Origin of the sequence: Phosphitispora fastidiosa (assembly GCF_019008365.1) — a bacterium.
Classification (GTDB): Bacteria; Bacillota; Thermincolia; order Thermincolales; family UBA2595; genus Phosphitispora; species Phosphitispora fastidiosa.
The window spans coordinates 1-115,343 of the sequence record NZ_JAHHUL010000007.1; the positions used below are offsets into that span (position 1 = coordinate 1).

The window sequence follows — 115,343 nt, forward strand, 5'->3', positions numbered from 1 at the left end:
TTGGGGCAAAGAGAAAGAACATATGTTCGGTAGAAGGAAATAAATTTTTAGAATTTCAACTATTGGAAAATTACGACTGGTGTTTACCGCCGGTTTACCCACAAATGAAGAGTTGATGATTGCTTCTGAGACGCTGCGGGTGGCAGCTCTTGCATGACCCTTGAACTGCCGCTATCAACATTTTGCCCTAATTGTGATTGGCAAGAAGAAAATCATCTGATATAGTTATAGAACAAGAAATCTTTTCTATTATAGTGGAAACAGGCAGCGTGTTAGGCAGCGTGTTTTTCGACTGGGAGGGTGCTATGGATCAGAGCAAGGAACACTACTTATCTTCTGTAAAACTATTATCTGAACTAAATACTCAGGAAATAAAGGAATTGGCGGCTAATTTTCAATGGGTGTCATATCAACCCGGCGCTGAGATTATTGAATATGGCCAAACCAGGCATTCCTTTTATGTGATTGCAGAGGGAAGTGTCGATTATCTGATGCCCCGAAAAGGGAAGGGATTCGTTTTGGTGGGTTCCCTTGCGGAAGGCGATGTTTTTGGTGAGATATCCCTCTTTACCGGGGAACCGGGCCCCTACTTGGTTCGGGCCACTGCACAATGCCGGCTGTTGGTTTTGGATGCCCGGCATTTTGCTTTTATGCTGGTGCGTTGGCCGATATTATACCAAAAGTTTATAGAAAAGTTAACAAACCGTTTAAGTCGGGCACATTTCGATTTATTGGAAGCCGAACACAAAGAATTTCTCCGTTCCGGACTGCAGCTAAATCAGTTTGAACACAAGTTTTATGGCCTCTGGGGCACTCCACGGACAACACGGGAAATAGAAAACAAGATAAATGAATTAAGTTTACATAAAGATCACCTACTGCTGATAGGCGAGCGGGGTACCGGCAGGCAGATGTTTGCCTGGCATCTGCATAACCGCCAGTTTGTCAAAGATGCCCCGTTTATAGTTGTTGATGCCCGTCAGTTTGACCGGCAGTGGGGTGACCTGATGTTTGAAACCCATGGACCTGATCGGGGGCAGGCTGGGTTCAGAGGCAGCGGCCTGCTTGACCTGGCCGAAGGGGGCACCTTGTTTATCCGGGACATTAACATGATATCACCCAGAGCCCAGCTGCGACTGGCGGAAGCCATGGCAGCAGGAGAGGTTAATTGCCGGATTATCGGTAACCTCAAAGACAAACCCGAACAGCTGGGACAGCGGTTAATATCCCAGCTGCTGGAACAATTTACTCACACATACGCCCTTACACCATTACGGACCAGGAAAAGAGATATCCCGGTTATTGCTATGGGCATTCTGGAGAAAATGGCCGGGCAGCATAACCGTAACACCCCGGTTCTCAGCCCGGAAGCAGTTAAATTGCTATTGTCCCACCATTATCAGCAAGGCAATGTGACGGAACTAATTCAAATTATTGAACGGGCCTTTTTTCTGGTTGAGGATGATCATATTACCCTGGAACATGTACTTATCGGACCCGCGGCAGAAGAGACAGGCTGGAGCATTAACCTGATGAAGTGGCCGTGGGTGGCTTGGCTGGTGCGCCGCGGGATTTTTCCAGGCTGGGTGCAGTATGTGTCCACTGTTATCTTTGTCTTCATTGTTGCCCTGCTTTTCGCGGCGCCGGATACCAAGACTGCGGGAGTGCTGTTTGTGTTGGTCTGGGGGCTTTGGTGGCCGGCCCTGACAATCATTTCTCCTGCCCTTGGCCGTGTGTGGTGCAGTATTTGCCCCTTTTCCTGCATTATGGAAATGTTTCAGAAATTAGTACATAAGAACAGTCCGGTCCCTGATTTTTTGAAAAAGTATGATTACCTGCTAATTACCATTGGCTTTCTCATGATTTTTTGGGTGGAAGCCATTACCGGTATGAGGAGCAGTCCTCTCTATACAGCTCTTTGGCTGCTTGTTGTCACGGCGGCAGCCGGCGCTATTGGCATGCTGTACACCCGTCATTCCTGGTGCCGCCACTTATGTCCCCTGGGAGGATTTGTGGGAGTAGCTTCTGTCGGCGGGATGCTGGAAGTACGCTCAGAGGCAAATGTCTGCCTGAATAAATGTACGACCTTTGAGTGTTATCATGGTACAGCCGCAGTGTCTGGATGCCCTCTCTCCATGCATGCTCCTTATGTTGATAATAATATTGATTGTAAATTATGCCTCCACTGTGTCCGCAACTGCCCAAATGATGCTGTTCAGCTTAAATTACGGGTGCCGGCCAGGGAGATTTGGCATTTGGTCCGGGTTAATCAGGGTTTTGCCATATTCATCGCAGTAGCCTTGCTAATGCTTATTCCTATTCATTACTTTGAACCCCTGCGCCAGTCCTGGCCGCTGGCCAAATGGCGGCTTTGGTTTTCGGCAGCCTTTTGGGGCACGGCCGTCGTCGCGGGAATAAGTGCATGGCTAATCGCCCAGCCCTTTAGAAGCAAACCGGCCTCCATGCGTATCAAACTGGTATTTGCCTTTATTCCCCTGGTGTTATCAGGATATGTAATGTATCAGCTGCATTTTATTCCCGGTGTCGGTAATATCAGCTTTGGGGTGCAGTACGCGGCTGCGGGCCTGACTGAGCTGCAGCATTTCGTTCCGGCGCTTAAGGTCGGTCAGCTTATTGCTGCGATATGTGGCGCAGCGATTTCCGCGCTTACAGTTATCATGGTCCTGGTGTCTCATTTCAGGAAACCGGTTCGTACCGGAGATACGAAAAATCAGTCATCAAACCTGTAACAATATCCATATGGAAACATGCTATAATTTAATTGATTCAAGGCTTTCCTGAAGTTCATTTACTAACTGACTCAGGGTATCTGCGATATCTGCAAACCTTCTTATCAGCTCAGTTTGTGCCTCCACATCGTTACTGATGGCAGCTGTTCCTTCAACAAGCTGTTCACTGTAATCAAGGATTTCTTTGGTAAGTTTGGCGAGACTTTGCATTTCGGTGACGATGGTTTTCAGTGATTTACCTGACAGGCGGGCAACATTTATCCCTTCCAGGATAACGCTCCGGTGGCCTTCCAAGGTGACAGATGCCCTTTTGGCATAGTCTCTGACGGTACTGAACAATTCAGAAACATCCCTGGTGGTGAGTGCAGCGTCCTCAGCGTTACTTTGGACATCCAGAGCAAGAGCAGCCATTTCATTTCCCTCTGTGCAGAACTGGGATGCATCCTTGACAATTTTCTTTGCCATCAGCCCCGCCTGTTCGGCAAGTATACTGACAACCTGGATAAACTGCCCGACTTTATCGACTTGGTCTTCAAGGTCTTTAACAACCTTATGGGCTACAGACATGGCCTCTTTACTCTCTTCCATGTTTTTCAGGAACTTGTTGGAAGATGCCTCCGCATTGGTAAGCTCCTCAGAAACAACCCTTGATGTTTCACCAACACTTTCTATACTCTCCTCCATTTTCTCCATAGTCCCTGATACCAAGACCATACCTGATGTAACTTTTTCAGCAGACCCCGATACGTTTTCTGTGCTCTCCAGCAATTCTTTTGTATAGTTATCAATAAACCTCGCTGAATAACTTGTTTTTTTGGCCAGATCCCGCAGTTTAATAATCATGTTACTTAAGGACCTGCTAAGGTTTCCGACCTCGTCCGGGCTGTCTAGGGGCAGGTTGCTCAGACTGAAGTCTCCTTGGGCTATCCGGTTAACTTCTTCCGCCAGTCTGTTAACCCTGTTGGATATCCGGTATGAAATGTAGACCGCCAGCAGAATTAAAACCAATATCAGGAATATGGCCTCAAAAATCATGCGGTTTATAACAGCCGCAACCTTTTTATTCGTTTCTTGAATTGAAAAACCTATACGGAACGCTCCCCAATGGCGTCCATTTACAAACACGGGAGCTGAGATATCCCACATAATCTCGCCTGTATCCCTCCTGTATTCCTGGAACTTGTATGGCTCTTTGTTCTGTGCGGCGGCAATCCCAACATCATCATCAAAAATACGCTTTGTACGGTCAAAATTCAGTCCGCCGACAGCTTTTGAGTATTTTAAGTTATGAGTGGGAAGATACCCGTTGACATCAACGGCAACAGCAAATACAACAACCTTATCTTTCAAATATGAATCTTCAATAACCCTTAAATTTTCATCGGTATATGAATCATAACTGGTATGGTATTTGGTAGGGCTGGTTCCGGGAATTAGCATATAATTGGTATCAAACACCTGCTCTTCGGTAAGCGTGCCGTTTTTAATTGCATCTTCAAGAATCTTTTCGGTGGCGACAGCCCCTGTCTGGGCTAGTATTATCCCACGCTCTGTCAAAGCATTGCGCAAAGCTTCACTCTGATTTCGGAATTCATAAGTCATAAACAACGCAAATAACGGTACCATTACGGTAATGAGTATAATGCTGTTTTTAAACCCGATTGAACTAAACCTTGTAGTCACCGCAATCACTCTCTCATATAGCATCTTTGACACAGAAAAACCAGTTTAAACAAAGTGATTCTTTGTGAAAGTCTGTTTTCCTTCTTCATAAAATAATAAATTTACTTTTAATTCCAAAATATTATCCAATATAATACTAAGATGAACATGAAATCGAAAAGTAAGCTATTCATCTAAAAACTGCAAGGGGCAGGAAAATTAATAAAAGTGTCGAAAAAGCAATAATAACAGGTAACCACAGAGGGAAATGTCGATATCCTGAGTTGCGGTTTCCTTATTTACGGTAATTATGGTTTTGGTGTCTCATTCCAGCACTTGAAGGGGAGCGGTAGGATGTGGAGATATAAAAGAATTGCAGGTTTAATTTTGGCTTTATTCATTGTGTTTACAGGTTTGGAGCTTGCGCTTGTGACAAGCGGTGGGGAAACCAATGCCTATGCGGCGGAAAATGTACCTTTGGCATTAAAGTATGATGACTTTTCTGCCACTGCGGGTACACTTCAGTTTAACGGTACATCCACCCTCACTTATGAAGAAACTCCTTTTGGCCCAAATCCGGACAGCACGGTTGTCCGCCTGACCTCTGATTACAGCCAGGGGGGCAGTTTCTTTAGCAAAAGACAGCTCCACTTTGAAGATGACATGTCCTTCAGTACATATTTTAAATTTATGATTACAAGCGAGTTGGGTGATATGGCGGCACCTGGTGAAGGCTTTACCTTTACCCTTCAGACTGCCGGCAGTGATGCCCTTGTCAACCACGGTCCCTCAATGGGTACATTGGGTATCGCGCCTAGTGTCAGTGTTGAATTTGATACCAGGACCCAGGATGACCCCAGTGAGGGTACACTACAGCATAGTGCAGTGTTTGTTAACGGAAATTATGATACACCATCGGCTGTGGCGGATTTGCCTTATGAGATAAACAATCTCCAGGTTTTTGAACCCAATTATGTATGGATTGAGTATTACGGGACAGCCCAGACCCTGGAGATGCGGATAAGTAATGTTGACAGCAGGCCGCCAGACCCGACCCTGACGGCAGTTAACCTTGATTTGGGAGCGGTTTTTACCACTGCCGGGGGTGATGCCATAAGAGATATCTATGCGGGATTCACTGCCAATACCAGCGCCGATGCCAAAGAGGCACATTATATATCGCAGTGGTATTTCAAGAACGACCCCATACCAATAGATATATATAATGCAACCTATATAGATGCATCTTCGGTTTCCCTTGGGGCGGAACCGGCAGCAGGGGAGGCTCTCAGTACCATAAATGCTGCTGTGTATAAAAAGGATTTCGTTACCCCGGTTGCCGGTGTACCTGTCGAATTTTCCACTTCTTTTGGTTCCCTGGATTCTGCTTCAGTAATCACCGATGTATATGGAACGGTGACGGCCGTGCTCAGTTCAGATACCTCCGGTACCGCTGTCGTCAGGGCTGTGGCCCAAGGCGGGGCGCTTAACACAACTACGGTGGAGCTATATAATCCCGCAGGCGATACCTCTGCCGATTATTCATGGCTGACCGGGGACCGGCTGCTTAAAGACAACACTAACCTTGATAATGTGACCGGGGACCTGACCCTTCCCCTGGAAGGCCCCAATGGAAGCGCTATAAGCTGGGAATCCAGCGCTCCTGGCATAGTGGACATAGCAGGGTCACCGGGAATGGTGACCAGGCCTGATTATACTGCCGGAGACCGGACGGTAACACTTACGGCAGCCATATCAAAAGGGGATGTGTCAGTTACAAAGGTTTTCTCTGTTGTGGTCAAGGCCGCCTCCCAGACTGATGAGGAGTCACTGGCCAGGGATATGGATTGGCTTACCGTTTCCCGGACACTTGGTGACAATGTTTCACAGTACGCCGTGGTCAGTTCCCTGTCACTGCCGCCCACGGCTCCCAACGGGTCTATGGTAACATGGGAGTCCGATATGCCTGAAGTAATCAGCAGCAGCGGTGATGTTGTCAGGCCGGCACAGGGGGAGGCCCACCGGTCTGTAACCCTGACTGCTGTTTTAACCAAAGGAGGCCTTCAGGATACCAGGGAATTTCCTTACACTGTTCTTGCGGAAACGGATACTGTCTCTCCGGAGACCGTAAGCACCACACCGGAAAATAACAGCACTGATGTTATTTACAGCACCCGTCAGATTACGGTAAATTTCAGTGAAGCTATAGAAAAAGGGGCAGCCTGGGATGAGATAAAAACCGGATACCTGGAGATGGTAAGGGCCGGTAGCAATTCTTTGGTCCAGCAGTTTACTGAGGTTGACAGTTTGATCAGGATTGACGACGATAAGCTTATCCTGACCCTGACCGGTGATATGAAATCACTTATATACTACAGGTTGTTTATCCCCGCAAATGCTGTTCAGGATGCCTCCGGAAATAACCTGTCAGATGATTTCACCTTAAATTATAAAGTTGAACAAGTGCCCACAGGAACCCTGTATATCGCCGGTTCCGCTCCGGCAGACCGGGAGATAAATGTTTCTGCCGGAATCACGGAAATATCCGTAAATTACAGTGACAGCCTCGAAGGCCTTACCCAGGGTATCACCTTTGAGGAGATACTGCTTTACACAGGCTCAGGTGACGAGGTTCCCATCTCCCGCGGCTTAACCGGAAACACGGTAATCCTTACCCTTGGTCCCGGAGCCGGACTTGAGCCTGGACAGGCTTATGAAGTCCTGTTACCGTCAGGAGCGGTACAGGATAGGTTTAAGCGAAAAAGCAGTTCAGATACGGTACAATTTAAGACCAGAGGGGAAGAAATTCCGCCCGAAATAACCGGCATATACCCTGCTGACAATGCAGACGGCATCAATATTTACCAGTCTGTTGACATCCGCTTTTCCGAGCAGGTAAAAGCTGACTGCAGCCTGATAGCCCTCTTTGACGACAAAGGGGTTGGAGTCCCGGCCAGGGTATTTGTACAAGGGGACAGACAGGGGATAACCATAGACCCGGTAATGGCATTGCTTCCGGCAGCCCAATACATGGCTGCGGTGCCCGGAAATTCTGTCTGGGATTTGTCGGACAACCCTCTGGCCGCATTTGAAGTGAATTTTACCACCGGCTCAAACTTATTAGAAATGGATATTGTCAATATATCGCCAATGGAGTATGATGTCAGCCTGGATACGTCTGTAGAGATAGGGTTTTCCTCACCGGTGTCCCGGGGACCGGGATTCGGTGATATAGAAATATCCGATTCTGAGGGTAACCTGATTGCCTTCCTGGCAACCGAAGCCGGTGACAAGGCTGTTTTAGTGCCGGAGGAGAAGCTTGAAGCTTTTGAGACATATACCGTAAAAATACCGCGCGGGGCATATCAGGATCTGAGCGGCAACACCAATGATGCCCTGGAAATAAGGTTTGTCACCGCACCGGCCCTGGAAATAAGAGACACCGGATTTATAGTTAACCCTGCGGCTTATTATGCTGTAGATACCCCGGTAACCTTCAGCACAGAGGGGATTGAAGGCTCATTTAAAAGAGCGGGTCGTGCCATCACCGCTTTTGAGTGGACCTTCAGTGATGGCAGTAAACAGGGCGAAAAAACAGTCGAATATAGTTTCACAGAAATCGGTAATCAACCGGTGGTACTTAATGTTACTGATAACAAAGGGGTCACCTATGAATATACAGCGAGCCTGCCCATAGTAGAAACGGGACCTGTTACTGTTTCCATTTCGCCTGAAAGGCACACACATGTCATCAAAAGTGCTGACAGGGCAGAAAACATTATAACTTACAGTATCCGGGTGCCGCGCGAAGCGGTCCCTGTGGCGGGCAGCATGAAGGTATTCCTTTACAAAGTCTGGGCAGAGCGTTTCGGCGGGTCCAGGTATCTTCTGAAAACCTTTAATGACATCACCATTCCTGAGACCGGGATACTTGATTATGACATAAACTATGATGACCTGGGTGATGCGGGAGGAATTTATACTTATGAAGTGGTCTTTCAATATGATGAATGGGGAGAGACCAAAACAATCCGCCGGTCGTTCAGGATAGACAATTATTACAGTGCAGTACTCAGGATAGCGCTCTATGATGTGGCAACAGGGGCATATATAAACAGCACGCCTCAAATTACGGTTAAAGTAGACGGGGAGAATAAATCGTTTGACAGGGAGTGGCTTATTAACCCGACTTTGAGCGGATATTGTCTCCGGGGCGGACTGTCTGCTGAGACACATGAAGTTGAGGTGAGCTTCCCCAACTACTATACCTCCGAAAAACAGTACATATCTCTCTCGGACGGACCGAGTGATTTTACCGTTATAAAATTAGAACCCCGTAAGGATGCGGACAAGCCAAAACTGCGCTATATCAAGTCCCAGTACACGGATTCCAGCAAACCTGATATTGCGATTTTTGTCCACGCCATGCCTTATAATATAAACCTAAACTTTACGGCTGCAGGAGACTGGAACGGTTTTGAACCCGGTTACCTGGAATTACAAACCACCTCAGGGAAGAAAATTACTTCTGTTGATATGAAGGGAACCAGTGCCGGTTTAACTGTAAAATATTTTCTGTGGTATCTCGATCCGGGGGATGGTATCAAAGCACGCATGGTTTCCAAAGATGGCACCAATTCCCCCTGGGTTGATGCCAAACTGCTGGCAGTGGAAAATCCTGAAGGAGTGTACACTACTTTCACCGGCAGTGGTTATTGGGCAAATGAGGGACTCTTGGTTGATGAGCTTCTCTCAGAAAAGATCCCGGTTTTGACAGGCATCCCTCTTTTGGAAAACACCAATAACTTCGGACTCTTTTCCCGTTGGCTGGATGTATCGGGCAACCGCGGCCTATACGATGATACCTACGTATTTAGCGGAGGAACGGACATCAACCTGAAATCAGCAGGTTTTATAACAGGCGGATCGTTTGCCGGGGCAGTGGGATATACATATAATCCTGATTCCAACACATGGGAGGTTGCGCAGGGTGAAGTTAAAATAATAGTCAGCGGGGAACGTGAGTGGAGAAAGGATTATGCTATTCCGGGCATCGACAAGGTCCCGGGACTTAACAAGCTGGACATCGGCGGATATGCAAAACTAATTATGCAGGCAGATGTAGGCGGGACCTTTATAATTGTATTCGAGCCTGACGGAGAGGAATACAAAGGGATTCTCTACTTTGCACCGGATGTGGAAGTTGTCGTCGGGGCCGGAAATGACGCGGTAAATGTTGAAGGCTACGGTGGAGGAAAAATTGCGGCCCAGGTCCATATCCCCACGGGATATGTCCAGGTGGACCCTTCGGCCCGCGCCGGTATAAGGGTCAAGTTCCTGCTGTGGGAAGGAAATATTTACTCTGTTGAAGTAAAGACTTCATGGAATAACGGTAAGGAAAAAGTCCCTGTTTACTTAGGTTATGCAGTATCTGAGCCGCTTATGGAAGCAATAGATGCAGGTGATTTAAAGCTTACCCCGATGTCTCGGGATTACCTGGACAGGCCCTCAGAGTGGGTGGTAGGTGACCGTAATGAACCTCAGGTAACGGTCAGGGCAGCAGATGCAGTATCCCTGCTTTCCCTCGCGGAGCAGGGTATCGTAAAATCCAATATTTACCCGGATGCAGAAGTACAGCTGGTACAAAACGGTGATGAACTATGGCTGATATGGACTGATGATAATCCCGAACGTTCCGATATGAACCGTACCCAGGTGATGTACTCGGTAGAAAAAGACGGCAGCCGGTCAGAACCCCAATGGCTGGGTGAGGACGGGACCGCTGATTTCAGCCCTGTATCGGCAGCTACCGGGAACGGTGTCCTGATGGCCTGGCAGGATGTCAAAGAGGTAATGCCTGAAGATGCAGAGATGGATACATTTATCAGAAATATGGAAATCAGTGTTAGCGGGGATGTCTGTACAGAAGGGAATAGTGTGCAGACAGTGACTCTGACAGATGATGCCCTGTATGACCATTCACCCACCCTGGCCGCAGATGGTGACAAAGCGCTCCTGGTATGGACCAAATCCGACCCTGACGGGGCGAAAAACAGTGACAGCCTGGTTTTCTCCGGCTGGGACGGCAGTGCCTGGAGTGAGCCTGAGGAAATTGCCGGGACTCTTCCGGAAGTGATGAATTCCAGCCTCGCCTTGCACGGTAATGAGGGACTGCTTCTTTATACCCTGAACATGGCTGAAGCCGATGCGGCAGAGCAGGACCGGACAGTATATGCCAGGGTTTATGATGGGAATTCATGGGGAGATGCGGTACAGATTAGTACCGGTGGCAGCAGTGTGGACGGCGGTGAGGAGTCTGCAGCCGCCAACCCCAGGGCTGTTTATGTAAATGGAGTCTGGTTCATCACTTGGTATCAAAATGGAAGTATCATGTATAAGGAAGGAATGGACGGAGCAGCACAGACCGCGGAATTATTGTCTCACGTACAGCCTGACTATAAAATCACCTTAAATGAGGGGGGAAACCCACAGATAGCCCTGGTTTACCAACGCACCGGCGCAGGCAGTGAGCAGAACCTTAGCGCATCCTTCTATGATACTGCAAAGGGAATCTGGAGTGGTGAAGCGCCGTTAACGGAGGGAGACGGATTCATCCGTTCCTTCACCCCGCTGTTTACAGAGGACGGCAAGCTAAAGGCCGCATATACCCAGGCGGAAGTGATTACTGAAGTCATCAATGGTATTGAGTATCAAAAACCGGGTGATAAAGTGGATTTAGGCTTATTAGCCTATACTCCGGTACATGACCTGGAACTGGAGGAACAGGGTTCCGAGGAAGAGGTTATTGAGTTGTCCCCTGAAAACCCGGTGCCTGGCACAGTAGAGACGGTGACAGTTACGGTCAGAAACAACGGGGATTTTGCCGAAAACGCTGTGGTTTATCTCTATGATGGAGACCCGGAGCAGGGCGGCACCAAAATCGGGGAAGACGTTAGTTCGGAGCCTGTCCCGGCCCGCTCTTCAGCCCAACTGGAGGCAGAGTGGTTTGTGGACCCGGCTGAGAGGGATAAATATCATATTTACGTAGTTGCAGACCCTGATGATGCCGTGTCTGAATCTAACGAAACAAACAATACCGCAGGTCGTGAGATCATAACTGCTGATATTGAGGTTAGCAATATTGAATATGAGAAACTGGCCCGGGATGATTACCTGGTAACGGCAAAGGTTATCAATACCGGCGGCAGGTCATTGGAAGGCATAGAAGCCTACCTTCACCATGAGCAAGCCGCAGAGCCGCTGCAAACCGGGAGTCTGGAAGAGCTGAAACCGGGACAGGAGGCAGATGTGTCCTTCGCATTATCCTTAGCTGGTCTTGTAACTGATGAAAACGGAAGAATCAATATGTCGGTGACTGCCCTGCCTGTGGATGGAACAGAGGAGTCAGACACAGACAACAATACGTACAAGTTTACCCTGAAGCCCGCCCCCATTATGGTAGACAGTATGGATCCCGGAGCGGGTGAAACAGGGGTGGGAATACAAAAGCCGCTGACCTTCAGTTTTAATATGGAGGTGGCAGCGGGGGAGCAGTTTGGCGGGATTATACTGGAAGACGATAACCTTAATACAGTGGTCATTGAAAAAACACTTGCAGGTAATACACTGACAGTGACACCCCAAAGTTCCATGCAGTACAACACTCGTTACACGATGACAATACCCGCTCGGGCTCTGGCCAACTCCTATGGGCATACTATGGACAGCCCGTACCAGTTGAGCTTTGAGACCACTAAAACCAGCCCGGAGGCAGTTTTTGCCTATCCCGGAGACGGTATGGAAAATACACCTGAAGATACAGACATCAAGATTAAATTTAACCAGAATGTTTCCGAAGAGGTTAACTTCAGCGGGATCGCACTGTACGGACCGGGTTCTGAAAAATTGGCGGCTTCGGTATCACTTGAGGGAGAATGGCTGTATATCGATCCCGCAGGCCGCCTTGAGGCAAATAAGGTATACACGGTGCTGGTACCCGCAGGAGCGGTTAAAAATGAGAGAGGCGAAATACTGCAGGAAGATTATGTACTGGAGTTTTACACTGGGCAGAGGATTGAACGGAGCTCGGGTTCCCATGACAACGCTTCTTCCGATTACAGTATTACCCGGCAGACTGCGGCAGACGGGAGCAGTAGGGCCACTGTCCATGTTGATGCCCAGTTGGTAATGAGACTGGGAAATGTGGGTGAGACAGTAACTGTAGATGTGGCTGCTGAAGTTAAAAATGATGAAACCATAAAGATAAGCCTGGATGCAGAAGCGGTGCAACAGCTTGCGGCCCTTGGGAAGGACCTGCAGATTGTGACCGGTAAGGGTGATGTCAGGCTGCCTAAGACTCTGATTGAATCCATAGCTCAGATGGGAGAAAACCCGGGGGAAACCCCTATGGTGATTACAATTGCTATGAGGGAGGAATCAGAAAACGACAGCAGCATGGTTTCCGGCATCTTTGATATCTCCATTACTGCTGGAAATAATCCGGTGTGGGAATTTAATGATGAAGTTACTGTGACCATTCCCCTGGATATGGCTGCGGTTGGCAATCCCAAAAGGGTTATTGCCTGTGTCCTTGACGAAGCATCTGGCAGCTGGCAGCCTATGGGCGGGGTCGCCGATGCTGCGGAGGGTACTCTCGATTTTAAGACAAGGCATTTTTCCACCTTTGCCGCATTTGAAAAGGTTATCCGCTTTGCTGATGTCACCAGTGACTGGGCTAAGGAGGAAGTGGAAATCCTGGCATCCCGCCGCCTGATAAACGGTAAGACAGAGACGGCCTTTGCCCCGGAAGACAGCATTACCAGGGCAGAATTCACTGCAATTATGGTACGGTCCCTGTATATTGAGCTTTCTGGCAGCAGAGGCACTTTCAGAGATGTCCCGGAAGACGCCTGGTTCAGCGGCGCTGTGGAAACGGCATATGGTTTGGGGCTTATCGAAGGCACCGGAGAGGCGGAGTTTGAGCCCAATGCCCGGATAAGCAGGGAGCAGATGGCGGCAATAGCGTACCGGCTCTACTGCTATAAAGCCGGCCGGGAGTCTGCAGACAGTGATGGCGCAAAGCCTGCAGGCAGTGATGATGCAGAGCCTGTGGACAGCAGTGATACTACATTTGAAGGCAGCATTGCCGGTACATATAAAGACAGCCGGGATATTGCTTCCTGGGCGGAAGAAGCCGTTGAATTTGCAGCCGGTTCCGGGATAATGAAAGGCAGTGAGGGCAGGTTCTACCCGGAGCGCAGTGCCACCAGGCAGGAAGCGGCTGTGGTGCTCTACAGGCTTTTGGAGCATATGGGAGAATTTTGATAAGACTAATAAGATTGAATGAAATCCCAGGGTCTGACTAAAGCAGGCTCTGGGATTTTTGATGTTACTGCCCGGATGCCACCGAAACTTGGCAGGGGTAGTAAACAATTCTGTAACGATATATGGTTGACATTGGGAAATTAACAATTATAATTAATATATGGGCATATGCCCAAAAATGGTGCTATCTATAATTGGTTCTGAAGTTTAATAAATCAGGGGGCAAGTTCAGAGATAAGGCAAAATGTTGCTAAAGCCCCCGGTATTAAGGAGGGAAAATGAAAAAGTTTGATGTTTTGGTTATTGGGGGAGGTCCCGGAGGAATCACTGTCACCAGGAATTTAGGCAGGAGAAAAGATATCTCCGTAGGCGTTATTCGTCCTGAGGACCACAGTATGATTTATTGCGCTATACCTTACGCTATTGAAGGGCTGATAAGTATCGAAAAAACTTTTAAGAGTGACGGTTTGGTAACTGACGTGGGAGCAGAATTAATCAGAGATAAAGCGGTAAAAGTTGATTTCGACAACAAGCAGGTAGCAGTTGAAAAGGGGGGTATTTACGGCTATGACAAACTGGTGATAGCGACCGGTTCCGAACCAGCGTTTCCCAGTATACCCGGAATTTCATTAAATGGAATTTTTGCAGTAAAAACGGAAAATGACCTTAGGAGAACAATAGCATTAAAAGAAACAGGATTGAAAAAAGCGGTTGTGGTAGGAGCCGGCGCTATAGGTGTGGAATTGGCACAGGCCTTAAAAGGCGTGGGAATATCAGTAGACTTGATAGATATTGCTGACCAGATATTAGGGAGTATTGCAGATAGCGATATGACCGCTGAAGTTCAGGGGAAAATTATTGATAACGGTATTAGAATGTTTTTGAATACTCAGGTTACAGCACTAAAGGGAGACAAAACGGTCCGGGAGGTTGTTCTGAGCAGTGGAGAAGCGATTAAGTTTGCCGATAAAGAAGGCGAACCTGTTCACGGAGCAGTATTTTTCGCTATAACTATGAAGCCCGGTATTGATATCTTTAAGGAAACGGCATTAGATATCGAAAAAGGAGGAATTGTTGTCAATGGCAGGATGGAAACAAATATCCCCAATGTTTATGCTGTTGGCGACTGTGTTCAATTTGTATCCGGTATTACCGGAGCGGTAATTTCGGGTAAGCTGGCTACAAATGCTGTGCCAATGGGTAAAGTGGCAGCCAGGAATATCATGGGTATTGACAGCGAATATCAGGGATATTTTAACGGAGCGGCCACCAAAGTTTATGATTTGTTTATCGGAGGAACCGGTTTAACAGAAAAAATGGCATTACAGAGCGGTTATGATGTTGTTGCAGGTTATGGGGCAACGACAACTATTTTCCCTATATTACCCGGCGCCAAAAAAGTCAAAGTAAAGTTGGTAGCTGACCGTAAAACCCACCGCTTACTGGGGGGTCAGATACTAAGCGAAGAGCCGGTTGGCGCCAAAATTGACCTCTTGACTTTTGCCCTGCAAAAAGCGACCCTGTTGGAAGAAGTATCAATGTTAAGCTATTCCGCACAACCCTACCAATCATTCTATCCCGCCCAAAATGCAATTGTAATGGCAGCAGATGAAATTCTGGCAGCATTAAACTGAAATAATCCTCCCGGAAATATAGTCGTTTTTGTGTCAAACCATACACGACAGATGTACACGTCCCAAGCAAAAAGAGGCCTGCAGGCTGCTTTTTTAAAAAGTCCTGTCAGACCTCTTTATCTTTAATACCGCATACGGTAAACGTATCTTAGTTGGTGCCGAAGGGGGGACTCGAACCCCCATGGTTTCCCGCACGATTTTGAATCGTGTGCGTCTGCCAATTCCGCCACTTCGGCATTTAATAGAGTACAACTAAAGTTGCATAAATTATTCTATCAAAGTTAAAGTTTAAAGTCAAATGGAACTTTTCTCTTCCACATTTAAGAGCAAAATTCTAAAAATGTTAAATATTGACAGCTAACAAAATATATAATAAAATGTTATCAACGTAAAGATTCAGAAAACTCAAACATGTTTTAAAGCCCCAGGAGGCCCGGGCTCTGAAAGGCTTTTTAAATTAAAATTGAATAGGGGGGTATTTGTGTGTATAAGATGGGGAGAGTTATGCCCAAAATCATATTTGCCCTGCTGATTATGGCCGTTCTGGCTACTGCCGGATGTGGCGCACAGCAGACAAGTACTAATACTAATCCTAATCCTGCATCAGATAATACTGCTGCCGAGAGTAAAGCGGCAGAAACGGGCAACATTAAAGCAAATGTTGCCACAAGCTTCAACAAAGAGGTAGATACACCACAGATCAGCGCCAGTACTTTTGTTGACCCTATGGCTTCAGTAATCGGTAATGTTCAGCTTGGTGACAACGTATATGTCGCTCCGATGGCATCTGTACGCGGTGATGAAGGACAGCCGATTTTTGTCGGCAGTAATTCCAACATTCAGGACGGAGTGGTACTTCACGGTCTTGAAACAGAAGAAAACGGTGAACCGGTGGAAAATAACATGTATGAAGTTAACGGACAGAAATATGCCGTTTATGTAGGCAGCCACGTTTCCCTGGCACACCAGTCCCAGGTCCATGGACCTGCAGCGGTTGGTGACAACACCTTTATCGGTATGCAGGCTCTTGTATTCAAGGCCAGGGTTGGCAGCAACTGTGTTGTAGAGCCCGGCGCCCGGCTTCTAAACGGTGTTGTGGTAGCTGACGGAAGGTATGTTCCGGCAGGTATGGTTGTTACTACCCAGGAACAGGCCGATAAGCTGCCTGTTATTGATGATACTTATTCAATGAAAGACCTCAACAAGGGTGTTCTTCATGTTAATGAAGGATTGGCTGCAGGATACCTCGGGGGTTCAGCAGAATCACACTAAACCCCAAAATTGCATATTCAAACAGAGTAGAAACTCCGGTGGGACCGCATTTCCTGACCGGAGTTTTTTCTTGTTTTCCACCCTTTGCCTCTTGTATATTGAAGGTGTTTTCAGGGCTGACGGGGAATTAGTGTAACTAATTGAACCACGGACCGGAACCTTTATGGATTCGGTTTCGTCAATAGTTTAGAACCTCGGGTAGGAGGGGATGACCGGGTGAACATAAGCGATGAAGCGCTTATAGAAAAAATAAAACAAGGCAACATTGATGCTTTTGAACAACTGATTTCAAATTACGAAACTAAGGTGTATACCATAGCATATCGTTATTTTGGTAACTATAATGATGCAAGCGACATGGCTCAGGAGGCACTTATCAGAGTATACCGGTCTATCAACAGTTTTCGGGGAGAGAGTTCCTTCTCTACCTGGTTGTACAGGGTGGTGACAAATGTGTGTAAGGATGAATTGCGTCGCCGGGCAAGACATACTACGGTATCTATGGATGAGATGATTGAAAATGGCAGGGCCCCTGCAGTGGAAAACAAGTGCAGACCTATTGAGGAAATGATTCTCCGTAAAGAGCTGCAGGATGAAGTTCAGGATGTACTGAACTCCTTATCGGAGGATTACCGGACCATTGTCATAATGAGGGATATCCAGGGTTATTCCTATGAAGAAATATCTTTTTTCCTGGAATGTTCTCTGGGGACCGTTAAGTCAAGGCTCAACAGGGCACGTAATGCATTAAAGGAAAAGCTGCTGGAACGCAGGGATTTATTTACGGGGACTCATGTGGAGGCCATTGAGAGGGGGTAGGGAGATGCAGTGCAGTGAAATAAGAGAGTTGTTATCGGCATATATTGATGGTGTCCTGGATACTAATGAAAACACAGCAGTCAAAGAGCATCTCAGGACCTGCAGCGAGTGCTCCCGGGATTTGGCTGACTTACAGGAGACCATCAGGCTGCTCCGTTCCCTTGGTGACATCAGGCCTCCGGAAGGTTTTCGCCAAGAATTAAGGGGAAAACTGGAGAAAGAGCCGCTGCCTGCCGGCAGTATTAAAAATCTCTTTTGGACCCAAAAAGCCCGCCGCTGGATCGCCGGACCTGGAAAGTACCTGGCAGCTTCATTTATAATTATCGGTCTGGGGCTGAGTACGGGGATTTATAACCTCCTCCAGTCTGGAATACTGCCTAAAAGTGCGTCATATGAAATGGCTCTGGAACAAAAGACGGAATCCGGTACAGACCGGGCAGCGCTGGAATCTGTGCCTCAAAACGGTAAAGAAAAGAGCATTGCGGAAATTCCTGCCGGAGAATCAGACACGGTATCTTCTACTGCCAGGAACCCGCAGGCCGAACAGAATGAAGGGTTTATTGCAGGGGCGCCTGCAGATATAGCTCTGAGAAAAGCCCTGGCGCCTGAGGGGAAAGGCGGAGGGACCGTTGATCCTGCAGCGGACCAAACTGCCGGAAATTCTATCAATTACTCTGCTGCCAATCCGGAGACAACAGTTTTAAGGAGCAGCTATCAGGAAGGCGCTTCACAGGATAGCATTACCGACCAACCGCAGCAGCCCTTCATGAAGAGTTCAGAAATATTGATTACAGCCATGGAGACTCCGGAATCGGGAACCACAACTTCAGAGGCTTATCCTGAATCTCCTGAAGAAAGTGCAGGAAGTGTATTAATAACTCCAAATTACGATTCAGGTGCAAGTAAAAACAGCGAAAAATCTGTTAGTGTTTCCGAGGATGCGGCTTTGTCCAACAATGGCATAAAAGGAGAAATAGACCAGGAGGCCGCTAAAGATGGTTTCCTCAGTATAGAAGTCAGTAATTATAAGGAGTTTGAACCAAAGCTGACAGGGCTTGTGGACCGGTTCAACGGTTCTGTCGAAAGTTCCACCAGCCTTACAGGAGAGTTGGTTAATGCCGGATTTGTTATCAGGGTTCCGGCAAACAGCTTTAACGAAATGCTGGGCAAGATTGAAGCCCTCGGGAAGGTTGCCGGGAAGCAGGTTTCCGACAGGGATATGTCTACAGAGATTGATGAGTCCCAGTCCAGAATGGATAACCTCCGGAATGAGGAGGAGCGCCTGCTGGGGCTGGTAGATAAGGCGAACTCCCTCGATGAGGCGCTGACTCTTGAAAAGGAACTGGCACGGGTCAGGGATGAGAGTGAACTAATTCAGGGCAAGTTAAACACTCTTAATGAATCCGGCCAATTTTCCCTGATCAGGCTTGATATCAGAGAAGCAGCGCCTGCAGAGGCTGAGCCGGTTCCGGAGAAAAGCGCAGCCGGGTGGCTTCTCCCGATAGCGCTGATTATTGCCGGGATTGGCGGTGTAATTTACTATTTCCGTATCAGGAGAGCTGAACCATAGGCTTGCGAAAGGCCGATAATTGGAAGGTTTCAGACGGGTAAATTGTGGATTTTGCGGTAAATATTATGGCGGGGCGCTGCCGGGAAATTTCCGGTGCAAGTACCCCGCCATAATATTATGCTTATTTCCCGGGCTGTGTTGCAGGTATTTTCCCATATTACGGTGAAAATACTATAAAATTATGGCGGGTTCACGCCCATGGGAGGAAACGTAATGAAAGATAAAACCAGGTTGATGATTTTAGATGGGAACAGCCTCATTTACAGGGCATTTTATGCTATACCGCTGTTAACCAGCAGTGAAGGGGAGTTCACAAATGCGGTTTATGGTTTTATGAATATGCTGATGAAGGTTCTCAGTGATGAAAAACCGGGTTGTATTGCGGTTGCCTTTGATAAAGGGAAGGTAACCTTTAGGAATGAAAAATTTGACCAATACAAGGGCACCCGGAAAGCGACTCCTGACGAGCTGAGACCCCAGTTTGCCTATGTGAAGGATATTCTAAAGGCGATGAATATACCGACCTATGAGCTGGAGGGTTATGAGGCTGATGACCTGATAGGCACAGTAACTAAGCGGGCCGAGGAAGAGGGATATATGAGCGTCATTGTGACCGGGGACCGGGATGCCCTGCAGCTTATATCGCCGGCTACCACGGTGATGCTTACCCGGAAGGGGATTTCGGAGACTGAGCTTTATGATACCGGCAGGGTAAAAGAGAGGTATGGCCTGACTCCGGAACAAATGATAGATGTGAAGGGACTTATGGGTGATTCCTCAGATAATATTCCCGGTGTACCCGGAATAGGTGAAAAGACTGCTCTCAAGCTGATAAACACGTATGGCAGCATGGAAAAGGTTTATGAAAACCTGGGTGACCTTACCCCAAAGATGCGGGAAAAGCTGACGGAAAACCGGGAACTGGCTTTTCTGAGCAGGGAACTGGCCACCATTATCAGGGATGTTCCCTTTGAACTTGATTTAATGGAGTGTTATCTGGAGGAACCGGATTATGATAAACTGATGCCACTGTTACAGAAAATGGAGTTTAAAACCCTGATTAATTCCTTTACCGAAAGAATGAAGGCTGCCGGACTGGCCCCATCCGAGTCCGGGCAGGCACCGCCGGTGTGTCAGGTGGAATATGAATGTACGGTACTGCCGCTGCAGGAAGGCCTGGACAGGCTGGCAGCTGACCTTGATAAAGGAGAAATAAGCATATCTTATGAACTCAGCAATCCTGACCCGATGCTCGCTGAACTGACAGGATTCAGCTGGAGTGTGGAACCCGGCACTGCGGCATATGTAACCGGGGTCGGGGAGGGCCAGGCCGAGTTATTCAGAGAAGAGGCAAATATATCTCCATTGGCGTCTCTGGCAGGGTCCAGAGCTGGGGTGAAAAAGTACTGTCATGACGGGAAAAGGCTTATGGTGGCACTTGATAGATACGGCATCAGGTGGGGGTCTGTTGCCCAGGATACGCTGCTGGCTGCCTACCTTCTGAACCCAACTGGGCATCACCAGGACCTGGCTGATTTGAGCGCAGAATACCTGGGGCGGGAGCTTGCTCCCGGCGATGAAAGCGCCGGAGCTGCCGGAACTTCCGGAGCTGCCGGAGCCGGTTCGAGTGCGGCTGTCATTATGGAACTGCAGAAGGTATTGGCGCAAAAACTGGCTGATGACGGCCTGGAAGAACTGTATTACAGTGTTGAGCTGCCCCTTACCAGAATACTGGCAGACATGGAGATAACCGGAGTCAGGGTAGACAGGGAGCGCCTCACGGAAATGTCAGCAGAACTGGCGGATAAGCTGGAAAACATCAGCACAGAGATATATGGGCTTTCCGGAGAGGAATTTAACATAAATTCACCAAAACAGCTGGGCTACATCCTTTTTGAAAAAATGGGACTCCCGGCAGCCAAAAAAACTAAAACCGGTTACTCAACTGATGTGGAGGTATTGGAAAGGCTGGCAGCCGAACACGGGATAGCGGAGAAGATCCTTGAGTTCAGGCAGCTTGCCAAACTTAAATCAACCTATGTAGACGGTCTCCGCGGCCTGATTAATCCCCGTACCGGCAGGCTGCATACAACCTTTAACCAGGCGGTTACAGCAACAGGCAGGCTCAGCAGCGCTGAACCAAACCTCCAGAACATCCCGATTCGGATGGAAGAAGGCAGGCGGATCAGAAAGGCTTTTGTGCCTTCTGAACCGGGACACCGGCTTCTGGCTGCCGACTACTCACAAATAGAATTAAGGGTACTGGCACATATTTCCGGTGATGCCAATTTCATCAGGGCCTTCAGAGAAGGACAGGATATCCACACACATACTGCTTCCGAGGTTTTTGGTGTTCCTGAAAATGAGGTTACCAGGGAAATGAGGGATGGCGCCAAGGCTGTTAACTTTGGAATTGTGTACGGGATCAGTGAGTTCGGTCTGGCAAGGAATATCAGGATAACCAGACAGCAGGCCAGAGAATATATTGACGGTTATCTGGACCGTTACCCCGGCATCAGGGAATTCATGAAAAATATAGTGGTTGAGGCACGGGAAAATGGGTATGTGACCACTATCCTGGACCGGCGCAGATACATTCCTGACCTGAAAAGCCGCAACCACAATGTCAGGGCGTTCGGGGAACGGGCAGCCATGAACACCCCGATTCAGGGCAGCGCTGCTGATATCATTAAGCTGGCCATGGTCAGGGTGGCGGAATGCCTGGAGCGGGAAGGCCTGAAGACTAAAATGCTGCTGCAGGTTCATGATGAGTTGATATTTGAAGTGCCTGAAGAGGAGATGGAGAAGGCTGTCCCACTAATCAGGGATTGCATGGAAAATGCTGTAGAGCTGGAGGTTCCGCTGGTTGTGGACATGAAACAAGGCCCCAGTTGGTTTGATATGGAAAAGATTAAAAATGTCTAACATTTAACAATTAAAGTTTGGAGGACAATTTGCTATAATAGATATAGAAGTTCATGTTATGTTAACTAATATGGGGAGGTTACTACCTTATGCCAGAATTACCGGAAGTGGAGACTATACGAAGGTCCCTGGAAGATAAAATAAAGGGCAAAACCTTTACAGGCATCGAAATTTTTCTCGAAAAGATTCTTAAGGGCATTGACGCGGGTGAGTTTGATGAGAAATTAAAAGGCAAAAAAATAACCGGAATCAGCCGCAGGGGCAAATACCTGATCATACAGCTGTCCGGCGGCCTTGTAATGGTTGTCCACCTTAGAATGACAGGACAGCTCCTCTACTGTTCCGCAGAACAGGAACGGGTAAAACACACTCATGTGATTTTCCACCTGAGTGACAAATATGACTTGAGATTTGTTGACCAGCGCCAGTTTGGCAAGGTACAGTTTTTGCCCGCTAAAGATCTGGAGAACCTTTCCAGCCTGAAGAACCTGGGTGTGGAGCCTTTAAGTGATGATTTTACCAGGGAGTTTTTCAAAAAGGGCTTGCGCAACAGAAGGGTCAAGATTAAGCCCCTTCTCCTGGAACAGGAATTTATCGCCGGAATTGGCAACATTTATGCTGATGAGGCCCTGTTCCGGGCCAGGGTGAATCCGGAGAAGGTTGCCGCCAACCTCAGCCCCAGGGAGGCCTCAATGCTGTTTAATGCAATCAGGGAAGTCCTTATTGAGGGTATAGATAACAAGGGCACTTCCATCAAAGACTATATTGACGGTGACGGTAACAAGGGCAGCAACCAGAATAATCTCAGGGTTTACGGGCGTGACAGACAGCCCTGTACAAAATGCGGCACGGAAATACAAAGAGTTGTGATCAGGGGCCGCAGCGCTCATTATTGTCCCAAGTGCCAAAAAATCTAATAAGCGCTTTTTGCTGTACCGGTCCCGGACTAGCTCCCTGAATCGCAGACAGGCACATAAGGGGAACCCCTCCCATATATTACATTGTAAGGCCAAGGAGCAAGGAATCAGGAGGGGGGAGGACCGGTATAGTGGAACTGTTATCCATTATTGCCTTCGCAACAGCTTTGAGCCTGGATGGATTCGGTGTAGGAATCTCTTACGGCATGAGGAAGATCAGGATTCCCGTATTGTCACTGGTGGTAATCAGTCTGACATCATCTACGGCCATAGGGCTGACCATGTTATCCGGCCATTTCGTGTCACAGTATATATCTGCAGAAATGGCGGAAATAATCGGGGCATCAATCCTGATACTGGTGGGGCTTTGGATTCTGCTGCAGACCTGGTCAAAAAAAGAATCTCATATCAAGCCAGGGGAGAAGAGTGTTGGGGAACACAATCCTGAGTGCCAGACAATACTGGACTTTAAAATAGAGGCCTTTGGCCTGGTAATTAAGATAATGCGGGAGCCTACAGTTGCTGATTTTGACAAATCAGGGTTTATCAGTGTCAAGGAAGCGCTGCTCCTGGGATTGGCTTTAGCCATGGATGCCATTGGCGCCGGATTTGGCGCTGCTATGACGGGATTTACCCCTGTTTTAACTCCTTTGATAGTAGGGATTGTCAAATTCCTTATGGTAAGTCTGGGAGTAATTTTGGGGAGGCGTTATGCCGTTAATTGGCTGGGCAACCGGGCCGCGGTATTACCCGGATGGGTATTGATAATGCTTGGTGTGGCCAGGGTAATGAAGATCTAAAATGTAATATGGGCAGGGGTAGATGTATTCCTACGGCGGGCTACGTCTCCGCCGGCAGCAGCTCCCGCTTCGCGGGTCGCTGGCCGGACGGACGACAGACTCCGCCTTCCGGAACACATCTACCCCTGTTTCTACTATATTTGGTATGTTCCCCTTAAGGTAGACAGGTTAAATAATGAAAACCTACTGTCGAAAGGGGAGCATTATCATGTTTTGAAAAAGACCAATATAGCGGAGCAAAGAAAAATGCGGCTGTAGGAGAGTCATGTCGCAAACTTTGGTTAATAGGAGTGGCTTGATTTTTCCATTTGAGTTATAATATTAGTTAAGAATAATTTAGGGGATGTTTCTATGTCTCATATTTATACAATAGGTCATTCAATACATTCAGTTGAACACTTTTTATTATTATTAAACAGCAATGGTATAAACTGTGTGGTTGATGTTAGAAGTGTTCCGTATTCAAAATACAGTCCTCAATACAATATGAATGAACTGAGGCAACAGTTAAAGAGTAACGGCATTTATTACGTTTTCATGGGAAAAGAACTTGGAGCAAGACAATCAGATAAATCTTTATACAATGATGATGGATATGTTGACTTTGAAAGAGTCAGAAATAGCACTCTTTTTAAGACTGGTATTGAACGGGTTAAAGCAGGAATGAAAAAGGGATTTAAGATTGCTTTGATGTGTACCGAAAAGGATCCTATAGAATGTCATAGGAATATTTTAGTGGCAAGAGCGTTTTATTTGCAAAACTATCCTGTTTTAAACATTCTTGAAAACGGCGCTGTGGAAACACAAGATCATTTGGAAAATAGATTATTAGATAAATATTTTCCTAATAGAAATCAAAGAAATATTTTAGAGTTACTTGATGGTGAAATCAATGAAAAAGATATGATAATAAAAGCTTATCGAGAACGGAATAAGGAAATCGGATATAAGAATGATGATGGGAGTCAAGTAATATGAAAGTGTATACTATTGGTTTTACAAAGAAATCTGCTAGAGAGTTTTTTGCTTTGCTAAAAAAGCATTCCGTGAAAAAAATATTGGATATAAGATTAAATAATTGCTCACAACTGGCCGGTTTTTCCAAAGGAGCTGATTTAGAATATTTTTGTGAAATTTGTGGTATCGGGTACGAACACAATACCAGGTTATCTCCAACCAAATCAATATTGGACGATTATAAGAAGAAACGGATTGGTTGGCCTGAATACGAAGAACAATTTCTCAAGCTCCTAAGTGAAAGAAAAGTTGAAGAATTATTTAACTTCGGTGATGGAAACAATGATGTGGTTTGTTTTCTATGCAGTGAAGAAAAGGCAGACCAATGCCACAGAAGATTGGTGGCAGAATATTTTAAATGCAAAAATCCTAAGTTAGATATAGAGATTGTTCATATTTAATTAACCTGGTTACGAAGCGGGGTGGTAAGAAATGGTCAAAGAAATAATAATTTTGGCAACTTCGGTGAAATACCGAAATTATTGCATTGCCGGAATTGATAAAGCCACAGGTGAATGGGTGCGAATTATCTCGGATGATGATTCGATAGAAAATGCTGTCAGAATGGAAGATATGTGTTACGCGGATGGCTCTGTTCCCAAGGTTTTTGATGTGGTTCGAATAAAATGTAAGGGACATAGACCAAACTTTTATCAGCCGGAAAACTTTCTTCTAGATGATACCTGTTACTGGCAAAAAGTTGATAGGGCGAGTATAAGTGATGTAATAAAAGTTCATCCGCCTGAGGATAAACCATATATTTTTTATAATCATACAAAGCGCATTCACAAAGATGACTTAGAACAAATTTGTAAAGTTGCGTCGGACAACCACTCTTTAATTCTCATTTCTCCTAAAAATGTTATTGTTCATGTTAATGAATTCCCTGAACGGAAAACCGTAACAATTAGTTTCGACTACAACGACTGTACATATAAGTGGATACCTACGACAGATACAGACTTTAAGAAAAGATATTTGGAGTTAGAGCCATTTCACTATCGAGTTAAGGAACGGGTGTTCTTAGTATTAAGTCTAGGTGTATGTGACCCTAAAGATGGATGTCATTATAAGCTTGTTGCAACAGTATTAGAATAAAAGCAATTCTAGCCCAGGTCCTAATAATGACCTGGGTTTACTGTTTCTTAGGTTCTGCTGATAAAAAATAAAAATTAATACTTGATTAATGTCCGGAGGAAAAGTATATTTTATAGAGGATGGGCTTTTTGTAGTAGAAGCTGTTCCGAAAACTGTTCACACAAATAAGGAGAGTCATCATGACTGTTATTGGCCTTACGGGAAGCATAGCCAGCGGTAAGAGCCTGGTTGCTGAGGTTCTTAAAGAAAAGGGAGCGGTATTAATCGATGCTGATGTGGTGGCCCGGGAAGTTGTTGAGCCGGGGACAGAAGGCTGGAGGCAAATCCGGACCGAATTTGGAGATGCTATTTTAAAGCCTGACGGGACGGTTAACCGCAAAGAGCTTGGAAATATGGTTTTTGCCAGCCCCGGACTGTTGAAAAAATTGAATAATATTGTGCATCCCATCATAGAAAAAGAAGTAATCGGCAAAATAAATTTATTCCGTGCCGGCTCGGTAAATGGAAACGAGGTCATGGTTATTGATGCCCCGCTCCTTATTGAGGCAGGAATGCACCGCTTGGTAGATGAGGTCTGGGTGGTCGATATCCCTCATGAAGTGCGGGTAAGGCGCCTGATGGAGCGTGACCGGCTGACCAGGGAACAAGCGCTTGGGAGGATAAAAAGCCAGATGCCTGCAGAGGAAAAAAAGAAGTATGCCGGCATTGTCATAGATAACTCTGGAGACAGGCATGATACCAGAAAAGCTGTGGCAGAATTATGGGAAAGGCGTTTCGGGAAACCCGGGGTGGAAACAGTTGAGAAAACGAAAAATTAGACGTGGCCGGATTATCTGGTTGCTATTGCTGATTGCGGTCGTTGCTATGTTGAGTAGCAAATCATTTTGGCGGGTGTTTTATCCGCTGCCTTATAAAGAACTGGTTTTTTCCCAGGCAGCAAAAAACAATATAGATCCTTATTTGGTTGCTGCTATTATCAAGACTGAAAGCAATTTTGTGCCATCAGCCGAGTCCCCCATGGGAGCCAGGGGAATAATGCAGATAATGCCCGAAACAGGAGCATGGGCAGCACAACAGATGAATCTCAGGGAATTCAAACCAGACGATCTCTATAATCCGGAACTCAATATCAGGATAGGGTCCTGGTATATCAGCAACCTTAATACAGAGTTTAAGGGCAATAAAATACTGGTAGTTGCAGCTTATAACGGGGGCCGGGGAAATGTTAGAGAATGGCTGGATAAGGGCCTCTGGACCGGTGAACATGCAAGTGTTGATCAGATACCTTTTAGTGAGACCAGAGCGTATGTCAAAAAGGTATTACGGAATTATTCCTGGTATAGGTATCTCTATAAGGAAGCTCCCGGATAACCCGCTGCGTATGTGGTATACAGGTCGTACAGGAGTTCCCTGTGGGCCCGGTTTTAGTTTACAAAAAATGCAAAATAGGATATAATAAAAGCACACATTCCTTGACACCTCAAACGCACGTGGAAAGTAGGAGATTATTATGTTATTTGAGGGCAGGAAAACATTACAAAAAGGATATTTCACGGACCGGTCATCTATGGCCGGTCTTGTTGTTTGTGATTACAAATAGCAATTAGTTTCAGATATTATTAAAGGAAAGGAGTGAAGGGAATGCCGGTCCATGACAGGAAAGAACAAATGCTGAAAGCCTGGACAGAATTTGTGGAACAGGGGCATGTGAACAAAAACTGGGTCCGCCGGGAAATCGAAGATTCATGGCGCCGCAGCCGGAGTATGGGTATTGATAAGTGTCTTGAAAATATACCTTTTTTGGCTGAAACAGCTGAGCTGGAACAGCGCCGCGAAGCGAACCGGGAACTGCTTGAAATATCTTTCCCAATCATGAAGAACCTATTCTCCTTTGTTGAAGGATCCGGGTTTATCGTGGCCCTGATTGACCGTGATGGCATAATCCTGCAAAGCCTTGGCGACCGGGAGACTGTGGCCCTTGCATCCCGGAACAGCCTGGTTGCCGGAGCAAGCCTCAATGAAGCGGTATCCGGTACAAATGCAACCGGGTTAGCCCTCAAACAGGGACGGCCTATACAGGTTTTTGCAACTGAGCACTACATCAAGGCCCTTCACCCCTGGACCTGTTCCTCCGGTCCCATTTACGGGCATTCGGGGCAGTTGGTAGGGGCGCTGAGTATGACCGGTTCTTTTGAAAAAGTCCATTCACATACTCTGGGGATGGTTGTTGCCGCTATTGATTCTGTTGAAGGTCAATTAAAGGTAAATAAAGTCCTGGAAAACCTGCTGGTTGTCAATCGCTATCAGAATGCTATCGTGGAATCAATTTCCGATGGGCTGATAGCTGTTGACGAAAAAGCGCGGGTGACCAAAATAAATAAGGCTGCGGATGCTTTGTTAAAAATTAACCCGGATTCGGTCATTCATTCTTCAATTAACGAACTTCTGGGATATCACAACCCCATTTTAAAGGCTCTGCAGACAGGTGATATCTGCACCGATGAAGAGTTCCAGGCAGATACCAAGAGGGGTAAGGTGCATTGTACCATGACCTGCCGGCCCATCCGGAATCCCCAGCAGAAAATTGTCGGAGTTGTTACAGTTGTCCGGGAGATCCGGGCAGTTAAGCAGTTGGTAACCCGTATGGTCGGGGCCAGGGCCAGGTTTACCTTTGATGACCTGATAGGGAGGAATGCCACTTACCTGAAGACAGTGGAGATGGCCCGGACGGCTGGCGGAAGCTCTTCGAATGTGCTGCTGCTGGGTGAAAGCGGAACCGGCAAGGAGGTCTTTGCCCAGGCCATCCATAATGCCACCTCCAGAGCCAAAGGGCCGTTTATTGCCATAAACTGTGCTGCCCTGCCCCGTGAGCTGATAGGGAGCGAACTGTTCGGATATAACGAGGGAGCCTTTACCGGCGCAAAACGGGGCGGCAGTCCAGGCAAATTCGAACTGGCTGACGGGGGAACCCTGTTCCTTGACGAAATCGGGGAAATGCCCCTTGAGCTTCAGGCTAACCTGCTCCGGGTTTTGCAGGAAAAGGCTGTGGTTAGAATCGGCGGGGACCAGGTGATCCCGGTTGATGTCCGGGTGATTGCGGCAACTAACAAAGACCTGCAGCGTGAAGTGGAAAAAGGGGCCTTCAGGTCAGACCTGTATTACAGGTTGAATGTGCTTACAATAAACATGGTTTCCCTGAGGAACCGCAAGGATGATATCCTTCCCCTGACCGGTTTTTTTGTGGAAAAGGTTAATGCCAGGCTGGGTAAAAATGCCGTGGTAATCCCTCCTGAAACCCTTGATTACCTCCAAAGGTATCACTGGCCCGGGAATATCAGGCAATTGGAGAACGTGATTGAGCGTGCAGTTCACATCGCCTCAGGGGAAAATATCACCCCTGACTGCCTGCCTGATGAAGTACTGTCAGATACCCGGATTCATCTGGTCAGCGCCGCACAAGAAGCGGAACAGGCTGAAACAAAGGCTAACAGTGATGTTGTCGTCAGAAAAAGCGGTAGGAAAGCCGGCAGAACCGATATCCTCGAGGCCATCAAAAACAATGACGGCAATCTGACAAATGCCGCCAAGGACCTTAAAATATCAAGGAGTACTCTTTACCGGAAGATGGAAAAATATAGTATTAAGGTGGTTGAAGGGGAGTTTGTCTCATCAGGAATGCACCGGTCACGGCCCTTCATAGAAGTGGCCAATGAGCGCTTCCGGATTGATGATTAGAGTAAGCTGTATATACTATATAGTTAAGTTAATCTGCTGGACAGTTCCTACTGTCCCGTTTTCTTTTACAAACAGACCTGTCTTGCTGACCTGTCCCAGTGTCTCATTACTCTGGTTTTTGACGGCAAAAAGGGTTTCGATATTGCCAAGGTAGACAGCGCCAATGCCTTTTTCGCCCAGCGCAAACAGGGTATCCTTGCCATCCCCATCCTTGGTCCAGATGCGGAGTTTCTCAAAAACAGAGTCACTTTCGTCTATCCACCCGCTGCCATCCTCATCATAGACGGCCAATTCCAGGAAACCGTTACCGGTTTCGGGCCCGAAGAGTTCTCCGCCATTATTGATGACACCGTCATTATTGCGGTCAAGCGCCAGGAAGCCGCTCCCAGGCCTTACAAAGGAAATCTGGTCATTAGCGCCGTCTGTATCCAGGTCAAAACTAAATTTTGTATTGGTTAATTCGGCAGCTGCCCCGCTGAAATTAATTACCAGGGGGTCAATTTTTTCGGCATCACCGGCACGGATACTGATATTTTGTTCCTGCATAAAGGACCTGCTCATAGCTAAATCAACCGAGAAAGCTATTTCCCTGCCGTCTGTGGTATTTATCACCCCGGCAGCTGAAAATGATGTTGCTTCTGTTTCCTGGTACTTTTCATGGGATTCATAGACCATTCCCCAGCCCTGGTTTCCTTCCTGAGGGCGCCCTGCAGGGCCGCTGCCTGGGGATGAATTTTGTGGGCCGGCGCTGTTTTTGTCCTGACATTCCTCTGAAAGACAGGTCACCTTTATTTTTATTTTTTTACCTGTCATCATTTCAATAAGTCTTTCGATAAGTGAGACCTTGAGTTTATCTTCTTCAGACAGCAGGTCTTCGGGGCTGCCGCTGCCTTCTACGGACCCCGCCGCTTTTGCCTGAGCCGAGATGTCCACAGTATCCGGAGCGGAGGGGAGCGCTGCCTGGGCAGAGGCATTTCTTGCTCCCATTAAGGATTGAGGGCTGCGGGGACTCCGGCTGCCGACCCAGACCCTCAAGCTCTCACTTCGTTCATATGTCTCACTGTAAGTGCGGCTGCTGAACATGGCGATACTGCTGTTGGCAATTTTCATAACATTACTCCTCCCTGAGTTTACCTTTCCGCTAATTCCATTTTGCGGATTAATTGTTGGTATATTTTTCTTATCGGGAAATTCAAAAAATACTTTAGATAATAACATTTTGCCTGGATAACATTAAATTTGCAGGGATAATGATAAATTTGTAGAATATTTCCGGGGAATAATCACATATATAAGGAAGGCTGGGGTGATTATATGTATCCTGAGGAAGTTAAAGTGACGTACGGGGAAGGAAGGTATATGATTGAAATATCGTCAGTGGTTACCGGCGATGGTATTTCAATTACAATTACCGGGGGTGAAAAGCCCCACATCGGCGGGGTTGCATTAAGTGTGCCCCGCAGGAGCCTTGGTGGTGAGAAGGTCTCCTGTGATACCTGGGTGCTGCCGGTACCGGGACATAAAGATACCGAAATTGCTGTGCCGGTTGCCGAAATGGTTTCCAGGGAAACAGGCAGGACGGTTGCTGTTACTGCCGGGATTCATATTGACAGGGCTGAGGAAAGGGAGCTCCGGACACTGGTGGAAAACAGCCTGGCGGCTGCCGGTCTGCTATTGGAACAAATCGGCGAGCTTTCCGAAGCACAGGAAGACCGGCAGGAGGAAAAGGAAGTTCGGTCTGATAATGAGGAGAATGATGATGCACAATAACCTGAGGAGTTTTCTGGCAACACTTAAAAGGGAAAAACTGATTATTGAGGTAGGTGCCGAGGTTGACCCATATCTGGAGCTTGCAGAGATTCACCGCAGGGTCATAGAGGAGGAAGGCCCGGCATTGCTGTTTACAAATGTCAGGGGCAGCAGCTTCCCGGTTGTTACTAATCTTTTCGGTACCCGCCATAGAGTGGAACTGGCCATGGGGCCAAGGCCGCAGCAAATCCTGAAAAAGGTATCAGGAGCGATGGACAGGCTGCTGCCCCCGAAGCTGAAAAACCTCTGGGGGGAACGTGACTGGCTTTTGAGTATTGCCAAGAGCGGCCTTAACCGGGTTAGCCGCGATAAGGCTCCGGTACTGCAGGAGAAGCAGGCCGAAGTAAACCTTGGGGAACTTCCGGTACTGACAAGCTGGCAGGACGATGGGGGCCCCTTTGTTACCCTGCCTCTGGTCTATACCGAACACCCTCAAAACAGGGAACATAACCTGGGAATGTACCGGATTCAGATATTTTCCAAAAACCAGACCGGGATGCACTGGCAGATACATAAGGGAGGCGGGTTCCATTACCATGAAGCGGAAAAGCTGAACCGGCCGCTTCCGGTAACCCTGTTCCTGGGAGGACCTCCGGCCTTGATTATAGCGGCTATTACGGCCCTGCCCGAGCCCCTGCCGGAGCTGATTTATACTTCCTTCCTGATGGGAGAAAAAATGAATATGGCTGAGGTGGCGGGACATGCCCATAGATTGATAGCTGAGGCCGAGTTTGCCATCTGTGGGGAGGTTCCTCCCCATGAACGGAAACCGGAAGGGCCTTTTGGGGATCATTACGGCTATTATTCATTGACTCACGATTTCCCGGTATTTAATGTCAAACAGGTCTATCACCGCCGGGATGCCATTTACCCGGCCACAGTGGTGGGGAAACCGCGGCAGGAGGATTATTATATCGCAGAATGGATGCAGGACCTGCTGGCACCCATGTTTCCTGTCCTGATGCCAGGGGTAAAATCCCTCTGGGCCTATGGCGAGGCCGGAGTTCATTCCCTGGCGGCGGCAGTTGTCAGGGAGAGTTATTTCCGGGAAGCGCTGGGTCATGCCTTCAGGATACTTGGCGAAGGCCAGCTGACCCTGACCAAATTCCTCATGGTAACCGATGTAGTACTCGACCTTAAAGATTTCCCCAGCTTGCTGGAAAATATCCTGAGACGTTTTAACCCGGCTCGTGACCTGATTATAATTGATGACACGGCCATGGATACTCTTGATTACACGGGGCGTCGTTTTAACCGGGGCAGCAAGGCCATTATGCTGGGACTGGGTGAACCGGTGCGGGAAATTCCCGGGGAATATACCGGGGGACAGCTTCAGGGCATCGATGTGGTAAGACCTTACTGCAGGGGATGCCTGATGGTTTCAGGCAGTTCTTTTGAAGATGCACCGGGCCTGGCGGAAGAGTTGGTGAAAAATTCCCGCACCCGGCTGGAAGAGTGGCCCCTTGTGGTCTTGGTTGACGATGCCGCCGGAATTATGGATCAGACCGGGTTCCTGTGGACAGTCTTTACCCGTTTTGACCCGGCATGGGATATATATGCTGATTATAAGGTGAGAAACAACAAAATCAGGTATGAGGGACCTGTTATAATTGATGCCCGGATGAAACCCCAGTATCCCGCAGAACTTATTCCCCGGGAAGATATTGTCAGGAAGGTTTCTGAGCGGTGGAGTGAATTGTTTGATGTGTAGAGGTTATTTACACTCCCTATTTGTCTTGACAAATGGGGGCATTATATTTCGGCATTTTAGTTTAGCTTAAACACTACTCGATTTAACATAAGATTGTTCTGCTTAGAGTATAATTTTTGTTGAATTTATATTGTATTGTTTAATCTTTCGGTAAAGGCTTTGTAAACTTATACCCAATAATTTGGCCGCCTCCTTTTTTCCGTTTGTAGAATTTTCAAACATAAGCAGAGCTTTTTCTATGGCCTTTTTTTCTACAACTTTTATACCCGCTACTTTATCTGGAGATTCAAGGGTTTTCTCATAAGCATTTAAAACAAACCACTTGGGGAGGCTTCTTGTGGTTATTTTGGAACTGTTTTCCATAGCGACACAGTATTCAATTAAGTTTTTAAGCTCTCGGATATTCCCTGGCCAATTATATTCATTAATCAGGCATTGGACAGAATTGTCAATAGATAAATTTTTATTGAACTTCTTTTTGAAAATATTTAAAAAATATTCAGTTAACAAAGGTATATCTTCCCGTCTAGTTCGCAGGGGAGGTATTTCTAAAGGTATTACATTCAAGCGATAATATAAATCTTCTCTAAAGGTTCCTTCACTTACCATTTCTTCAAGATTTTTATTTGTCGCCGCAATTATCCTAACCTTTACGTTAACGATTTTTGTACAGCCCAATTTTTCAATAACACTGGTTTCCATAACCCGTAATAACTTGGCTTGCAACGCTAATGGCATGTCACCAATTTCATCCAAAAATATTGAGCCTTCATTTGCTATTTCAAATTTACCTTTCTTTCCCCCTATTTTAGCTCCAGTAAATGCTCCTTCGTCATAACCAAATAGCTCGCTCTCTAACAAATTATCCGGTATTGCACTACAGTTAATTGAAATGAAAGGTTTTATTTTTCTTGAACTGGATTCATGAATAGCCCTGGCAAACAACTCTTTCCCTGTTCCGGACTCACCTCTTATTAATATTGTAGAGTCAACACTGGATATTATTGTTGTTTGCTGCTTAATTTCATTTATTATTAAAGATTTGCCGATTATGCCGGAAAAAGCTGATTTATTAGCGAGAGCAGGAATACAGGTACTAGAGTTCATTTTTATAATGTATCCAATGTCATTAACGGGATTAATGTAAAGGGAGGATTTTGATTTGGCATTGGTTTGGTTTCCCACGTTTTCCCCAAAACTAAAATTTGGGTAAAAATGTTTGATATTACGTTTATCTCTGCTGTTTAACTCAAACAGTTTCTTAGCTTGTAAATTAAACTTGTTAATGTAGCCTTCACTGTCAATAATCATTACCGGGTCATCAAAGTTATTTAAAAGAGCTTCCATGAAAGCTTCGTCATGAATATAACCTGTATATGTAAAATAGTAATTTGAAATCAAAGTTGAAAGGTTTCTGATTAAAGAGAAATTTGAATCAACATTATTTGTTAGGTTATTCTTTGACATAAGATATACTACACCTAAGATTTTTTCCTCGGACAATATTGGATGGTAAATAACTGCTTGGTAGGGACAGTTTGCTTTACCTTTGCAGTTCTGACAGCCCAAAGAACTGGCTCTGTTTTCCATTACAAAGGGTTGACCGGTTCTAACCACCTGTTTTAAAAAGGTATCAGGCCTGGACCTGCCTATATTTTCCTTATAAGTCCCTGTTCCTGCAATGGCTTTTAAATCGCTTTGACATACCCCTAAATCGCAATTTAAAAATGGGGCCATTGTTTCGATTAAATCCTGAATTATCTTTGCTTCCATTCTCATTTTGTGCTTCACTCCCATTTTGTACTTCACGACATTGATATTGTTTTGAAATACTATAAGCTCGGGAAAAATGAAGGCAATTCATAGAATCATTATTCAAAAGGTAGTATTTGGTTTTATGGCAAAATAATCTTATTTTAATAATATTTGAATCTTTCGCTTTTAGCAATGGTTCGATTGCTAAAAGCGAATTTGCGTAGTTTACCGGTTGTTTTTCGGTTTTAACGGTGATGTTTTTAAGGATACAAATATGTCTGAAGAAATTAAAGTCTGCTAAGCCAGGAGTTTTGCCTGTATTAATAGACCTTAACTTGTACGACAGGCGGCCGCATCCATTATAAATTCCTGGGAATCTCCCAATTGACTGCAAATTAAGTTGGGTTTTCCTTATACATATCTGATTTGTCTATGCCGTAGATTACGGCATTTTTTCATCTGTTATTTCTTTACCTTTGTGTACATATTCCTTATAGTTATCCATGTTTATGTCGTGAACAATACTTTTAACGACAAATCTTACAAGGAAGCCGTAAAAATCGCTCATCTGACGAATGCTTTATGAACCGCATCATAAAAGAGTAAATAACATTGCGGCGCTAACTTAAACAACGTCAAACACAATTGGTAAGCCGTATGCCTTGGTAGGGCACGTACGGTCTGATGAGGGGGGAAGCCATGGAAATGGTTTCCCTACTCTATTATTTTTAACAGCAATTTTGGGAAATACACAATTATTAAAAGTAATAAAAATAAACCGTATTTCTCAATAATGATAAATACTTCAAAACAAGAAGTCTCCTAAATTGCCCAATCTAAAGGGTTTTAACTATTGGCACAACTTTTGCAATATTGTTTACCAAGTTAAGTTAGTTTAATTGAGGAGTTGATGCTTATGAATTGACAAGAACACTTTAACTGTTAGGATAAACATTTAAACTAAGGGGGAATTGTTTTGAAATTCGCTACCGAAAAACTTAATTTCATGAGCCAGGAGCAGATAAAACAATACCAATTTGAGAAACTATCAAATCAATTAAAGTACTGCTATAATAATTCAGAATTCTACCGAAAAAGATTTAAAGATGCTGGTGCACTTCCTGGAGATATCAAATCAATTGAAGATTTCAGAGAATTGCCTGTTTTCATGACCAAAGTATTAGAACGGGAAAGCCAGAGGGAATCACTTGAAAGATATGGCCATCCCTTTGGAATGCACCTATGCTGCCGCCCGGAAGAACTGACGTTAACTTCTACTACATCCGGGACTACCGGTATACCTACATTTACCTATACCTTTTCACATCGGGACATCAATGGCTTGCAAGCGCAAAACTGGGCACATATGTTCAAGTGTGGTGGAGTTTCACCGGGGGACAGAGTTTTATTTTGTTATGCCCTGGGGATTTACGCCACAACAATGGTTTTATGGGGAATAAGAAAATTGGGTGCTTTACCCATAGATGTAGATGTTCGCGGAGGTTCCGAGCCGATTTTGCAGTTTGCAGATTTGGTAAAACCTTATGCTGGCTGTTTTACTCCATCTTTGGCAGAGTATCTTATCGGCAGATCTCAGGATGTTATTGGTAAACCGGTCAGCGAATTGGGATTTAAAGCGCTTTTCCTGACCGGCGAGCCCGCCGTGGGAATTCCCGAAGTCAAACAGCGTTTAGAAGATGCGTATAAATGCAGGATTTATGATTATATGGCCCAGGGTGGGGGATCATTTGGTTTATCATGCGATTCGGATGAGTATCACGGGATGCACTGTTATGCACCTGATTACAATTTGTATCAGGACGATATTATTGATCCTGAGACAAAAAAGCCTATCGATATTGTTGAAGGCGCAATTGGTGAAGCAGTTCATACTTCCCTGGATCGCGATGCTGTACCGGTCATTAGATACGCATATGGCGACATTGTGCAAGTATACACAGAAAAGTGCCCGGCCTGCGGTTTTGCAGGAAAGCGCGTCAAAGTTATCGGTCGGTCCGACGACATGCTCATTGTAAAAGGAGCAAACATTTATCCTGCAGCCATTAAGAACGTTATCGCCGAGTTCATACCCAAAATAACAGGAGAAATGAGAATAGTTTTGGATACTCCTCCCCCGAGAGTGGTTCCGCCACTTAAAGTTAAATTGGAGTACGGTAAAGGCATGGGTAGTGACCAATTACCGGGTTTGGAAGCGGAAATAAATAAACAGCTTCACGCAAGAGTAAGGCTCACACCTAAAATTATCTGGGTTCCACCGGGGTCCATGGAAAAATCAATGAGGAAAACACCTCTGTTCGAAAAGAATTATTAGTATAACTAAAACGATGTCAGCCTAATGGGTTGTGGGCGTTATCCCTAAAGGGGTTTTTAGAAAAAATAGTTTAGAGTCAAACGGCAGAAATTTGAAAAAGGAGGGAACAAAATGAAAAATCTCCGGTGGGTTATGGTAATTGGTGTCTGTTTAATAGGTTTTCTAGCCTATATTGACCGTGTTAATCTCTCTGTCGCAGCGGCGCCCATTATGAAAGAATATAATTTTTCAGCTACTCAAATGGGATTAATTCTGGGCGCAATGTTTCCCGGTTACTTGATATTTAATGTTATTGGCGGGGCTATCATGGACCGTTTCGCCCCGACAAAATTTCTAATGTTTGCAATTGCTGTATGGTCACTTTCAACTGCGTGGTTCACCCAGATAACCAGTTTTGGTTTATTTTACCTCAGCAGGTTTATTTTTGGGTCTGCCGAAGGATTTATGCCTGTTTATAACACTAAGATTATATCTAACTGGATGCTCCCTAACGAGCGTGGTAGGTCCCAGGCCTCGTGGATTGCTGCCACTCTGATTGGGATGGCAATTGGGGCACCGGTTTCCGGGCTTATGATCAAGGCATATGGCTGGCGCACTTTGTTTTATATCTTCACTGCCTTTGGTTTTGTTATCATTGCTGTCCTTCTTACAGTAATGAAAGACAGTCCGAAGGAACACCGGCGTATTTCGCGGGAAGAATTAGAAATGATCGAATCTACCCTGGAAAAAGAAAGATTGAATAAGGCTCATACTGCCGGTGAAGTAGCTACCAGGGCGGAAATATTCGGCCTGTTAAAGGATCCTTACCTTTGGCTTATTTCGATAGGGTATTTTACAGCAATATCAATGTGGTGGGCTAACCTGACATGGCTTCCCGGCTACCTGGTTAGCGAAAAAGGTTTCACGGTACTAAAATCCGGCTACTTATCAGCTTTTCCTTTCTTGATGGGTGCTATTGGCCTGATGTGCGGAGGGTTTATCACTGACCACTTTTTAAAGGGCCGGCGAATACCTTTAATATTCTTATTTCAGTTATTGTCCCCACCTTTGGTGATGGTGGCTATTGGCAGCTCTAATAACGCAATTATGGTTACGGCCTTTGCAATTTCCATGTTCTTTACCTGTGGAGCGGTAGGGCAATGGTGGCCGCTGCCTATGGAGCTTTTTTCCCGTAAGTTGTCGGCTACAGCCGGGGGCATCATGAGCGGCATTGGCACTGTAGGCGCTATTATCGCTCCGGTTATGTTAGGGTATGTTTTTGACGCAACAAAATCCTTTTACTGGGGTTTTGGAATCATTGCTTTAGTTACCTTTGTCGGAAGTTTTATTTCACTGGCGATTTCCGGGCACGAAAAAATGCTGCAGCAGAAAAATGCAGAGGGAAAAGGATTTCCCCAATCAGCAGCATAGGCTATATTCAGACATACTTTAAGATCCAGTAGTATTCATGAGGGGCGGTGAAAAAATTGGATGGTGCGACAATTCATAGGTTACTTAATGAGTATTTAAAATTGCGAACTCCTGCCCTTGCTTTTAAGGTGTTTGAGAGCGAACAGGAATTAGCTAAGATAAAAGGAGTCAGAAAACCTCACTGGCAAGGGACAATGTGCCAATTGCTAACCGCATCCAGAACTTATGGTTGGACTTTGGGGTTTACCAAAGCTGACCTGGGAGTACCTAACTGTGCGGCGGTAATTGGCCTGTGTGAAATGCCACCGGGAGCATTGCAGGGGGAAATGCTGCATGAAGTTTGGTTTGAGACCGTTGAGGATGCTAAAAAGCATATGGACCAAATGCCCCGGATAAAACCAGGGAGATACTCTGCTGCGGCAATCTCTCCTTTAGTTAAAGAGCGTTTCGACCCCGATATTATTCTTGTCTATGGGACCCCCGCCCAAATGATAAGATTGATAGCCGGATTACAATGGAACAAGTATGAGCGTATGACTTTTTACGCGGTAGGAGAAACAGCCTGTGCTGATTCTATTGCGCAATGTTACTTAAGTCAAAAGCCGTCGCTGGCAATCCCTTGTTTTGGTGAACGAAGGTTTGGCGGGGTAATGGAGGATGAATTAGTAATAGCCCTTCCAAAGCACTATATTGCGAAACTTATGGAAGGACTTGAAAGAACCGAGCGGTCGGGGATAAGATACCCGATACCGTTTTATGGAGTAACTGTTGATCCTGGACCGGGAATGCCGCCAAAGTACCAGTCATATCTTAATCGACACAGAACAGAGCCTAAATAATCCCAATGCTGAGGTAGCAAGCCTACATTCAGTTTCATGCTAAATACGCATGGAACTGAATGCGGGGATTATTAAAATTTGGAGAAACACTGCGATAATAGGGAGGAACTACGCCGTATTGGTCTGGTGAACAAGTTTGTATCGCATGAGAAATTAAATAAAACTGTTACCAGAAGCCGGTGTTTCAGGGTAAGTAGTATAAAAATTATCAGAGAGGTGATTTTTATGTCCAAAAAAGTAGGTATTGTAGGAGCAGGGGTGACACCGTTCAAAGGCAAATGGGTTGAAAAGACATATTACGAATTGGCACAGATGGCCACAGCCAATACACTTAAGGATGCCGGTATGTCGATTAATGATATTGACGGTGTAATTTACGGGATCTACAACGATATTTTCGAGCGGACCTGCATCCCGGAACACCCGTTGCAGGGGATTATCGGTCTGCAAAATAAGTTTGGGATGCGTGTTTCCTGCGGCGGCGCCACTGGCGCATATGCTATATCGGCTGCTCACGCTTATGTGGCTTCCGGAAGGTTTAAAGCTCTATTAGTGCTTGGGGTTGAAAAGGCCACGGATTGCTTTGATTTCCAGTCTATGTCGGCCACCCCGGAGGTCATTAAGACAATTGGCTGGTCAGGGGACAGCTTTTTCGAGCAGAAACTGGGCTGGACGGCGGCGGACAGTTATGCAGAAGTAGTTTTGGCTTACAAGGACGAGTATCCAAATGATTTGAAACCTGAAGTAACTGCCCGTATATCGGCCCAATTGAGCGAACAGGTTAGGACGAACGAATTTGCTCAGCGGCAGTTTGACCAGGTAACCCCGGAGGAAGTAATGAACTCAAGAATAGTAGTCCACCCCTTCAAGGAACTTGAAGTTTGTGTATACTCCGAAGGGGCCGCCGGTGTGATTGTAGCTGAAGAAAAGACTGCCGAGGCAATCGCCAGAAACATGGGCCAGCCGGTGATCTGGGTCACTGGGATGGGTGAATCAAATGAACACTCCTTCGCCGGTAAGAACCAAAAGGTGATGCCCCGCATCATGTCTGATCACATCGCGGCCCAAAGGGCTTATGAGATGGCGGGCATCAAAGATCCCCTGGCAGAAATTGATATAGTGGAAGTCCATGACGCCTTTGTCCCTCAATTGGCAATTACCCTTGCCGAGATGGGATTTGTCCCGATAGGAAATGCCAATGCCTTAATTGAAGACGGAATCATGCTCCCGGGAGGCAAGCTGCTGGTCAACCCCTGCGGTGGGCTAATATATTGCGGTCATGCCGTCGGCGCCAGTAACATTATGTCCGTCTGGTCCGCCAGGCGGGAGCTGATCAAGCGCGGTATGCGCAAGGCTGCGGTGCATGGGACAGGGAGCACAATAGCCCAGTACGGTGTAGTGACTATCCTGGAGAACCAGGGATAATAAAGGGGAGGGAAAGAATGTGAATAATAGAGTTATCTCTTTAGACATGATACCGGAAGTGGGGACCGAGAAAGTGTCCCAAGACAACCAGGATTACCTGATTGTAAATGATGCTATGTTTACGTTCTACAAACGTTCGATGGGGGAGTTATCAGCTTTCTTCCTGGCTTTACGGGATGAGAAAAAGATCCTGGGCACTAGATGCCCCAAGTGCGGGATGGTTCGTGTACCGGTAATCATGACCCGCTGTCCGGACTGCGATTTTGTAGAGATGGAAACCATAGAGGCCGCAGATATGGGCGTAATGCTCTCAACTCCCCCGATCACTTACTTCGCCAACGCCCTCTTCCAAAAGCAGGTTCCCTTTGGGCGCGGCCGGTTGGTATTGGATGGCGCTGACACCGCTGTATCCGTTAACTTCTATACAACCAAAGGCATCCTGGTTCCTGGCATCGTCACCAAAGGCACTAGGATGAAGGTAGTATGGCGCGATAACCGCGAAGGGGCCATCACTGACTTTTTCTGTGTCCCCGCCTCAGAGCTAACCCCCGAGCAGGTCGCCAAAAAGGGTCTGCTAGAGTCCGAAATAGACTGGGACACTGTTGTTGAGCCGGAGCTCCCCACCGCTACCGCCGCAGATGGGGACAGTTTTAAAGCTGCCCTAGCTGAACTGAGACAGGTCGCCGAAGAGATGAATACCTGCGAGCGGGCGCAAAAGGATATTGCCAACTGGTACAGGGATGTGCTAGTGAAAACAACCGGGGGCAGCTTCTCCATCAGCATTAGGGACGGTGTTTTTGAAATCAAAGAGGAGATACCCGCCTCCCCTGATTTCACGATGGTGCTGGCAGATCCCGCAACCCTCGTTAACGGGATTACCTACCGCGGCTCCTTAACCCAGGCGATCATGTCCAAAGACCTTTGGATCAGTAAAAATGCAGAATTCACCACCATTTTCAAGCTTGAGCGGATGGCTCGTTCCCTGGCCCGCAGCAAGAAGAGCTAGCAGCCGACTGCATATTAATTCTGCTGTTTAAAGGAGGCTGAAATGAAATGAGAAAGCTGCTGTGGCAGCCTGGGAAAGAAAGAATTGAACACAGTAACATGTTCCGTTTTATTCAATTTGTGAATTCAAAATATGGACAGAATTTTACCACCTTTAATGAACTGTATCGTTGGTCTGTCGACAGCGCACCGTTGTTTTGGGAGTCTATGTGGGAATTTGGGGAGGTTAAGGCCTCCCGAAATCCCGATCAAGTGGTGGAAAATTTTTCGGATATGTTGGAATTCGTGTGGTTTCCAGGTTCACGGCTGAACTTTGCGGAAAACCTGCTGCGATTCCGGGATGACAGGACAGCCATAATTTCGAGGAATGAAAAAAGCGGACCGGTAAGAATAAGTTATGCCGTTCTTTACGAGCAAGTGGCTCGTTTAGCTAAATCCTTAAGGGGAAAAGGAGTTGCGGCTGGCGACCGGGTGGCAGGCTTTATCCCCAATACTGCTGAAACGGTAATTGCCATGCTGGCGGCAACCAGCATTGGGGCTGTCTGGTCTTCTTGTTCTCCGGATTTCGGTATTCAGGGAGTCTTGGATAGATTTGGACAGATCCAGCCTAAAGTACTGTTCGCCGCCGACGGCTATTATTACAATGGTAAGCGATTGGATTGCCTGGAGCGGGTGGCAGGAATCATTGAGCAAATTCCGTCTATTGAGCATGTAGTTGTGATCCCCTTCACCGGGCAGGCACCCGACATCAGCGCGCTGCCCAAAACGGCCCTTTTTGAGGATTTCGTGTTCGGGGAGGAAGGACTGGAGATAGAGTTTGCCCAACTTCCCTTCGATCACCCTGTCTACATCATGTATTCTTCCGGCACCACAGGTGTCCCCAAATGTATCGTCCACGGTGCCGGCGGCACCCTGATCCAGCACTTAAAGGAACTGATTCTGCACACAGATCTAAAGCGAGAAGATATTATCTTCTATTTCACCACCTGCGGCTGGATGATGTGGAACTGGCTGGCCAGCTCCCTGGCCGTAGGGGCCACCTTGGTGCTATATGACGGCTCGCCTTTTTATCCCAATGCGGATACTCTCTGGAAAATGGCCCAGGACGAAGGAGTTACTGTCTTTGGGACCAGCGCCAAATACTTGTCGGCAGTAGAAAAGGCGGGGTTGAAGCCGGGGCAGGAATATGATTTAAGCAGATTAAAGGCCATTCTATCGACCGGGTCACCTCTTTCGGTAGAAAGCTTTGAGTTTGTTTACCGGGACATTAAGCGGGATCTGTGCCTGTCGTCAATATCGGGCGGCACTGATATCATCTCCTGTTTTGCCCTCGGTAACCCTATCGGGCCGGTTTACGCGGGAGAACTCCAATGCCGGGGTCTGGGCATGAAGGTTGAAAGCTTTGACCTGCAGGGTAACTCTGTCCTAAACCAAAAGGGAGAGTTAGTTTGTACCGCATCCTTCCCCTCCATGCCAATTTACTTCTGGCAAGATCCGGATGATTGGAAATACCGGAAGGCCTATTTCGACGTGTTCCCCAATGTCTGGAGGCATGGTGACTATATCGAAATCAATGAATCGGGTGGAGTTGTCATTTATGGGCGTTCAGATGCAACGCTGAACCCGGGCGGGGTGCGGATTGGGACTGCGGAAATTTACCGCCAGGCAGAATCCCTGCCGGAAATCGCGGACTCCCTGGTAGTAGGCCAGGACTGGGATAATGATGTGCGTGTCATCCTGTTTGTAAAGCTAGCGACAGGGGTAACGCTAACTGTAGATTTGATCAAGAAAATTAAGGCCGCGATTCGTGAAAACACCACCCCGCGTCACGTCCCGGCCAAGATTATTGAGATTAAGGACATTCCTTATACCCTTAGTGGGAAGAAGGTTGAAATCGCGGTCCGCAGCATTATCCATAATCAAAGTGTGGATAACAGGGATGCTTTAGCTAACCCGGAAGCCCTGGATTTATACCTATCCCTCCCTGAACTGCAGACCAACTAACCTGCCCGCGGAAAGAGAGGAACCCATAGTGAAAACAAAGTCGGTAATTTGCGACATTAATGATGGGATAGCGGTAATCACTATTAATAATCCGCCCGTTAATGCCCTAAGTAAACCGGTTATGACTGAACTTAATATATTTTTGGATGGGATCTTAGCTAGCAGCTCTATACAGGTAGTAATAATCACCGGCTTTGGCGAGAGGGCTTTTGTGGCCGGGGCCGATATTAATCAATTTCTAACTCTGGATTCCTTATCTGGAAGGGACTGGGTACTTGATGGGCAAAAAATAATTTCTAAGATAACAACTCTGAGCCAGCCGGTAATTGCAGCTATCAATGGGCCTTCTCTGGGGGGAGGTTGTGAGTTAGTCCTGGCTTGTGATATCAGGATCGCCAGTGAAAACGCTTTTATCGGGCTGCCGGAGGTAAACCTGGGAGTCATACCGGGATATGGCGGAACACAACGGTTGCCCAGATTAATAGGTCAGGGCCGGGCGATGGCAATGATTTTAACGGGTGACCCGGTTAAAGCGGAAGAAGCCTTGCACATCGGGTTGGTTGAAAAGCTGGTTCCGGCGGGGCAGGCGCTTGCAGAGGCCATGATAGTAGCAAAAAGGATAATGACTAGGGGACCTTTGGCTGTAAGGGCTGCCAAAAAGGCAATCGACGGAGGCTTGGAAACTACATTGGAAAAAGGGCTGTTATTGGAAGCAGAGCTTTTTAGCGCTATCTGCGGTACAGAGGACCAAAAGGAAGGAGCCAAGGCGTTTCTTTCTAAGCGACCGCCCGTCTTTAAAGGCAGGTAAGCCAATGCTGATAGATTATAGGTGTAAGGAGTAGAGCATAATGGAGGATGTATTAATTTTATCAGGCAGTCGAACACCGATTGGGGATTTTGGTGGCGCCTTCAAAGAACTGCTGCCTAATGAACTGGCCCTGTATCCCGTAAAAGAGGCTGTGGCCAGAGCAGGAGTAAATAAAAGCGAATTTGACGAGGTCATCCTGGGGAACTGTATTCAAAGGACAGATGAGCCTAATGTTGCCAGAGTAGTATTATTAAAAGCCGGTTTCCCGAAAGAAGTGACAGGGTATACTATTCAAAGGCAGTGCAGTTCAGGTATGCAGGCAATTGTATCGGGAATTCAACAGATCCGGTTAGGTGATTCAGACCTGGTGGCAGCCGGCGGGGTGGAGTGTATGAGTTCTTCCCCATATTCCCTAAAAAATGCCCGCTGGGGCCAGCGCCTGCAACATGGGGAAGTGCGGGACTCTGTTTGGGAAGTGTTATGTGACCCCACAAATCATATCATGATGGGACAAACGGCGGAAAATTTGGCTATAAAATATGATATAACCAGAGAAGAGCAGGACGCCATAGCCCTGAGAAGCCATCAGAAAGCCATAGCAGCAATCAAAAGCGGTCGGTTTAAAGACGAGGTTGTGCCGGTGACTATTACCGTGAAAAAAAATGGAAGAGTGATAGATACGGATGAACGTCCAAAAGATGGTTTGTCTATGGCAGACCTAGCTAAATTACGACCGGCCTTTTGCGAAAACGGCACCGTGACAGCAGGCAACAGCTCCGGCATAAATGATGGCGCCGCCGCAGTGGTATTAGCTTCGGAGCGAAAGGTCAGGGAATTGAATGCCAAGCCCCTGGCTAGAATAGTGTCATACGCCGTAGCCGGGGTCGAGCCTGAATTGATGGGCTATGGGCCGGTACCTGCTGTGAAAAAAGCACTCCAAAAAGCCAACCTGACTATAGGTGATATAGATTTGTGGGAAGTTAACGAGGCCTTCGCAGCCCAATACCTGGCTGTGGAAAAAATGCTGGGCTTAAATCGGTCTGTCGTCAATGTTAATGGTAGCGGGGTGGGCCTTGGACATCCCATAGGCTGTACAGGGGCCCGCATAGTGGTAACTCTTCTTTATGAGCTGAAGCGTAGAAATTTACGGTATGGCCTGGCGACACTTTGTGTTGGTGGCGGGATGGGTAAAGCTATAATTATTGAAGCGGTCTAGGAGTCTGTCCGAGAATTAATGAAGAATCCAATATATGGTAATAGACGGGAAGGGGTTTTGGTGACTTATGTAGAAATATATAAGCATGAGTAAAAAGTATAAAGACTATAATCAAAATTCTACTATATGCTTACGTTACTGGTGTTTATTCGTCGAGAAAGATTTCGAGTGAGACTTTCCCGATAAAACGGACACTGTAGAGTTAGCTATTCTCCTAAAATCTCACAATTGCTTGAATTTACGTATTTCCCCTAATTTTTATAGGTAAACCGGCGATGCCATAAAGTGGCATCGCCAGCCCGTTTCAAGGGTTCTAGGTATGGTCTGGCTGTAAAGGGTCTCCGGCTGACGCCTTCGATGAACTCCGCTAACGCTCCGCTCTTGACAGCCCCCATGGCTAGTGGCTTTATGCCGCGGTTTTTTGGTCATACATACGCCTGAATTCTGCAGGTGTCATGTACCCGAGAGACTGATATCTCCTCTTACGGTTATAAAATGTTTCAATATACCAGAATATGTCCCGGTGGGCTTCTTCGCGTGTTTCATATTTCTTGAGATATAGCATTTCACATTTTATCGTACTAAAAAATGTTTCCGCACAAGCATTATCGTAGCAATTACCCTTGCGGCTCATGCTGCAAAGCATTCCATGTTTCCTGAGGACTTTCTGGTAGTCTTTGCTACAATAATCGACTAAAGAAAAGGGATTACTCCATTTCCCTCGTCTAAGAACCGTACGTGAGAGTTTCCCGCTCATACGGCTCAAGCATTTCTTTACCATTTCTGGCGGCAACAAGTGATTTTAATTTAATTTTCCTTTTCACAAAATACGCTTCATGTATGAAGGGATTTTTAGAAATCTGCAATTTAGGGTGTCGGATGATATTTATTCTTCTTAGGTTTATAAGGCTATTATCATCCGTCGAGAACAACCATCTCTTTCCATTCTTTTCATGCCAATACTTGTTCATTCTCCACCATTTATTTTTGTTGGGATGTCGGTGTTTTGCCCATTGTTGCAATAAAAGATGTAGTGTGTTGTTGATGTAAGAAAAGGCTTGGCTTGCTACAACATGTCTGTGATAGTTGGTCCAACCTCTAATCACTTGATTTAGTCTTCGGATTAACTCGGTCTGATTGTGTGAGACATATAAAAATCAATTGGTGTCATTTTAATAGAGCTATGAATCTTGCGATGATAATCTTCCTCCAGCCATTGCCAGAAGCGTAAATTTAGCTCGTTAAGGCTGTTAATGGTGGTAGGATTTATCCTTGATAAAAACCTTTGACGCACGGTATGGAAAAATATCTCAATTTTACCTTTTTAATGTAAAGCTTTACATTAAACCGGTTATGGAAAGTAAACGATAATGCAAAGTAAATCAACAAAATTCCCGGAATACCAGCACATTTTTATTGTTTTACTTTACATTATCACCCAATGTTTTATTAAGAGGCACATTGCCTAATAAACATTGGGAGGTTTGAGGATTGGTAAATGAAAAGCAACAGACACTTACAGAACTCACAACTAAAATTGAGGAGTATTTCAAAAATCTTTCATACTCTACCGCAAAGATGAGAATATTTCGGAACGGATGGAAATTGCTTAATGAATTCATGCTAAAGCATTCCATTAAATTCTATGAACCGATGGTCGGAGACGCATTTATCACGAGCATATTAGGTACAGGCTCTTATGAAGAACTCTGTAGACGAGAAAAGGATACGATCCGCAGTGCTAACGTCCTTTCCGAGTATCAGACCACCGGGGTCACTAAGTTCAGGTCTGTTTCGAAATCTTATGAGTTTAACGGGGAAATAGGGAAACTTATTCTGGACTTTCTTGTTTACAGAAAATCACAAGAAGTGTCAGAAGATACTCTGGCAAATAATAGGCTTTATCTTCACAGATTTTTAGACTATCTCAATGTAAACAAGGTGCTTTGCGTATCAGATTTGGACAGTCAGCATATCCTAGGTTTTGTTAACGGGCTTGGTTTCTATTCTAAAGCCACCATCCACTGTATGCTCTGTTCGTTAAGAACTTTTCTGAGATACTTATATGATAATCGATATTTAGAAATTGATTTTTCTTATCTCGTACCAAAAAGCAGCTATAGAAAGGAATCAAATCTCCCGACGACTTATACGAAAGACGAAGTTGAACGCCTGATAAGCGCCGTAGATAGAAGCAGTCCTAAGGGAAAAAGAGACGTAGCAATGATACTTCTGGCTGCAAGGCTTGGGTTACGGGCTTCTGACATCTGCAGACTTAAGTTTGAAAATATCCACTGGGAAACAAATTCACTTATTCTGGTTCAGAAAAAAACAAGGGAAAAGATTGAGCTTCCCCTTTTGGTTGAAATTGGGAACGCAATTATTGATTATCTCAGGTATGGTAGACCAGAATCGGATCTGCCTTATATATTCATCCGTGCATGGCAGCCTTATGATAGGCTGGAAGAACCAACACTCCACAGCATCGTATCCTTTTATCTGAAGCAGGCAGGTATCAGCAACATCAGCGAGAAAAAACATGGCCCACATGCATTACGTCACAGCCTTGCCGGTTTCCTGCTGGAGAAAAAGACACCACTTCCGGTAATTTCGGAAGTACTGGGTCATACCAATACAGAAAGTACAAAGACCTATCTCCGGATTGATTTGGAATCCCTACGCCAATGCTCATTGGAAGTTTCGCCGATAAATTCACCTCATTTTAGGGAGGTGGTCTAAAGGTGGAATTTTACGGAGCAAACGGTTATTTTCTGGAACAGTACATAGCTTTTAAACGGAACATGGGCTATGAATTAAAGAACATATATACCTTTAAAATGTTTGACCGTTTTTGCATTGAAAAGGGCGCAACCACTGTCGGGGTGACAAAGGAACTAGCTGCCCTGTGGGCAGAGAAGCGCCCAAATGAATCTGATGTTACAAGGTACAAACGGGTCAATGACCTCATTAATTTTTCTATCTACCTGAACCACCTGGGATATCAGTCATACATCCCCAAACAACTTAAAGCCTATCATTCGACTTTTACACCATATATCTTCTCACAGGAAGAGCTTAATTCTTTTTTTGCTGCCTGTGATACCATCGAAGTCCATAGACATTCACCTATTAAATATGTGCTTCCCGTTGTCTTCCGCATGATTTATGGCTGTGGGTTAAGGATTAATGAAGCGCTTTCCCTTAAATGTCGGGATGTCAACTTGAGTGAAGGATATATCATTATTCGTGAATCAAAGAACGGTCAGGATAGGATGCTACCACTTTCTGGTTCGCTGACTGATGTGTGTGTCCTTTACACTAAGCGTTATTTGTCGGTAAACAATCGTGGAGAATATTTTTTTCCGCAGAAGAGTGGTCAGCGATATGCATCAGATACCTTATATAAATGGTTCCGGAGAATCCTATCGAAGGCGGGCATCTCTCATGGTGGCAGGGGTATGGGTCCTAGGGTACACGACCTGAGACATTCGTTCAGTGTACATTCCTTGGCGGAAATGTCCAGGAAAGGACTGGATCTATACTATTCCCTTCCTATCCTTTCTAAGTACCTTGGGCATCGATCCCTCGAAGCGACGGATCAATATGTTCGGCTTACCTCGGAAATGTATCCAGAATTAATCCAGGAAGTAAACAGCCTCTGTTCATACATATTTCCAGAGGTGAAGTTACCATGAAACCTACAGACTTTTCATATTATCTTACGGGTTTCCTGACGAAATACCTTCCTGGAGAAAAAGGTGCCAGTAAACATACCATTGCTTCCTACAGAGATACATTCATCCTTTTCCTTAGCTTCCTGAAAGACACAAAAAACATTCCTGCAGACCGCCTTACCCTTAATATGGTTACTAAAGATCTGGTGGTTGAATATCTGGATTGGACGGAAAATGAACGTAATTCTTGTACTGCGACACGGAACGTGCGTCTGGCCGCACTGCATTCCTTTTTCCAGTACCTGCAGTACCAGAATCCTGACAACCTACTGGAATGGCAAAGAATCCTTTCTATACCGGTTAAAAAGACGGAAAAGAAAACAATCAATTACCTTACCCTTGATGGAATTAAGCTACTTCTGGAAATGCCGGATCAGAAAACGAAGACTGGCCGTCGCGATTTAGCATTACCGACCCTTATGTATGATACAGGAGCCAGAGTGCAGGAAATGATTGACCTGACACCATCACAGGTCAGGTTTGACAAACCATATACGGTCAAACTGATTGGTAAAGGTAATAAATCAAGGATTGTTCCATTGATGGAGCCGACAGTGCAGATTTTAAAACGATATATGAAGGAACAGGGCCTCCTGGAACTATCTGCAAACGTATATCCTCTGTTTTTTAATAAGAGAAAAGAAAAACTGACAAGGGCTGGGGTCAATTATATCCTGGCTAAGTATAAGGATATGGCACGGGACAGGGATCATGCATTGATTCCGGAAGTGCTTACATGCCATTGTCTAAGACATTCGAAAGCAATGCATCTGCTTCAGGAAGGGGTAAACCTAGTATATATAAGGGACATCCTTGGTCATTGTTCTGTTCAGGTAACAGAGATTTATGCCAAAGTGGATTCGAAGCAGAAACGGGACGCAATTGAAAAGGCTTATACGGATGTGACTCCTGCTGAAGAACCGTTATGGCATAAAAATGATGGTTTACTGGATTGGCTAAAAGGTTTCAATAAATGACAGGTGACATGATAATGTAAAGTAAATCACGAACTAGGCTTGTATTTACTAAGTTTTTTAAGGTTTGGTTTACATTATCAGTTGCTTTCCATAAACTTTTGAATTAGGAGTAAATGGTTGGGCGTGAATCAAAGAACAGCCCAGCCCGGCACACACAACCGCCAACTGCATACTACGATATATTTTCCCGTTATCGGTACTATGACGAATTCGTCATAGTACTGACTGTGGTTGGAAAAATTTGTTGCAAAAACACCACCCCGCAACAAATTTTTCCCAGCCGATTACAATTATATTATAATTTGAGAAAAAATCTTGAATTATATGAGCATTTATTTATCTTGAATTAGTTTTTCAAGGCCATCTAATGTTATATTTGCATATAGGCTTGAAATAGCTCCCCCTTGTGGTGAACCTGTGTCTGTAGGAAATAATTTGCCTTCATATATGAACCCTGATTTTAAGAATTGCTTCATTATTCTTTTGTCCATAGGAATATTTTCTTGTAACCAGCCATGGTTAATGTTGTCAAAACAGCCTTTGATATCTCCTTCTAAAATCCATGTCGGAGAGCATTTTCTCGCCAGTACACAAAATATCTGCTCACAGGCATCTTTGGCACTTCTTCCCTTACGAAAACCAAAAGATATGTGGTCTCCCGTAGTTTCAGCTACTGGTTACAGTGCTAGAGCATACAACGTCTGCATGCTTCTGTTGTACATGGTGGGGATTCCCAGCGGTCGTTTCTTGTTTTTGCCCTTCTTTTCAATGTAAACTCGTCTAAGTGGTTTTGCTCTGTAGTGTTTGTCCGTAAGCGCCGATACTGCCTTCATCTTTGAAGCTGAAGTTGACCATAACTTTTTGTCTACCCCAGAGGTGTTCTTCCCTTATTCGATGTTACTTTCTTTACCGCATAGGCTTTGGCATAGAATGAATGTGTTAATAAGTATTGTAATCTTTTAACTTTGTTCTTGTCGCCCTTCACTGTTGCCTTGGCAATTCTGGCTTGTAGCCTATTCACCTGCGTCCAATAAATGGATGCCCGTTGGTCAGCTAGTGTGTTTTTGTCCTTTAGCATCTCGGTTTTATCCGTCGTTGAGTTACTAAAATTCATAAGTTTACCGTCCGTTCCTGCCAAGAAATACTATAGGATAAGTCAGCACCCTTTCGAGTTAGGGCAAAGTTTGAACCCCTATCTTCTTTAATTACAAAAGTAGCGTTTGCTTTTTATCCTTTTCTTCTGCCCTTTATTCTGTTTCTTTCCCTTGCGGTTTTGACTCCTTACCATTTTGGTCGAAGCGTTTCAGCCTATTTCGCTTCCTCCAGCGTAACGATTCCTACAGTGATTCACTTTACGTTCTCCATAGCTTTCTAACCCGGACGTTACCATCCACGCTAGTCACAATAGAGTTACCCCGAATGGATGGGGTAGCCTTTCGGCAATATATCAAGCGACTTCTTGTCGCACTTGCACGCCTCGATCGGAGTGATGAATGAGTCCTCTTGGTGGTCGATACCTCCTGATTGCACTTTCGAGCGCCTTGATACAAAGTTCTGTTCTCATGTGATCTGCGGTAGCCCATCCAACAATATCTTTTGTAAATATATCTTTAACGGTTGCCAAATAGAGCCAACCCTGAGAAGTGTCTATATAGCTGATATCTGTTACCCATATGGCTTCTGGACAATGGTTATAATACCTAACTCATGTGTGTCCGGCAAACTGGGTATAGGTCATAATCCACAAATCTTTGGTGGCTAAATCGTAGAGGCAAAGGAGAATTCGGGCAATACATCTCCTCAGCCTCTGTTGGGTGAAAGATGTTTCCTATACCATACCGGGATTGTGCGAATTGAGTTATCAATTCGCTAGTGCATCTTGGGGGCTGGCCCCAGGGATGGCCCCAGGGTGGCCCCCAATACGTTACATTATGATAATTCTAGCACTGGTTACTGGATTAATTTGATAATTCTACTCTATTTATTCTAAATGGACCAAATTTTAATTTGAGAATTGACAATTTACTATAATTATACCGTCGAACATAGTTAATACTGTGTACCCCTGGCAGGCCTGTCCTTTACTGTTTAAAGCTGGCATTGTTTTTGCATGTATATAATGGCAAATGAAAAAAACAAAAATGCAAACCAAAAAAAAGGGGGATTTAACATGTGTGTACTGAGAGATACTTATTTAATCGATGACCCTGCACATTTTGAACATTTAGAGGAGCAAAAGAAAAACCTTAAACTGGTTAAGAAGCCTGTGGAAGTAATCGTACATGAGCGCAGCTATGTTGGCTTTGCCACTACCCATTTTTGGTGTCGGACCTGCAAGGAAAAGACTCCGGCTGCCGAGACCAGAACGTGTGATTGTGGTATGATCATGTGTATCACCTGCTGGGAAGAATGGGAGGCAACGTGCCCGATATGTGACGCTGCAGTGGGATGATATCCCAAAATAACCAGGCCCCTGCCGGGACTAAGGGGGGATCATATGACAGAAATACCCGCAGGAAAAAAAGATATCTGACCAAAAACACTGGTTTTAACAGGCCGGTGTTTTTTGATTTAATCAGACCCTTTGAGACACCTGACACAGTGAAACAAAAGTGGGACATATGTGATACAACATTGACACAAGCTCGGACGTTTGTGATACAACGTGAAACAGCGTGGGACAGCTACGGTATTGGCCCGTGAAAAAAAATTACGGATAAATTTAGCTTTTTTAATAGAAATCCACTGAATTCAGATACCACAATATGTAAATATTACCCTGGCAGAAGTATTCTGGGAATATCGGTAAGATAATTATCTTTTTGGCAAGGTATTTGCATTAACTATATGGCAAAAGGGAAAAGAAAGGAGGGCCAACATGGAAGGCAGCAATTTGGCCGAAAGCAGAGTATTTCAGCCTTCGGAGAATTTTCTGAGGCTTATTGAGAAAGAAAGCCAACAGCCGGTCAGCCGTTGTTACCAGTGTAAGAAGTGTTCTTCCGGATGTCCGGTGGGAACCGTGGCAGACCTAAGCACCAGCGCCCTGATCAGGATGGTCCAGCTGGGAGATGCCGAAAAGGTCCTCAACAGCAATCGCCTCTGGCTCTGTTTATCCTGCAAGACTTGCCAGGCACGCTGCCCCAATGGGATAGACACCTCGGCAGTAATTGATGTTCTTAAGGCCATGGTGCTCAAAGAGGGCAGGCTGCCCGGGGAGAAACGGATTCCTGCTTTTTACCGCTCATTTATGGATTCAGTTAAAATGACCGGCAGACTCTATGACCTGGGAATGATTGGCCTTTACAAAATCAGGACCGGCACCTATACGGAGGATATGGGCCTTGGTATCGAGATGCTGAAGCGGGGCAAGCTGAAGTTTCTGCCCCAAAGAGTCAAAAACATGGACCAGGTTAAGGCCATTTTCAGGAAAGGTGGGGAGGTCAAGTGAAAGTAGGTTATTATCCGGGGTGTTCGTTACACTCGACTGCAGCTGATTACGGCAGATCCACTGAAGCCGTGTGCCGCGAAATGAACATAGACCTGGCCGAAGTTCCGGACTGGAACTGCTGTGGCGCTACTCCCGCCCATTCAACCAGCGAGTTCCTGGCAAAAGCCCTCCCGTTACGAAACCTTATTCTTGCTGAAGGCGCCGGTCTGGACCTGGTGGTGCCCTGTACCGGGTGTTACAATGTCTGTCGCCAGACTCACGGATTTATCAGCCGGGGCTCTTCAGGGGCTATGGATGTAAACAGCAAGGTTGCCTCAGTGATGGGAAAAAGGTATGAAGGTAAACTCAGGATTATGCACCTCCTGGAGTTTTTTGGACAGGAAGAAGTACAGGCAGAACTGCGGAGCCGGGTCGTTCAGCCCTTAAATGGCCTGAAGGTGGTTCCGTATTATGGGTGTCTCATGCTCAGGCCTGCTGCAGATGTGGCCTTTGATGACCCGGAGCAGCCACAGATGCTTGACCGGCTGCTGGAAATCCTGGGCGCCGAGGTCAGGCCCTGGTCCTATAAGATGGACTGCTGTGGCGGCAGTTTTGCCATTGCCAGGTCTGATGTAGTTACCGACCTGACAGGTGAACTGGTCAAACAGGCCCGTAAAGCCGGGGCTGAAGCCATGGTCACCGCATGTCCGCTGTGCCAGGCAAATGTTGATACCAGGCAGACGGGACCGGGGATGCCTATCGTCTATTTTACCGAGTTGATTGCCACAGCGATGGGGATCCCCGGCCAGGACCGCTGGCTGGGGAAACACATCATAGACCCCAGGCCTGTTCTCAAGAGCCGTGAATTGATATAAAAGACGGGTGGTGAGATCTAATGAAAGAGAAAAACGTTATCGGAGCTTCTATGGTGGTCGGCGGCGGGATCGCCGGAATGCAGGCTTCTCTGGACCTGGCCAATGGCGGCTATATGGTTCACCTGGTTACTAACCAGCCCTCCATAGGAGGCAAAATGGCCCAGCTTGACAAGACATTTCCCACCAATGAATGTTCCATGTGCCTTCTGGGGCCCAAGATGACAGATGTCCTGAATCACCAGAATATTGAGATACATACCTGTACCGATGTTACCAAGGTATCGGGAGAGGCCGGAAACTTCAAGGTCAACCTTAAGGGGGCGCCCCGGTACGTGGATGTAAATGAGTGTACGGCATGTGGAGACTGTGAACAGGTGTGCCCCGTTTCCGTACCTGACCGGTTTAATGAGGGGAAAAGTGAACGCAAGGCTGTTCACCGGATGTTTCCCCAGGCCGTCCCCAACAGGTATCTGATTGAAAAGGCCGGGACCTCACCGTGCCGGAATGCGTGTCCTTCAGGGATAAATGTCCATGGTTATGTAGCCCTCGCTGCCCAGGGCAAGTTTAAAGAAGCCTGGGAACTTATCAGGGAAGAAATACCGTTTCCCATTATCTGCGGCACGGTCTGCCACCACCCCTGTGAGGCCGCGTGCCAGAGGGGTAAGGTTGATGAGCCTGTGGCGATAAGCCGGATTAAGCGTTTTGTGGGACACTATATGCTTGACCATCTTGATGAAGTAAGCCTGGAGACCGCCGAAGGACGGGATGAGAAAATAGCTATTGTGGGTTCCGGTCCGGCAGGACTGGCATGTGCCTATCACCTGGCCCGCAGGGGCTACGGGGTTACCGTTTTTGAGGCCCTTCCCGTTGTTGGGGGCATGATGCGGGTAGGTATCCCTGAATACAGGCTGCCGAAACACCTGGTGGATGCTGAAATCGATCTGATAACCAAGCAGGGTGTGGAAATCAGGACAAATACCCCTATCGGGAAAGATCTTTCCGTAAATATGCTGTTTGACCAGGGCTACAAGGCGGTATTCCTCGGGATTGGGGCCCACCAGCCCGACAGGCTGGGTATTCCCGGTGAGGATAAAGAGTTGGTGCACCACGGTGTGGCCTTCCTCAGAGAGGTCAGTCTTGGTGAAAGAAATAAGATTGGCCGCCGGGTAGCGGTTGTCGGCGGGGGGAATACGGCCATGGATGCTGCCAGGACCGCCCTCAGGCTCGGCGCTAAAGAAGTTACCATAATGTACCGGCGTGCCGAGGAAGATATGACAGCCCTTCCCGAAGAAATCCACGAAGCCAGGGAAGAGGGCATCAACTTCATGTTTTACGTGTCACCGGTAGAGATACTGGGCGACAGCGAGGTAGAGACAGTAAAATTCATCCGTAACGAGATGGGAGAACCGGATGCCTCGGGCCGCAGGCGGCCTGTTCCGGTCAATGGTTCGGAATTTATCCTGGGCCTTGATGATATCATTATTGCGGTCAGCCAGGCTCCTGCGGAGTCATTCTTTGCCGAACATGATCATTCAGTTGCCAGGAACAAAAGGAATATCAGGATTGACCAGGTTACCCTGGAAACCAATATTCCCGGTGTATTTGCCGGCGGTGATGCTGTTACCGGACCGGCAACCCTCATAGAAGCCGCGGCGGCAGGGAAAGAGGCTGCCGAATCCATTGACCGGTATATTAACGGGAGTGGCCTCAGGGAGGACAGAGGCCCAGGGGAAAGGCTTCCCGAAGCTGTCAAATCCCCTGCAGAACTGGTCAATATCCCCAAAAAGGCGCGGATAGTTCCTGACAGGATAGGCATTGCGGAGCGCAAACAGACCTTCCAGGAGGTTGTCCTGGCATATACCTCGGAAATGGCCATGGCAGAGGCCGGGAGATGCCTGAACTGCGGTGTGTGCTGTGAGTGTTTCCAGTGTGTCTCGGCCTGTAAGAAAAATGCCGTTCTCCACGAAGACAGAGGGAGTGAGGAAACAGTTGCCGTCGGTTCTGTTATTCTGGCCCCCGGTTTTGATCTCTATGATGCCCGGCTCAGGGGAGAATACGGATACGGTTATTATAAAAATGTGATTACATCAATGGACTTTGAACGGCTGCTCAGTTCCACCGGACCGTCACAGGGCCATGTTGTCAGGCCTTCTGATCATACACCCCCTAAAAAGGTTGCCTTTATCCAGTGTGTGGGTTCCCGGGACTGTGAGCGTGGTTCGGAGTACTGTTCCTCCATTTGCTGCATGTATTCCACCAAAGAGGCTATTATTGCCAAAGAACACGATGCCAATATTGAACCTGCCATCTTCTATCTGGATATGAGGTCATATGGAAAGAACTTTGACAAATATGTCAATTCTGCGGTTAATTCCGGTGTGCGCTATGTGAGGGCAATGATATCATCGGTTAAGGAGGACCCGGAGACCGGGAACCTCTCCCTCAAATACATGCAAAATGGGGAGCTTGTTACTGAAGAGTTTCAGATGGTTGTCCTGGCAATCGGCGTCAGGCCTCCGGCAGATGCGGAAAAACTGGCCGGAGCAACAGGCATCAGAATCAATGAGTATGGTTTCGCCTGGACCGACCCCCTGGACCCGACCAGGTCATCCAAAAGCGGAATCTATGTTGCCGGAGGCTTCCAGGGCCCCCGGGATATTCCCGAAACAGTGATGAATGCCAGCGCTGCCGCGGCATCTGCGGCTATTGATATGGCCCCGTCGCGGGGGAAAATGGTCAGAACCAAGAAATACCCTCCGGAGCGAAGTGTCAGCGGAGAACAGCCGCGGGTCGGTGTCTTTATCTGCCGCTGTGGGATCAACATTGCCTCAGTGGTAGATGTGCCGGCAGTCCTGGAATATACCCGCAGCCTGCCTAATGTGGCCTACGCCGAGGAGAACCTCTATACCTGTTCTCAGGATACTGTTAACCTGATAAAGAAAACCATCAGCGAACAAAACCTTAACAGGGTGGTTGTTGCTTCCTGTACCATCCGCACCCACCAGCCCCTGTTCCGGGAGGCCCTCAGGGATGCCGGGCTGAACCAGTTCCTGTTTGAAATGGCCAATATCAGGGACCAGTGTTCCTGGGTCCACCGGGGATTCCCGGCAGAAGCCACCGAAAAAGCCAAGGATCTGGTCAGGATGGCTGTAAGGAAGGTGCAGACCCACGAAGAACTGCACCTGCATCCAGTCCCTGTTGTCCCCAAGGGGCTGATACTTGGGGGTGGTATTTCAGGAATGACAGCTGCCTTAAGCCTGGCAGACCAGGGTTTTGAGTCTTATCTGGTGGAACGGGAGGAGTACCTGGGCGGTAACCTGAGATATCTGCAGATTACTCCCGAGGGGAGAGACCTGCAGGAATTCCTGAAAAATACTATTGCCAGGGTCAGTGATAACCCGCTGATTCATATATATACCAATGCCGAACTGGAGGAACTGAGCGGCCACCAGGGGCATTTCACATCAACTGTTTCTCAGGGCAAAAGCGGTGAAAGCCCGGTAAGGAACACCTTCAGGATTGAACACGGTGTCGTCATCGTGGCCACCGGAGGCCGGGAAACCGCTCCTGATGAAAAATATGCCTATGGCAGTAATGACTGCATTATTACAGTCAGGGATCTTGAGGCTAACCTCAGTAACGGGATCACAGACCCGCGGAAGATAAAAGAGGCAGTTTTCATCCAGTGCGCTTCCGCAGGTGATGAGGAGGTTCTCAAATACTGCAGCCGGACCTGCTGTACCCAGTCTGTGAAGAACGCCATCCGGATCAAGGAGGAAAACCCTGCTGCCAGGGTTTACATCCTGTACAGGGATATCAGGACCTACGGTTTCTATGAACAGTACTATAAGCGGGCCCGGGAAATGGGAGTCTGTTTTGTCCATTATACCGGGGCCGGCAGGCCGGAAGTGGTCCCACAGCAGGATGGCAGCCTGAAAATAGAGGTTTATGACCCTGATTCCGGATATGTCTTACCCCTTACCCCTGACCTGGTCGTCCTGGCAACTGGAATCGGTCCTGCGGCGGGTTCGGATGCCCTGGGAACGATGCTGAAGGTGCCGCGGAATGAGGATGGGTTCTTTGTAGAGACCCACGCCAAGCTGGGGCCCATGGATTTCCCTTCAGCAGGACTGTTCCTCTGTGGGCTGGCCCATTCCCCCAAAAATGTGGCTGAATGTATTTACCAGGCTCAGGGCGCCGTGGCCAGAGCATGCACCATCCTGGCTCAGCCGCACCTGATGGTTGGCGGGGTAGTGGCAGCAGTTGTCAAACCCGAGCGTTGTGCGGCCTGCCTTACCTGTGTCAGGGTTTGCCCTTACGGGGTCCCGGTAATCAACAGGGATATGGTTGCTGAGATCGACCCGGTCCAGTGTCATGGCTGTGGCACGTGTGTAGGGGAATGTCCCGGTAAGGCGCTGCAGCTGCTGCATTATAAAGATGACCAGATGATTGAGAAGATACATGGAGTGGTTTAGAACAGACATGGTTTACTGAACAAAGACTAATGGAAAGAGGGTGTGTTTTGATGCGTGATTTCCAGCCAAAAATAGTTGCCTTCTGCTGTTATTACTGCGCATACTCAGCGGCTGACCTGGCAGGCTCCATGCGCCTCCAGTACCCTCCGACAGTAAGAATGATTGAACAGCCCTGTTCCGGCAGAATCGATATCCAGCTCATCCTGCAGGCTTTTGAGGATGGCGCTGACGGAGTATATGTGGCCGGATGCCTGGAAGGTGACTGCCACTTCCTGAAAGGCAACTACCGGGCCAAGCTGAGGGTGGCTCAGGTCAAGAAAATTCTTGATGATGTGGGCATCGGCGGCGACAGGGTGGAGATGTATAACCTGTCAGGTTCCATGGGCCCGAGGTTTGCGGAAATTGCCCATGAAATGCACGAACGGATTAAAAAGCTCGGCCCCAGCCCCCTGAACCGTAAAGTTGAACCCAGCCAACTGAACTGTGAAGCTGAACCAGCTGCCGGTCAACAATAGGGAAAGAGGTGATGACCTGTGATTATTGCCGAACAAAAACCATTTGAGGAAATTGCCAAAATGACGGCCAATTTTGATAAAGTGCTGCTGCTCGGGTGTAATGAATGTGTTACCGTGTGTTTGGCGGGCGGGGAGAAAGAAGTAGGTGTCCTGGCAGCATCTCTCCGGATGCTGCGGAAACAGGGAGACCGGCCGCTTATTACACTGGAGGAAACTGTAACCCGTCAGTGTGAGTGGGAATATCTGGACCAAATCGAGAAACTGGCCGAAGAGGCTGAGTGCATTATTTCCATGGCCTGTGGCGTAGGGGTCCAGTTTGTGGCGGAACGTTTCCCTGATAAATGGGTGATTCCCGCATTAAATACCAAGAGTGCCGGCGGTTCGGTGAAACACGGTATTTGGGAAGAACGCTGCGGATTGTGCGGGGAATGTATCCTTTACAAAACCGGGGGTGTCTGTCCGGTGGCCCGGTGTTCCAAGAGGATATTAAACGGGCCCTGTGGAGGGTCACAAAACGGCAAGTGCGAGGTCAAGGATGCTGACTGTATCTGGGACCAGATATATAAGCGGATGGCCGCCCTGGGGCGGATGGATTGGCTTATGGAAATTGAGCCGGAGAAAGACTGGTCCAAAGCCAGGGACGGCGGGCCGCGCAAACTGATCAGAGAGGATGTGATGATAAGTGAGTGAGAATAAATCACGTCTGCAGACACTTTTTGAACAGGGTGAGTTCGTGGTTACCGGTGAAATCGGTCCACCCAAGTCGGCTAATGGCGAAGGGATAAGGAAACACGCCGAACACCTGAAGGGTTATTGTGACGCTACCAACCTGACAGATAACCAGACAGCAATTGTGCGTCTGTCCAGTATTGCGGCGGGGATGCACGTCCTTAAGGCCGGCGGGGAACCGATTATTCAGATGACCTGCCGGGACCGGAACAGGATTGCCATCCAGAGTGATCTTCTGGGAGCCTACAGCCTGGGTATGAAAAACATGCTCTGTCTAACAGGTGACCACCAGTCCTTCGGAAACCACCCCACCGCGGCAAACGTATTTGATGTAGATTCCATCCAGTTGATCAGGATGGTTAAAAGGATGAAAGATGAAAAGGTGTTTGCCTGTGGTGAGGCAATTAAAAAAGATGAGCCCCGGTTCTTTATCGGGGCAGTGGCAAACCCCTTTGCCGACCCGTTTGAAGTCAGGGTCTATCGAATGGAAAAGAAAATCAATGCCGGGGCTCAGTTTTTCCAGACACAGATAATATTTGACCTGGAGCGTTTTGAGAGATGGATGGAACTGGTCAGGGAACGCGGTCTGCACGAACGGGCCTACATAATGGCAGGGGTAATGCCCGTCAAATCGGCAAAAGTGGCCGCCTATATGCAGAAAAACGTTTCCGGCATGATCGTTCCGGATGAAATGGTTACCAGGCTTAAAAATGCAGAGGATCAGCAGGCCGAGGCTGTGGAAATATGTGTGGAGCAGATAAAGCATATCAGGAAGATCAAGGGTGTCAGTGGAGTACACATAATGGCTGTTGGCTGGGAGGAAATTGTACCGTCAATTGCAGAAAAAGCCGGCTTGCTGCCGAGACCGCAGGCAGCAGGAATTGCCCGGGTGGCCGGCTGAGTGAGGAGCATGGTTTGAAAGGTAAAAAAATAACGAGGAGGAAACGGTATGCAAATACAGGGAATACAAAAACTGCAGACCGATGAAAACCGACAGGCATCTCAAGAGCCTGACAGCCCTTCTCTGCACATTATCACCAAACCTGTCGAGACTGAAGAGATATCATTTGGTGAGACCGCAGAACCTATCAGAGAACAGCGTAAATCCGGGTGGACTGTTACAGCCTATTACTGGTGCCGGGTTTGTAAACAAAAGACACCTGTCACAGATGCCAAAAGCTGTGACTGTGGCGTGACTATGTGTAATGTATGCTGGGCGGAGTGGGATTTTACCTGCCCGATCTGTGAATCAGACATGTCAAAATAAGGGGGCCATAAGTGATTGCTGAAAACAGGCCGTCCCTTTTCCGGGTTTTGGAAGAGGGCGGGCCTGTTTTTTTACACAGGTGAATGTACATAATAACAGGAGGGATATGTGGTGTTTACAGCGAAATAAGTTTCAAATACCGCAAATACCAAGCCAAAAACAAAGGATGGGGAATTTGAGCCCGGACACTGCATCTTCCCGCCACAGCAGAGCACTGCTTGCGGCTAAAATAATATCCAGAATAACCGAACCGCTTATCTGGCTGCCGCTGATGGTTTGGCTGGTGCTCCGGAATGTCAGCCTGCCGGTACACAAACAAGTGGTCTATTTTCCTATACTGTTATTATTCGTTTTTGTTATCCCCTTTGGGTATTTTTTGTACCTTGTATTGATCAGAAAACAATTTGATGTTGATATAACCCAGAGAATTAAACGGGTTGACTTCACCCTGAAGTGCATGGTTTCCTTTGCCGTTGCTGTCGGGATAACATTTTTTTTGAACAGGGAACTGTTTATTATTACCGGCGCAGTATTTCTGGCCACCCTCAGTCTTGTTTTGGTAACAATTTACTGGAAAATAAGTTTTCACGGCGGACTGAATACTCTCATATACAGTACCGTGAATTACCTGTATGGCTGGCAGTTCTGGTGGCTTTTTTTAATCCTGATCCCTATCGGCTGGGCCAGATTGACTATGAATAAACATGATTTTAGCCAGTATGCTGGGGGCATTTTATTGAGCGCCGCAGTCTTTTTTGCAGTCACCGGATTATTTTGTTAGTTATAATTAAGGCTCCTCCCGCATATCTATTCTTTTGTGAATGAGTAAAAATGGGGAGGGGTTGCCACGTCAAAAACCGGGAAGTCATCAGAATACTCCCTGTCGCTACCGGGTGGCAGCTCCAGTGAGTGGGACTTGGTTGCTGCCATCACTGCACTGACAGCATTGACCGGCGCAAGGCTTTTATGGTCCCGGTGATATCGGTTGCCTCCATCACCAGGGACATTACGGCAATACCATTTGCGCCTGCCTGGATAACCCCAGCTGCATTTTCAGGGTTTATGCCTCCAATGGCAATTACCGGTATCTTAACAGAAGCTTTTACTGAGCTGATAAAGTCCAGACCTCTTCCGGCCAGTCCTGGTTTACTGCGGGTAGGGAAAACATGGCCTGCCAAAACATAGTCTGCGCCATCAGCCTGTGCCTGGAGAGCCTCTGCTGTGCTGTGTACCGAAACTCCGACAATTTTTTCAGGGACCATTGCCCTGACAACTTTCAGCGGCAGGCTGCCTGTCCCCAGGTGGATCCCGGAGGCATTACAGGCTATTGCGGTTTCCACACTTGAGTTGATTATCAGTTTTGTTTCGGTGCCTGTACAAATAGCTGACATCTCAGCGCCCAGTTCATACAGCTCCGCCACAGCCAGGTCTTTTTCACGGAGGATAACGGCATCTGCTCCTGTGGCAGCTGCTTCCCTAATGACAGAAACCAGGGGCCTGCCGTTGGTAAGAGTCCTGTTTGTAATCACAAATATCTTTGGCATGGGCAAACATCCTTTCAAGGTGTTACATAATATAGAAAAACACAAAATATACAAAAATGCAAATTTAAGCACAAATTTAAGAAGGATTTAAAAAACTTTCTGCGAAGAGAAATATATAAGGTGTGATTAAAGTTTAATCCATACAAACTGAATAAGGAGGGGGTTAGTATGAGTTACGAGTATTCAATTGGCAATAGGCTGCTTGGTGCACTTATAGGTACTGTGTCAGTTGGAGTCTCAACGATTTTTCTGTTTGTTCTGCTCTTCGGAAAATAAGGCATTTTAGCCTCATATAGAATAATAAGAAGGTGGTCTGGAGTATATAAAGACCACCTTATTTAATTGCCGGGAAAAGGGAATTGTGCATGCAGGGGAAAATGTTTCCTGACTGCTTGCGCGGCTGACCGTAATCCTCGACGTACATCAAGTACGCCTGTGGTTACGGTCAGCCGTGCGCCTTGTCAGGAAGCATTTTCCCACCCCCAGGTCAGATATAATGAAAAGTTGCTCGATTGTCAATGAAGTGCTATAATCACAGAGTGTTTTAATCAACAGAGTGCTGTGATTAACAGAGTGTTAGCAGAAATAATAAGGTTCTTATAAGTCTCTCTGAAATAAAAGTTCCTTTATGTTCACGGCTCTGCGCCTTTGGAATATGGTGAGCTATTGTACAAGATTTTCCTTACGCTGACGCCGTGAGAAATATTATCGCAGTTCCGCCAGGCGAAGCCACAGACCGGAGCCAGTGCGGAGCCGTTGCCGCTTTAGCGGCTTACGGCTTCCGGCCTACCCCTTGCGGGTATGGATGGCGTAGCCGCCATTGAGGCAGCAGCGGAGCCGTAGGCGCTTCAGCGCCTTTACGGATCCGGCGTGCCCCCTGCGGGTAGAGCCGAATTGGCGGTTTAGTCTGTGGCTTCGCCAGGAACAAGGTTAGATTTCTCCGGCGTCAGCGTGGAAAATCGGTACAATACCTCACCATAATTCATTCCCGGTCATTTCCGGGAGCCTATTTTTTGGATAAATTCTGCCAGGGCAGCCACCATGCGGCAGTAATCTTCCGGGTTCTGGTGCGGAGCGCGGAAGCGTTTATTAATTTCCAGTTGGAGCGCCGGAATGCCGAGGTGTTGGGAAACATAGCTGGTAACAGTGTTCTGGCCGGATATTGTAAAGCGGTTTTCCGATATGGTGCTGATGCCGTGTTTTTCAAGCGAACCCCTGAGCAGCGCGACATAACGGCTTTTGCCCAGCAGGGAGTTCCCTTTCATGGTACCGATGTCAATGTCAAAATCATGCTCTCTGGAAGCGCCGTGAATATCAATAACTATCTTGGGCTTGTTAGCAGCAGTGATGTTTTTAATTGACTCTTTATAAATACATTTATCGTCAAAATTGGGGTCTCCTCCATAAAGTTTTGTTACCGCAAGACTGTGGCAGCCCGTTAGTTTTTTTAGAATACACGCCATGGAGCCGGTAAACTCATCAGAAGGCTTGATTTTCTTGTGACGGATGTGCCGCACCGAGTGAGGGGCTGAAACCAGTACCGGCAGGCTGCCCTCAAAATACCTGAAGGGGTCAATTTTGCGCGGGTTTGATCTGCGGTCGGTTTTCACAAAATAAACCCGTTCGATGTCAAAAGCCTCTTCCCCGATTTTTGTTTTGACGAGAGTTTCAGTCCTGGTATCGGAATTCAAATTATCACCCCGTTATGCTGATTAGTTATTTCCCTCTCTTTTTCGACATATTCACGGTGAATCCTCTCGGATGTTGTAGAAGGGGAATCTCAAGTATACAAAATACCTTACTGATTTCCTTGTATTAGCAGGGAAGATTTCATATAATATAAGTAGAAGGGTAACAGGTTAAACCCTGACGTGACGGAGGAACGTAACCTCCCAAGGGGCAAACAGGTTGCCCCTTATTAATTTCATGTCGTCCTTACATTATGACCAAGGAGAATACTTCTCCTTGCAGGCTGTCGACAAAGTCAGTGATTTTGAGATTAAAATGTTATAAGACAGGGGTAGATGTGTTCCGGATGGCGGAGTCTGTCGTCCGACCGGCCAGCGACCCGCGAAGCGGGAGCTGCTGCCGGCGGAGATGTAGCCCGCCGGAGGAATTCATCTGCCCCTGTCAATATTACAATTCAATGCTAAAAAATATGAAGTTTGTCAATAAGCTGCAAGGAGAATACTTCTCCTTGGTTTTTGAGGTGAGATATTTGATTCACATAGGCACTGCCGGTTACAGCTATCCTGACTGGATTGGTCCGGTATACCCGGAAGGAATCAAAAAAGGCGAAATGCTGGAATATTATGCCCGTGAATTCGCTTTTACCGAGATAAACTCTACTTATTACGGGATGCCCAATAAGTATATGATGGGGAATCTGGTTAAAAAGACTCCTGATGGGTTTCAGTTTATGGTGAAGGCTCACCGCTCGATGACTCATGACCGGTCTGCGGGGCAAAAGGATTATGCCGACTTTATGGAAGCTATCCGGCCATTGGCAGAGGCAGGCAAGCTTGGTGGGGTCCTGGCCCAGTTCCCCTTTTCCTTTCACTGTAACAGGGCCAACAGGGAATACCTTAAATGGTTTGCCGGGCATCTGGGAGAGGTTCAGGCAGCTATTGAGTTCCGCAACCAGGAGTGGCTTTCAGGGGATACCCTGGGTTTCCTTAGGGATGAAGGGCTTGCCTATGTATCAGTGGACGAACCTGACCTAAAAGGGCTTGTCCGTCCTGTGGCCGCCCTGACATCCCGGATGGGGTATGTCAGGTTCCATGGGCGTAATTCGGCCAATTGGTATCATCATAAAGAATCATATGAACGATATAACTATCTTTATTCAAAGGAAGAACTGGCAGAATGGATACCCAAAATTATTAAAATGGCCGAAAAAGCAGAGCGCGTTTTTGTCAGTCTCAATAACCATTACCAGGGACAGGCTGTCCGAAATGCCAGGATGATCAGGGAAATGTTGTCAGGGATACCGGATTAGTCAGGGAGATGCTGTCAAGGTTAAGCTGGATTTACAGTATTTTTTCAGCAACCCCGAGACCTGCCGGAGCTGTAGTGTTTTCCGCCTGCTCAGAAGTAATCAGGATAGAGACACCTGTGGTCAGGGGAAAATCCACTTCCACACGTCCGCCCCAGTAACCGGGAAAAATTTCTTCCATGGTGGTGACCACCTGTTGACCGTTGCCGGACTCTCTAACCCATAGCTTATAAACCTCACCATCTGGAAGTTCATCTGGCTGCGGCACATTGGTTACAAAAGCGGTCACCGCATCGGATTCGATAAAGGCCACACCCTTTGAGGCGGGGGTTATATCAGTGGGATTGAGATTCACAATTTCCGGGCCGGGCTCCGGCACCGGAGGGGTTTCCGGTACACAGATAATCTGGCCGATCATCAGGTTATACGGGTCTAAGCCGGGATTGAGGCTCATAATTGCTTCAACTGTGGTATTGTATGCGGCGGCAATGTTATATAGGGTGTCCCCGGCTTTAATTGTATACCTGATGCTGCCGTTTGGGCAGGTAACCGTTGGCGGTACAGGGATACAAATTTGCTGCCCGATCATCAGGTTATACGGATCGATACCGGGATTAGCCATCAGAAGAACATTAATCGGGATATTAAAACGACGCGCGATGAAGTATAGAGTATCACCTGCCTGAATAACATAGATCTGCCCTCCGGGACATATGGGCATACTGATCAACTCCTTATCATTGTTTGAGATATTTGGTTTTTGGACTTCATAGTATATTTTATGTCCGGCGGCAGGGAATGGTTAAAATATAAGCCTGTTTTTCCTTTAATTAAGGACGAACAGGCTTTTTTCTGCATCAAACTGTTACATTAAGATTTGTAATGTGGCGGTGTTTCCAAAAATTCTTTAATTTTGCCATATTGAAAAAGCTTATCATATATTTCGATTTCCTGAAAAAGAAAAATCTTGAACTGTTCCCTCAGCACCGGCATCGTACTTTGCGTAAAAGCCATTGCATGGACATGAATCATGTCTTGGATGCCCCTTAAGATACGCCTGAATATATACCTGTCTGTTATCATTTCAACATTGGCAATTGTTTTGGCATCAAAAGGCGGTCTCGCGGGAAAGGGGATGCCGTAATCACCCATTATTTTTTCTATTTTATGAATCTGATTCTGCAGAGTTTCTATCCCGGAATTCAGAATCAACCGCAGTTCCGGGCTTTGGGCACAGTTTTTAAGTATATTAGTAGTTTCCAGGACATCATATCTCATCTGTAAATGGCTGTTTAGATGCCACACTTCGCTGATATTGATCTCCTGCTGCTTTTGTTCCGGAGATTTAGTGAGGTCTGTAATTTGTTGGTATATGCTGGGTATTTTCATATTGTCACCTCAATTTAATTTTAAAACATGGGTATATACATAGGTAATTTTTGCAGATAACCCTTTGCTTCACCATACACAGACAGATAATCAACCAGTTCCATTGTTTGCATTATGTGGTTTTTAAAAAAATTAATAATTATCGGTGATCCGCTATTATTAAATGATACTGCCAGAAGCGGCATCAGTTGTTTGATTAAACCAAAAATACTATTATAGATATATTTGTCTGTGACCACTTCTAAATTTAAAGTGGTATTTGCGCTCTGCGGCGGCCTTGGGGGAAGGGGAATCGCATATTCCAGCATTAACTCCTGCAGTTCATCTGCCCCTTTTTCAACTACCTTTAAGGTATGTTTAACAACTGACTTCAGGTCAGCGTCCCGGGCACAATTCAGCAGTATATTTATTACTTCAATGGTATCATATTTGGCCACCAGAATATCCCACAGATGCCACACATCACTGACATTGAGACTTTGTTGTTTTTGTTGAGTGGAATCAGTTATTCCCGTAATTTTCTTAATATCTGCAATAACATCTACAATATCCATTGCTATCTACCGCCTCACCCATATATCATTACCAGTTATTATTTACGGTGAGTCATCTGATTATTTGCATCAACAGAGTGAAAACAGCGAAAGGGGCAGATGTTTTCCAGAAGGCAAGTTTTTTACCCGCCCGAGGAAGCATCTGCCCCTATTCAGGTTTATATATTAAGCCTTTACTTTCTTTTTCAGGTTCATTGTCGGCACTTTGACGGCTGCGGATTTAATATTCCTGGGGCCAACAGGCAGCACGGCCCTGCCATATGTTGTGTTGATAATTCCGGCTGCTGATGTATACCAGGCCCCGGCTGCACATACAAGCCCCATCAGGCCTCCGGGAGCGCTGCTGGCAATTATTTTGAACTCAGCCAGATCCAGCAGGATATATGTTATCAGCAATGTTGTAAATACAAAGACAAGGGCATTATTGACTTTTAATGAGCCAATCCACATATAGAAGGTGAAGATTGTCCAGGCTACCAGAAAGAGGCCGATGGCAATATTCCTGTCAGGTCCGAAATTAATCAGATTTAGTTCTTCGAAAAGGATAATTGAAGCCAGAGCGAGCCAGAAAGCGCCATATGAAGTGAAGGCAGTAGCGCCAAAGGTGTTATTTTTTTTGAATTCCCACATTCCGGCCAGTATCTGGGCGATACCCCCGTAAAACAGCGCCAGGGTCAGGAAGGTGGCGTGTATTGAAGCAGGTACCAGTTTGGCATTGATCATGCTCAGGATAAAGGTTGTCATTGCAAAGCCGGCAAGGCCAAGCGGACCGGGGTCAGCTATGGCGCCGGTGTTTTTCTCTTCAGACATCTAAAACTCCCCCCAAGTATAAGTTCGGCTAAAGTGCCTGGCTAAAATGCCTCGCGGCTAAAGTGCCTGGCTAAAATGCCTTGGGGAATGCCTTGAAATTAACCTCACCTCCTTTTCCCAATTATGTAAACAAAAACATACACCACCCCCATATAATGGTAGCACTTAGTGCCCCTATCTTATACATCATTAGGGCGAATGGCAGAAAACAGAAGGTGAGCGGTGGAAAAACGGGGTTAAACGGTAATCACTGCAGTCGGGATATTTGCCTGGCGATTATGGAGAAACCGTTTCCCCTGTGCTGTAATGTGCCCCAAACCTGAAGCGGTGGAACAGGTCTGGTGAAAAGGAGATTCCCAAACTTCTGGTAGGTCTTTTCGAAAACAGTGATGTCAATCAGGCCGAATTCATCCTCCAGTGAAAAAAAGGCGGCTATTTTGCCTGTCCTGGTAGGGGGACGGTGCGGACGGACTGGCAGGCCGGCAACATTAACCAGACTGCTGTCTCTGGCGACCGCAAGATTCCTGCTGTTCAAAAAGCCCCTGCGCTCCAGCCTGGTGCGCCAATGACTCATATAATGGCTGGTGACATCTATGCCGAGTATTTCATACTCCATATTGAATTTCTCCTGTGGCGTAAAGTCCGGGACAGAGGGAAGGGTCACCATATTATCTGTGAGGGCAAGCTCACCGGTGTTTCCTCTGCTGCCGGCAGCCGGAATGGCCCACAATAGCTGCTTCCGGTTATCGCGCAGGCTGTCAAAGGCCCCACAGCAGATTAGGTTTTCCAGGACATTTCGGTCGGGGCGGATACGTTTCAGGAAATCGTCAAAAGACCTGAAGGGACCATTTTTCCTGGCTGTCAGAATTTTTTCCAGGGAACTGTCTTTAACCCCTTTTATCTGCCTGAGGGAGATGCGGATGGTGTTGGCATCAACAGTGAAAGACTCCCGGCTCAGGTTAATATCAGGGGGGAGGATAGTCACTCCTCTCCTCCGTGCCTCCACACACAGGGTGTTGGCATCATAAAACCCCATGGGCTGGTGGCTGAGCACTGAGGCAAAAAAATGGGCCGGGTAATGCTTGATAAGATATGCTGTTTTATAGGCAGTGGTGGCAAAGGCTGCTGCATGGGCCTCACAGAAACCATAGCTGGCATAGCCGGTAATATATGAGAAGATGGTTTCGGCAACTTCTGTGCTGACCCCGTTGGCAGCGGCTTTTTTAATAAAGTCCGCTCCGATGCCGGCCATTTCCCGGTGGGAGCGGGCATGAGTCATCACGCGGCGCAGGCGGTCAGCTTCACCTGGAGTAAAGCCGGCAATTGCTGTGGCAATTTCAATAACCTGTTCCTGGTAGAGGACAACTCCATAGGTTTTTTTCAGGATAGGTTCAAGTTTTGGATGCAGGTATGTCACCGGCTCTTTTCCCTGACGCCTGGCAATAAAGGGTTCTACCATGTTGCCCTTGATGGGACCGGGTCTGATGATGGCCACACTGGCTATAATGTCTTCCATTTCGGAGGCGCCAAGGCGGCTTTGCAGGGCGCGCTGGGCAGGGCTCTCCAGTTGGAAGACCCCGACAGTTTCTCCCTTGTTAAGCATTGCAAAGGTTGCCTTATCGTCAAGGGGGATTGTTTCATAGTCAAAGCTGCTGCCGGTTTCCCTGATGGTCAGGGTAGTGTCTTCAATTGCGGACATGGTCCTCAGTGACAGCAGGTCAAGTTTGACGAGTCCTATATCTTCAATAAATTCCTTGTCATACTGGGTGACAACTATTCCTTTGGCAGCCTCCTGAAGGGGTGTTACATCAGATAAGGGACACCGGCTGACAACAATACCCCCCAGGTGTGTGCCGATGAACCGGGGGAATCCTGAAACTGCGCCACAGTAGTCCAGGAGATCCCGGAATCCGGGGGCATCAATTCCGCTTTCCCGGAGTTCCGGAAAGCGCTCTACTGCCAGATCAATCTGGTCGGCCTGGATATAAGGCAGCTTTTTGGCCAGGCGGTCAATTTCAGCGGCCGGGAAATCCATGGCTTTGGCCAGGTCCCTGAAGGCAGAACGGGCCCTGAAGGTGTTGTAGGTACAGACTGTGGCCACCCGGTCGGCGCCGTATTTTTTATAGAGGTATGCTGATACCCTGTCCCGGTGGCGGGAATCAAAATCTATGTCAATATCCGGTGTCTGGGCGCGCTCCAGGCTCATGAAACGTTCAAAAAGGAGGTTCCGGGCTATGGAATCAACCTCCGTGATGTACAGGCAGTATGCGACTGCCGAATCTGCGGCTGAACCCCGCCCGGCATACCTGATTTTTTCTCTGCGGGCGTAATTGGCGGCATCCCAGACCAACAGAAAATAATCCTCAAACCCCAGGCGGCAGATGATGTCAAGTTCATGGTCCAGGCGTGAGGTTACCTGCCGGGGCAGGTAGCGATAGCGTTCCCTGGCTCCTTTAAAGGTAAGTTTCCTGAGGTAACCGGCAGCGGTTTCCCCGGGGGGAATGTCCGGGAAGGCGGGAAACAGCCGGTTCCCTGTCTCCAGGGCCGGTTGGCACATTTCGGCAATAGCAAGGGTATTTGTGACTGCCTGTGGATAGTCACCAAAAATCTGGGCCATTTCAGCAGGTGATTTCAGGTAATTTTCCGCATTGAGACGCCGTTCGGGGTGAATTTCCTCAAGCTTTGTCAGGGTCCGCACACATGTCAGCAGGTCGTGAATTTTAAACTGTTCTTTGGTAACATAATGGACATTATTGGTGGCCGCTGTTTTCAGTCTTCGGTGGGAGGCCAGGTTATCCAGGGCGCTGTTGAGAAACCGGCTTCCCGGGAGGAAATCCTGCTGCATTTCGATAAAGAAGTTTTCCCTGCCGAAAATATCAGCAAATGTTTGGGCCGTTTCCTCAGCCAGGCGGTAATGACCCTTCAGGATAAGCTGTGGAATCCTGCCTTTGCGGCATCCTGACAGGGCCGCCAGGTCACTGCTGTAAGCCCTGAGGGTTTCATAAGAGGTGCGCGGGGTTTGGCGTGGATTCCCCAGGTGGGCAGCGCTCAGGATACGGCAGAGGTTTGTATAGCCATCAGGGTTTTTGGCCAGGAGGGTAAGGTGGCTGTCATCCCCCAGGGTTATTTCAACACCGGTGATAGGTTTAATCCCGGCCTTTTTAGCCAGGCCGGAGAAAAGGATGGCTCCACAGAGGTTGTTATGGTCTGTGAGAGCCAGTGCGGGCATGCCTGCTGCGGCTGCAGAGGTTACCATTTCTTCGATTTTTCCGGCCCCGTCGAGAAAAGAAAACGGGGAGTGGACGTGAAGGTGGACAAAACTCATATGGAGGCCTCCCTAATCATAAACGCGGTACAGGAACCAGGACCGGCTGACACTGTCCCGGTAAAGCTCAAAAAGGCTTCCTTCAGGAGTGTTTACCCTGTAGAAGGTTTTTTCACTTTCCCCGTCCCACCATATGCCGGTATCTTTCCATATATCAAGAACCTGGCTGACCGGAAGCCATTTCCCGTTAATCCGGAAGGCCAGGGGGGTATTATTGATGCCATATTCCATTTCGATATTTTTATTAATTAATTTTACCACTGTAATCATCCTTTGCTGTTTTACCGCCATTGCGCAGGGGGTCAACAAACATCAGCATTTGTTCCCTGCGGCTTACGGGAAGGGCGCTGCCCATCCTGATAATTCCGGGGGAGTACCTGGAGGCCAGGTTTTCACAGACCCTGACCAGTTTTTCGTGATGCTCTGCATACCTTCCGTTAAGGGTTTTGGGGTCTTCAAAAAGAGACATCTGGCTGTGCACACAGTTTGCGAGCCGTCCCGCTGCCAGAGACAGCTCTGTCACCGGGCCGGCAGCCTGCAGTCTTTTCAGGAGATTCATACAGTCCTGGTATACCGAACGGATATCATATTTTCCCCTGGTAAAGGAAGAGGTCACGGTTTCAGTGCAGCAATCTTCAGAGAAGATAGCCAGGGATAGTTCACGATAGCTTTTTCCCCGTTCCTGCAGGTTAAGGCTGAGGTGGACTGCAGCCTGTTTGATGATTTCTTCCAGCCCGATGAGGTCGGAACACTCACAGCGGCTGTGATATGTAATCCTGTCAGGAGGACTGAAAAAAGGTATGTTTGATGTATCGATACCCCTGCTGTAATCCATAATCAGGGGGGCCAGGGAACCAAACGGGCTGTAGAGCATTGTCAGGGGGACCCGGCTGACTTCGCCAAAGGACTTCAGCCCCAAGGTTTTCAGGCGTTGGATAACCTTTTTTTCCAATGGCCACATAGATTCTATCGGAAGCCGGGACGTGAAATCTCCGGCTGTGTCAGATTTGAGGACACAGAGACGGAATTTGTCGTAACCCTTTGCCAAAGTCCCTTCCGGTAGTCTTCCCGGGCTGGGAGGGTTGGTGACATATGCCATTGTCAAAGCCTTTGCCAGCAGCCGGCAGGGGGCCAGGCTGATTGTGGCAAAACTCCCCAGGGAAGGGATGACTGTCCCGGTAAAAGCGCTGATTACCCGTGCCCCGGGAGGTTTTTTGCCGCTCAGGTCAATAAAAGCCTCGTTTTCACAGGGGGTTTCCACCCTGGGACTTAGGTTATGGCATTTACAGGCAAGTTCAGACATATTACCCCGGAAATCATGAAGGAAGATGTGTGCAATTATCTTCATTTGGGTTAACCTCCACGGAACATGTGTTCGATAAGTTAATTATATGAAAATTGACGGCCCTGTGTCAACCCGAAGATATAGGAAAATATTTTCATCTATATCCAAAACCTCCCTCTGTAAAAGAGGGAAAAATAATATTGGCAAAGAAAGAATAAAATATAACATGGCAGCGCCGTATAACATACATAACAGGAGAAAGGGTGATAGTATGTATTTGGATAATCTTTTTGTATACGGAACATTACTTCCGGGTATGGAAAACCATGAACGTTTTATTCAGGCACATAAACCGACACTGTATAAAGCAAGAGCTAAGGGGATCATGTATTTTCTTCCTGAAGACGGCTATCCGGTTGTTCTTGAGGGTGAAGGTGAAATAAAAGGGGTTATGTTTCAGACCAGGGATATGGCCACTGTTCTTCCCGAAATAGACGAAATCGAAAAATACACCGGGTTAGAAAGCCAGAGCCATCTTATCCGGGAGATAAGGGACGTGGAACTCCTGGAAACAGGTGAAAAGGTAAAGGCACATATGTTCCTCTGGCCTCCGTCAAAAGCCGGGTGGCTGAAGGAGAATGCGGAAATCATTCCAGATGGCGACTGGGCCAGGTTTTTGCAGGAACACAGGAAAGTAACCACAGGAAAGTAACCACAGGAAATGACCAGGGTTTTCCCCAAAAATATTCTTCTGTACCGGTAATAGTTTGGTTTACGGGTGGTCAAATTAATATTAAAACAACCTGGAGGTGCAGGGAATTGAGCCCAAAAAGGGAAAAGGATATCTGGAATGAAAAGTCTGATAAACTGGGAGAACTAATGGAGGTTGAGGCAGAGCAGTTTGTGGATAATGTTGCCCGCAACAAGGAAGGAAGTTCGGCCCTAAAAGAGAAGTTCATATTTGATGAGACAACCACTCCCAAACTGCTGCCACCGAATAAACGAAGCTAAATATGCCACATTAAAATTGTCACTGGCACGGGAGCGGCCCATCAATAAAAAATTCATGGGAATGCTCCCTCTTTTCATTTTGACCCATAGGAAAAGGGAACAGTTATGAGTCAGCCCCTGACCATGTCTTTCTTTTGGTATTGAAAAAATGCTTCGAAACAATTACCATTATGTCATAAGATGTTTAAGCGGTTAACATAATATGCTTGGAAGTGTAAATAAATGAAGAAATGGGCTTATGTGGTAACAGCATACATAGTTTTGGGACTTATCGTATATTTTGCGGGAGGGAAAAATGTTGATCCTCCTCCGTGCTGTAGTACCCTTAATATAGGAATTCATGATTCTGTGACAGAACCTGTCGCCGGTACGGTTTACACCGGCTTGAGCGGGATACCGGGGGATAACCAGGTCCGGGAACAGGTTGGCCTTCCCAGGCCGGAACCCAATATTCCCTTTAAGGATCCTGTATTTGGCACAACAATTTTAAGGTTGACAGGCCCGGCCGGGGCTGCTGACGGTGCAAGCCAGGATTATCTGACAGCCAATGTTTTTAATGCAGACAGCACTCATATACTGATTAAAGACGGGCAAGCCAGATGGACCCTGCTGGACCTTCCGGGCTTTAGATTTAATAAATATCTGCATGATATGAGAAGTGATATAATTCCTCGGTGGCATCCAGTGGACCCACACCTTTTATATTATTTTGAGGGGAATAATCTGTACATCAAAGATTTAATCACAGAACAGTATAAAGCGCTGCACTCCTTTACGCGGTTTTCCCGGGTAACAGCTACTCCTGAGGGGCGGCTCAGTAAAGATGGTTCCAGGATAGCCGTTTTGGGACTTGATAGCAGAGGCAATCCTGAAGAATTATTTACCTATGATATTAAAACCAAGCTGGAAGGACCGGGACTGAAAATATCTGACCCTTCCGGGGAAATTCAATGGGCTACGGTAACACCGGAGGGAGATTATGTTATTGTTGGCTGGGGCAGGCAGGGAACCGGTGAATTCGAAGGGACCAGACTGTACACAGCTGCCATGAAGCCGGTCAGACAGCTGATTGACACTACCCACCCGGGGAAAATTGCCCATGATCTTGACGGAAACCATGTTTATGTGGTCTCCAGCGTTGATTCCAAGCAGCGGCAGAACCCAAACGAGATAATCAAGATTACTGTTCCGGAGGGGAAAGAGACTGTTGTACAGAAACTGGATTGCCGTTTCCATGTAAACATATCGGGAGCGGCTTCAGGAAGCAGGGGGTGGGTCGTGGTATCAACCCGCCGGAGCCGGAAACCCGGGTGTGAGCAGCCGGGGAAAGGCGGGTGGCATCCTTATGAAGGAGAGATCTATGCCCTTAAAATTGACGGGTCAGGGACCACCAGAAGAATTGCTCACCACAGGAATATTGAAGGTGACCCGACTCAGGAAACACACATTTTTGTTAACCGGGATATGACCCTGGCAGTTTGGAACAGCAACTGGGGCCAAACTGACCCTGAAACCTGCGATTTATATGCCGCGGATTTGACCAAGAGAAGTGAAGAAGACTGAGAAGTGAAGAAGACTGAGAAGTGAAGCGCCCTCTGTTTTAGGCCGTTGCGGCTGAAACAGAGGGCTTTTTGGCGGAAGCACAAAGATGGGCATCTTTACATAATATGTGATAGCGACATATCAGCATCAAGAGAGGAGATTAACTATGACCAGGTGTGACGGTTTTTTATATACAGTCAGGGAAGGTGACACGATTGTATCAATTGCCAGAATGCATCATATCAAGCTTGCGGAGCTGATTGTGGCCAATTCTCATATAGATGATCCTACAAAACTCTCTCCCGGACAGGAAGTATGCATTCCACAGGGTAAAGGGATCAACCAGGTTGTCGAGCCGGACTTTGGGGTTCAGCTGCCTACGGGGTACAGGATAAAGAAATATGTGAAGGATTTAACCTTTCCCACCGGGATTACCTTCAGTGATGCCGGGGAAATGTATGTGGTGGAATCCGGATACCGGGCCGGCAGTGTTTTGGGGTCGGCACGCGTGCTGAGAGTTTATCCGGATGGGTCTACTGCTGAAGTTACCCGGGGGTTCCTGCCCCCGGTGACGGGAATCACCTGGTATGATGAAAGCTTATATGTGTCGGAATCGGGTTACCCCGGTCAGATAACCAGGGTCTTTCCGGACGGGAGCAGGGAGGCCGTGATTAATAACCTGCCGACCGGTGGTGATTACCAACTGAGCCAGGTCGTATTCGGCCCTGATGGGAGGATGTATTTCGGGATAGGGACAGTGACCAATTCAGGAGTTGTTGGTCCTGATAACACCTGGCTGGGCAAAAGGCCACGGTTTCGTGACTTCCCAAGCCGGAATTTTGAACTTGCGGAACGGAGTTTTGTCAGTGAAAATGTCCTGAAACCTGAAATTGGAAACAGTACTGTGACAGGTGCCTTCCAGCCTTTTGGCACTGCCGCAAAGCCAGGCCAGACAGTGAAATCTCAATTCCCCTATACCGGGGTAATTTACCAGGCAAATCCTGACGGGAGCGGGATGAAGGTCTTTGCAGACGGGGTGCGCAACCCGTTTGGTCTGGGGTTTGCGCCGGGAGGCAGCTTGTTTGCCACTGATAATGGGATGGATATCCGCGGCAGCAGGCCTGTTGCTAATGCCTGGGATACCTTTGAGGAGATTAATTTTGGTGAATGGTATGGGTGGCCGGATTATAATGCCAGAGTTCCGGTAACCGACCCCCGGTTTAAGCCTGATGGCGGGCCACAGCCCCAGTTCCTGATCACTAATCAGCCTCCTCTGGCGGAAGGCCCTGTGGCATTGTTTGAGCCCCATTCAGTTCCCGCTAAGTTTGATTTTTTAACCGGCACGGAATTTGGATTCCAGGGAGAAGCCTTTGTAGCGCTGTTCGGCCATATTGACCATATGGCCGAACCTCTGCCGGAACCGGCAGGCTTCAAGATTATCAGGGTTAATATAGAAACAGGAGAGGTTAATGATTTTATGGTCATCCTTGATCCCCGTAATCCGGGTAACGGGCCTGTCCACCCTATTCAGGCCAGGTTCTGCCCCGGTACCGGCAAACTCTACGTAGTTGATTTCGGGCAGACAGGGGATACCGGAGGTCCGCCAAAACGCAAATCAGGCGCCATCTGGGAGATAAGCAGGTGAGTCAGTGAGCAGCTTTTTGAATGAAAAGGAGTGGCAGATGTGTTCCGGAACGACGAGTCTGATGTCAGTCGACCCACAATCCGCGTAAGCGGGAGTGGATTGTCGACTGAATCGTTGCCGTCGTGGAGGAATATGTCTGCCACTCCTTTTGTGATCAAAATTAAAGGTGGTCATTTATTACTTGTTGGAAACTCAGTTTTACCGCTCCTGGCTTACTCCACGAGCTGCCACTTGCCGTTTTTGATTTCCACCAGTACCAGGTCACTTTCCGCGAGCCCGTTATGGTCTTCGGGTGACATGTTGAAAATGCCGGTAACTCCGGCGAAGTTTTTGGTATTCTCAAGCTCGGTCCTGATTTTTTCCCTGTCAGGTCCGGCTTTTTCGATGGCATTTACCGCTAGCTGCACAGCATCCCAGGCATATCCGCCAAAGGGGTTTGGCGGGCCGTATTTAGCCTCATATTGTTCTGCATATCCGGTAAGTACTGATTTCTGGGCATCAGTTTCCGCAAGGATGTCGGCAACCAGCAGCTTTCCGATGGGGAAGATGACGCCATCAGCCGCTTCCCCGGCGAGGTCAATAAAGGTCTGGTTCCCGATACCGTGGCTGTGGATCAGGGGAGCATTAACAGCCATCTGCCTGTAGTTTGCGGTCAGGCTGGAGGCGGCGGGAGGGATGGCCCAGGCAATCACGGCCTGGGGGTCATTTTTCTTAATGTTGGTAAGCTGTGAGGTCATCATGGTATCTTCCTGTTCAAACTTTTCCTGGACCACTATTTCAATACCTGATGCCGCAGCTGCCTTTTCAAATTCTACCCGGCCGCTGTCACCATATGCGCTGTTGACACTCATAAAGGCCACCTTGGTCATTCCATTGGCCTTGAGGTATTCAACTATTTTGGCAGCCACCAGGCTGTCACTCTGAGCAGTCTTAAATACCCACCGGCGTTCTTCGAGGGGTTCCACAATATTGATGCTGGCTGCACATGAGATGAGGGGCACACCGGCATTTTCCGCGGATTCCACCATTGCCATTGTTGAGCCGCTGGTGCTGGCCCCGATAATTGCCAGGACATTCTGCTGGATCAGCTTCTTTGCTGCCAGTGCGGCTTCTGTCTCATTGCTCTTAGTGTCCAGCATAATTACTTCCAGCTCAGTTCCATTGATGCCGCCATTTTTGTTGATGTCATCAATCATCATTTCAACCGTGTTGCGCTCAGGTATTCCCAGGGATGAAGACTTTCCTGAAATGTCCAGGACTACCCCGATTTTGTAGGACTTGCTTTCATTTGGCCCTGCCGTTTTATCTGCCGAACTACCACAGCCGCTGATTAATGCAGCGATAATGCTTAAACATACCAGAAGGGGAAGGATTAATCGTTTCAGCACAGTAAACCACTCCTTTTTTCATACTTGTTTTAGCAGCGGACTTTTTCAGTCCTGCTCTATATATTAAAGCTGCCGTTGGGAGGTTTCTGCTTTAGTGCAAACCATCCTACCGGACTCCTGAAGGCAACTCAGAAATACATAATTTACAGCCAAAACCGTGTCCTGGAAATTAAAAAAAGCCACTCATCCCTTAGGGACGAGAAGCTTATAGCTTTCCGCGATACCACCCGAATTGGCTGCAGGTGCAGCCCACTCCTATGCAGGTACGAGATTCGTTAGCCAGCAGCCAACTGCCAAGCCAATCGCCAATTCCCGGCTCCTAACTCCCGGCTCCTGACTCCTGCCTAGAATCCGATACCCTCTGCCTGTTAACGGTGGAGTGCCGGCACAGCCTACAAGGAGAGTCTGAAACGTGTTCAGGTGTCCCTTCAGCCTGCAGTTCAGGAGGGAATTTCAACTGTCCATTACCGGAAAGGCTCTCAGTCGGCGGCCTTATCTCCCTGTACGGCATGAAGCAGTTTACTTGTCTCCGTCATCACTTTTGCGTGGTATATTTAATTCATTTAAACACATGATATTCAGTGGCCCCAAAAAATGTGCCACCAATTATATTACGCCAGCATGCACTGACTAATGCTACTAAGCATGCAGCCTGGCGCCCAGGTAGGCTGACTGGACCCTGGTATCCTGCAGCATATCTCGGGCCCTGCCGGCCAGGGAAATCTGTCCCCGTTCAATAATATAAGCCCTGTCGGCCACCTTTAGGGCGGCCTTGGCGTTCTGCTCAACCATCAGGATTGTGGTGCCGCGCTTTTTCAGGCTCACCAGGATATCAAATATTTCTTTTACCACTAAGGGGGCCAGGCCCAGTGAGGGTTCATCCAGGAGCAGGACCTTTGGTTTGGCCATCAAACCCCTGCCGATTGCCAGCATTTGCTGTTCACCGCCGCTCAGAGTACCGGCCAGCTGGGTTTCTCTGCCACGCAGGGCAGGGAAGAGGGAAAAAATATTTTCAATGTCATCATTAATTAATTTTTTATCGGTTTTATACCGGTGATAGGCGCCCAGCTTCAAGTTATCGATTATAGAAAGAGAATCAAAGACCTCCCTGTGTTCGGGAACAAGGCTGATGCCTGCTTTGACCACATCCTGTACCGGCATGCAGCTGGTCTGTACGGTTCCAAGGTACACCTGGCCTGACTTAGGCCTGTGAATACCTGCGATGGTGCTCAGCAGGGTCGTTTTACCGGCTCCGTTAGCACCGATAATAGTTACTATCTCGCCTTTTTCAACATCCAGGGAAACACTGTTTAGAACCTTGATTCTCCCGTGATATGTTTCGATTTTGACAACCTTCAGCATTATAAGCCCTCCTCACCCAGGTAAGCCGTAATGACCTCCTGGTTGTTCTGAATCTCATAAGGTGTGCCCTCGGCAAGCTTATTGCCGAAATTGAGCACTACCAACCGGTCGGTAATTTCCATAACGGTTTCCATGTCGTGTTCCACCAGTATGATTGTAATTCCCTGATCTCTGAGGGTATATATAATATCAACCAATTCCCTGGTCTCACTGGAGTTGAGCCCGGCTGCCGGTTCATCCAGAAGCAGCAGTTCCGGTTCCAGGGCGATGGCCCGGGCAATTTCCAGCATTTTTTGCTGACCGTAAGGCAGATTGTTGGCCGGTTCCATTGCCTTGTCGGCCAGACCGGTCAGGGCCAGCTTTTCCAGGGAACTTTCTACTATTTTGCTTTCTTCGACCTGAACGGGCCACAGCGGGAAAACTGCTCCCAGAAGCCCTGTACGGCTCCGGATATGCCGCCCGACCATAACATTCTCCAGTACTGTCATATTGTTAAAAACCTGGAGATTTTGAAAGGTCCGGGCAATTCCCAGGGCGGCTACTTTATGAGTGGGCAGACAGGTGATCTCTGTATCATTAAAGTAAATATTACCTTGAGTAGGGGGATAAACACCGGTCATCAGGTTAAAAAGTGTCGTCTTACCGGCGCCGTTCGGCCCGATGACGGCAATAATTTCTCCCTTGGAGACAGAAAAAGAGACATCACTGACCGCATGAACCCCGCCGAAGGTTTTGGTGAGATGATTTACCTCAAGGAGTTTCATTGGCACGCTCCTTTCTGTATCTCCAGCCTTCATAGGCTTTAACCAAGCTTGCCGTAAGGCCGTCAGGCATAAAAATCATAATGACAACAAGAATAATTCCGTATACTACAATTTCATATTCTCCTCCGGCCTGAGGTATCAAAAGAGGCATAAACTCCTTTAAACTTTCTGCCATGATAGTGATTACAGATACTCCAAAAATAGGTCCCCAGATGCTGGCAAGGCCTCCCACAACTGCCATGACCACAAACTGTATGGAAGTCATCAGTCCGAAGGGGCTGGGGCTGATAAAGGTAATATAATGGGCATAGAGGCTGCCGGCCATACTTGCATAGACGGCGCTCAGGGCAAAAACCTGCAGCTTATGCCTGTCTGTATCCACACCCAGGCTCTGGGCGGCGAACTCGCTGCCGTGAATTGACCTGAGGGCACGACCGATTCGGGAATGGACCACATTGTTGGCCAGAATCAAAGCTAACAGGGCCAGTATCCAGACCAGAAAATAAAATTTGAAATCATTATTAAAAATCAGTTTGCCGATGGACAGGTATGGTATCCCTTTGCTCAGACCCGACGGACCGCCTGTCAGTTCCACTTCTTCCATCAGGATAACATGTATGATAAGACCAAACCCAAGGGTGGCCAGGGCAAGGTAGTGTTCCTTCAGTCTGAAAATCGGAATGCCTATTAAATAAGCTATCATTCCGGTCCCCACAGCCCCGGCAGCCATTGCCAGCCATGGAGAAATATTATATGTTGAGGTGAGAATTCCGGAGGTATAGGCTCCAAGTCCGTAAAAAGCAGCATGACCCAGGGATATTTGTCCGGCATATCCCATCAGGAGACAGAGGCCGACGACAACTATGGTATGGATACCTATAATAACCAGAACGCTGAGGTAATAATTATTGGTAATCACAAAAGGGAGAGTAAAAATAACCAAAGTAAATAAAAGTATCAGTGCGTGTCGTAATCGTTTTTGTTTTAAAAGGTCTTTCATAAGGCCCTCCTTATACGCGTTTAGTGCCGGATGTCCCGAATAGTCCGCCGGGTTTCAGGAAAAGAACCAGGAGGAGGATGACAAACGCAATCCCATCCTTGTATCCCGATGATAGCAGGCCTGCGCCCATTGATTCCATGATTCCCAGGGCCAGGCCGCCGATAACGGCGCCCGGTGTACTGCTCAAACCTCCCAGAACTGCAGCCACAAAGCCTTTAAGCCCGAGCATAAGGCCCATATCATAGGTGACATATGTTATTGGGGCTATCACTATTCCGGCCAGGGCAGTCAGGGCAGCGCTGAACACGAAGGCCAGCAGGGACATTCGCTGGGGGTTGATTCCCATGAGACGCGCGGCAAACTTGTTGACCACACATGCTCTGAGGGCTTTACCCCAGTAGGTGTATTCAAAGATGAAAAAGGTAAGGGCCAGAACCAGCACGGTTGTTCCGATTACCCAAAGGCTCTGGGGAACAATAGTCGCTCCTCCGATATGCAGGGGGCCGCCTTTGGTAAAGGGCGCCAGCTTATAGGGGTTTGTGCCCCAAATCAGCAGGGCAATACCCTTTATTGCTGTTGATAAACCGATTGTGATAATAACGAGTGTTAACGGGGAGGCTTTTTTTGCAGTCCTGATAGCCCCGAATTCTATCAGGCCAACTACAATCATAACCAGAATAACTGCAATTACCAGAGCGCCTGCGGCAGGTACTCCGGCATTGACGAGGGTTACCATGAACATGGCCCCCAGCATCACAAATTCACCCTGAGCAAAGTTTATGATACCCGTGACATTATGTATTATTACAAATCCTAAAGCAACCAGGGCATAGATTCCGCCCATTGTCAGGCCGCTGAGCAAGTATTGCAGAAGTTCGCTGGATAGGCTCATGTCATCCTCCCTTAAGGTGTTTTGAGTTTCTTAAAAAATTTCCTCTAAGCTCAAAGCTTTGTGCCTTATTATCCTGTACTATTAGCTCCGGAAATGACCGTGGAATTTGGTGAGGTGTTGTACAAGATTTTCCTTGCACTGTCATCGTGAGAAATCTTACTGAGGTTCCGTTAAGCGAAGTCGCGGACCGTAGCCATGGATGGCGTAGCCGCCACTGAGCCAGGGATGGCGAATTGGCGGTTTAGTCCGTGACTTCGCCAGGAACAAGGTTAGATTTCTCCGGTGTCAGTGCGGAAAATCGGTACAATAGCTCACCATATTTCATTCCCGGTCATTTCCGAGAGTCTGCATAGTTACCGGTTATTTGGCGGGTATCCAGCTGCCTTCTGAGATTTCCACCATAACCATACTGTCGAGACCAAGGCCGTTATGGTCCTCAGGAGACATATTAAAGACACCCGAAATGCCCACGAAATTGGTTGTTTTTTCTAATTCCTCCCTGATTTTGCCCCTGTCGGGACCTGCTTTTTCCACGGCGTTGAGGACTATCTGCAGAGCATCCCAGGCATGACCGCCAAAGGTGTTCCGCGGGCCGTATTTTGCTTCAAAATCGGTCGCGTATTCGACCAGAACCTGCTTCTGCGGGTCATCCTCCGGGAGACCTTCGGCCACCAGGAGCTTACCGACCGGGAAGACCACACCATTGGCTGACTCACCGGCCAAATCAATAAATGTTTTGTTGCCGATTCCATGGCTGTGGATAAGAGGCACTGTGAGGCCCAAATCCGCAAAACCGGTTGTAAAGCTGGAAGCTGAGGGCGGTATAGCCCAGCAGAGCACTGCCTGCGGGTCAGACTTTTTGATGTTGGTGAGCTGTGAGGTCATGATAGTATCATTTACCTCAAATTTTTCCATAACCAAAATTTCAATACCTTCCTTGGCAGCTGCTTTTTCGAACTCTACCTTGCCGCTGTCGCCAAAGGCGTTATTCATGCTGGCAAAGGCTATTTTTGTGAGACCCTTGGATTTCAGGTAAGCAGCTACCCTTTCAGCTACCAAGCTGTCGCTCTGGGCGGTTTTAAAGACCCATTTGCGTTCATTAACTGGCTCCACAATACGAATACTGGCGGCAGCTGAAACGAGGGGAATCTCTGCCTGCTGGATACCCTCCAGCATTGCCAGGGTGGTGCCGCTGGTGCTGCAGCCGATAATGGCCAGGACATCCTTCTGGATGAGACTCTTGGCAGCCAGGGCGGCTTCTGTTTCATTACTCTTGTTGTCCAGCATAATCAATTCAATGGGATGACCGTCAATGCCGCCATTTTCATTGAGCTTCTCAACAATCATATTCACTGTGTCCCGCTCGGGAACACCCAGGGAAGAACCCGGACCTGAGATGTCAAAAATTGCTCCGATTTTATAGGGCTCTTTTGATTCTGCAGAACTGCTTTTTTCAGGAGTTTCCTGTGTACCTCCGCAGCCTGCCAGGACAAGGCCCAATACCAGGGCAATCACTAGGATAGCGCGTTTTTTCATCAACCGTTCCACCGTTTCACACTCCTTGAAGTTTATTGTTTTTATAGTCAAGCACCTGTTTCTCCCAGGTGACGGGATTTCCATCCTGCCATATGCCTCGTTGGGCTAACCGTTCTAACCCGTAACAATAAAAACAAAAAACTTCCCGTCCTAACAGGGACGAGAAGTTTATACTTCACGCGGTACCACCCAGATTGGCTGCAGTGCAGCCCTCTCTAATTGCAGGTACAAGATTCATCTCTGACTGAATCTGATACCTTCTGCCTGTTAACGGTGGAGAGCCGGCACGGCCTACCAGGAGTACCCATCAATTTGTGAAATGCATGGGGTTCCCTTCAACCTGCAGTTCAGGAGGGAATTTCAGCTGACCGGTAAAGGGAAAGGCTTGCAGTCTACGGCCCTTCCTCCCTGGACAAACCGGGACAACTTACTTGTCTCCGTCATCACTTTTTACATTGAGTGTCTAAGTTTGTTGACAGCCAATTGCAATTTTGACTGAATATTAAAAAGATAATAGCACAAACTTCTGTCCCTGTAAACACTTTTTTAGTTAATCACAAAACTTTTTGTATTATTTGACCAGCTCCCATTTTCCATCGCTGACTTTTACCATGACCAGGCAGTCTTTAGTGAGACCGCTGTGGTCCTCGGGGGTAAAGTTAAATATGGCGGTTACCCCTGTGAAACTGGTGTTTTCAATCTCATCCCTTATCTTTGCAGGGTCAGGACCCACTTTTTCCAGGGCTTGAGCTACTATTTTAACTGCATCCCAGGCATGCCCGCCGAAGGTACTCCTGGGACCAAATTGCTCCTCGTATTTTTGGGCATATTCGTTTGTGATTGCTTTCTGCGGGTCGGAGTCGGCCAGTTGTTCGGCAACAAGCAGGCGGCCAATCGGGAAGACTGTTCCTTCGGCAGCCTTTTCGGCCAGGTCCAGATATGTCTGGTTCCCAACCCCGGAACTATGGATTAGTGGTGCCTCAATACCCATCTGGCTGAAGTTAGAGGTAAAACTTGAGGCCGCGGGTGGGATGGCCCAACAGATAACGGCATCAGGGTTCTGACTCTTAATATTGGTTAACTGGGAAGTCATAATGGTGTCAGCCGTTTCGAATTTTTCTTTAGCAACAATTGTAATCCCGGCTGCTGCTGCTGCCTTTTCAAACTCAGTCCGGCCGCTGTCGCCGTAAGCATCATTTACCGATGCCAGGGCAACCTTGCTCATCCCGTTGGCCTTCAGGTAATCAGTGATTTTTTCAGCCACAATGCTGTCACTCTGGGCAACCTTGAAGACCCACTGGCGCTCTGCCACCGGTTCGGTGATCCGGACACTGGCGGCACAGGAGATTAGGGGAATCTGAGCGTTTTGTATCATTTCAACCATGGCCATTGTGGTGCCGCTGCTGCTGGAACCGATGATGGCAGCAACACCTTCCTGAATCAGGCTTTTGGCAGCCAGGGCAGCTTCTGTCTCATTACTTTTGCTGTCTTTAATAATAAGCTCAATGGGATGGCCATTGACTCCGCCGTTGGCATTTATTTCTTCAACCACCATCTGGGCAGTGTCACGTTCCGGGATTCCCAGTGAGGAGGCTTTTCCGGAGATGTCGAAAATGGCTCCCACCTTATACGGTTCCAGACCATCACCGGATGTTGGCGCTGACCCGCCGCACCCTGACAGCAGCAGACCCATCAGCAATAAACCGGTCAGCAATGTGAAGATTTTCCTGTTCCTTTTAAACACGACTTGCACTTCCTTTCATAAAATATTTATATTTAAAAAACAAAAAACACTCCGGAAAGGAGTGCTTTAATCTGATATATTACCCCATCCTGCCATGCTCCCGTAGTTTTAAGTTTTTTTGCCATGAACTATTGATAACATTTCCTGCATGCGGTCTGTAATGACCGACCCTGCAAACTGCCATACTACAAATAAGTACATTTTTCCTACAAAATAATTTTATCACAATTATACATCTATGTAAAATGTTTTTTAGGCGGCAAATAGCTGACAGAGCAGGAGAAATTACCTTGAAAAATGAACGGAAATTAATGAAGGAGGTTGTGTATTTTTCCGCGAATAGAAGTAAATATCAAGTTCATTTCTAACTATATAGAACTGCAGGAAGAGGGGAGATATTATGAAAGTTTATGCCATAAACGGAAGTTTCCGGACTGAGGGTAATACCGATATTATTATGGAAAAGATTCTGGAAGGGGCCCGGAGCAGGGGAGCAGAGACAGAAAAGGTTTTAGTTGACGACCTGAATCTCAGGTCATGTCAGGGTTGCCTGGAATGCCGGCAGGAGGGCATCTGCCGGCAGGAGGACGGACTGATGGACATTGTACGGAAATTTGAGCAGGCTGACGCTATAGTTATGGGGACACCCATTTACGGCAACTATATGACCGGACAGCTAAAAATACTGCTGGACCGTTTAATGGGAGTTATCAGCAGGATCACCTATGTACCGGGAGGCGGGATTAAGTCGATTACCAGACTCGAACCCCAAAAACGTAATATAGTTACTGTCCTTACGGCAGGGGCGCCCACTCCCGAGTGTGCAGATGATGCCCTGAAGCTGTTCCGCAGGATGCTGGGTTCCCTCAATAATGGCGGTTTTATGGAAGAGATTGTTGCTGTGGGAATTAACGCCAAAGGCGCAATTGTGTTCCCAAAAGAAGAGTGGCTTAAGGTGGCCGGGAAATACAGGGTTCCGGATACCGATGCCTATGCTGAAAAAGCTATGGCCAGAAACCGGGAAGTATTGGAACGGGCCTTTAAACTGGGACAGGATTTGGTGGAAAAATAGCATACTCCCGGCTCAATAGGGAAAACCTATTGACCAGGAGGTGATGAAATGAACCAGGAAATCTATTGTTCTGTTGACACATGTCACTACTGGGAACAAGGCAATCACTGCAAGGCCAACAAAATCATGGTAACATCAGATGCGGCCGGAGACAGCATGCCGGATAACTTTGATGCTCCCCAGGCCTCAATGGCGGCGCCCACGCCTGCAAATACATGTATGGAGACCGCCTGCAAAACCTTTGTACCTAAGCAGAGCAACAATATAAATGCTGACGGAGTATACAAGCAGGGTTAAGCATAATCAAACCGCTTCAGGAGATTGCCTGAAGCGGTTTTGTATTTCACTGATTGATATTACTGATACTGGTGTGGCCGCTCCGCATATTCCGGGGTCGAAATCATGAATGAATGCGGCCTGATATGCTTGCCCTGGTTCAGGGCGGTCTTTTGGTACATCACATCATAATATTCCCTCAGCATGCGGTGGGAGGAAAACTGGTAGTGGGCCATGTCGATACTGGACCGCATCATATTGTGCCACCTGTTTTTATCATCGTAATAAGTAGGAACAACTTCTGACAGCAGCACCTCATACAGTCTCTGCAAATCGTATTCGTCCTGGTTTGCTGCCTGGACTTCATTGCCGCATATGGAACAGAGGAGCCAACCGCTGATACCGTGCTGCAGTCCCTCGGCAACCCAGCCGTCAACCACGCTAAGGTTAAGCACCCCGTTTACTGCAGCCTTCATTCCGGACGTGCCGCTGGCTTCCAGGGGTCTCCTGGGGTTGTTCAGCCACACATCACAGCCCCTGATCATGAGCCGCGCTATTTCCATATTATAGTTTTCCAGGAAGACGACAGCATCGCGGTATTTCCGGTCCATTTCCACCAGCTTTCGAATAATATCCTTACCCATGGAATCCCTGGGGTGTGCTTTGCCTGAGAAAACAAGCTGCAGCTTTCCTTCCCGGAGCAGGGGGTCAATGATATCCGTATTCCGGAATATCAGTTCACTTCTTTTATATGGAGCGACCCTCCGGGCAAAACCTATCACCAGGGCTTCAGGATTCAGGGTAGTTCCCGTATGCTGCTTGATAAAGTCAGCAAGTTCTTTTTTACACTGCACGTGCGGTTCCCAGAGGTCTTCACCCTTTTCAAAGGCATTCCGAATGCGTTCATCCTGCCAGGTGTTTACATGGATGCCGTTGGTAATAGATATAATCGGGGCGGTTTCATAAACATTGCCCCACATATTTCTTGCCGTTTGGCCATGAAGCTTGGATACGGCATTGGCCATGTCAGCCATCCTCAGGGCAGCTATGGTCATGTTGAAAGGATCATCACCGATATCACGCATTTGCTCATAGGTAAGCCCATTATAGGCCTCCATATGCTGCAATAGGTCATGAGTCCAGATTTCATTGCCGGCTTCAACAGGGGTATGGGTTGTGAAGACCACTTCTTTTTGGGTTGATTTCCAGGCTTCATGAAAAGAGATGTTGTCGTGCTGCATTTTTTCCCTGATTAGTTCTACACCGGCAAATACCGCATGCCCTTCATTAAAATGATAAATGTCAACCTCAATCCCCAGGGCCCGGAGGGCTCTTACTCCGCCTATGCCAAGAATCATTTCGGCAGCAACACGGTCCTGTTCCACTCCGCCATACAGACGGTTGGTCATCCAGCCGTGCGGACTGCCGGGGAAATTGGTATCCAGGAGATATATTGTGGCATTTCCGTATTTTTCAATTTTATGGATTTTGCAGGTCACGTCAGCCCCCCTGACCCGCAGGGTTACTTTTAAACCCGTATCTTCGACTGCGGAAAAATCATAATTGGGATACATATCATAAGGATACCCGTCCTGCCCGATAAACTGTTCCGTGTAATCCTGATTCCAGAGGATTCCGATCCCTGTTACCGGAGCATTCAGGTCTCTGGCTGCCTTGAGGTAATCTCCGGCAAGGACACCAAGTCCTCCGGCGTAAATGGGCAGGCTGCTGTTTAATCCGTATTCCATGCAGAAATAAGCGACCCGGGGTGAACCTGATGGGTTATCTGTCCTCAATATATTTTCCGGCAAACCTGTAAATGTAAAGGAATGCCAGAACACCTCCCCTCAAAATAAGAGTATTCTGGGACTTAGTCTTTTATGGCGGGGGAGAAATTATGCATATTAACTTTATAATGTAGAATACCTGCCGGTGCAGGCGGCAGGTATTCGAGCTGGGAGTATGGGTGAGCTTTTTAAAAGAAGCTCTTATCTAAATATTATTGAGTTAGGCGTTTTTTTCCCAGCCTTATGGTCTGAAATGCGGTTTAAGGGGTGTGAAATACCGGATAGAGGGTATGAAATACGGAAATGAGGGTGTGAAAACATTGAGTCTTGTGCGAAATATCGAATGCAGGCAAAAAAATGGTGATAAGGATGATTTATGATACTCTATACTTCCATAAAAAAATTCCATAAGGAACATAAAGGAAATTAATAACCATATATAGTAAACTATAGCGGGGGATTTTAAAAAACACTATAGTGAAAGGAGTTAAAAGCATTGGGGAACAAGATTGGAGTTTTAATTACCGGGGCGGTCATCGGAATTGTGGCGCTTATCCTTACCAAGATGGGCAATCCGGCCAATATGGGGCTGTGTATAGCATGCTTCATGAGGGACACTGCCGGCGGGCTCGGCCTGCACCAGGCTGCGGTTGTCCGGTATATCAGGCCTGAAATACCGGGCATCATTCTGGGGGCCTTCCTGATTGCCGCGTTTAACCGGGAATTCCGGGCATCAGGGGGAGCAAACAAAACTGTTAGGTTTATCCTGGGTTTTATCATGATGATAGGGATGCTTGTCTTCCTGGGATGCCCGCTAAGGGTGGCCTTAAGGCTTGGTGCGGGAGATCTGAATGCCCTGGTTGGTTTTGCCGGACTGTTTGCCGGAGTTGCTGCAGGTACATTTTTTCTTAAATCCGGATTCAGTCTGGGCCGGTCCGGTTCACAGCCGGGGTGGGCGGGAGTCGTATTTCCCGCAATTGCTGTGATTTTGCTATTACTGCTGTTTCTGAAGCCGTCTTTTATTTCTTTCAGCCAGGAGGGACCGGGCTCAAATCATGCTCCTGTGCTAATTTCACTTTTCGCGGGGCTGTTGGTCGGGGCGCTGTCACAGAGGTCGCGTTTCTGTATGGCGGGAGGGATTCGGGACCTGATTCTGTTCCGGAACTTTAACCTGATTGCAGGTTTCCTAATGATAATACTTGTTACCTTTGCGGGGAGTCTGTACCTGAACAAGTTTCAGCCCGGGTTTGCAGCTCAGCCAATTGCACATTCAGAAGCTCTCTGGAATTTTCTTGGCCTGGCAGCTGCCGGGTGGGCGGCGGCTCTGCTGGGCGGATGCCCGCTCAGGCAGCTGGTGCTGGCCGGACAGGGCAATACGGATGCTGCTGTTACCGTGGGCGGCTTGGCTGCAGGGGCGGCGGCAGCCCATACCTTTGGATTGGCAGCCAGTCCTGCAGGAGTTCCACAGGCAGGCGGGATGGCTGTTGCCGCCGGGCTTATCATATTGCTGGCGCTTAGTATGGGAGTTTGTTACAAAACTGTTACCTCAGAAAGGAGGAGAGTTCATGCAGATAGTTGATGTAAGAGGGATTTCGTGTCCGGAACCGGTACTGCGTGCCAAGAAAGTTCTTGACAAGGGTGGACCGGGACCGGTCAAAGTACTTGTGGATGAGGAGGCGGCAGGTGAGAATGTAACTGCCCTGGCCAGACACATGGGCTGGAATGTGGCCAGGGGAAAGCATTCTGATTATATTGAAATCTTGCTGAGCAGGTAAAATGGGTTTTATTGAAGAAGAACGCTGTTATATTACATTTCCGGCTCTCACAGAGGTCCTTAAGGCTGAAAAGCGCCTCCAGCCGTCCGGGATAAAGTTCTGGCTGGTCCCGATTCCCAGGGAGATTACCGCAGACTGCGGAATGTGTCTCATGTGTTACCCCGAGGCCCTGGAAACCGTGACTGGTTTATTGGCTGCAGAACATATTGGATATGAGCGGTCTTATCTCCTGAAAAAAAGGAAGTTTAAATTTTTTCAGCAATAACAAAGCTAGACCGTTTCTTTCCCCATATATATGCGGAAAATATTTTGCCGCTCGGCAAGTTTGCCATTTATCAGTGACAGGATAAAATTCATTTTTTCTGCTTCGGGAAAGGCGGTATAAAGGGTTATTGAACTGTCATCTGACAGGGTTCTGAGCCGATCCCACTGTTCTACAGAAAAATTGTCTTCAGGGAGTTCTACTTTTCCATAAACAGTCTTGACATTCTTCAAGGTGGCCGTGATGTCAGGCCTGATACCATTACTTACCGGCAGGTCCCCAGGGTTGGTATCAATTGCAGCCGTTATGGAAAACCCTCTGCGCACGAGGCTGTCTCTGAGAAAATTCAAAAGTTCGTTAAATTCATTGTCCATTTAAAGTTACCTCCTCTTATACGGATTTAATTATAATTGAAATTCTGATGATTTCCAATGATTATTCTTATTTTACTGCTAAAATCTGTATCCTACCCTTCAGGTATTAATTTATACAATTTGACTTAAGTTAAATGAAAAAGTTTCTTGAAAAGTATATAATTATTTTAGTCAAATTCAACTGGGGGGTAACAAAATGTCTCTGATACCCAAAAGGGAAATTGAGTCACGGATAAGCAGACTGCAGTCACTGCTGGGGGAGAACGGGGTAGATGGCGCATTGATTGTGCAGGCAGTTGATTTGTTCTATTTTTCGGGAACGGCACAAAACGGCTGTCTTTATCTACCTGCTTCCGGTAACCCGGTGCTCTGGGTTAAGAAGAGCTTTGCCAGGGCCAGGGATGAATCCGCCCTGGAAAACGTTTTTCCATTGAGCAGTGTCAAAAAACTGCCTGAACTGATAGCATCAGGAGGCAGAGCTCCACTGGTTATGGGCCTGGAAATGGATGTTCTGCCGGCAAATACTTACCTTTTTTATGCTAAAATGTTTTCCGGTACAGAACTGGTGGATATCTCAGGGCTGATAAAAAAGGTCAGGCAGATTAAATCAGGCTATGAAATGGAACATTTGCGGGTTTCCGGTCGCAAGATGACCGAGGTCTATGACGAGATACCCGGGTTAATCAGGCCCGGAATAACAGAGGTTGCTCTTGCAGCCAAAATCGAAGAACGGGCCCGCAAAGCCGGGCATATTGGCTATATGAACATGCGTGCCTTCGGGAGTGCGATTTTTTTTGGACAGTTGATGTCAGGATGGGCTGCTGCGGTACCGTCCTGTTTTGACGGAGTAGGCGGGGGTCAGGGACTTCATCCGGTATTCCCCCAGGGGTGCAGTTTTAAGACCATTGAGACGGGTGAGCCTATCATGGTTGATTATGCCGGACTTTGGGGCGGCTATATTACAGACCGGTCACGTATTTATGCCATTGATTATCTTTCTGATAAGCTGATTCGGGCATTTGATGTATCCCTAAAGATACAGGACGAGGTTATTAGACGCGTTGAACCCGGTGCTAACGGCAGTGACCTTTTTGAACTGGCGTTCAAAATGGCGGACAAAGCCGGACTGGGGGATTATTTCATGGGCCACGGTTCTGACCGGGTGAAGTTTGTCGGTCACGGGGTCGGCCTGGAACTAGATGAATTTCCGATACTGGCAAAGGGTGTTGATGTCAAGCTGGAACCGGGTATGGTTTTTGCTCTGGAACCCAAATTTGTCTTTCCGGGGGAAGGGCTGGTGGGAATTGAAAACACATTTATACTTACCGAAAAGGGAGTTGAAAAGGTAACAGCTTCCCCGGATGAGTTGGTCATACTATAATAAGGTGTTACCGGCAAGCGGCTGCCGGGTCCAAATGAAGGCATTGGACCTGCAGCCGCTTTTTCTATTTTTGACAATATTGAAACGAGTCAGTAATATAGTTTTGGTACGAAATATTCGCAACGATAGAAATTGAGGGGAAGAAACTATGCTTAGACTATACAGGTTTTTACAGCCATTTAGCGCCATGGTAGCCGGTGCTCTGCTATTTATATTTTTGCAAACGATAGGAGACCTTTATCTGCCCACATTGATGTCAAGAATAATCAATGATGGTGTCATGCGTGGCGATACACACAGGATTATGGAGATCGGAGGACTAATGCTTCTGATTGCCGGGGGTGGAGCCGTCAGTGCAATTATTGCCGGCTTTCTGTCATCGAAAATTGCGGTCGGCCTGGGAACAATTCTGCGCAGCAAGATTTTTCAAAGGGTTGAGAGCTTCTCCCTGAAAGAATTTGATAAGTTAGGTACAGCTACTCTTATTACCAGGACAACCAACGATATTACCCAGATACAAATGGTTACTGTGATGATAATGCGCCTGATGATAAGCGCTCCGATGATGGCTGTCGGCGGCATCATCATGGCCTTCCGGGAAGACAGGACACTTACCTGGGTGCTGGCAGCTGCAATACCGGTTCTGGCCCTGGTTATTGCATTGATTGCATGGCGGGGGATACCCCTCTTCAGGTTGATTCAGGTAAAGATCGATAAAATTAATCTCGTTTTACGTGAAAAGCTAACCGGTATTCGTGTAATTCGTGCTTTTGATACCATAGAGTATGAACGGAGGCGTTTTGATGAAGCCAATGCCGATCTTACACTAAACTATATCAAAGTGAACAAAATCATGGCTTTCACGATGCCTTCAATTATGCTGGTGATGAACCTGACTTCCCTGTCTGTTCTTTGGTTTGGGGGTATTCGTATTAGTCAAGGCAGCATGGACCTGGGCGCACTTGCCGCCTTTACCCAGTATGCCATAATGATAATGTTTTCCATGCTGATGCTCTCCCTGATGTTTGTTATGGTTCCGCGGGCACAGGCTGCTGCGGTTAGAATAAACGAGGTTCTTGACACTCTGCCAACTATAAAAGATGCGGAAGAACCAAATGATTCCTTTTCCAGAAGGGGTTATATGGAATTCAAGGATGTCACCTTCAGTTATCATGGCGCTGAAAAACCGGTTTTGCAGAACATCTCCTTTTTGGCGCGCCCCGGTGAAGTTATTGCCATAGTAGGCAGCACAGGCTCAGGTAAATCAACCCTGATTAACCTTATTCCGAGATTTTATGATGTGGACAGTGGCAGCATTTTTGTTGACGGTGTTGATGTCAGGGAAATATCCCAGAAAAATCTCCGGGCTAAAATCGGTTTTGTACCGCAAAAAGCAGTCCTCTTTTCTGGTTCAATAATGGAGAATATTAAATTTGGTTATGACCAGGCAACAGAAGAAGAAATCAGGCATGCCGCAGATGTTGCCCAGGCTGCTGAGTTTATCTCCCAAATGGACGGCGGTTTTGCCCATGAAATTGAGCAGGGCGGCACCAACTTATCGGGCGGGCAGAAACAGCGTATTTCTATTGCCAGAGCGCTGGTAAGAAAACCGGAAATTTATGTATTTGATGATAGCTTTTCGGCTCTTGACTTTAGAACAGATGCGCGCGTGCGTGCGGCTTTGAAAAAAGAAACCACTGCGGCAACTGTGATAATTGTTGCCCAAAGGGTAGGTACTATTATGGATGCAGACAGGATCATCGTTCTGGATGAAGGACAGATTACAGGGCTCGGAACTCACAAAGAGCTGCTGAATACCTGCGAGGTATACCGCCAGATTGTATCCTCACAGCTTTCGGAGGAGGAAATCGCGTGATTAAACAAAAGAGCAGTCAGGGAGGACCCGGGGGCGGTGGAATGGGACCCCGTTTTGCCCATCCTGTGGCTAAGGCAAAAGATTTTAAAGGGACTCTGAAAAGGCTGAGCAGCTATTTGCGGCCACATATATTCAGTTTAATTATTGTTTTTATATTTGCTATGGCCAGTACTTCATTTACCATAGCCGCACCGAAGGTGACTGCCAAAGCAATGAACAAGCTGCAGGATGGTTATATGGCCAGGATGTTGCTGGAAAAAATGTCTGCCGGGCAAGATGTAAACTTGACAGATGACCAAATTAAAGGAGCGATAAGGGCAATCAGGGAAACAAACGGACAGTACGATTTTCACTACATCGGTGTTATTGCCTTAATCCTGTTGGGCATGTACCTGGTAAGCGCTGCCTTCAGCCTGATCATGGGTTTGGTGATGTCGGGTGTGGCCCAAAAAACGGTATATGATTTGCGCAGGGAAGTAGAAAATAAAATGGCCAGGCTGCCGCTGAAATACTTTGACCGTCATTCCCATGGAGATATATTAAGCCGTGTTACCAATGATACCGATACTATTGCCACAACATTGCAGCAGAGCTTAACTCAGGTTATTACCTCGGTCATTACAATTATCGGCTATATTATCATGATGCTGACAATCAGCCCAATACTCACCCTGATAATAATTGCTACACTTCCCCTGTATATTGGAACGACTGCCCTCATTGCCAGGAAGTCTCAAAAATACTTTGCAGCTCAACAGAAAGAACTGGGCCAGCTCAGTGGTCATGTTGAGGAGATGTATACAGGGCATAAAATAGTGAAGGCATTCGGACGTGAAGGAGATTCATTAAAGAAATTTGAGGACGTGAACGGCAGGCTCTACAGCGCAGGATGGAAAGCTCAATTTGTATCAGGTATCATGTTTCCCTTGATGAATTTTATAAGCAACCTGGGATATGTGGGTATAAGTATTGTCGGTGGCATCTGGATTATCAGAAATATCCTGGGGTTCGGGGATATCCTGGCTTTTATCCAGTATTCAAGATCACTCACCCATCCTATTATTCAAACGGCAAATATCGCTAATATTATTCAGTCAACGATTGCCTGCGCGGAAAGGGTGTTTGAGGTTCTGGATGAAGAGGAAGAAGTCCCTGACAGCCCTCATGCAAAAGTAATTGAAATGCCAAAAGGAGATGTCAAATTTGAACATGTGTTTTTCCGTTATGAAAAGAATGTACCACTGATAGAGGATATGAACCTGGATGTCAGAAGAGGTCATACCATCGCGATTGTCGGACCCACCGGCGCGGGTAAAACTACGCTGGTGAACCTGTTGATGCGCTTTTACGAAATAGATTCAGGCAGGATAAGTATTGATGGTGTGGACATCAAGGATATGGAGCGCAGTGTGCTGCGAAAAATGTTTGGGATGGTACTTCAGGATACCTGGTTATTTAACGGGACCATCAGAGATAATATTGCCTATGGCAAATCAGGAGCAGCTCTGGAAGAAATAGTGTGTGCAGCCAAAGCCGCTCACGCCGACCATTTTATAAGGACACTGCCTGATGGTTATAATACTGTGCTTAATGAAGAAGCAACCAACATCTCTCAGGGACAGAAGCAGCTGCTTACCATAGCCCGGGCCATACTTGCTGACCCCGTGGTTTTGATTCTTGATGAAGCCACCAGCAGTGTGGATACAAGGACAGAATTCCTTATTCAAAAGGCTATGGCTAATCTCATGAAAAACAGGACAAGTTTTGTGATAGCCCACAGGCTGTCTACTATCCGCGATGCCGAACTTATTCTGGTCATGAATAAGGGCAGGATTATTGAAATGGGCAATCATAAAGCATTAATTGATCAGGGCGGCTTCTATGCCGACCTCTATAACAGCCAGTTTACCGGAGTTCAACCCCGGTCCCGGGCCCTGCACTGAGCAACAAGCATTCCAAGGTATTTGCCAAAAGCATACCTTGGGATTTTTTATTTTCAAGCTTTATTTCATGTTGGAACTCTGTTTGGTAAGGGAGGAAAAAAGCTTAAAGGTGGCGAAAAAGTAGTAAGTAAATGTCGAAATAAGCACGCGATAAAATAAAATACCATTAAATTATGGAGGAATCTATGCCTAACACATATTTTGAACCAATGGGAATAGGGGAAATGCTTGATGCCGGCATCGACCTGTTCAAAAAGAATTTCAAAAAACTGTATTTGATTACCTTCCTTGGTTACCTGCCTCTTGCTGTAATTATTATTATTGCTGTAGCAGCAGCGGCTGCTATCGGGACATATGAGTTAGGGTTTATGATTATATTTGGATTGATTGTACTCATATTGTCTATTCCGGCTATGATTGCAATCGTTGCCATGCAGGGGGCCCTGATTAAAGCATGTGATGACAGCTTGTTTGACCGGGAAATTGAAGTAAAGGAAGGCCTCAGATTTGGATTGAAGCGGTTTTTCCCCTATTTTATCGCGTTACTGCTGTCCGGGCTGGCAACCGCCTTTGGCTACCTGCTTTTGATAGTGCCCGGGATACTGTTCCAGACCTGGTTTTTTCTGATTAGTCCGGTTGTTTTTTTAGAGGATAACGGATACGCATCAGCGCTGGGAAGGAGTCGGGAACTGGTAAGGGGTTATTTCTGGAGGACATTTGGTTTTATTGTTGTCATGGGGTTGCTGGGTTTTGCTATGATTGGCGCTATTTCCCAGGTGATTTCTCTGATACCCGTTATTGGAACAGTCACCGGTGTATTTATTCAGATTGCAATTATGCCCCTTCAGGCAATTGCCACAACCCTGTATTTTTACAACCAGAAGGCGATTCTGGAAGGGCATGACCTGAAATTGAGGGCAGATTACCTGTATTCTCAGCCGGAAGGAAAAGGGGATGTTCCGGTTGTCTAAAGGGTTTGTTTTTACCAATCAGGAAGTGAGGGACATGCTTGAGGAGATACTGTCACGACCGGATTTTATCCTGAGCAGGCTTGCTGGATCCTGGATTGACAGGGGTACAGCTATGGCTGAACGGCTGTTGTTTGGGATTTTGGGTACTGATGGCAGAATTGCATGGTGGGGTTATGTGCTGCTGCTGCTGTCTGTGGCCGGCTTGTTATTTCTGGTTTATTTTGCTGCCTCAAGGGTATCCCGGGTCTTTTTCCCTGACCGGGCCGCTGCCGGGCAGGAGTCTGCTGAACCCGGTGGTACGGATTATAACGGTTTCCGGGAAACTGCCTCCCGATATGCTGATGCCGGAGATTACAGGGAAGCTGTCAGGTATTTGTATCTTTCCCTGCTGATGTTTTTAGACGGGCAGCAGCTTATTCAATTCCGGATGAGTAAGACCAACCTGGATTACCTCGGTGAGCTCAGGAAATCTTCCGCTGATTCTGATCGGTTTACCGGTGCAGCAAACTTTTTTGAACGCAAATGGTACGGTATGGAAAATTGTACTGACACTGACTACCGTGAATTCAGGGCAATGTACCTGAGCCTTGTGTCTGACTGGAGGGGTAGTTATCAGAACAGGTAAGACGACATTTCTGGCCGGTTTGATTATAATTAATATTCTTGCCGCACTGCTGCTGCAAAGGTATTTTGCCGGAACCCCCGAATACTCCACCTACAATGCGGGCCCCAGGGGGCTCAAGGCCTTATATCTCCTTACGGGAGAGCTGGGATTAACCAATATCAGACTGGAAGACAGCTACCGGAGCCTTTCCGATGGGGTCCTGATGAGGGTTGAGAACAGGTTTGGAGGTCTGCCTGCCGGGTTAGAGATACCCTCAGAGCCTGAAGGTGCAGTTGACACCCTGATGCAGTGGGTCAGAGAAGGGGGTAGTCTGGTACTTTTTACCTCCTGGGAAACTGATCTGACCCGGGCTTTGGGAATAGAGCTGGGGGATTCTTTCGGTGGTGCGGAAGTAAAACCTGAGGAGACGGCATTTACGGCTGATGCCGGGAAGCTTGTTTTTGCCGGGGGACGTTGTCTGGAGCCTGTTAAGGATGCCGAAGTTATTGCCAGAAGCCCAAAGGGCGCTGTGGCTGTGTCTTTTGCCCTGGGAAGGGGCCGCGTAATAGTGGTATCAGACCCGTATCCGGTAACCAATAAGGGGATTTCGGAGGGTGACAATGTCATCTTTGTGGCAAATATATTACGCGTGCTGCAGCCTTCCCGGGTTACCTTTGATGAGTCCGGAGGGGCCGCTGCAGGAGATGCTGCCGCCGGAGGCGTCGCCCGACCGGTTGTCAGCAAAACTGCCGCCGCCGCCGGGGTCCAGGCAGCTGCTGCACTGCTGCTGCTGTATATCTTCTGGGGGCGGCGCTTTGGGAGGCCTGTCCCGCTGCTGCGGGCTGATACCGGACCTTCAGCCCAGTATGTGAATACAATGGCAAACATTTACAGACAGGGCCGGGCCAGGGAAATTGCCCTGGAAAGTATTTACGCGGGTTTTTGGCAGAGCCTGACCAGGGCCCTGGGTGTTCCCGGAAGCATAGAAAAAAAAGAGATTATCAACCTCTGCAGGCAGAGGAGAGAGATGGACAGTGACGGCCTGGAGCGGCTGCTCGGGTCTGTCGGGAAACTGCGCCCGGGTGGTGGTTTGTCGGAGGCTGAACTGTTTGCTCTGGTACACGATATGGAGAATTGGCGAAGGGAGAATCTGAAACATGCAGGATATGTACGACATTAAAGACAGGATTGTTCAGGTCCGGCAGGAGCTGGCCAAAGTAGTGGCCGGGCAGGAGGAAGTGATTGAGGAATTGATTGTGGGCCTCCTGATGAATACAGGACATATTCTTCTTGAAGGGGTCCCCGGTACCGGGAAGACTCTCCTGGTGAAAACACTGGCCCAGGCGGTAGACTGTGAATTTAAGCGGGTCCAGTTTACCCCTGACCTGATGCCGTCAGATATCATTGGGACAAATGTGTATAATTTCTCATCAGGGAGTTTCACCCTGAAAAAGGGTCCGGTATTTACCAGCTTTCTGCTGGCAGATGAGATCAACCGGACTCCCCCGAAAACTCAGGCCGCGCTTCTGGAGGTCATGGAGGAAAAACAGGTGACTATTGACGGGATCGGATATCGGCTGGAGGAGCCCTTTTTTGTGATTGCTACCCAGAATCCCATTGAACATGAGGGGACCTATCCCCTTCCTGAAGCCCAGCTGGATCGTTTTTTGATGAAGATAATTGTTGATTACCCCTCCCGTGAGGAAGAAAAATCTGTCCTCAGAAATTACCACAGCGGGTTCAGGGCTGACCGGATAAATGAGGCCGGAGTTAATAAGGTCCTTACTCCGGCGGATATTCTCATAATCAGGGAAAAAGTGCAGGCAGTTGTAGTTGAGGATGCCATTTTTGATTACATCCTGGCAGTTGTTGAAGGGACCAGGAAGAACTACAACCTGATGGTCGGGGCAAGCCCCCGGGCGTCAATCAACCTGCTCCTGGCAGGTAAGGTTTTAGCAGCTATAACCGGTCGCGGTTATGTAGTTCCTGATGATATCAAGAGACTTGCTGCGCCTGTATTGAGGCATAGGCTGGCGCTGAAACCGGAAGCCGAGATAGAGGGACTGACCGCAGATGATGTTATCCGTCTGATTCTGGACAGTGTTGAAGTGCCGAGGTGATGAGATGATACCTTCCAGAAGGCTGATTATTCTTGTGCTGGCAGGTATCCTCCCGATGCTGGCAGGAAGCCCCGGCGGCACAGGAATTATGATTTCACTCATATATAACGGAATGCTGGCAGCCGCCCTGATTTGTGATTTTCTCATTACCGCCAGGCCTGCGGGGTTTACCCTGGACAGGGAATTTGAATATAAGATGTCTCTGGGAGCGGAAAACCCCGTCAGGGTCAATGTCAAAAACCGTACTTCACATCCCTATAGGGTTGTTATCAAAGACGAGCCTCCTGCCATCAACTTTACGGCTTGCGGCCTTATCCGGGAACTGCGGCTGGCTGCAGGGGCGGAGGATTCTGTGGTTTACCGGGTTATTCCCGCCAAACGCGGTGATTACTCCTTTGGCTGCCTTAATTTCAGGTATTTCAGCCGGATGGGGCTGTTTATCAGACAGGCCAAGGGCAGGTGTGAAAACAGGGAAATAAAGGTTTATCCTAATCTGATTGATATCAGGCGGCATGCCCTGAAGGCCCAAAAAGGGTTTCTCCGGGAGGCCGGGCTGAGACCGACTGTGATTAAGGGTCTGGGCACTGATTTTGAGGGACTGCGTGACTATGTTCCCGATGATGAATACAGGCGCGTCAACTGGGCCGCCTCTGCCCGCAGGGGTAAACTTGTCAGTAATGAATTTCAGGACGAGAAGAGCCAGAATATGCTGCTGGTCCTGGACAGCGGGCGGATGATGACAACACATGTTGACAGGCTGTCAAAATTCGACCTGGCAGTAAATGCCGCACTGCTTTTGGGATATGTCGGGGTAACCAGGGATGACAAGGTGGGGCTGGCTGTGTTTGACAGCCGGATGAAGCTGTTCCTGCCCCCAAAGAAGGGGAAGGGCCAGCTCCAGAGGATAATCTCCAGCCTGTATAATATCCAGCCTGAAGTTGTGGAACCTGATTTTCGCGGGGCCTGTCATTATATCATGGAGAACAACAGAAAACGCAGTCTGGTATGCCTTTTTACTGACCTGATAGATGCCGAGGCTTCAAAACAGCTGATAAGTTATGTTTCCGTCATGGCCCGCAAACACCTGGTGGTGTGTATCACCCTTATTGATTCGGATTTGGTGAAGACTTCCCGGACTCTGCCCGTCAGTTCTCAGGAGATGTTCGAAAAGGCTGTTGCCGAGGAAGTGCTGCGGGAACGGGAAAAAGCAATGGCCGTGCTGCGGAACATGGGGGTGGCGGTGGTCAATGTCCCGCCTGAAGAGCTGTCTGTTGCCGTTATCAACCAATACCTGGAACTAAAGGCCAGGGGGAGAATATAATGCGGGGGCGAAACCGGGGGGAGTGATATAAAGGATGAATTCCCAGAATTTCATCGAAATAAACAGGGACACCTGGATTAGGTTCCGGGGGATTCTTGACCAGATAGACAAAAAAGGCGCTGCCTCGCTTTCCCGCCGGGACATGGAGGATGTCGGGCCTTTATTTCGCCGGGTGACAGCCCACCTTGCCTATGCCCAGACCAATTATCCGGATACGGATGTGGTCAATTACCTCAACCGGCTGGTTGCGCGGGCTCACAGCAGCCTGTACCGGACGGAGACGGCTTCTGTGAGGAGTCTGCTCAACTTTTATGCCAAAGGATTTCCGGGACTTATTTACAGGTACAGAAAATATGTGATTGCGGCTTCCCTGATTCTGGTGCTGAGCGCTGCCTGGGGAGCGCTGCTTAATCATACCGGCAGCAGCCTGGCTGTTTTGGCGCTGCCTGAGGGAATAAGGGAAGCAGTTAACCAAAATTTTGCTGAAGGGAATACCGGCGCCAGTATCGAGGACTCGCTGAAACCTCTGTTTTCCAGCGCCATCATGGTGAATAACATCACCGTATCGTTTTACTGCCTGGTTCTGGGGATTACCTGGGGGATGGGCACGGTTTTTATCCTGGTCCGCAACGGACTCCTGCTGGGGGCTCTGGCAGATATCTTTGCAGGCGCTCAGCAGAGCCTGGAGTTCTGGTCCTTGATTCTGCCCCACGGCATACCGGAGCTGTTTGCGATTGCCTTAAACGGAGCTGCCGGGCTGATGATTGCCAGTGCAGTAGTAAAGCCCGGAGATTTTACGCGCAGAGATGCCCTGAAGCTGAAGGCTGTCCCGGCTATGAAAATATCTCTGGGCAGTATCCCTATTCTCGTGGCAGCTGCAGCCATTGAGGGTTTTGTTACCCCGGTTAATATCCCGCCACAGGCAAAGCTGGGAATTGCCGCTTTGACGGGAGTGCTTCTGGGGTATTATGTATATTCGGGCAGCAGTAAACAAAGAAAGGGGGAAGCTGACATTGCAGGATCTGTCTCTCTATAGTTCCGAAAAGATATATTACAGTTACCGGCTCGGTGGACTCGGGTCACGGTTTATTGGATTGATTCTGGATTCCCTTATTCTTGGGGTGGCCTACCTTGTTTTGGGAGGTTTTACGGCAGCAATGGTTGGGGTTTTCGGAGGGGCATTGTCAGAGAAGCTCATTATTGTTGTGGTAGCAGTAGTCCTGATCCTTTATTTCCTACTCAGTTTCGGTTATTTTATATTTTTTGAAACCATCTGGAACGGCCAGACACCGGGCAAAAGGGCAGCAGGACTCCGGGTCGTCAGGAGAACAGGGGAGGCCGTTACTTTTGGCAGTGTGTTTGTCAGAAACCTGATGCGGATTGTTGATGCTCTCCCTGCCGGAAACGCTATCGGTATGATTGCCATTTTCTTTTCCGAGAACCGTCAGCGGGTTGGTGATATGGTAGCCGATACTATTGTAGTCAGGGAAAAGAACCTCAGTGAACCGGTCATTTTGGATTCCTTTTCTGTTTCTGCGGACACGGATATGGGGGAACACCTGAGGGCTTACATTCACCTGATTGATGAGCGGGACTTTAACCTGATCCGGGATTTTTTCGCCCGGGTCCCCAAGATGAAGCCCGAAGCTGTGGATGCCGCTGCTGAAAAGATAGCCAGGGGTCTGGCTGGGAAGCTGGGGCTGCCAAAGGGTGAGACAATTAACCCGGCGGATTTTATGAAGACTATTGGGTCGATGTACCGGGAGAGGTAGGTGACGGGCCGGTGAAGTTAGCTTCTCAAAAAAGGCTTTCACTTGGAGTGGTTTGTTTTATCACTGCATTTGGATTGGCTGCCTTTATCACTGACCAAAATTTGCTGTTAGTATGGGTTATTGGGATTGCTCTGGGATTTGTTTTATACCGGTCGGGTATCTGCTTCGCTTCTGCCTTCAGGGATATCTTTCTCTTCAGGGATTTCAGTATGGCCCGGGTGGTGATTATCTTCACAACTGTTTCCTTCGTTGGTATTGGCATAATGCAGGTTTACGCTGTCACCAGGGGTTTACCGGTAACCGGAAGGATTTATCCGGTGGGCTTTCACAGCGCTGTAGGAGGGGTCCTGTTCGGGTTCGGAATGGTCCTGGCAGGTGGTTGTGCCAGTGGAACTTTGCAGCGTATCGGAGAGGGGTTCATCCTTTTCTGGGCAGTAGTCCTGGGGATTGTAGCCGGTTCAGTATTGGGAGTCTATCATTTTTCATGGTGGGCAAACAGTTTTTTCAGTGTTGATGCAGTATTTATACCTGATTTAATCGGCTGGATACCCAGTCTAATACTAACCCTGGCGCTGCTGGGAGGGCTGTATATGATTACAGTGACAGTCGAAAAGAGAAAAAACAATAATAAAGATTTGGCTGCAAAGGAAGTGGATAGCAATGGCTGAAAAGAAACTGGATATGCTTGGAGAGGTCTGCCCGGTGCCGCTTTTGACTACCCAGAAGATAATCAGCGAGATGAAATCCGGTGATGTCCTTATAGTTGAAACAGACTATAACAGGACGGTGCGTAACATCATCAAGTGGTGTGATGACAGGGGATATGCTTTTGATGTTGAGGATAAGGATAACGGGGTGTGGTTGGTTACTATTAATAAATGAAAGTAAGAAATGAAAGTAAGAAATGAAAGGTGAAGCTAAATGAACACAGGGCGAGCCTTTACAAGGCGCATACTTACCGGTTACTGGCCTTTTTGGACGGGAGGAGCGCTGCTGGCTATTTTAAATATTCTATTGGCGGTTTTCGATAAACCGTGGGGAATTTCCGGTAACCTGGCTCAATGGGGTTTAGCGGTCTGCAAAGCAGCCGGAGGACATCCTGAAACCTGGTTTTATATTTGGGATGAGCCTCTTAGACTGGATTTTGCAGACCTGCTGTTCAGCAGGGGAACTGTCCTTAACCTTGGTCTAATACTGGGTGTTATGCTTGCAGCGCTCTTGGCTGCAGAGTTTCGCATTAAAAAGGTGAAGTCGCCACGGCAGCTTGCTCTTGGAATAGCAGGTGGGCTGCTGATGGGTTATGGAGCACGACTGGCTCTGGGCTGCAACATCGGGGGACTGGTAAACGGGATTGCTTCCCAGTCCCTGCATGGCTGGGTGTTCGGCCTGTTTCTGATATTTGGCGCCTGGGCCGGAAGCGTGTTTATGAAATACATTGTATCCAAAAACGGCAGTTAGCAGAAGGGCGTCCCGGGGCCCATAATAAAGCGGATAAACCTCTTGGCGATATTATTCAGACCTTTCTCGCTTTTATATACAAGCTGGTAATTAAACTTTACTGATTTTCCTTCAATCGTAAGGGGATGAATAGTCCCGGTGCGGATTTCCTTTTGGGTTGCTATCCGGCTGCAGATAGACAGTCCGAGCCCTGCTTCCACAGTTGATTTAATAGCGCTGGTGCTGCTCATTTCGGTGACAATATTCAGATCACTCAGTTTCATACCCCATGAAGTGATAGCCTCTTCAAAGATCTGGCGCAGGCCCGAACCCTGTTCCCGGATTATAAAGGGGGCTGTTTTTATTTCCTCCAGAGTTATTTCGGTACGGTCGACCCAGGGGGGATTTGCAGGTGCAATCACCAGGAGTTCGTCATTTGAGATGGGCTGCGAAACCAGGTCGTCCGGCAGCCCTGATATGGGGTTTTCCAAAAGAGCCAGGTTAAGCTGGTTGTCATTAAGCAGAGCCAGGATTCTCTCGGCATTATGTACCTCGAGCTTAATCTGGGCCTGGGGATACTTCTCTTTAAAGGTCCAGATGCCGCAGGGCAGCGCTGAATTGCCTATTGTAGAACTGGCCCCGATAATGAGTTTTTGATTCTCGCTCTGCAGCATACTGTCTATTTCATTTTCCAGCTTATCATGGAGCTTAAGGATCTCCTTGGCATATTTATATACCATTTCACCCACCGCAGTTAGAGTGACACCGCTGGAGCTGCGGTTAAAGAGCTGCATCCCATAGTAATCCTCAAGATAGTGAATTTGAGCACTAACGGCGGGCTGGCTCAAATGAAGCAGTTTTGCTGCCTTGGAGAAACTTTTTACCCGGGCAACTTCACAGAACATTTCAAAGTGGGGGAGGTTCATCTTTTTGGACTCCTTATTGTTATATTTGCTATCATAATCATATTTACTCTAATTATAAAGCAATAACAACTATCATTCAATACAGCTATAACCAATTCCTATACCGGTATAAGAAATTGTGTGCAGGAAAATAGACAGAGCATGAATAAATATTTGTAATAAGACAACGTAAGACAGTAGAAGACAGCATGTGACAACAAATGACATCAATAGACGACGTGAAGCAAACAAGAGTCGCAGAGCAAATGGTGAAAGTGAATACAAATATAAACATAAGCATGCTAGCAGCTATCTGAACAAATATTTATGAGGAGGGGTTATCATGATAGAAAAAACAGCAATGAAAGACGGTTTAACCAGAAGAAGATTCCTTATTGGTGCCGGAGCCCTGGCTACCGGAGTCCTCGCCGGCGGCGTTGCCGGCTGCACCGGCTCCACAGGTTCCACTGGAAGTTCCGGCACTAATACCGGAAATGCAGCAGAGGCAAATGCCATACCGTGGCAGTATAAGAAGCTGGATGTCGAGGCTGTGAGAAAGCTGGGGTATGATAATTATTACAAAGATGGCTGTATGTACGGAGTTGCTGCAGCAATAATTGAAACCTTAAGGGAAACCACCGGGGGACCATGGAATACGATTCCCATGGATATGTTTGCTTATGGAGAGGGCGGCGCTTTCGGCTGGGGAACTCTCTGCGGAGCCCTGAACGGGGGACTTGCGATGATTAACCTGGCTGCCGGAAAAAATGCCGATCTGGGAAATGACCTGATTGGATGGTATACTGAAAATCCGTTTCCTTCAGACAAACACGAAGCTTACTGCAAATTTAACAATCAGATTACAACGGTATCCAAATCACCTCTGTGCCATGCTTCGGTAACCAGGTGGACCGAGGCTGCGGATGTCCGGGTTGGCACTGATGAAAGGAAGGACCGCTGTGCCAAACTTACCGGTGATACTGCTGCAAAGGTAGCCGAACTCCTTAATAAGGCCCTTGAAGGCCAGTATACGGCTACATTTAAACCCACGGCAGACTACATTACATGTATGGGCTGTCACCAGGGCGCCGACAGTACTCTGGATAACGAGCAGGGTAAGATGAATTGTGTCACCTGCCATGAAGACCATACAAAGAAGAGCTGATTCAAAAGAAGCTAATTCAAAAAACAGCAGTTGGGAGGTATCCGGATGTTAGGGTTGGGATTACCTGAAATAATGCTTATCCTGGTTATTGCTCTGGTCATTTTCGGGCCGGGGAAACTGCCAGAAATCGGGAAGGCATTTGGCAGAAGCATAAAAGAATTTAAACAGGCAACCTCAGAGGCTGCCGATGTAATAATGAAAGATTCCCCAAAATAATATTACCCCCCAATTTTTTTATCAGGCGCTTTTACGGACTGAATCCGTGGCGGTGCCTGATATTTTTTTGCTTTGGGGAATTAATAATGTATGTCTGGAAGCGGGGGCTGCAGCTAATGGAAGGTTTTGGACCGGAGACGTAGAATATTATAACTATGAGAAAAAAACATCTATTAGCATTTTTTATAGCTGCAGCGGCTGTCAGTACATTGTTTGCCTACCTGGGGATCAGGGCGGCAGGCGGGTTTTTGGTAAAAGCCGATATTGGGGTCGGTGAAAAGGTTTACAGCAAAACTTACAGTGAAAAGAGCCCACTGGAGGAATTCGTACACCCTGAACCTGATTTTATGATGACAGCCACGGCTTATACAGACAGGGGTGAAACAAAATCCAGAATTCACGCCGGGGTAGGCTGTGTCGCGGTTGACCGCAGGGTAATCCCTCATGGGACACTTCTGTACATAGAGGGATACGGCCTCGGCCTGGCAACAGATACGGGCCGTCTGATAAAGGGCCGGCGCATTGACGTATGGTTTGCTGATGAAGAAATAGCTGTACAGTGGGGCCGGAAAAAGGTCAGGGTATGGAAAGTCGGGCAGGCTGATATTGAGAAGATTTTGGCTGCAGGGGGCCGGTATCTCAAATATTAGAAACTGCCGCAATTCCAACAGTTATTTATTTAAGTTTGTTTCCTTCCGGAACCCATGACCAGTATTTTTGGGGTAAATGTTTCCTGGCCAGGGCCAGATTTTTTCTTCCCTCAATGTACTGGGATTCGTAGTAGGTTTCCCACAGCAGGTCAAACTCATCCCCCGGAAGGTCAAACGGCAGGTTGGCTGGGGATGTGGTCTTAACTACACTGTTTTCAAGATAGCATGCGGTCTGTTCTGTTGGTGTCATCTGCTCTGTTAAAGCTGTCTGCTCTGTGTTAGCATTAATTCTATTGCCGGTAATCAGGTAAATTTTCCACCCGCGGTGGCGGCGGGCAAAGTAGCGCAGCACCAGATCACTGATATCATGCTGAAAATCAGCCTTACCGACCATAAACCTGCCATTGGCATTTTCCACAGGGGACAGCCTGATGAAACCGTTTGCCCTGTGGGCTTCCATACAGACCCTGCGTGATCTGTTAAACATGCTGCGGGCATCTTTGGAGACTCTGCCAAGAACATAATCGAGGTCGTATTCGAGGGCCTGGAGCAAAACTTTTGATATCAGCCTGTACCTGTCGGGAGAATGGTAGCGGGAAGCGTAGAAAACGCCTTCGGCCAGGCTGCGGGCTTTTTTACTGTTGAACCATTCCAGGGTCCCATAACTCTGCTCATACCTTTTCCTGATAGCTTCCGTGTTGATGGTGTCACAGTCAATGGCCTTTCTACCATTAAACATGGATTCGGCAAACTCCTTTTTATGCATGCAGAGCCCTTTACACAGACGTGAGAGCATGGCTGCCCTGAGAAAGGACCCGGGGCTGCCGCTGTGAAGAATAATCAAATGAATCCCTCCAGAGTTCAAGCTGCTGAACCAGTTTGTATGATTCCCTGTACCTGCCGTTAACCTGGACAAAGGGAGCCGCCCTTTTAACAACCACGCCTGTATTCCTCAGCTCATCAAGGGTGTTGAACTTAAATTGTTTTCTGGCGCTGACTATCCTTCGGGCTGAAGCCGGGCCAATCCCCGGTACCTTCAGAAGCTCTCTGTATGATGCCCTGTTGACTTCAAGGGGAAAGAGCTGCAGGTTGTTAAGAGCATAATTTAGTTTCGGGTCAAGGTCCTCGGGGAGGTTACCATCACTGTTAAAACTGATATCGGTTAATTTGAAGCCATACAAACGGAACAGGAAGTCACACTGGTATAACCGGTGTTCTCTAAGGACTGTTGCCGGGGACATCCCTTCCAGGGGCGTCCCGGTAACAGGCTGGAAGGCGCTGAAATAGACGCGTTTCAGTCCGATACCCTGGTAAAGACCGGATGTTGTCTTTAGGATGGCGGCATCACTTTCCCCGGCTGCCCCGACCATAAACTGTGTTGTCTGTCCTGCAGGCAGCAAACCACCTTTCTGCAGCCGGTTAATCCATTTCATGCGGTTAATGATATCGTCATTAAAGTCCTTCAGTTTACTCAGTTTTTGCAAATGAGCTGCTGTGGGGGCTTCGATGTTGACAGATACTCTGCTGGCCAGCCTGACAGCCTGCTCAATATATTCGGGCTGGGACCCCGGAATTATTTTAAGGTGGATATAACCTTTAAAACTGTACCTGTACCGAAGGATTTCAGCGGTTTTGATAATTTGTTCCATGGTATCTGCAGGACTTTTGCAGATACCGGAACTAAGAAACAGGCCTTCAACATAGTTCCTGCGGTAAAATTCCAGGAACAGTCCGGCAAGCTCATCCGGTGAAAAACTAGCTCTGGGTATGTCACGCTGGACGCGGTTGGGGCAGTAAAAACAGTCTTTTTGGCAGGAATTGGTCTGGAGCACTTTGAAAAGGGAAATACACCTGCCGTCAGGGAGGAAGCTGTGACACACCCCGCTCCCTGGTGAGGGCATCCCGGAGCTGCCGCCTGAACTGCAGCCGGAAGCAGCACAGATATCGTATTTTGCGGCTGCACCCAGTAAACTGAGTTTTTGGATTAAGTTCAAGTTCCATACCCCCCCAGAAATTATTTCAATAACCCATTATACCGAACATAAGTTCGCTAGTCAAGAACTGGATTTTTTTGGCAGAAATAAAACCTGCAAGTCTGGAATAAGTTTTAGATAATATTAGATAATAATTTCTGATTTTTTTGCAGGGATTATCGGGTTTTTGTCAAATAAATAAATAAAACAATATAATAAAGGGAGTGGTTTATTTGGCCGAGTACAAGGTAGTGGAGGTTACCCAGCTTGATCTCTATGAGTCTGCCAACGGAAATGAACCCGAGGTCTTCAAATCCAGCCTGAGCGAGTTTTGTCCCAAAGGATGGGAAATTGTATCAGCCAGGTTTTTGGCAGGCCAGGACAGTCACCGGACAGTGGTCGTCCTGTCAAGATAGCTGCCTTTGTTTCTGCCTGAGGCCCAAAAAACTACTAACACTCCTGAAACAGTTTTGTCCTGATAGTGCCAGGTTATCTGCCAGTAGAAGCAGTTACGGCTCCAACTTGGAAAACATAATATGGATAAACTGAATAAAGTATAACTGAATAAAGTATAACCGAATAAAGTATAACTGAATAAAGTATAACCGAATAAACTTAAGTATTAAGAGGACAGTGTACATAAAGACCAGGGAAAAAATCTCTGGTCTTTTTTTTCAATGCAGGGGTGCCGTTGGGCGGATGACAGGTATTCGGCCGTCAGAGGACCTGTTCTTTTACTTCTTTGGCATCCACATACATGACTATTTTCTCTGATACCAGGGTTCCCCTTACTGTCAGGCTGTACTTGTGACCTTCGGTGGCTACCGTCCTTCCGTCAACTATATTGGTCACCAGCAGGGGATCCAGAGAGTGGACCTCCTGTCCTTTTGTATCCTTGAGGAGTTTTTTGAGAGCAGCCTCTATTTCAAGTTTTTCGTATTCATCACTGTAATTAACGTGGATATCAATCTCATCAACAACCGCTGCCTGTTTCTTGACTTCAAGTTCCTTCTCAGCGCTTTCAAGCTGTTCTATCTTTTCTTCAAGTTCGGCGCGCAGTTTGAGAATTTCAAGTTCAGCCTTGTCCAAGTGGCTTCCCATAACTATATTGAGACCGGCAGCGCCTATCAGGATACCCAGCAGGAGGCCGGACGCCAGCGCCTTGATTCTGCCGGTATTCATGGCCTGCCACCCGCTATTGACATTACCAGCAGATAACCGATATGAGCTCCGGCAAAGGCGGTGAAGATAAATGCCAGCTGTTTTACCACTGTTGTCAGCTGTCCTTCAAGAAGTCCGGTTTCCAGAGCCTGAAGTGAAGTGAAACTCCCCCCTATGGCGGCTACGGCGGCCCATATTTTCAGGTCGGCGGCCAGATTGATCATTGTGCGGAATGGGCCATGGCCGGTAAGGACCGATGAAAGGGCGCCAATGAGTGTTCCGCCGACAATCATGCCCAGGGCAGTAAAAAAGATATACAAGAGCTTGGTAATATAAGTTTCCATTTGAATTTCCTCCAATGCTCCTTTTATGCTATTTATATTTAAGGGTGTTTTAATACATGCCAAAGAGATTATGTTGAGTTTTGGGTCCGGGGGAAGGAACTTTCATAAAATGTGTCGAATAGAAATTCTTAGTAATAATAATGATGATGAGGTGACAGGATGACCAATTTCCGTAAAGTCATGATTCTTCTGGTGACGATAGTGGGAACTGTTGTCTTGTTTCTGGGTATTAAGGTTTTCAGTTCCAATAACGATGATTCTTACATAAAAGTATATAAAGAGTATCAAGAGAAGGGTAAGAGTTCCCAGTTTAATCTTGATGATGTTCGTAAAGGCTTTAAATAGCCGCTTGAGCCGGACAGGCATGTGCCAACCGGCTTTTTTGTTGTTATTCGCTGGCTGGAATAACTCTGGTGATGATATAATAGGTAAAACATTCGAAATAGGATGCGTATAATTATGGTGAAATTGTTTGAAATAAGAGACATTGTTTTTTCACCCGGCGGTGATAAGCGACAGATCCGGGTTTCCGGGACGCTTGATGAGGGGCGTTTCATGGGGGTCCGGGGCCCGTCAGGCTCCGGGAAAACGACACTGCTGCGAATACTGGCCAGGCTGAGGGAAACCGAGGCAGGCATGGCCCTGCTGGAAGGCAGGGGGTGGTCTGAGTTTACCCCTGTTGAGTGGAGGCGTAAGGTCCATTACCTGTCCCAAAAACCGGTTATATTTGACGGTACAGTTGGGCAAAACCTCAGGATGCCTTTTGGACTGGCTGCTGTGCATAGAGATGTATCTTTTGACAGCAGCCGTGTCTCAGCTTATTTGAAGCGCCTGTATTTGAGTGAAAGCATTCTGGAACAGGATGCCCGGACACTGTCCGGGGGCGAGGCGGCAAGGATAGCCTTAATCAGGGCTCTTATCACAGCCCCCAGGGTTCTGCTGCTGGATGAGCCGCTGGCGGCGCTGGACTTAAAAGCTGCTGCCGCTGTGACCGGCCTTGTTTGTGAGTGGGTTAGCGGGGAACCGGGGCGGGGTGTGGTAATAGTTTCACACACCGGTGATATTGCTGCACTTCCGGGGATTTCCTATGTGGAAATCGGTGTGGAAGAGGGTGGCTCTAAATGAACAATGGTATAATCCCCATTTCAGATGTCCAGCTTGCCCTTAGTGTCATCCTGGTTCTGGTTGCCGGGGGTATTTCGGCCCTGCTGAGGCTGGGGCTGCTTAAAGCACTGCTATGGGGGACCGTAAGGACATTTGTCCAGCTGACATTTGTCGGATATATGCTGAAATACGTGTTTTCCGCAAACAACCTTTGGATTATAGCAGGGCTTATTGTGGTAATGTGTTTTATTGCCGCCAGGGCTTCTGTAAAAAGGACCCCCAATGTGCCCAATTATCCTGTGGCCCTTGCATTCTGGTCCATTTTAGCCAGCACGGTTTTGGTGGGGTTTGTGGTAGTGCGGATAATTATCGACCCTGAGCCGTGGTATTCCGCCAGGATAGTGATACCTGTGTTTGGCATGATTCTGGGGAATTCCATGAACGGGATAGCCCTTTCCATTGACCGGCTTTATGGAGAGGTGAAATCAAGGGCGGATGAAATTGAGACTCTCCTGGCATTCGGGGCTGCGCCATGGGAAGCAGTCAGAGACTGTGTCCGGGAAGCGCTCAGGTCAGGAATGACACCTACGATTAATTCCCTTATGGTTGTTGGACTGGTAAGCCTGCCCGGGATGATGACAGGCCAGATTCTCAGCGGCGCGGACCCTCATGAAGCGGTACGATACCAGATTGTTGTTATGCTGATGATTGCCGCCGCTGTAGCCATAGGCTGTCTCCTGCTGGTGGGATTGTCCTACAAGAAATTGTTTACCCCTGAGGGGGCTTTAAAAGCAGAGCTATCCAAAAGCAAAAAATGACTTTACATTGTTTTGTAAAAATGGTAATATGGCCTTGGATGACGATTGCAAATACGTACACTTCCGATTTATACTGTCCTTACGGGACGGTGTAAACGAAAGGGTATTGGGAGCAATTCCGGTGCCTGCCATTGAGCAAAGGAAGGTAACTTTTCGGAGTTTACTTTTCTTTGCTCTTCTGCTTTCCGATTTATTTCCAGTACTTCATATTCACTGTATTTCCAGTATTTCATATTTACAATGATGATTTCATATAGGGGCTGATTTTTTACGATTTTAAGGCTCTGCCATCTGGCAGCAGATGGGCAGTTGAGCCTGTAAAATAAAGAGGGAGGTAGATAGAATTGAAAATTTTCCGTGTCAACATGACAAACCAGACGGTTACTGCGGAGGATGTTCCGCAGGAGCTGCAGGGCTTTGGGGGAAGAGCTCTGACTTCGGCCATAGTTGCCAAAGAGGTTGAGCCTACCTGCCATGCGCTGGGGCCCAATAACAAACTGGTATTTGCCCCTGGGCTCTTGTCAGGGACTACGGCTCCAAGCTCCGGAAGAATGTCGGTAGGAGGGAAAAGCCCCCTTACCGGTACTATTAAGGAGAGTAACGTTGGTGGCACGGCATCCCAGAAGCTTGCCAGGCTGGGAGTAAAGGCGATAATTATTGAAGGACAGCCCCAAGGCGATAGTTTTTACTGCCTTCATGTGGATAAAACCGGGGTTAAGATCGAGGAGGACCGGGTTCTGGTCGGAAAGGGCAATTATGAAGTTGTCAAGAAACTGACCGAAAGATTCAGCGAAAAAATTGGTGTAATGACAATAGGTCAGGCCGGGGAACGCAAGATGCTGTCAGCAAATATTTCAGTCAAGGACCCTGACGGCGGTCTGCGCAGTGCGGGACGAGGCGGTCTGGGAGCGGTTATGGGCTCCAAGAAAATAAAATATATCACTATTGATGATACAGATGCTCCCGGAGTAGCTGTGGCTGACCCGGAAAAATTCAAAGAAGCCGCCAGGGTTTTTGCCAAGGGACTGACTGAACATCCGGTTACCGGACAGGGGCTGCCGACATATGGTACCGATGTTTTGGTTAATATAGTCAACGAGGCCGGCGGCCTTCCGACAATGAACTTCAGTGCAGGGCGCTTTAAAGGGGCAAACAAGATAGGTGGAGAAACAATGCATGACATAATTGTCAGCAGAAACGGAAAACCTACTCATGCATGCCATCCCGGTTGTGTTATCAGGTGCTCCCAGGTCTATAATGACAAGGACGGTAATTACCTGACCTCAGGCTTTGAATATGAAACGATCTGGGCCTTTGGCGCAGACTGCTGCATTGACGACCTTGATGTTATCGCCAATGCTGACCGCATTTGTGACGATATTGGTATTGATACTATAGAGACTGCAGTCGCGAT

At 47.4% G+C, this 115,343-nt stretch carries 96 protein-coding genes, 1 tRNA gene, 4 pseudogenes and 1 riboswitch (1 of these 102 running past the window's edge); of the genes and pseudogenes, 68 read left to right on the forward strand and 33 right to left on the reverse strand.

The window, feature by feature from the left end; genetic code table 11:
* The first annotated feature begins 305 nt into the window (after positions 1 to 305).
* Positions 306 to 2,750, forward strand: coding sequence for a cyclic nucleotide-binding domain-containing protein (locus tag Ga0451573_RS08280; protein ID WP_231683423.1), 2,445 nt, complete (start codon positions 306 to 308; stop codon positions 2,748 to 2,750).
* A gap of 21 nt (positions 2,751 to 2,771) precedes the next feature.
* On the opposite strand, the gene Ga0451573_RS08285 is transcribed toward Ga0451573_RS08280, so the two are convergent.
* Positions 2,772 to 4,457: a methyl-accepting chemotaxis protein gene (locus Ga0451573_RS08285; protein WP_231683532.1), complete on the reverse strand. Its 1,686-nt coding sequence runs from the start codon at positions 4,455 to 4,457 to the stop codon at positions 2,772 to 2,774.
* A gap of 309 nt (positions 4,458 to 4,766) precedes the next feature.
* On the opposite strand from Ga0451573_RS08285, the gene Ga0451573_RS08290 reads away from it, so the two are divergent.
* The gene (locus Ga0451573_RS08290; RefSeq protein ID WP_231683424.1) at positions 4,767 to 13,736 is read left to right on the forward strand and encodes an Ig-like domain-containing protein; all 8,970 of its coding nucleotides are present in this window, start codon (positions 4,767 to 4,769) and stop codon (positions 13,734 to 13,736) included.
* Positions 13,737 to 14,014: 278 nt separating this feature from the next.
* Complete coding sequence (locus Ga0451573_RS08295; RefSeq protein WP_231683425.1) at positions 14,015 to 15,370, forward strand: FAD-dependent oxidoreductase; 1,356 nt, start codon at positions 14,015 to 14,017, stop codon at positions 15,368 to 15,370.
* 153 nt (positions 15,371 to 15,523) lie between these two features.
* Here the strand turns inward: Ga0451573_RS08295 and Ga0451573_RS08300 are convergent.
* Positions 15,524 to 15,606, reverse strand: a tRNA-Leu gene (locus tag Ga0451573_RS08300).
* A gap of 247 nt (positions 15,607 to 15,853) precedes the next feature.
* Between Ga0451573_RS08300 and Ga0451573_RS08305 the strand changes: the two genes are divergently transcribed.
* The 12 genes from Ga0451573_RS08305 to Ga0451573_RS08360 all read left to right on the forward strand — a co-directional run bounded on the left by Ga0451573_RS08305 (position 15,854) and on the right by Ga0451573_RS08360 (position 29,523).
* The gene (locus Ga0451573_RS08305; RefSeq protein ID WP_331459399.1) at positions 15,854 to 16,642 is read left to right on the forward strand and encodes a hypothetical protein; all 789 of its coding nucleotides are present in this window, start codon (positions 15,854 to 15,856) and stop codon (positions 16,640 to 16,642) included.
* A 216-nt stretch (positions 16,643 to 16,858) separates the two neighbouring features.
* On the forward strand, positions 16,859 to 17,461 hold the full coding sequence (locus Ga0451573_RS08310; RefSeq protein ID WP_231683426.1) for an RNA polymerase sigma factor: 603 nt from the start codon (positions 16,859 to 16,861) through the stop codon (positions 17,459 to 17,461).
* Positions 17,462 to 17,465: 4 nt separating this feature from the next.
* Positions 17,466 to 19,031, forward strand: coding sequence for a DUF4349 domain-containing protein (locus Ga0451573_RS08315; RefSeq protein WP_231683427.1), 1,566 nt, complete (start codon positions 17,466 to 17,468; stop codon positions 19,029 to 19,031).
* A 213-nt stretch (positions 19,032 to 19,244) separates the two neighbouring features.
* Positions 19,245 to 21,956, forward strand: coding sequence for a DNA polymerase I (gene polA / locus Ga0451573_RS08320; RefSeq protein ID WP_231683428.1), 2,712 nt, complete (start codon positions 19,245 to 19,247; stop codon positions 21,954 to 21,956).
* A gap of 89 nt (positions 21,957 to 22,045) precedes the next feature.
* Positions 22,046 to 22,873: a DNA-formamidopyrimidine glycosylase gene (gene mutM, locus Ga0451573_RS08325; RefSeq protein ID WP_231683429.1), complete on the forward strand. Its 828-nt coding sequence runs from the start codon at positions 22,046 to 22,048 to the stop codon at positions 22,871 to 22,873.
* Between the two features lie 131 nt (positions 22,874 to 23,004).
* A complete protein-coding gene (gene ytaF, locus Ga0451573_RS08330) occupies positions 23,005 to 23,673 on the forward strand; it encodes a sporulation membrane protein YtaF (protein WP_231683430.1) in 669 nt (222 codons plus the stop codon).
* Positions 23,674 to 24,024: 351 nt separating this feature from the next.
* Complete coding sequence (locus tag Ga0451573_RS08335; protein WP_231683431.1) at positions 24,025 to 24,651, forward strand: DUF488 domain-containing protein; 627 nt, start codon at positions 24,025 to 24,027, stop codon at positions 24,649 to 24,651.
* Complete coding sequence (locus Ga0451573_RS08340) at positions 24,648 to 25,091, forward strand: DUF488 domain-containing protein (RefSeq protein ID WP_231683432.1); 444 nt, start codon at positions 24,648 to 24,650, stop codon at positions 25,089 to 25,091. The genes Ga0451573_RS08335 and Ga0451573_RS08340 overlap by 4 nt, the downstream gene beginning before the upstream one ends.
* 31 nt (positions 25,092 to 25,122) lie before the next feature.
* Positions 25,123 to 25,788, forward strand: coding sequence for a dual OB domain-containing protein (locus Ga0451573_RS08345; RefSeq protein WP_231683433.1), 666 nt, complete (start codon positions 25,123 to 25,125; stop codon positions 25,786 to 25,788).
* A gap of 179 nt (positions 25,789 to 25,967) precedes the next feature.
* On the forward strand, positions 25,968 to 26,606 hold the full coding sequence (gene coaE, locus Ga0451573_RS08350; RefSeq protein WP_231683434.1) for a dephospho-CoA kinase: 639 nt from the start codon (positions 25,968 to 25,970) through the stop codon (positions 26,604 to 26,606).
* Complete coding sequence (locus Ga0451573_RS08355; protein WP_231683435.1) at positions 26,587 to 27,159, forward strand: lytic transglycosylase domain-containing protein; 573 nt, start codon at positions 26,587 to 26,589, stop codon at positions 27,157 to 27,159. Before coaE ends, Ga0451573_RS08355 begins: the two co-directional genes overlap by 20 nt.
* Positions 27,160 to 27,429: 270 nt before the next feature.
* Positions 27,430 to 29,523, forward strand: coding sequence for a sigma-54-dependent Fis family transcriptional regulator (locus tag Ga0451573_RS08360; protein ID WP_231683436.1), 2,094 nt, complete (start codon positions 27,430 to 27,432; stop codon positions 29,521 to 29,523).
* A gap of 15 nt (positions 29,524 to 29,538) precedes the next feature.
* Here the strand turns inward: Ga0451573_RS08360 and Ga0451573_RS08365 are convergent, their stop codons facing one another.
* A complete protein-coding gene (locus Ga0451573_RS08365; RefSeq protein WP_231683437.1) occupies positions 29,539 to 30,633 on the reverse strand; it encodes an SPM autocatalytic domain-containing protein in 1,095 nt (364 codons plus the stop codon).
* Between the two features lie 249 nt (positions 30,634 to 30,882).
* On the opposite strand from Ga0451573_RS08365, the gene lpdD reads away from it, so the two are divergent.
* Complete coding sequence (lpdD, locus tag Ga0451573_RS08370) at positions 30,883 to 31,293, forward strand: prenylated flavin chaperone LpdD (protein ID WP_231683438.1); 411 nt, start codon at positions 30,883 to 30,885, stop codon at positions 31,291 to 31,293.
* Positions 31,283 to 33,043: a UbiD family decarboxylase gene (locus tag Ga0451573_RS08375; RefSeq protein WP_231683534.1), complete on the forward strand. Its 1,761-nt coding sequence runs from the start codon at positions 31,283 to 31,285 to the stop codon at positions 33,041 to 33,043. The genes lpdD and Ga0451573_RS08375 overlap by 11 nt, the downstream gene beginning before the upstream one ends.
* Positions 33,044 to 33,145: 102 nt before the next feature.
* Here Ga0451573_RS08375 and Ga0451573_RS08380 read toward each other — a convergent pair whose 3' ends face one another.
* Positions 33,146 to 34,822: a sigma-54-dependent Fis family transcriptional regulator gene (locus Ga0451573_RS08380; RefSeq protein ID WP_231683439.1), complete on the reverse strand. Its 1,677-nt coding sequence runs from the start codon at positions 34,820 to 34,822 to the stop codon at positions 33,146 to 33,148.
* A 952-nt stretch (positions 34,823 to 35,774) separates the two neighbouring features.
* Between Ga0451573_RS08380 and Ga0451573_RS08385 the strand changes: the two genes are divergently transcribed.
* From Ga0451573_RS08385 to Ga0451573_RS08420, 8 genes are all read left to right on the forward strand, one after another.
* On the forward strand, positions 35,775 to 37,130 hold the full coding sequence (locus Ga0451573_RS08385; protein WP_231683440.1) for a phenylacetate--CoA ligase family protein: 1,356 nt from the start codon (positions 35,775 to 35,777) through the stop codon (positions 37,128 to 37,130).
* A gap of 111 nt (positions 37,131 to 37,241) precedes the next feature.
* Entirely contained in the window at positions 37,242 to 38,540 is a 1,299-nt protein-coding gene (locus Ga0451573_RS08390) for an MFS transporter (RefSeq protein ID WP_231683441.1), read from the forward strand.
* 56 nt (positions 38,541 to 38,596) lie between these two features.
* Positions 38,597 to 39,379, forward strand: a complete 783-nt coding sequence (locus tag Ga0451573_RS08395) for a DUF169 domain-containing protein (protein WP_231683442.1) — start codon at positions 38,597 to 38,599, stop codon at positions 39,377 to 39,379.
* A 225-nt stretch (positions 39,380 to 39,604) separates the two neighbouring features.
* Positions 39,605 to 40,804 (forward strand): thiolase family protein, encoded by a 1,200-nt coding sequence (locus Ga0451573_RS08400; protein ID WP_231683443.1) that lies wholly within the window; start codon positions 39,605 to 39,607, stop codon positions 40,802 to 40,804.
* Between the two features lie 73 nt (positions 40,805 to 40,877).
* Positions 40,878 to 41,810, forward strand: a complete 933-nt coding sequence (locus tag Ga0451573_RS08405) for a zinc ribbon domain-containing protein (RefSeq protein ID WP_231683444.1) — start codon at positions 40,878 to 40,880, stop codon at positions 41,808 to 41,810.
* 47 nt (positions 41,811 to 41,857) lie between these two features.
* Positions 41,858 to 43,813 (forward strand): acetoacetate--CoA ligase, encoded by a 1,956-nt coding sequence (locus Ga0451573_RS08410; RefSeq protein WP_231683445.1) that lies wholly within the window; start codon positions 41,858 to 41,860, stop codon positions 43,811 to 43,813.
* Between the two features lie 28 nt (positions 43,814 to 43,841).
* Positions 43,842 to 44,621, forward strand: coding sequence for an enoyl-CoA hydratase/isomerase family protein (locus Ga0451573_RS08415; RefSeq protein ID WP_231683446.1), 780 nt, complete (start codon positions 43,842 to 43,844; stop codon positions 44,619 to 44,621).
* A gap of 40 nt (positions 44,622 to 44,661) precedes the next feature.
* On the forward strand, positions 44,662 to 45,837 hold the full coding sequence (locus tag Ga0451573_RS08420; RefSeq protein ID WP_231683447.1) for a thiolase family protein: 1,176 nt from the start codon (positions 44,662 to 44,664) through the stop codon (positions 45,835 to 45,837).
* A 406-nt stretch (positions 45,838 to 46,243) separates the two neighbouring features.
* Here the strand turns inward: Ga0451573_RS08420 and Ga0451573_RS08425 are convergent.
* From Ga0451573_RS08425 to Ga0451573_RS08435, 3 pseudogenes are all read right to left on the reverse strand, one after another.
* Positions 46,244 to 46,525 (reverse strand): annotated as a pseudogene (locus Ga0451573_RS08425) (IS3 family transposase); the annotation flags it as partial.
* A gap of 37 nt (positions 46,526 to 46,562) precedes the next feature.
* Positions 46,563 to 46,967, reverse strand: a pseudogene (locus Ga0451573_RS08430) (group II intron maturase-specific domain-containing protein); the annotation flags it as partial.
* A gap of 14 nt (positions 46,968 to 46,981) precedes the next feature.
* Positions 46,982 to 47,161 (reverse strand): annotated as a pseudogene (locus tag Ga0451573_RS08435) (IS481 family transposase); the annotation flags it as partial.
* 167 nt (positions 47,162 to 47,328) lie between these two features.
* Between Ga0451573_RS08435 and Ga0451573_RS08440 the strand changes: the two are divergent.
* From Ga0451573_RS08440 to Ga0451573_RS08450, 3 genes are read left to right on the forward strand one after another with little or no spacing between them, the layout of a single operon-like run.
* On the forward strand, positions 47,329 to 48,576 hold the full coding sequence (locus Ga0451573_RS08440) for a site-specific integrase (RefSeq protein WP_231683449.1): 1,248 nt from the start codon (positions 47,329 to 47,331) through the stop codon (positions 48,574 to 48,576).
* A gap of 2 nt (positions 48,577 to 48,578) precedes the next feature.
* The gene (locus Ga0451573_RS08445; protein WP_231683450.1) at positions 48,579 to 49,532 is read left to right on the forward strand and encodes a tyrosine-type recombinase/integrase; all 954 of its coding nucleotides are present in this window, start codon (positions 48,579 to 48,581) and stop codon (positions 49,530 to 49,532) included.
* Positions 49,529 to 50,548: a site-specific integrase gene (locus Ga0451573_RS08450; protein WP_231683451.1), complete on the forward strand. Its 1,020-nt coding sequence runs from the start codon at positions 49,529 to 49,531 to the stop codon at positions 50,546 to 50,548. The genes Ga0451573_RS08445 and Ga0451573_RS08450 overlap by 4 nt, the downstream gene beginning before the upstream one ends.
* Positions 50,549 to 50,880: 332 nt before the next feature.
* Here the strand turns inward: Ga0451573_RS08450 and Ga0451573_RS20045 are convergent, their stop codons facing one another.
* From Ga0451573_RS20045 to Ga0451573_RS08460, 3 genes and pseudogenes are all read right to left on the reverse strand, one after another.
* The gene (locus Ga0451573_RS20045) at positions 50,881 to 51,198 is read right to left on the reverse strand and encodes a reverse transcriptase domain-containing protein (RefSeq protein ID WP_331459407.1); all 318 of its coding nucleotides are present in this window, start codon (positions 51,196 to 51,198) and stop codon (positions 50,881 to 50,883) included.
* 215 nt (positions 51,199 to 51,413) lie between these two features.
* Positions 51,414 to 51,662: a reverse transcriptase N-terminal domain-containing protein gene (locus Ga0451573_RS20050; RefSeq protein ID WP_331459400.1), complete on the reverse strand. Its 249-nt coding sequence runs from the start codon at positions 51,660 to 51,662 to the stop codon at positions 51,414 to 51,416.
* A 333-nt stretch (positions 51,663 to 51,995) separates the two neighbouring features.
* Positions 51,996 to 52,226: pseudogene (locus Ga0451573_RS08460) on the reverse strand (DDE-type integrase/transposase/recombinase); the annotation flags it as partial.
* A 492-nt stretch (positions 52,227 to 52,718) separates the two neighbouring features.
* On the opposite strand from Ga0451573_RS08460, the gene Ga0451573_RS08465 reads away from it, so the two are divergent.
* The 9 genes from Ga0451573_RS08465 (at position 52,719) to Ga0451573_RS08505 (ending at position 62,617) form a co-directional block, all read left to right on the forward strand.
* Positions 52,719 to 53,000 carry a hypothetical protein gene (locus Ga0451573_RS08465; RefSeq protein WP_231683452.1) on the forward strand — a complete coding sequence of 94 codons (282 nt, stop codon included), beginning with the start codon at positions 52,719 to 52,721 and terminating at the stop codon, positions 52,998 to 53,000.
* A 426-nt stretch (positions 53,001 to 53,426) separates the two neighbouring features.
* Complete coding sequence (locus Ga0451573_RS08470; RefSeq protein ID WP_231683453.1) at positions 53,427 to 53,996, forward strand: 4Fe-4S dicluster domain-containing protein; 570 nt, start codon at positions 53,427 to 53,429, stop codon at positions 53,994 to 53,996.
* Positions 53,993 to 54,850 carry a CoB--CoM heterodisulfide reductase iron-sulfur subunit B family protein gene (locus Ga0451573_RS20055; RefSeq protein ID WP_231683454.1) on the forward strand — a complete coding sequence of 286 codons (858 nt, stop codon included), beginning with the start codon at positions 53,993 to 53,995 and terminating at the stop codon, positions 54,848 to 54,850. The genes Ga0451573_RS08470 and Ga0451573_RS20055 overlap by 4 nt, the downstream gene beginning before the upstream one ends.
* A gap of 20 nt (positions 54,851 to 54,870) precedes the next feature.
* Positions 54,871 to 59,325: an FAD-dependent oxidoreductase gene (locus tag Ga0451573_RS08480; protein ID WP_231683455.1), complete on the forward strand. Its 4,455-nt coding sequence runs from the start codon at positions 54,871 to 54,873 to the stop codon at positions 59,323 to 59,325.
* A gap of 50 nt (positions 59,326 to 59,375) precedes the next feature.
* The gene (locus Ga0451573_RS08485) at positions 59,376 to 59,840 is read left to right on the forward strand and encodes a hydrogenase iron-sulfur subunit (protein ID WP_231683456.1); all 465 of its coding nucleotides are present in this window, start codon (positions 59,376 to 59,378) and stop codon (positions 59,838 to 59,840) included.
* A gap of 18 nt (positions 59,841 to 59,858) precedes the next feature.
* Positions 59,859 to 60,530: a methylenetetrahydrofolate reductase C-terminal domain-containing protein gene (locus Ga0451573_RS08490; RefSeq protein ID WP_231683457.1), complete on the forward strand. Its 672-nt coding sequence runs from the start codon at positions 59,859 to 59,861 to the stop codon at positions 60,528 to 60,530.
* Entirely contained in the window at positions 60,523 to 61,470 is a 948-nt protein-coding gene (locus Ga0451573_RS08495; protein WP_231683458.1) for a methylenetetrahydrofolate reductase, read from the forward strand. The genes Ga0451573_RS08490 and Ga0451573_RS08495 overlap by 8 nt, the downstream gene beginning before the upstream one ends.
* Positions 61,471 to 61,518: 48 nt before the next feature.
* Complete coding sequence (locus tag Ga0451573_RS08500) at positions 61,519 to 61,836, forward strand: hypothetical protein (RefSeq protein WP_231683459.1); 318 nt, start codon at positions 61,519 to 61,521, stop codon at positions 61,834 to 61,836.
* A 175-nt stretch (positions 61,837 to 62,011) separates the two neighbouring features.
* Positions 62,012 to 62,617, forward strand: coding sequence for a hypothetical protein (locus tag Ga0451573_RS08505; protein ID WP_231683460.1), 606 nt, complete (start codon positions 62,012 to 62,014; stop codon positions 62,615 to 62,617).
* 148 nt (positions 62,618 to 62,765) lie between these two features.
* Here Ga0451573_RS08505 and thiE read toward each other — a convergent pair whose 3' ends face one another.
* A complete protein-coding gene (thiE, locus tag Ga0451573_RS08510; RefSeq protein WP_231683461.1) occupies positions 62,766 to 63,380 on the reverse strand; it encodes a thiamine phosphate synthase in 615 nt (204 codons plus the stop codon).
* Between the two features lie 992 nt (positions 63,381 to 64,372).
* Positions 64,373 to 65,071: an N-formylglutamate amidohydrolase gene (locus Ga0451573_RS08515; RefSeq protein WP_231683462.1), complete on the reverse strand. Its 699-nt coding sequence runs from the start codon at positions 65,069 to 65,071 to the stop codon at positions 64,373 to 64,375.
* A gap of 506 nt (positions 65,072 to 65,577) precedes the next feature.
* Between Ga0451573_RS08515 and Ga0451573_RS08520 the strand changes: the two genes are divergently transcribed.
* Positions 65,578 to 66,378: a DUF72 domain-containing protein gene (locus Ga0451573_RS08520; protein ID WP_231683463.1), complete on the forward strand. Its 801-nt coding sequence runs from the start codon at positions 65,578 to 65,580 to the stop codon at positions 66,376 to 66,378.
* Between the two features lie 31 nt (positions 66,379 to 66,409).
* Here Ga0451573_RS08520 and Ga0451573_RS08525 read toward each other — a convergent pair whose 3' ends face one another.
* From Ga0451573_RS08525 to Ga0451573_RS08555, 7 genes are all read right to left on the reverse strand, one after another.
* Positions 66,410 to 67,096: a LysM peptidoglycan-binding domain-containing protein gene (locus Ga0451573_RS08525; RefSeq protein WP_231683464.1), complete on the reverse strand. Its 687-nt coding sequence runs from the start codon at positions 67,094 to 67,096 to the stop codon at positions 66,410 to 66,412.
* Positions 67,097 to 67,245: 149 nt separating this feature from the next.
* Positions 67,246 to 67,764, reverse strand: coding sequence for a DUF3231 family protein (locus Ga0451573_RS08530; protein ID WP_231683465.1), 519 nt, complete (start codon positions 67,762 to 67,764; stop codon positions 67,246 to 67,248).
* A 20-nt stretch (positions 67,765 to 67,784) separates the two neighbouring features.
* Entirely contained in the window at positions 67,785 to 68,318 is a 534-nt protein-coding gene (locus tag Ga0451573_RS08535; protein WP_231683466.1) for a DUF3231 family protein, read from the reverse strand.
* A gap of 165 nt (positions 68,319 to 68,483) precedes the next feature.
* Positions 68,484 to 69,128: an acetate uptake transporter gene (locus tag Ga0451573_RS08540; protein ID WP_231683467.1), complete on the reverse strand. Its 645-nt coding sequence runs from the start codon at positions 69,126 to 69,128 to the stop codon at positions 68,484 to 68,486.
* 247 nt (positions 69,129 to 69,375) lie between these two features.
* Positions 69,376 to 72,453: a DNA polymerase III subunit alpha gene (locus tag Ga0451573_RS08545; RefSeq protein WP_231683468.1), complete on the reverse strand. Its 3,078-nt coding sequence runs from the start codon at positions 72,451 to 72,453 to the stop codon at positions 69,376 to 69,378.
* Positions 72,454 to 72,465: 12 nt separating this feature from the next.
* Positions 72,466 to 72,714: a DUF6504 family protein gene (locus Ga0451573_RS08550; protein WP_231683469.1), complete on the reverse strand. Its 249-nt coding sequence runs from the start codon at positions 72,712 to 72,714 to the stop codon at positions 72,466 to 72,468.
* Positions 72,698 to 73,801, reverse strand: coding sequence for a DinB/UmuC family translesion DNA polymerase (locus tag Ga0451573_RS08555; protein WP_231683470.1), 1,104 nt, complete (start codon positions 73,799 to 73,801; stop codon positions 72,698 to 72,700). Before Ga0451573_RS08555 ends, Ga0451573_RS08550 begins: the two co-directional genes overlap by 17 nt.
* 208 nt (positions 73,802 to 74,009) lie before the next feature.
* On the opposite strand from Ga0451573_RS08555, the gene Ga0451573_RS08560 reads away from it, so the two are divergent.
* From Ga0451573_RS08560 to Ga0451573_RS08575, 4 genes are all read left to right on the forward strand, one after another.
* Positions 74,010 to 74,450 carry a gamma-glutamylcyclotransferase family protein gene (locus Ga0451573_RS08560; protein ID WP_231683471.1) on the forward strand — a complete coding sequence of 147 codons (441 nt, stop codon included), beginning with the start codon at positions 74,010 to 74,012 and terminating at the stop codon, positions 74,448 to 74,450.
* 107 nt (positions 74,451 to 74,557) lie between these two features.
* On the forward strand, positions 74,558 to 74,749 hold the full coding sequence (locus tag Ga0451573_RS08565; RefSeq protein ID WP_231683472.1) for a hypothetical protein: 192 nt from the start codon (positions 74,558 to 74,560) through the stop codon (positions 74,747 to 74,749).
* Between the two features lie 222 nt (positions 74,750 to 74,971).
* Entirely contained in the window at positions 74,972 to 76,312 is a 1,341-nt protein-coding gene (locus tag Ga0451573_RS08570; protein ID WP_231683473.1) for a hypothetical protein, read from the forward strand.
* 145 nt (positions 76,313 to 76,457) lie between these two features.
* Positions 76,458 to 77,936 (forward strand): LysM peptidoglycan-binding domain-containing protein, encoded by a 1,479-nt coding sequence (locus Ga0451573_RS08575; protein ID WP_231683474.1) that lies wholly within the window; start codon positions 76,458 to 76,460, stop codon positions 77,934 to 77,936.
* Positions 77,937 to 78,148: 212 nt separating this feature from the next.
* Here Ga0451573_RS08575 and Ga0451573_RS08580 read toward each other — a convergent pair whose 3' ends face one another.
* The 7 genes from Ga0451573_RS08580 to Ga0451573_RS08610 form a co-directional block, all read right to left on the reverse strand.
* Positions 78,149 to 79,324 carry an ABC transporter substrate-binding protein gene (locus Ga0451573_RS08580; protein WP_331459401.1) on the reverse strand — a complete coding sequence of 392 codons (1,176 nt, stop codon included), beginning with the start codon at positions 79,322 to 79,324 and terminating at the stop codon, positions 78,149 to 78,151.
* A 639-nt stretch (positions 79,325 to 79,963) separates the two neighbouring features.
* Entirely contained in the window at positions 79,964 to 80,686 is a 723-nt protein-coding gene (locus tag Ga0451573_RS08585; protein ID WP_231683475.1) for an ABC transporter ATP-binding protein, read from the reverse strand.
* A complete protein-coding gene (locus Ga0451573_RS08590; RefSeq protein WP_231683476.1) occupies positions 80,686 to 81,450 on the reverse strand; it encodes an ABC transporter ATP-binding protein in 765 nt (254 codons plus the stop codon). The genes Ga0451573_RS08585 and Ga0451573_RS08590 overlap by 1 nt, the downstream gene beginning before the upstream one ends.
* Entirely contained in the window at positions 81,437 to 82,450 is a 1,014-nt protein-coding gene (locus Ga0451573_RS08595; RefSeq protein WP_231683477.1) for a branched-chain amino acid ABC transporter permease, read from the reverse strand. Before Ga0451573_RS08595 ends, Ga0451573_RS08590 begins: the two co-directional genes overlap by 14 nt.
* A gap of 10 nt (positions 82,451 to 82,460) precedes the next feature.
* Entirely contained in the window at positions 82,461 to 83,342 is an 882-nt protein-coding gene (locus Ga0451573_RS08600; RefSeq protein ID WP_231683478.1) for a branched-chain amino acid ABC transporter permease, read from the reverse strand.
* 360 nt (positions 83,343 to 83,702) lie between these two features.
* A complete protein-coding gene (locus Ga0451573_RS08605) occupies positions 83,703 to 84,929 on the reverse strand; it encodes an ABC transporter substrate-binding protein (RefSeq protein ID WP_331459402.1) in 1,227 nt (408 codons plus the stop codon).
* A 520-nt stretch (positions 84,930 to 85,449) separates the two neighbouring features.
* Positions 85,450 to 86,622: an ABC transporter substrate-binding protein gene (locus tag Ga0451573_RS08610; RefSeq protein ID WP_231683479.1), complete on the reverse strand. Its 1,173-nt coding sequence runs from the start codon at positions 86,620 to 86,622 to the stop codon at positions 85,450 to 85,452.
* 400 nt (positions 86,623 to 87,022) lie between these two features.
* Between Ga0451573_RS08610 and Ga0451573_RS08615 the strand changes: the two genes are divergently transcribed.
* Together Ga0451573_RS08615 and Ga0451573_RS08620 are read left to right on the forward strand one after the other, a co-directional pair.
* Complete coding sequence (locus Ga0451573_RS08615; RefSeq protein ID WP_231683480.1) at positions 87,023 to 87,694, forward strand: flavodoxin family protein; 672 nt, start codon at positions 87,023 to 87,025, stop codon at positions 87,692 to 87,694.
* Positions 87,695 to 87,742: 48 nt separating this feature from the next.
* Entirely contained in the window at positions 87,743 to 87,991 is a 249-nt protein-coding gene (locus Ga0451573_RS08620; protein WP_231683481.1) for a DUF1540 domain-containing protein, read from the forward strand.
* Between the two features lie 59 nt (positions 87,992 to 88,050).
* Here Ga0451573_RS08620 and glgP read toward each other — a convergent pair whose 3' ends face one another.
* Positions 88,051 to 89,766: an alpha-glucan family phosphorylase gene (gene glgP, locus Ga0451573_RS08625; RefSeq protein ID WP_269438174.1), complete on the reverse strand. Its 1,716-nt coding sequence runs from the start codon at positions 89,764 to 89,766 to the stop codon at positions 88,051 to 88,053.
* A gap of 487 nt (positions 89,767 to 90,253) precedes the next feature.
* On the opposite strand from glgP, the gene yedE reads away from it, so the two are divergent.
* Genes yedE through Ga0451573_RS08640 form a run of 3 tightly spaced genes read left to right on the forward strand, consistent with a single transcriptional unit; the run spans position 90,254 to position 91,797 of the window.
* On the forward strand, positions 90,254 to 91,336 hold the full coding sequence (gene yedE / locus Ga0451573_RS08630) for a YedE family putative selenium transporter (protein ID WP_231683482.1): 1,083 nt from the start codon (positions 90,254 to 90,256) through the stop codon (positions 91,334 to 91,336).
* A complete protein-coding gene (locus Ga0451573_RS08635) occupies positions 91,323 to 91,532 on the forward strand; it encodes a sulfurtransferase TusA family protein (protein ID WP_231683483.1) in 210 nt (69 codons plus the stop codon). Before yedE ends, Ga0451573_RS08635 begins: the two co-directional genes overlap by 14 nt.
* A gap of 1 nt (position 91,533) precedes the next feature.
* On the forward strand, positions 91,534 to 91,797 hold the full coding sequence (locus tag Ga0451573_RS08640; protein WP_231683484.1) for a putative Se/S carrier protein: 264 nt from the start codon (positions 91,534 to 91,536) through the stop codon (positions 91,795 to 91,797).
* 5 nt (positions 91,798 to 91,802) lie between these two features.
* On the opposite strand, the gene Ga0451573_RS08645 is transcribed toward Ga0451573_RS08640, so the two are convergent.
* Complete coding sequence (locus tag Ga0451573_RS08645; RefSeq protein ID WP_231683485.1) at positions 91,803 to 92,168, reverse strand: hypothetical protein; 366 nt, start codon at positions 92,166 to 92,168, stop codon at positions 91,803 to 91,805.
* 196 nt (positions 92,169 to 92,364) lie between these two features.
* Between Ga0451573_RS08645 and Ga0451573_RS08650 the strand changes: the two genes are divergently transcribed.
* The 13 genes from Ga0451573_RS08650 (at position 92,365) to Ga0451573_RS08710 (ending at position 105,614) form a co-directional block, all read left to right on the forward strand.
* Positions 92,365 to 93,549: a M24 family metallopeptidase gene (locus Ga0451573_RS08650; RefSeq protein ID WP_231683486.1), complete on the forward strand. Its 1,185-nt coding sequence runs from the start codon at positions 92,365 to 92,367 to the stop codon at positions 93,547 to 93,549.
* Positions 93,550 to 93,697: 148 nt separating this feature from the next.
* The gene (locus tag Ga0451573_RS08655; RefSeq protein ID WP_231683487.1) at positions 93,698 to 95,425 is read left to right on the forward strand and encodes an ABC transporter ATP-binding protein; all 1,728 of its coding nucleotides are present in this window, start codon (positions 93,698 to 93,700) and stop codon (positions 95,423 to 95,425) included.
* 41 nt (positions 95,426 to 95,466) lie between these two features.
* Positions 95,467 to 97,368 (forward strand): ABC transporter ATP-binding protein, encoded by a 1,902-nt coding sequence (locus tag Ga0451573_RS08660; protein WP_231683538.1) that lies wholly within the window; start codon positions 95,467 to 95,469, stop codon positions 97,366 to 97,368.
* Between the two features lie 185 nt (positions 97,369 to 97,553).
* Complete coding sequence (locus tag Ga0451573_RS08665) at positions 97,554 to 98,339, forward strand: hypothetical protein (protein WP_231683488.1); 786 nt, start codon at positions 97,554 to 97,556, stop codon at positions 98,337 to 98,339.
* Entirely contained in the window at positions 98,332 to 98,964 is a 633-nt protein-coding gene (locus Ga0451573_RS08670) for a DUF4129 domain-containing protein (protein ID WP_231683489.1), read from the forward strand. The genes Ga0451573_RS08665 and Ga0451573_RS08670 overlap by 8 nt, the downstream gene beginning before the upstream one ends.
* Positions 98,927 to 100,123 (forward strand): DUF4350 domain-containing protein, encoded by a 1,197-nt coding sequence (locus Ga0451573_RS08675; protein WP_231683490.1) that lies wholly within the window; start codon positions 98,927 to 98,929, stop codon positions 100,121 to 100,123. The genes Ga0451573_RS08670 and Ga0451573_RS08675 overlap by 38 nt, the downstream gene beginning before the upstream one ends.
* Positions 100,101 to 101,063 (forward strand): AAA family ATPase, encoded by a 963-nt coding sequence (locus Ga0451573_RS08680; RefSeq protein ID WP_231683491.1) that lies wholly within the window; start codon positions 100,101 to 100,103, stop codon positions 101,061 to 101,063. The genes Ga0451573_RS08675 and Ga0451573_RS08680 overlap by 23 nt, the downstream gene beginning before the upstream one ends.
* Before the next feature lie 4 nt (positions 101,064 to 101,067).
* Positions 101,068 to 102,384 (forward strand): DUF58 domain-containing protein, encoded by a 1,317-nt coding sequence (locus Ga0451573_RS08685; RefSeq protein WP_231683492.1) that lies wholly within the window; start codon positions 101,068 to 101,070, stop codon positions 102,382 to 102,384.
* 34 nt (positions 102,385 to 102,418) lie between these two features.
* On the forward strand, positions 102,419 to 103,420 hold the full coding sequence (locus Ga0451573_RS08690) for a stage II sporulation protein M (protein ID WP_231683493.1): 1,002 nt from the start codon (positions 102,419 to 102,421) through the stop codon (positions 103,418 to 103,420).
* Positions 103,398 to 104,156, forward strand: a complete 759-nt coding sequence (locus tag Ga0451573_RS08695) for an RDD family protein (protein WP_231683494.1) — start codon at positions 103,398 to 103,400, stop codon at positions 104,154 to 104,156. The genes Ga0451573_RS08690 and Ga0451573_RS08695 overlap by 23 nt, the downstream gene beginning before the upstream one ends.
* A gap of 11 nt (positions 104,157 to 104,167) precedes the next feature.
* On the forward strand, positions 104,168 to 104,824 hold the full coding sequence (locus Ga0451573_RS08700) for a YeeE/YedE thiosulfate transporter family protein (RefSeq protein ID WP_331459405.1): 657 nt from the start codon (positions 104,168 to 104,170) through the stop codon (positions 104,822 to 104,824).
* The gene (locus Ga0451573_RS08705; RefSeq protein ID WP_231683495.1) at positions 104,817 to 105,038 is read left to right on the forward strand and encodes a sulfurtransferase TusA family protein; all 222 of its coding nucleotides are present in this window, start codon (positions 104,817 to 104,819) and stop codon (positions 105,036 to 105,038) included. Before Ga0451573_RS08700 ends, Ga0451573_RS08705 begins: the two co-directional genes overlap by 8 nt.
* A gap of 39 nt (positions 105,039 to 105,077) precedes the next feature.
* Positions 105,078 to 105,614, forward strand: coding sequence for a YeeE/YedE thiosulfate transporter family protein (locus Ga0451573_RS08710; protein ID WP_231683496.1), 537 nt, complete (start codon positions 105,078 to 105,080; stop codon positions 105,612 to 105,614).
* Here Ga0451573_RS08710 and Ga0451573_RS08715 read toward each other — a convergent pair.
* The gene (locus tag Ga0451573_RS08715; RefSeq protein WP_231683497.1) at positions 105,611 to 106,519 is read right to left on the reverse strand and encodes a selenium metabolism-associated LysR family transcriptional regulator; all 909 of its coding nucleotides are present in this window, start codon (positions 106,517 to 106,519) and stop codon (positions 105,611 to 105,613) included. The genes Ga0451573_RS08710 and Ga0451573_RS08715 overlap by 4 nt on opposite strands.
* A 322-nt stretch (positions 106,520 to 106,841) precedes the next feature.
* Here Ga0451573_RS08715 and Ga0451573_RS08720 point away from each other — a divergent pair, with 322 nt between their 5' ends.
* The 3 genes from Ga0451573_RS08720 (at position 106,842) to Ga0451573_RS08730 (ending at position 108,529) form a co-directional block, all read left to right on the forward strand.
* Positions 106,842 to 107,663: a C-GCAxxG-C-C family protein gene (locus Ga0451573_RS08720; protein ID WP_231683498.1), complete on the forward strand. Its 822-nt coding sequence runs from the start codon at positions 106,842 to 106,844 to the stop codon at positions 107,661 to 107,663.
* Positions 107,664 to 107,708: 45 nt separating this feature from the next.
* Positions 107,709 to 107,879 (forward strand): twin-arginine translocase TatA/TatE family subunit, encoded by a 171-nt coding sequence (locus Ga0451573_RS08725; protein WP_231683499.1) that lies wholly within the window; start codon positions 107,709 to 107,711, stop codon positions 107,877 to 107,879.
* Between the two features lie 155 nt (positions 107,880 to 108,034).
* Positions 108,035 to 108,529: a 3D domain-containing protein gene (locus tag Ga0451573_RS08730; protein WP_231683500.1), complete on the forward strand. Its 495-nt coding sequence runs from the start codon at positions 108,035 to 108,037 to the stop codon at positions 108,527 to 108,529.
* Between the two features lie 25 nt (positions 108,530 to 108,554).
* Here the strand turns inward: Ga0451573_RS08730 and Ga0451573_RS08735 are convergent, their stop codons facing one another.
* Both Ga0451573_RS08735 and Ga0451573_RS08740 read right to left on the reverse strand, forming a co-directional pair.
* On the reverse strand, positions 108,555 to 109,373 hold the full coding sequence (locus Ga0451573_RS08735; RefSeq protein ID WP_231683501.1) for a DUF4130 domain-containing protein: 819 nt from the start codon (positions 109,371 to 109,373) through the stop codon (positions 108,555 to 108,557).
* Positions 109,306 to 110,523, reverse strand: a complete 1,218-nt coding sequence (locus Ga0451573_RS08740; RefSeq protein WP_231683502.1) for a putative DNA modification/repair radical SAM protein — start codon at positions 110,521 to 110,523, stop codon at positions 109,306 to 109,308. Before Ga0451573_RS08740 ends, Ga0451573_RS08735 begins: the two co-directional genes overlap by 68 nt.
* Positions 110,524 to 110,735: 212 nt before the next feature.
* Between Ga0451573_RS08740 and Ga0451573_RS08745 the strand changes: the two genes are divergently transcribed.
* On the forward strand, positions 110,736 to 110,918 hold the full coding sequence (locus Ga0451573_RS08745; RefSeq protein ID WP_231683503.1) for a hypothetical protein: 183 nt from the start codon (positions 110,736 to 110,738) through the stop codon (positions 110,916 to 110,918).
* Between the two features lie 301 nt (positions 110,919 to 111,219).
* Here Ga0451573_RS08745 and Ga0451573_RS08750 read toward each other — a convergent pair whose 3' ends face one another.
* Together Ga0451573_RS08750 and Ga0451573_RS08755 are read right to left on the reverse strand one after the other, a co-directional pair.
* Complete coding sequence (locus tag Ga0451573_RS08750; RefSeq protein ID WP_231683504.1) at positions 111,220 to 111,684, reverse strand: sporulation membrane protein YtrI; 465 nt, start codon at positions 111,682 to 111,684, stop codon at positions 111,220 to 111,222.
* A complete protein-coding gene (locus Ga0451573_RS08755; RefSeq protein ID WP_231683505.1) occupies positions 111,681 to 112,007 on the reverse strand; it encodes a YtrH family sporulation protein in 327 nt (108 codons plus the stop codon). The genes Ga0451573_RS08750 and Ga0451573_RS08755 overlap by 4 nt, the downstream gene beginning before the upstream one ends.
* 159 nt (positions 112,008 to 112,166) lie before the next feature.
* On the opposite strand from Ga0451573_RS08755, the gene Ga0451573_RS08760 reads away from it, so the two are divergent.
* The 4 genes from Ga0451573_RS08760 to Ga0451573_RS08775 form a co-directional block, all read left to right on the forward strand.
* Entirely contained in the window at positions 112,167 to 112,352 is a 186-nt protein-coding gene (locus tag Ga0451573_RS08760) for a hypothetical protein (RefSeq protein ID WP_231683506.1), read from the forward strand.
* Between the two features lie 114 nt (positions 112,353 to 112,466).
* Positions 112,467 to 113,132: an ABC transporter ATP-binding protein gene (locus Ga0451573_RS08765; protein ID WP_231683507.1), complete on the forward strand. Its 666-nt coding sequence runs from the start codon at positions 112,467 to 112,469 to the stop codon at positions 113,130 to 113,132.
* The gene (locus Ga0451573_RS08770; protein ID WP_231683508.1) at positions 113,129 to 113,929 is read left to right on the forward strand and encodes an ABC transporter permease; all 801 of its coding nucleotides are present in this window, start codon (positions 113,129 to 113,131) and stop codon (positions 113,927 to 113,929) included. The genes Ga0451573_RS08765 and Ga0451573_RS08770 overlap by 4 nt, the downstream gene beginning before the upstream one ends.
* A gap of 49 nt (positions 113,930 to 113,978) precedes the next feature.
* Positions 113,979 to 114,089: riboswitch (molybdenum cofactor riboswitch) on the forward strand.
* Positions 114,090 to 114,273: 184 nt separating this feature from the next.
* A protein-coding gene (locus tag Ga0451573_RS08775; RefSeq protein ID WP_231683509.1) for an aldehyde ferredoxin oxidoreductase family protein crosses the window boundary here: on the forward strand, positions 114,274 to 115,343 show its 5' portion. It continues 655 nt past the right edge of the window; 1,070 of the gene's 1,725 nt are visible here — the first part of the coding sequence; its start codon is at positions 114,274 to 114,276; the stop codon falls past the right edge of the window.

What these genes read in the sequence shown, in the direction of transcription:
- Ga0451573_RS08730 (WP_231683500.1), top strand. Translation starts at nt 108,035, where the DNA reads ATGAGAAAAAAACATCTATTAGCATTTTTTATAGCTGCAGCGGCTGTC.
- Ga0451573_RS08340 (WP_231683432.1), top strand. Translation starts at nt 24,648, where the DNA reads ATGAAAGTGTATACTATTGGTTTTACAAAGAAATCTGCTAGAGAGTTT.
- Ga0451573_RS08400 (WP_231683443.1), top strand. Translation starts at nt 39,605, where the DNA reads ATGTCCAAAAAAGTAGGTATTGTAGGAGCAGGGGTGACACCGTTCAAA.
- Ga0451573_RS08685 (WP_231683492.1), top strand. Translation starts at nt 101,068, where the DNA reads ATGATACCTTCCAGAAGGCTGATTATTCTTGTGCTGGCAGGTATCCTC.
- Ga0451573_RS08365 (WP_231683437.1), bottom strand. Translation starts at nt 30,633, where the DNA reads ATGAAAATTGCCAACAGCAGTATCGCCATGTTCAGCAGCCGCACTTAC.
- Ga0451573_RS08390 (WP_231683441.1), top strand. Translation starts at nt 37,242, where the DNA reads ATGAAAAATCTCCGGTGGGTTATGGTAATTGGTGTCTGTTTAATAGGT.
- Ga0451573_RS08535 (WP_231683466.1), bottom strand. Translation starts at nt 68,318, where the DNA reads ATGGATATTGTAGATGTTATTGCAGATATTAAGAAAATTACGGGAATA.
- Ga0451573_RS08555 (WP_231683470.1), bottom strand. Translation starts at nt 73,801, where the DNA reads ATGAAGATAATTGCACACATCTTCCTTCATGATTTCCGGGGTAATATG.
- Ga0451573_RS20050 (WP_331459400.1), bottom strand. Translation starts at nt 51,662, where the DNA reads ATGAATTTTAGTAACTCAACGACGGATAAAACCGAGATGCTAAAGGAC.
- Ga0451573_RS08680 (WP_231683491.1), top strand. Translation starts at nt 100,101, where the DNA reads ATGCAGGATATGTACGACATTAAAGACAGGATTGTTCAGGTCCGGCAG.
- Ga0451573_RS08585 (WP_231683475.1), bottom strand. Translation starts at nt 80,686, where the DNA reads ATGCTGAAGGTTGTCAAAATCGAAACATATCACGGGAGAATCAAGGTT.
- Ga0451573_RS08345 (WP_231683433.1), top strand. Translation starts at nt 25,123, where the DNA reads ATGGTCAAAGAAATAATAATTTTGGCAACTTCGGTGAAATACCGAAAT.
- Ga0451573_RS08530 (WP_231683465.1), bottom strand. Translation starts at nt 67,764, where the DNA reads ATGAAAATACCCAGCATATACCAACAAATTACAGACCTCACTAAATCT.
- Ga0451573_RS08650 (WP_231683486.1), top strand. Translation starts at nt 92,365, where the DNA reads ATGTCTCTGATACCCAAAAGGGAAATTGAGTCACGGATAAGCAGACTG.
- Ga0451573_RS08620 (WP_231683481.1), top strand. Translation starts at nt 87,743, where the DNA reads ATGAACCAGGAAATCTATTGTTCTGTTGACACATGTCACTACTGGGAA.
- Ga0451573_RS08285 (WP_231683532.1), bottom strand. Translation starts at nt 4,457, where the DNA reads ATGCTATATGAGAGAGTGATTGCGGTGACTACAAGGTTTAGTTCAATC.
- Ga0451573_RS08410 (WP_231683445.1), top strand. Translation starts at nt 41,858, where the DNA reads ATGAGAAAGCTGCTGTGGCAGCCTGGGAAAGAAAGAATTGAACACAGT.
- Ga0451573_RS08335 (WP_231683431.1), top strand. Translation starts at nt 24,025, where the DNA reads ATGTCTCATATTTATACAATAGGTCATTCAATACATTCAGTTGAACAC.
- Ga0451573_RS08655 (WP_231683487.1), top strand. Translation starts at nt 93,698, where the DNA reads ATGCTTAGACTATACAGGTTTTTACAGCCATTTAGCGCCATGGTAGCC.
- Ga0451573_RS08540 (WP_231683467.1), bottom strand. Translation starts at nt 69,128, where the DNA reads ATGTCTGAAGAGAAAAACACCGGCGCCATAGCTGACCCCGGTCCGCTT.
- Ga0451573_RS08545 (WP_231683468.1), bottom strand. Translation starts at nt 72,453, where the DNA reads ATGAGTTTTGTCCACCTTCACGTCCACTCCCCGTTTTCTTTTCTCGAC.
- Ga0451573_RS08360 (WP_231683436.1), top strand. Translation starts at nt 27,430, where the DNA reads ATGCCGGTCCATGACAGGAAAGAACAAATGCTGAAAGCCTGGACAGAA.
- Ga0451573_RS08705 (WP_231683495.1), top strand. Translation starts at nt 104,817, where the DNA reads ATGGCTGAAAAGAAACTGGATATGCTTGGAGAGGTCTGCCCGGTGCCG.
- lpdD (WP_231683438.1), top strand. Translation starts at nt 30,883, where the DNA reads ATGATTGAAATATCGTCAGTGGTTACCGGCGATGGTATTTCAATTACA.
- Ga0451573_RS08500 (WP_231683459.1), top strand. Translation starts at nt 61,519, where the DNA reads ATGCAAATACAGGGAATACAAAAACTGCAGACCGATGAAAACCGACAG.
- Ga0451573_RS08470 (WP_231683453.1), top strand. Translation starts at nt 53,427, where the DNA reads ATGGAAGGCAGCAATTTGGCCGAAAGCAGAGTATTTCAGCCTTCGGAG.
- Ga0451573_RS08485 (WP_231683456.1), top strand. Translation starts at nt 59,376, where the DNA reads ATGCGTGATTTCCAGCCAAAAATAGTTGCCTTCTGCTGTTATTACTGC.
- Ga0451573_RS08315 (WP_231683427.1), top strand. Translation starts at nt 17,466, where the DNA reads ATGCAGTGCAGTGAAATAAGAGAGTTGTTATCGGCATATATTGATGGT.
- Ga0451573_RS08375 (WP_231683534.1), top strand. Translation starts at nt 31,283, where the DNA reads ATGCACAATAACCTGAGGAGTTTTCTGGCAACACTTAAAAGGGAAAAA.
- Ga0451573_RS08750 (WP_231683504.1), bottom strand. Translation starts at nt 111,684, where the DNA reads ATGAATACCGGCAGAATCAAGGCGCTGGCGTCCGGCCTCCTGCTGGGT.
- Ga0451573_RS08575 (WP_231683474.1), top strand. Translation starts at nt 76,458, where the DNA reads ATGACCAGGTGTGACGGTTTTTTATATACAGTCAGGGAAGGTGACACG.
- Ga0451573_RS08560 (WP_231683471.1), top strand. Translation starts at nt 74,010, where the DNA reads ATGTATTTGGATAATCTTTTTGTATACGGAACATTACTTCCGGGTATG.
- Ga0451573_RS08380 (WP_231683439.1), bottom strand. Translation starts at nt 34,822, where the DNA reads ATGAGAATGGAAGCAAAGATAATTCAGGATTTAATCGAAACAATGGCC.
- polA (WP_231683428.1), top strand. Translation starts at nt 19,245, where the DNA reads ATGAAAGATAAAACCAGGTTGATGATTTTAGATGGGAACAGCCTCATT.
- Ga0451573_RS08570 (WP_231683473.1), top strand. Translation starts at nt 74,972, where the DNA reads ATGAAGAAATGGGCTTATGTGGTAACAGCATACATAGTTTTGGGACTT.
- Ga0451573_RS08715 (WP_231683497.1), bottom strand. Translation starts at nt 106,519, where the DNA reads ATGAACCTCCCCCACTTTGAAATGTTCTGTGAAGTTGCCCGGGTAAAA.
- Ga0451573_RS08755 (WP_231683505.1), bottom strand. Translation starts at nt 112,007, where the DNA reads ATGGAAACTTATATTACCAAGCTCTTGTATATCTTTTTTACTGCCCTG.
- Ga0451573_RS08465 (WP_231683452.1), top strand. Translation starts at nt 52,719, where the DNA reads ATGTGTGTACTGAGAGATACTTATTTAATCGATGACCCTGCACATTTT.
- Ga0451573_RS08720 (WP_231683498.1), top strand. Translation starts at nt 106,842, where the DNA reads ATGATAGAAAAAACAGCAATGAAAGACGGTTTAACCAGAAGAAGATTC.
- Ga0451573_RS08590 (WP_231683476.1), bottom strand. Translation starts at nt 81,450, where the DNA reads ATGAAACTCCTTGAGGTAAATCATCTCACCAAAACCTTCGGCGGGGTT.
- thiE (WP_231683461.1), bottom strand. Translation starts at nt 63,380, where the DNA reads ATGCCAAAGATATTTGTGATTACAAACAGGACTCTTACCAACGGCAGG.
- Ga0451573_RS08765 (WP_231683507.1), top strand. Translation starts at nt 112,467, where the DNA reads ATGGTGAAATTGTTTGAAATAAGAGACATTGTTTTTTCACCCGGCGGT.
- Ga0451573_RS08600 (WP_231683478.1), bottom strand. Translation starts at nt 83,342, where the DNA reads ATGAGCCTATCCAGCGAACTTCTGCAATACTTGCTCAGCGGCCTGACA.
- Ga0451573_RS08595 (WP_231683477.1), bottom strand. Translation starts at nt 82,450, where the DNA reads ATGAAAGACCTTTTAAAACAAAAACGATTACGACACGCACTGATACTT.
- Ga0451573_RS08420 (WP_231683447.1), top strand. Translation starts at nt 44,662, where the DNA reads ATGGAGGATGTATTAATTTTATCAGGCAGTCGAACACCGATTGGGGAT.
- Ga0451573_RS08665 (WP_231683488.1), top strand. Translation starts at nt 97,554, where the DNA reads ATGCCTAACACATATTTTGAACCAATGGGAATAGGGGAAATGCTTGAT.
- Ga0451573_RS08525 (WP_231683464.1), bottom strand. Translation starts at nt 67,096, where the DNA reads ATGCCCATATGTCCCGGAGGGCAGATCTATGTTATTCAGGCAGGTGAT.
- Ga0451573_RS08710 (WP_231683496.1), top strand. Translation starts at nt 105,078, where the DNA reads ATGAACACAGGGCGAGCCTTTACAAGGCGCATACTTACCGGTTACTGG.
- Ga0451573_RS08280 (WP_231683423.1), top strand. Translation starts at nt 306, where the DNA reads ATGGATCAGAGCAAGGAACACTACTTATCTTCTGTAAAACTATTATCT.
- coaE (WP_231683434.1), top strand. Translation starts at nt 25,968, where the DNA reads ATGACTGTTATTGGCCTTACGGGAAGCATAGCCAGCGGTAAGAGCCTG.
- Ga0451573_RS08290 (WP_231683424.1), top strand. Translation starts at nt 4,767, where the DNA reads ATGTGGAGATATAAAAGAATTGCAGGTTTAATTTTGGCTTTATTCATT.
- Ga0451573_RS08760 (WP_231683506.1), top strand. Translation starts at nt 112,167, where the DNA reads ATGACCAATTTCCGTAAAGTCATGATTCTTCTGGTGACGATAGTGGGA.
- Ga0451573_RS08480 (WP_231683455.1), top strand. Translation starts at nt 54,871, where the DNA reads ATGAAAGAGAAAAACGTTATCGGAGCTTCTATGGTGGTCGGCGGCGGG.
- Ga0451573_RS08770 (WP_231683508.1), top strand. Translation starts at nt 113,129, where the DNA reads ATGAACAATGGTATAATCCCCATTTCAGATGTCCAGCTTGCCCTTAGT.
- Ga0451573_RS08615 (WP_231683480.1), top strand. Translation starts at nt 87,023, where the DNA reads ATGAAAGTTTATGCCATAAACGGAAGTTTCCGGACTGAGGGTAATACC.
- Ga0451573_RS08295 (WP_231683425.1), top strand. Translation starts at nt 14,015, where the DNA reads ATGAAAAAGTTTGATGTTTTGGTTATTGGGGGAGGTCCCGGAGGAATC.
- Ga0451573_RS08450 (WP_231683451.1), top strand. Translation starts at nt 49,529, where the DNA reads ATGAAACCTACAGACTTTTCATATTATCTTACGGGTTTCCTGACGAAA.
- Ga0451573_RS08635 (WP_231683483.1), top strand. Translation starts at nt 91,323, where the DNA reads ATGCAGATAGTTGATGTAAGAGGGATTTCGTGTCCGGAACCGGTACTG.
- Ga0451573_RS08690 (WP_231683493.1), top strand. Translation starts at nt 102,419, where the DNA reads ATGAATTCCCAGAATTTCATCGAAATAAACAGGGACACCTGGATTAGG.
- Ga0451573_RS08640 (WP_231683484.1), top strand. Translation starts at nt 91,534, where the DNA reads ATGGGTTTTATTGAAGAAGAACGCTGTTATATTACATTTCCGGCTCTC.
- Ga0451573_RS08660 (WP_231683538.1), top strand. Translation starts at nt 95,467, where the DNA reads ATGGGACCCCGTTTTGCCCATCCTGTGGCTAAGGCAAAAGATTTTAAA.
- Ga0451573_RS08725 (WP_231683499.1), top strand. Translation starts at nt 107,709, where the DNA reads ATGTTAGGGTTGGGATTACCTGAAATAATGCTTATCCTGGTTATTGCT.
- mutM (WP_231683429.1), top strand. Translation starts at nt 22,046, where the DNA reads ATGCCAGAATTACCGGAAGTGGAGACTATACGAAGGTCCCTGGAAGAT.
- Ga0451573_RS08645 (WP_231683485.1), bottom strand. Translation starts at nt 92,168, where the DNA reads ATGGACAATGAATTTAACGAACTTTTGAATTTTCTCAGAGACAGCCTC.